We start from the raw sequence: 114063 nt of genomic DNA on the forward strand, positions 1-114063 counted from the left end.
CGACCGTAGGGGCCCAGCCGGAAATGACCGGCACTGCGATCCAGGATGGCACCGAAGACACTCGGCGAATCAGGTCGAGGGACACACATCCACTCGACCGAGCCGTTGCTGGCGATCAGACAAGTGGTCTCGCAGTCGGACAGGAAGGCGTAGTCGTCGATGACCGGGAAGTTGCTCTGCGGCAACTTGGTCTCCGGCGGAAGGGCCGGGAAGGTGCCCGGTTTTCCGTCGGCCGACGGTGCGTGCTCGGGACTCGGCATACCCCATCATGGGTCGCGCGGTCCCGAGCCGTCCACCACAGTTCAGCCGATGCGCCGGATCCGGGCCAGCCAGGCGGCGGCCTCGACCCGGCCCGCGGCGTCGGGCGTGAGGTCGCCGGCCTGCTCGGCGATCGTCTCGGTGATCCGGCCGTAGTAGCGGTCGGATCGCAGGTCTTCGATCGCCCAGCCGGGCGCAGTGAAAGAGTCGCGGATCATCTCCGCGCCGATCCGCGGGCCGAAGCCTTCCTCGGCATTCGACAGCGCCAGGACGTGCAGATGGCCGCCCGGCACGCACAGGCGGTGCAGCGTACGGACGTAGTCGGCCCGGGCCGCGGCATCGGCGAGGAAGACATGGAACAGCGCACTGTCCACGATGGTGTCGAAGGTGCCGAGCGGGTTGTCGCCGGAACGGGCCAGGGCGACCATATCGGCCACCTCGAATCGCGCGCCCGGCACATTCTTGGCGGCGGCGTTGCGGCGGGCGTAGGCGACCGCGCTCGGGGACAGATCGACGCCGAGTACGTCATAACCGAGTGCGGTGAGCGCGATGGTGTGCTCACCGGCGCCCGCTCCGGGGTCCAGGACGCGGCCGCGGATGTGGCCGGCGCGTTCCAGCTCCACGATCGCGGGCTGGGGCCCGCCGATAATCCACGGGGCGGTGTCGTTGTCGTAGGCGGAGTTCCATACCTCTGGTGCCTGTGTCATGACCCCACCCTGCAATCTCGAGTCGGGTTGAGGTCAAGGCGCGGGTCGGGGTGGCCACCGTGCGGTGTTCTACGCTGGTCGCCGTGGAGCGTATTGCCGACTGGTGGGACGGGTTCGAGATGTGGGTGGCGGGTCTGCCGTTCATCCCTCAGTTCCTCGTGGTGCTGGTGGGTATGGTGCCGATCAGTTTCGCGATCGCCTACCTGATCGACCGGCTCCTGCATGTGGCGGGCGTCGCGCTGGGTCGCGACGACGCCGACGGTGATCGCGATGCCGGAAACGAGGTGTACTGATGCCGCGCTCACGGGTGCAGCTGGCACTGCTGGCACTGCTGGTGCTGGTGATCGTCGCCTGGTTGTTCACCCGGTGACGCGGGCTGTCGTGCGTGCCGGTGCCCGGTCCGTATCGGGTGGGCGCGGGGTCGGTGAGCGGGCCGGCACGCGGTGCGGCCGGCCGGTTCCTCGCCTGCTGGTGGTGCTCGTCGCGGTGCCGATGCTGCTGGCCGGGTGTGCCGGCGGATCCAGCGACGAGGTCGGCGGCGGCGGGGCCGACGGCAGCGGCGGAACCGTCGATCTGTACGCGTACGCCATCCCCAAGCCCGGCTACGACGAGGTGGTCCCGAAGTTCAACGACACCGAGGTGGGCGAGGGCGTCGAGGTGCGCCGGTCCTACGGCGCGTCGGGGGACCAGTCCCGCAAGATCGCGCGCGGTGCGCCGGCCGATGTGGTGAGTTTCTCCCTCGAACCCGACATCACGCGCTTGGTCGACGCCGGACTGGTGGACCCCGACTGGAATGCCGACGCCACCCGCGGGGTGCCCTTCGGCTCGGTGGTGGCGCTGGTGGTGCGCTCCGGGAACCCGAAGAACATTCGGACCTGGGACGATCTCCTGCGCCCCGATGTCGAGGTGGTGACCCCGAACCCGTTCAGTTCCGGTTCCGCGAAATGGAACCTGCTCGCCCCCTATGCCGCGGCCAGCGCGGGTGGGCAGGACCCGCGGGCGGGTGTGGACTATCTGAACCGGATGCTGACCCATGTGCGCGTCCAGCCGAAGTCGGGGCGCGAGGCCACCGAGGCTTTCCTGCAGGGCACCGGCGATGTGCTGATCAGCTACGAGAACGAGGCGATCTTCGCCGAACGGCACGGCGACCCGGTCGAGCACATCGTTCCGGACACGACTTTCAAGATCGAGAATCCGGTCGCGGTGCTCGAGCACGCCCCACACCCGGAGAAGGCGATCGCCTTCCGCGATTTCCTCTATACGACCGAAGCGCAGCGTGCCTGGGCCGACGCGGGCTTCCGTCCGGTCGACCCGGGGGTGGCCGCCGAGTACACCGACGCCTTCCCGCAGCCGTCCATCCTGTACACCGTCGCCGACCTCGGCGGCTGGGAGACGGTGGAAGCGGAACTGTTCGCACCCGACTCCGGCACCATCGCCGTCGCCTACGACAACGCGACCGAGTAGCCAGGTGACCCGGCCCACACGCGATACTCGATACTCGTGACCGAACGCAGTACTGCCACCGAACCCGCGCCCGCCGGCCCGGACGTGTCCACCCGCCGGCCGCTCGGGTCGTGGTTGCGGTTCACCGGTTCGGTGGGCCCGCTCGGTATCGCCACCGCGATGCTGTGGCTCAGCGTGATCGTGTTGCTGCCGCTGGCCGCGCTGACCTTCAGTGCATTCGACGACGGCTGGTCCGGGTTCTGGGGCGCGGTCGCCGATCCGACAGCACTGGCGTCGCTGCGGGTGACGGTGCTGGTCTCGCTGGCGGTGGCGCTGCTGAACGTCGTGATGGGCACGGTGATCGCCTGGGTCCTGGTCCGGGACGATTTCCCGGGCAAGGGTCTGGTCAACGCCTTGATCGACCTGCCGTTCGCCTTGCCCACGATTGTCGCCAGCATTGTGCTGCTGGCCCTGTACGGACCGCGGAGTCCGGTCGATATCCATCTCAACGCGACTCGGCCGGGCCTGGTGGTGGCCCTGGCCTTCGTGACCCTGCCGTTCGTGGTGCGTTCGGTGCAGCCGGTACTCATCGAGGCCGATCGCGAGGTGGAACAGGCGGCGCTGTCACTGGGCGCCGACAACTGGACGACCTTCCGCCGGGTGGTGCTGCCGACCCTGGCGCCGGCCATCATCAGCGGCGGCGGCCTGGCCTTCGCGCGCGCCATCGGTGAATTCGGTTCGGTGGTGCTGATCGGCGGCAATATCCCGCGTGAGACGCAGGTGGCCTCGCAGTACATCCAGCAGCAGATCGAGATCGACCGGCCGGTGAACGCGGCGGCGGTCTCGGTGGCGCTGCTGGTGATCGCGTTCATCGCGTTGCTGGTACTGCGGGTGTTCGCCGAGCGGACGGCGCGCAAGGAACGTGAGGCCCGATGAAACTGTCCGCTCCCGGCCGGATCACGCTGCGCGTGCTCGGTCTCGGCTACCTGTTCGTCCTGCTGGTGCTGCCGCTCGGGATCATCCTGTACCGGGCGTTCGGCCAGGGAATCGGGGCGTTCATCGACCAGATCAGTACGCCCGCCGCCATCTCGGCCTTCAATCTCTCCATGATCATCCTGGTGATCGTCGTGCCGGTGAACGTGATCCTCGGCGTGGTGATCGCTTTGGCGCTGGTACGCGGCGATTTCCCCGGCCGCCGGTTGCTACAGGGCGTTGTGGATCTGCCCTTCGCGGTCTCGCCGGTGGTGGTGGGTGTCGCGCTGATCATGCTGTGGGGTGTCGACGGCTGGTTCGGTGTGGTCACCGACTGGGGTTTCCAGGTGATCTTCGCGCTGCCGGGCATGGTGCTGGCGACCATTTTCGTCACCATGCCGTTCGTGGTGCGCGAGGTGGAACCGGTGCTGCACGAGATCGGCGACGATCAGGAACAGGCGGCGGCGACGCTGGGGGCGTCGCGTTGGCAGACGTTCTGGCGGATCACCGTCCCCGCCATCCGCTGGGGGCTGACCTACGGCGTGGTACTCACCGTGGCCCGCGCGCTGGGCGAGTTCGGCGCGGTCATCATGGTGTCGTCCGGGTTCCCGGGTGTATCGCAGACGCTGACGCTGCTGGTGCACGAACGCTATATCAACGATCACAACGATTTCGGCGCGTACTGCGCCGCCACTCTGCTGATGGGACTCGCGCTCATCACCCTGCTGTTGATGACGCTGCTGGAACGTAAGCGGAAAGCGTCATGATGCGTCGACTCCGCCTACGCCTCGGCCGCCGCGAGCCGCATGGCCCAGCTTCGAAGAAGGACACCTCGACTGTGTATGCCGGAGGCCGCCCGTGATCACCGTGACCAATGCGCGCAAGAACTACGGTTCGTTCGCCGCGCTCGACGACGTCAGTCTGGACATTCCCGCCGGGGAGCTGACTGCGCTGCTGGGTCCCTCGGGGTCCGGGAAGTCGACGCTGCTGCGGTCGATCGCGGGGCTGGAGAATCTTGATTCCGGGGTGGTCACCATCGGCGGCCGGGATGTGACCCGGGTGCCGCCGCAGAAGCGCGATATCGGTTTCGTCTTCCAGCACTACGCTGCGTTCAAACATATGACCGTCCGCGACAATGTGGCCTTCGGGCTGACCATCCGGAAGCGGCCGAAGCCGGAGACCGCGAAACGGGTCGACGAACTGCTCGGCATCGTCGGTCTCGACGGTTTCCAGCACCGGTATCCGGCGCAGTTGTCCGGTGGGCAGCGACAGCGGATGGCGCTGGCCCGAGCACTGGCGGTGGACCCGCAGGTGCTGCTGTTGGACGAGCCGTTCGGCGCGCTCGACGCGAAGGTCCGCGCCGATCTGCGGACCTGGTTGCGCCGCCTGCACGAGGAAGTGCATGTGACGACCGTGCTGGTCACCCACGACCAGGAAGAAGCCCTGGACGTGGCCGACCGGATCGCGGTGATGAACGCCGGCCGGATCGAGCAGGTCGGCAGCCCCGAGGACGTCTACGACCGGCCCGCCAGCGAGTTCGTCATGTCGTTCCTGGGCGCGGTGGCGCGGCTCAACGGGCATCTGGTGCGGCCGCACGATATCCGGGTGGGCCGGGACGCGAATATGGCGCTGGCCGCCTACGAGGGGACCGCGGAATCGGCGGGCGTCACCCGGGCGACGGTCGAACGGGTGGTGCGGCTCGGGTTCGAGGTCCGGGTGGAGTTGCGCAACGCCGCCACGGGTGACCTGTTCACCGCCCAGGTCACCCGCGGTGACGCCGAGGCGTTGCGCTTGGCGGAGGGGGAGACGGTCTATGCCCGCGCGACCCGGATTCCGCAGCTGCCGGTGCGATGATCGAGGGCGTCGTCTCCGGCGCCGCGCGGTTCGGGTCGCTCGTGAGCCCGGGTCTTCACTCCGGTACCGGAGTCGCCGCCTTTCTTCGCCCGGCCGCCCCGAAGCCGAGGTGGGCCCCGGACGCCGGCCATCCGGCGTAGGGCGCACCGCACCGCCCGTATGTGCCGGACAGGCGAGCGTGGCCCGGCCGGAAAGGCGCGCGGATATCCGCCTCGATCAACCCGAACAGGCCTCTGCTCGGTAGCTCCCGTTGGCCGCCGACCCCTGGACGGCTTCGCGCATCATCCCCGCTCGGTCGCTCCGGGACAGGTGGGCCCACCGGCGCCGATCAGCCGGAGTGGGCGCGGTGTTCGGCGCGGGCCGCCACATCTACTCCGTACCGCTGAGCCTGTTCGGCCACTGTCCACCCGGTGCTGAGCTGGAGTGATACTCGCCACGTCCCCGGTGTGACCCGGCCGCCGCGGGGAGCCGTGTTGACGTACCTGGACGTAGCTGTAACTATGGGAAACAGGTAAGCCCGAATCATCGACGAGAGGCAGTGACGATGACGTCTTCAGCCACCACGGTCTCCGACGACCAACTGGTCGCGCAGGCTCAGGAATACGCGGAGAAGCTGTTACTGCTGTCGGAGGGCTCGGTCAACCGGAACTTCGATCCGTTCACCGATATCGACTGGGACAATCCCGACTTCGCCGCCGATGCCCGGCCGGAACGCTGGATCCTGCCGGTCTCCGGGGACACGGTCGGCCGCCATCCCTGGTACCGGGCGCTGTCGCACGACAAGAAGATCGCGCTCGGCAAGTACCGACAGGCCAATGTCGCCAAGGTGGGCCTGCAGTTCGAGGCCATCCTGATCAGCGGCATGATGCAGCACATCTTCGGCCTGCCCAACGGTGACCCCGAATTCCGTTACTGCTCCCACGAGATGATCGAGGAGCACAACCACACCCTGATGTTCCAGGAGATGGTGAACCGGATCGGGGTCGATGTCCCGGGTATGGGACCGCTGGTGCGGCAGATCCGGCATATCGCCGTCCCGGTGGCGGTGGCCTTCCCGAACCTGTTCTTCATGGCCGTACTCGGCGGCGAAGAGCCGATCGACCACATCCAGAAGGAAGTGCTGCGCTCCGGCGAGGAAGTCCACCCGATCATGCGCGGCGTGATGGCCATCCACGTGGCCGAGGAAGCGCGGCACATCTCCTTCGCCCACGAGTTCCTCAAGAAGCACGTACCGGAATCCTCGGCCCGCAACAAGTTCGTGCTGTCGCTGGCCATGCCGATCGTCATGTGGATCCTCGGCCGTGCCATCGTGACGCCGCCCAAGGCGTTCTTCGACGAGTTCGATATTCCGGAGAGCGTGCGCAAGGAGCTGTTCTTCGGGTCCGACGACGCCAAGCAGACCTTCAGCGACTACTTCGGCGATGTACGCGCCCTGGCCAAGGAGATCGGCCTCATGAACCCGATCGCCAAGCGGGTGTGGAAGGCGCTGGGAATCGACGGCCACACCACCCGGTACCGCTCCGAGCCGCTGCGCGCGGTCTCCGGCAAAGCGGCCTGAGCGGCAGGTAGCGGTTCGATGCCCTATGTCGTCACCCAGTCGTGCTGTAGCGATGCCTCCTGCGTGTACGCCTGTCCGGTCAACTGTATCCATCCCACTCCGGACGAACCGGACTTCCGGACGGCGGACATGCTCTATGTCGATCCGGCGGCCTGCGTCGACTGTGGCGCCTGTGCCTCGGCGTGTCCGGTGGACGCCATCACCTCCTCGAAGAAGCTGACCGCGGAGCAGCAGCCGTTCATCGCGATCAACGCCGATTTCTACCGGCAGACGCGCTCGCGTCCGCTGCTGGCGCCACCGGTGCCGGCGCCGGCGATCGACACCACCGGCCGCGGACCACTGCGGGTGGCCGTGGTCGGCTCGGGCCCCTCGGCCATGTACGCGGCCGATGAACTGCTCACCCAACCCGAGGTGCAGGTGACAGTGTTCGACCGGCTCCCGGTCCCGTACGGCCTGGCCCGGTACGGGGTGGCGCCGGACCATCCGAAGACCCGGCAAGTGGCCGAGCTCTTCGATGTGATGTCGGAGCAGCCGGGATTCGGGTCCTACTTCGACGTCGAGGTAGGCAAGCACATTTCGCACGAGGAACTGCTCGCCTACCATCACGCGGTCGTCTACGCGGTCGGCGCGTCCACCGACCGTAAACTCGGTATCCCGGGCGAGGGACTGGCTGGGAATGTCTCCGCCACCGACTTCGTGGCCTGGTACAACGGTCATCCCGACCATCAGCACCACGATTTCGATCTCTCCCGGCGCCGGGTCGTCCTCGTCGGCAACGGCAATGTCGCGCTCGATGTGGCGCGCATTCTGACCAGCGATCCCGAACGGCTGGCCGGGACCGAGATCTCGCCGGTCGCGCTCGAGGCGCTGCGGCGCAGCAGTGTGGAAGAGGTCGTGATACTGGGTCGGCGCGGCCCCGCCGAATCGGCGTTCACGGTCCCGGAGTTCGTCGGATTGCTGGGCGCGGAGGTGGATATCGTCGTGGACGGCGAAGTGCCTGCGCCCGCCGAGGGCCTGCCGTACCAGGTGGAGCGCAAACTGGATCTGCTGCGCCGGGCCGCCGAGCGGCCGTCCGGAGGGCGGCGGCGCATCGTCTTCCGGTACCGGAGTGCGCCGAGCCGTATCCTCGGCCCCGATGCCGTCACTGGTATCGAGGTGGAACGTACCGATCTGGTGACCGGTGACGACGGCCGGGTTCGCGCGGTGCCCACCGGCGATCTGGATCTCCTGGAGACCGGGCTCGTGCTCACCTCGGTGGGCTACCGGGGTGTGCCCACACCCGGCCTGCCGTTCGACGAACAGCGCGGGGTCATCCCGAACCAGGCCGGACGGGTACTGGAGGCGCCGGACGGGGCAGTGCTCCCGGGCGCATATGTCACCGGCTGGATCAAACGCGGGCCCACAGGTTTCATCGGTACCAACAAGTCCTGTGCGCAGGAGACGGTGCAGCAACTGGCCGACGATTTCAATGCGGGCCGCCTACCCGAACCCGCGGGCGGTGCCGAGGCATTCGACGGTCTGTTGCGTGGCCGCCGGCCGCAGGCGCGGCCGGGCGGAGCGGTACTGCGTGCCGGGCAGCCGGCCCGCCGCCTCTTCGGTCGCACCTGAACCCGCCACGCGGCGGACCACGCCCACTATCGTGTTCCGCCGCGCAGCCGCTCCTGCATCAGCTCCAGCGCCGCGCGCACGACCACTCGGTCCTTTTCCTTCTCCTCCTCGGTGAGCCGGTCGTAGGGCAACCGCTGATCGGCCGGCGCGTGCTCGTGATTTCGTTCCAGCCAGGCGATATGAACACGTTCGGCGGCGGTTTCCATGAACTCGGCGGTGCCGGTGTCGCGACCGGCGAGGTGCCCGTCGAGGACGATATCCGTGGCCACCTTCGCCGACTCGTAGTTCTCCCGTCGGTAGTCGAAGGGTAGGTCGTGATAGGCCGTCCTGACGAGGTACACCTGATCGGTGCCGTGTTCGGCGATCCATTCCTGATCGTGTTCGACCGTCTTGGGCGGTCGATCGGCGCCCCCTGCTTCGCGTAATCGCTCCGCGCGCCATTTCTCGTGTAGTCGCGCGGCCAATTCGTCGTACAGCTCGTAGGCGTGACGCTTCAGATCGCGCACCGACGGCCGCGCGGCCGCTGATCGCCCGGTAACAGCGCTACCACGGCTACCGCCGGGACCCGGGTCCATATCCGTCATCTGCCCGGCGCCGGGGATGTCGTCGCTCGCCACTCGTGCTATCCCGCCGGCCTTGCGCGTAGGAGCCTCGAAAACGTGGGCGATGCCGCGTGTGACGTTCTTCAGCTTCTGCAACAGCTCTCCGAGCCGGTACGGCTGGTCGACCACGCAGGTCCTCTCCCGACAATTTCCCGACAACGACCGACCACGGCGCTCACCGAGGACCGTACCGGTCCGCAGTCTGGCTTCCACGAACGGGGAAGCCACCCGGCCGACGACGAAGGCAATTTGCCGCAGCTCCTTCAGCCGAATGCGGGCAGGCCACCTCACCGCTCGGAAATGGCTGCCCGGCGCCGCGCGGTGTGCCCGGTACCGCACCGCGGATTCCGACCAGTCGACGTGCCGGGCCAGATCCGCGTAGGCCGTCCGGCCGTTGGTGGACAGGGCGCGAAAGAGCCTGCGGTCCAGTCGGTGAGCCGAATGGGATCGGGAGTCGCTGTTTCGGGCGGGTGTAGCCCGGCGAGCTGCCGCTCGGTGAGTGCGGACATCCGTCCGCGCCGGCGCCGGTCCATCAGATGGCGCAGGACTCCACCGTTCTCGCATACGCAGGTCCGGAGGCGCGAAACAAGCTCCGGCGCAACGAATTCGGCGCCTGTCGGCATCCATCGGCCGGCGAGCGGTGCGCCGACCGAAAAGTATTTTCGTTGAGAGCGTTCCGGCAAAACAATTGCTTAATCGGGTACGGCTACCGATCCGTTACCGGTGAGTAGGGCCGGTCTTCGGTCAACGCTGCGTCACCGGGGTTTACGAATCCGGCAGGTCGGACGGACATCTAGAACCTCGCTATAGCCCCATATATGAGCTGATCAGAAGCAATTTTTCGGGCTGCGCACGCTGCTCCGCCCGGTCGGTGCCCCTGCCTCGCGGCGGGAAAGCTTCTCTGTAACTTCGGATTTACTTCTCGATTATTCGGTGTCCGGCCGGAGTTCCAGCTAACCTGTGGTCGCTGTTTGGAAGACGACCGCGCCCATGGCTCTTTCGAGGACGTGGTCACGGTGCGTTGACGGGATGGCAGATGACTTCTGGGCTGGGTATCAGCATCGGTACGGTGAACGTGGTGTCGGCGTGGGTCGGGGGACAGGACGCGCGGCCGGTGGTCCGCACCCGACGAACCGCTGTCGGATTCGACAGCGGGGGCACCGCGAGACTCGGGGGGATCACCCGGTTCTCCACGGCGGTCAACGAATTCGCCGATTTGGGCCGGAATCCGGAATCGGTGTACGTGGACGGGCGGATCTGGTCACCGGCCACCATCTTCGCCTCGGTGGTCCAGGGGCTGGTGGCCGCCGGACCGGCGGCCGGAGTGGTTGCCACCCATCCGGCCGGATACACCCGCAAACAACTCGGTCTGCTGCGGCAGAGCCTGGATCTCGCCGGGGTCGGTCACGTCGAGCTGGTTCCGGAACCGGTGGCCGCCGCGCACTGGCTCGATACCGAACACGGGCCGTTGGACACCGGATTCGTGCTCGTCTACGACCTGGGCGGAAACAGCCTCGATGTCGCCGTGGTGCGGACCGGGCCGGACTGGCCCGATCACCCGGTGGTCGGAAATGCGGTCCGCTCCTACGAATTCGGCGCCCGGCCCTTGGGCGCGATGATCGCGCGCTGTGCCGGCGATCGGGCCATCGGCCCGGCCGAACCCGATACCGGAGCCGTATCGCTCATGTCCTTCGTGAACCCGGAGGGACTGCGGCGTGAACACGTGCGGGATTCCCTCGAGGTGGTCCGGTCCGCGGTGCGCTCGGCCGGTGTCGCGCTCTCCGATATCGATCGGGTACTGGTGGTCGGCGGCGCCGCGCGACCCCCGCAGGTGGCCGAAACCCTGGCCGAATTGGGTCTGCCGGTGACCGTTGCCGCCGATTCGGGGCAGTGCGTCGCACTCGGTGCCGCGGCGATGGCCGCGGAGAGTGTGGCACCGGCGGCCTCGCGCGGAATGAAACATCCACCGATCTTCTCCGGCGCCGCCCTCTTCTCGGCGGTCGCCATGTCCGCGGCCACCATCCTCGGTAGCGGTCCGGCGGATACCGAACATTTCGACCAGGACCGGGTTCCGCTGCAGAGCCCGGGGGCGGTGCAGTTCGAGATCCACGGTGAGGCCCGGGTGGAACGGTCGGACACCGGCTGGACGGTGTCCTACGCACCGCTGCGCGCTCCCGCGGTGATCACGCCGGCCGCGCTGACCCGACCGTTCGGGCCACCGATGCCCGGCCGCGCACCCGCTCCGGCCGGGCCGGCTCCCGAAGCGCCCGCGGACGCCGGGACCGGCACACACCACACCCGGGAGGACGAACACCCCGGAACCCGGTCGCGGCACGACGATCCCGCGCGATTCGGCCATCCGCCCGCGGGCCACGGTGGTGTTCTGATCCCACCGCGCCTCGGAGCCGGCCCGGATCGGCCCGCGCCCGGTGACGACGGACCGACGGCTCCCGAACCGAGCGATCCACCGGCGGTGGACGACGAGGATAGCGGCGGTCCGGCCGACGGTGGGGACGAATCCGGCGGCGCCGGCGGGTGGTCGCCCGGTATCGAGATACCGGGCTCCGGAGACGACTCCGCCGGTGGCGGCCGGCCCGAGGGTCTGCCGGGTGGTGGCCGGCCCGTTCCGGGTGGCTACGGTTCGGGTGACAACAGCGGCGGTGGCCTCGGCGCCGGCGGCGGGTACGGTCCGGGCGCCGGCGGTGGGTACGGTCCCGGCGGCGCCGGGGCCGGCGGCAGCAGTGGGTACGGTCCGGGCGGCGCCGGGGCCGGTGACGACAGCGGCGGTGGTCCCGGGGCGGGCTCGGGTGCCAGCGGTGACGGTGGATACGGTTCGGGGTCCCCGGGCGGCTTCGGCGGCACGGACGGTGGGGGCGCCGGGGCCGGTGCCGATCGCGGCGGAACCTCCTCCGGTCACTCCGGAGGGTCCGATTCCTCCGCCTCCGGTGGGTCCGATGACTCCGGCGGGTTCGCCGGCTCGCACGGTTTCGGCGGGCATTCGGGATGGGGCGGCGGGGGTTCGGCTTCCGCCGGTTCGGATTCCGCCGGTGGTTCGCCCAGCGGCGGGTCGAAGTCCAAGGGGTCGAACTCCTCGGGCGGTGACGGTGGGTCCGCCCGCGGCGGAAACTCCCGCGGTGGGTCCTCGCGGGGCGGATCGCACCGCTGAAACGCCGGGACACGACCGACCGGCCCGGGCCGTTCCGGAAAACCCGGTGCCGGCCGATGTCCGGGCACGGCACAATCGATCAGGTGGACACTGACGGGGGCCCACCGCGGCTGATCGCGCTCGATGTGGACGGGACACTGCTGCAAACCGGCGCCCGGGTGAGCGCCCGGGTGGCCGCCGCCGTGCGCGCAGCGGTCGGCTCCGGCACGCACGTCGTGGTGAGCACCGGACGGACGGTGATCTCGACCCGCCCGGTGCTCGACGAACTCGGCCTCGTCCAGGGGCACGCCATCTGTTCCAACGGCGCCGTCCACATCGATATCGAGCAGGCCCTCCCGGTGTCGGTGCACCATTTCGACCCCGCGCCCGCGGTCACCGCGCTGCGCAGGCTGTTCCCGGACATGATCTTCACCGCCGAACGGGTAGGTGAGGGATTCTGGGCCACCGGAATGAGCCCCGGTGAGTACTATGCCGGCGGCGACTACGTGGTGGTCGACGACCGCACCCTGGGCAGCGAACCCACGCCGCGCCTCAACTGCTGGTGGCCCGAGGGCGCACCGGAGGAAATGCACCGGCTGCTGGAGGGGCTGGCAATACCGGAGGTCAGCTGGGTCTACGGCGAATTCGGTCCCTGGCTCACCATTTCCCGGCACGGGATATCCAAAGGGTGGGCGCTGGAACATCTGCGCCGCCTGCTCGATATCCCGCGTGCGGCCACCCTGGCCATCGGCGACGGTTTCAACGACCGCGAGATGTTCGCCTGGGCCGGGCATTCGGTGGCGATGGCGAACGCGCCGGTCGAACTGCACGGCCTGGTGGACGAGGTCACCGACGATGTCGCGGCCGACGGTGTGGCCGCGGTGCTGGAGCGCTGGTTCTGAATCCGCACTCGGGCCTGGCCCCGATGTGACACAGGTTTCGGCGGTACGCCGTCTCGGACGGAAGCGGTCGTGTGCCTCGGCAGGCGGTGGCCGACCCGGTCGGTGACGGTGACGGATTCGCTTCGTCCGCAGTGAGCGTGGCGGCCGCCGGCGGCGCTCGGCGGCGGTGTGCCGGGCCGGAGCGGTAGGCGGGTGCCCTCAGGCGGACAGCGGCAGTGCGCGAGCGAGCGCGGCGTCGTAGCGGTCCCAGACGATCTCGGCGAGCACCGGGTCCGGACCGAGAACCTCGGCATGCGGTAGCAGCGGATCCTGGTCGCGTAGCCGGTCGGTGAGCAGGCCGGGCGCCAGGAACCACGGAGCGACGAGCACGCGGTCGGCGCCCCGGGCCCGGAGTCGTGCTGTCGCCTGCGCGAGTGTGGGCTCGGCGGTGGCGAAGCATATTTCGGTGGGATGGCCGGTCCGGGCCGCGAATCGGCGGGCCAGCCCAGCGGTCCGGCGGTTCGCCGCCGCCGCGGACGAGCCGACGGCGGCCAAGGCGATACCGAGCCGCGCGGGTGGTTCCTCCCAGCCGTGCCGGTCGCGTACCGCCCGCACCCGCTCCCGCAACACCCCGATCAGGCGCGGGTCGGCGCCGAACACGTCGGCTTGGGTGAGCCGCAACCGCGGGTTGCGGGCGGCGGCACCGGCCATCAGCGCGGGCAGGTCGACGCGGGCGTGGAAGGCGCTGCCCAGCAGTAGTGGGACGACCACCGCGGCGGTTTCACCCGTGGCCGCGACCGAGTCCAGCACCTGTCCGACCGGGGGAGCGTTCAGATCGAGGAAGGCGAGGTGGGCCGGAGTCCCGGGACGCGCGGCCCGCACCCGGTCCAGGAGCGCGGTCACGGTGGCGGCGGACCGGGGATCCCGGCTGCCGTGCGCCACCGCTACCAGCGTGGGACCGCCCGGCATCAGGCCTCGGTTCCGACCTCGACCGCGGTGAGCACATCCCCGACCAGGCCCGCCGCCAGCGTGTTCCCGCCCGCCGGGTCGATGAGCAGGAAACTGCCGGTGTGTCGGTTGGTCCGGTAGTCGTCGGCCGCGATCGCCTCCGCGACCCGTACCGAGATCCGGCCGATATCGTTGAGCGACAGCGTTTCCGGGTTCGGTTCGGCGGCCAGCCGCTGCTCGTCGAAACGTTCGGTGAGCGCGCCTACGATCGCCTGCGTGGTGCGGGTGCCGTGCTTGAGCAGCAGCCGGGCGCCGGGACGCAGCGGTTTGTCCCCGAGCCAGCACACGGTGGCGTCGAAGGTGTCGACGGGTTCCGGCGCGTCGCCGGGCGAGGCGATGGTGTCACCGCGCGAGATATCGACCTCGTCGGTCAGCACCAGCGTCACACTGCGGCCGGCCTGCGCGACGGCCAGTTCCCCGTCTGGGGTGTCGATCCGTTCGACGGTCGTGCGGATACCGGAGGGCAGTACCACCACCTCGTCGCCGGGAGCCACCGAACCTGCCGCGATCCGGCCCGCGTAACCGCGGTAGTCCGGGTATTCCGGGGTACGCGGCCGGATCACGTACTGCACGGGGAAACGCAGCCCCACCGCGTGTTCGCCGGAGTTGTCCGCGTCCACCGGCACCGATTCGAGATGCTCGATCAGCGAGGGGCCGCTGTAGTACGGGGTCTTGTCCGAGCGGGTGGCGATATTGTCGCCGTGCAGCGCCGAGACCGGGATCTCAAGCACATCCTCGTCCGACCAGCCCAGCGTCCGGGTGAGATGCGAGAATTCCGCCGAGATCTCCGCGAAGACCTTGGCGGCCGCGGCCTGCCGGCCCTGTTCGCTGGGCTCGTCCCCACCGATGAGGTCGATCTTGTTCACCGCCAGCACCAGCTTGGGCACACCCAGCAGCGCCAGCACCGCCGCGTGCCGCCGGGTCTGCTCGATCACGCCCTTACGTGCGTCCACCAGCAGGATCACCAGCTGGGCGGTCGACGCCCCGGACACCGTGTTGCGGGTGTACTGCACATGCCCGGGGGTGTCGGCCAGCACGAACGACCGCCGCGGGGTCGCGAAGTACCGGTAGGCGACGTCGATGGTGATGCCCTGTTCACGTTCGGCCCGCAGACCGTCCACCAGCAGCGACAGGTCGGGAGTGGACAGACCCTTGTCCACCGATGCCCGGGTCACCGCGTCGATCTGGTCGGCGAGTACGGATTTGGTGTCGTAGAGCAGGCGTCCGACCAGGGTGGACTTGCCGTCGTCGACAGAACCGGCGGTGGCCAGCCTCAATAGGTCGGACATATCAGAAGTAACCCTCTCGTTTGCGGTCTTCCATGGCGGCTTCGGAGACGCGGTCGTCGCCACGGGTCGCGCCGCGTTCGGTCAGCCGGGAGGCGGCGACCTCGGCCAGGATGGCCTCGTTGTCGGCGGCGTCGGACAGGATGGCCCCGGTGGTGGAACCGTCGCCGACGGTGCGGTACCGCACCGAACGGGTGTCGAGCATTTCGCCGTCCCGCGGGCCACCCCAGACACCGGGGGTCATCCACATACCGTCGCGCTGGTACACCGGTCGCTGGTGCGCGTAGTAGATGGTGGCCAGTTCCACGTTCTCGCGGGCGATATAGCGCCAGATATCGAGTTCGGTCCAGTTCGACAGCGGGAACACCCGGACGTGCTCGCCCGGCGCGTGCCGGCCGTTGTACAGGTTCCACAGCTCGGGCCGCTGGCGCTTGGGATCCCATTGGCCGAAGGCGTTGCGCAGCGAGAAGATCCGCTCCTTGGCGCGGGACCGTTCCTCGTCGCGGCGGCCGCCGCCGAAGACCGCGTCGAAACGGTTCTCGGTGATGGCGTCGAGTAGCGGCACGGTCTGTAGCGGGTTGCGGATACCGTCGGGGCGCTCGGTGAGCCGGCCGTCGGCGAGATAGTCCTCCACGCTCGCCACGTGCAGGCGCAGACCGTACTTCTCGACCACATGGTCGCGGAACTCGAGCACCTCGGGCAGGTTGTGCCCGGTGTCCACGTGCAGCAGCGCGAACGGCAGCGGCGCCGGCCAGAAGGCCTTCAACGCCAAATGCAGCAGAACGGTGGAGTCCTTACCGCCGGAGAACAGGATCACCGGGCGTTCGAATTCACCCGCGACCTCGCGGAAGATATGGATGGCTTCCGATTCCAGCGCGGCCAGGGTATCGAAATCCGAGAGGCCGACGGAGCGTTCGGTGGTGATGGCTTCGGTCATGAGGCGTGTAACCCGCATTCAGTCTTGGCGAGGCCGGCCCAGCGGCCGCTTCGCGGATCGGAACCCGGCTCCGGCTTCCGCGTGCACGGAGCGCAGCCGATGGACGGATATCCCTCCTCCACCAGGGGGTTGACGAGAATCGAATGCTTTTCGATGTACGCCTGCATCTCCTCGTCGGACCAGGCCGCGATCGGGTTGATCTTCACCAGCCCGAAGCCTTCGTCGAAGGAGATGAGCGGGGCGCCTGCCCGGGTGGGCGCCTCCACCCGGCGGATGCCCGTGACCCACGCGTTGTAGGGCGCCAGCGAATTGCGCAGCGGCACCACTTTGCGCAGCCGGCAGCATTCGTTGGCGTCGCGGGCGAACAGATCCTTACCGAGCAGCGCATCCTGCTCGGCGACCGTCTGCTCGGGGCGGGCGTTGACCACGTTCACCCCGTACACCGCTTCCACGGCGTCGCGGGTGCCGACGGTCTCGGCGAAGTGGTAACCGGTGTCCAGGAAGAGGACGTCCACGCCGGGCCGGACCTGGGCGGCCAGCTGCACCAGCACCCCGTCCTGCATATTCGAGGCGACGATATAGCCGCTGCCGAAGTTCTCGTCGGTCCAGCGCAGCAGCTCGTCGGCCGTGGCATCCGGGCCGAGTTCGGCGGCGCCGCGCTCGGCCAGCGGCCGGAGTTCATCGGCGCTCAGTTTGGTGGGCAGCGGTTTCTGCTCGGTGGTCACAGTGGGTTCTCCCGTCACGACGCTCGCGGGTTTCATCGCAGATCGGCTTCCTCGGCGCGGACGGCCCACTGCGCGAACCGTTCCCCGCCTTCGCGGTGTTTGACGAAATTGCGGACCACGCGCTCGATGTAATCACCGAGTTCGGCGCTGGTCACCTTGTGCTGGCGCAGTTTGCGGCCGAAGGCACTGTCCAGGCCGAGGCTGCCACCCAGGTGAACCTGGAAGCCCTCCACCTGATTCCCCGCGCCGTCGTCGACCAGCTGGCCCTTGAAACCGATATCGGCGATCTGCGACCGGCCGCAGGAGTTCGGGCAGCCGTTGATATTGATGGTGATCGGCACATCGAGTTCGGCGTTGATATCGGCCAGCCGCTGCTCCAGCTCCGGCGCCAGCACCTGGGAGCGTTTGCGTGTCTCGACGAAGGATAGTTTGCAGAACTCGATCCCGCTGCAGGCCAGCAGATTGCGCCGCCAGGCCGAGGGACGCGCCTGCAAGCCCAGCGGTTCCAGCTCGGCGATGAGCTGCTCGACCTTGTCGTCGGCGATATCGAGCACGATGATCTTCTGGTACGGCGTGAACCGGATCCGGTCCGATCCGGCGCGCTCGACCGCGTCGGCGACCGCGGTGAGGACGCTGCCGGAGACCCGGCCCGCGATGGGGGAGAAGCCGACCGCGTTGAGCCCGTTGCGCAGCCGCTGCACGCCGACATGGTCGATGGGGCGGCTGGGCCGTTCCGGCGCCGGGCCGTCGATGAGCTTGCGCTTCAGGTACTCGTCCTCGAGTACCTGGCGGAACTTCTCGATACCCCAGTCCTTGATCAGGAACTTCAGCCGCGCTTTGGTGCGCAGCCGGCGGTACCCGTAGTCACGGAAGAGGGAGACGACCCCTTCCCATACCTCGGGTACCTCGTCCAGCGGCACCCAGGCGCCGACCCGCTGGGCCAGCATCGGGTTGGTGGACAGTCCGCCACCGACCCACAGGTCCAGGCCGGGCCCGTACTCGGGATGCTCGACACCGATGAACGCGACGTCGTTGATCTCGTGCACCACGTCCTGCTGACCGGAGATGGCGGTCTTGAACTTGCGCGGCAGGTTGGAGTATTCCTTCTTGCCGATGTAGCGGCGCACGATCTCGTCGATCGCGGGCGTGGGGTCGAGGATCTCGTCGAAGGATTCCCCGGCCAGCGGGGAACCGAGCACCACGCGCGGGCAGTCGCCGCAGGCCTCGGTGGTCTGCAGGCCGACACCCTCGAGCCGCTTCCAGATCTCGGGCACGTTCTCGATCTCGATCCAGTGGTACTGGACGTTCTCGCGGTCGGACAGGTCGGCGGTATCGCGGGCGAACTCGGTGGAGATACCACCGAGCGTGCGCAGTTGCGCGACATTCAGCGCGCCACCGTCGCAGCGCACCCGCATCATGAAGTACTTCGCCTCGAGCAGGTCGATGTTCTCGTCGCCGGTCCAGGTGCCGTCGTAACCTTCTTCGCGCTGGGTGTAAAGACCCCACCAGCGGAAACGGCCGCGCAGATCCCCCTTGTCGATACTGTCGAAACCGTTCTTCGAGTAGATGTTCTCGATCCGGGTGCGGACGTTGAGCGGGTTGTCGTCCTTCTTGGACTGCTCGTTCGGATTGAGCGGTTCGCGATAACCGAGCGCCCACTGGCCCTCGGCGCGGCGGCGCACCGGTTTGCCGGTACGGGCGCGCGTGGGCCGCTGGGCGGCGGCCTCGGGCTTCGCGGTGGGATCGGCGTCGGTGCTCGACGTCATGAGGTGGCTCCTGTGTGGTGGTGCATAGGCGTGCTGAGGGCGCGAGGAAACGGCCTCGCGTCCGCGGTGTCAGCGGACCGAAATCTTGAATACGGGGGCCGGAAATCCGGGAGGGGCGCTGAGCTACCGGGCGAAGCCGGGCCGACAACAAGCGCTACAGACGCGCTTGTAGTCGACGTGGCGACGTGCCACAAGCCGGACTCCCGATGCGCGCATACCCTTCATTGTGCCATGTCGGAGTCCGCGTTTCGACGGCCCTACCAGTATTTTCCGCGAATAGGCGGGAAATCCCCTGGTTCGCCAGGTCTATTTGTGATGGCCGTCATATTTTTCCGGTGGGGGTATTCGGGGAGGTGTCCGGCGCAGCGAAGGCACCCCCATGTACGTCAGGACCGAGGAAGACGGCCGCTGGCTGCGCACCGCGAACCAGGCACCCCGATCGTCGAGGACTGATCCGCGCCCGGTCACACTGGAGGAGTGAGTTCCGCCGCCGCCACCGCCTCGCACACCGACGCCTCCGCTCCGGTGCTGCGTGATTTCGGCGGCGGTCCCTTCGGGATCTACGTGCACGTACCGTTCTGCGCGACCCGCTGCGGATACTGCGATTTCAACACCTACACCGCCGGTGAACTGGGTATCTCGGCCTCCACGCAGTCCTGGGCGGAGGCCCTGCGCGCGGAACTGGCCACCGCCGCCTGGGAGTTCGCCGCACTGCCCACCGCGACACCCCCGGTGGCCACGGTCTTCGTAGGCGGCGGCACCCCCTCGCTCCTCGGCGGCGACGGACTCGCGGCCGTGCTCGACGCGATCCGGGCGGAATTCGACCTCGCTCCGGACGCCGAGGTCACCACCGAATCGAATCCGGAATCGACCTCACCCGCGTTCTTCGACAAGATCCGAGCGGCCGGGTTCACCCGGATCTCGCTCGGGATGCAATCGGCGGCCCCACACGTACTCGCCGTACTCGACCGCACCCACACCCCCGGCCGGGCCGTCGCCGCCGCCCGGGAGGCGCGAGCGGCCGGATTCGACCATGTGAACCTCGACCTCATCTACGGCACCCCGGGTGAACGCGACAGCGACCTGGACGCCAGCCTGGACGCGGTGCTGGACGCCGGCGTCGATCACGTGTCGGCGTATTCGCTCATCGTCGAAGACGGGACCGCGCTGGCCCGCCGAGTGCGCCGCGGCGAACTGCCCGCACCCGACGAAGACGTGCTGGCTGCCCGCTACGAGCGGATCGACGCGCGACTCGAAGCCGCCGGACTCACCTGGTACGAGGTCTCGAACTGGGCGGCCGGCGACGCCGCGCGCTGCCGCCACAACCTCGGTTACTGGGACGGCGGCGACTGGCTCGGCGCCGGCCCGGGCGCGCACAGCCACCTCGGCGGCGTGCGCTGGTGGAACGTGAAGCATCCGGCGCGCTATGCCGACCGCGTCGCCCACGGCGGCCTGCCCGCCGCCGACTGGGAGGACCTCACCGCCGCCGACCGCTACCTCGAGCGCGTCATGCTCGCCCTGCGCCTGCGCAGCGGGCTACCAATGGCCGATCTCGACGCGGACGGAAACGCCACGGCCCGGCGCCTCGCCGCCGACGGACTCGTCACGATCTCCGGTGGGCGGCTGGTCCTCACCGATCGCGGGCGGCTGCTGGCCGACGGTGTCGTCCGGGATCTGGTCGGCTGATCGCCGGCCACGTGGTCACCGTCCGGGAGACCTCGGGACCGGCACGGCGTACCCGATCCGGTCCTCGGTGACCTCCCACAACCGCTCCGCCGCGCCCTCGGCGATCGCCTCGGCGATGTTCCCGGCGAACGGGAATGTGGCGGGCGGACCGGCCTGCTCCCGAATCGGGCCGCCGGGCGCGTGGATTATCGAGCTGTCGGCTTCCGGAGCCGTCGCAGCGCGCAGTAGCGGCAGCACACCCTGCTCTATCGGATGCGCGGCGCGAGCCAAGCGGGCCGTGCCCAGATAGAGGCGTGCTGCCGGAGCGGGCCATTCGCGGAGCAGGCCGGTGAATGTGGTGCCCGGATGTGCCACCGTGGCGGACGCCGGCAACCCCGCCTCCCGCAACCGCCGGTCGAGTTCCACGGCGAACAGCACGACGGCCAGCTTCGAATTCGAGTACGCCAGTTTGGAATAGGCGAACCGGTGCCGGAACCGCTGCGAGGGGGCGTTGTCGGCGCCCGGCACCGGCGCGGCATCGAACCAGGCGGCGAGGTCGCCGGGATCGCCCCACTTGTAGACCATCGAGGTCACCGTCGTGACCCGGGCGCCGGGCGTCGCGGCGAGCACCGGCAGCAGCGCCCCGGTGAGGGCGAAGGTACCGACATAGTTGGTGGCCAGGTGCTGCTCGATACCGTCGGCGCTGCGCGCGTACCGGAACGACTGCATACCCGCGGTATTCAGCAGCACATCCAACCGCCGGTGCCTGCCACGGAATTCGTCGCCGGCCCGCCGCACGGAATCCAGTGTGGACAGGTCCACCATCAGTGTCTCCACCGTGCCCGACGCGTTCCGGACATCGGTGTCCGCGGCGAATTCCGCGGCCGTGGCGGCGAGGCGCTGTTCATCGCGTCCGGCCAGCGTCACGGCCGCACCGGCGCGGGCCAGTAGCAGGGCCGCGTACCGGCCCAGCCCCGACGTCGCGCCGGTGACCAGGACGCGGCGACCGCGCTGATCGGGGATATCTGCGACAGACCACATAACGGCCGTGCCCCTCTCTGAAGTACTCGGGCTGGCCGGATTCTGCGCCGCACCGGCCGGTTTGTCACCTCGAGGAAAGCTGTGGCGGCCGCGTGAACCCGACGCCGACCGGCATGCTGTGACGCACACCGGGTCAAGAGGTCGGGCGCAATTACACTGGGTGACGAACCCAGCGGTATGTGAGCCGGGTTCACAGGTAGCGGTGCGCCGGGCGACCACCTCGACGCGCAGCGGAGCTAGGAGGTGGGGTCGATGTCGAGCACCGAGGATCGGCGCTTCGAGGTCCTGCGGGCGATCGTCGCCGACTACGTCTCCACAAAGGAGCCCATCGGTTCGAAAACCCTGGTCGAACGACATAATCTGGGTGTCTCCAGCGCGACCGTGCGCAATGATATGGCGGTCCTGGAAGCCGAGGGTTACATCACCCAGCCCCATACGAGTTCCGGCCGCATACCCACCGATAAGGGCTACCGCCAGTTCGTGGACCGGATCGCCGAGGTCAAACCGCTGTCGGCGGCCGAACGCAAGGCGATCATGCAGTTCCTCGAATCGGGGGTCGATCTCGACGATGTCCTGCGCCGCGGCGTACGCCTGCTCGCACAGCTGACCCGCCAGGTCGCGGTCGTCCAGTACCCCACGGTGTCCGCGTCCACCGTGCGCCACCTCGAGGTGGTGGCCCTCAATCCCGCGCGCTTGCTGCTGGTGGTGATCACCGATACCGGCCGCGTCGACCAGCGCATCGTCGAACTCGGCTCCCTCGTCGACGACGAGGACCTCGCCGCGCTGCGCGGCATGCTGGGCGCGGCCATGGACGGAAAACGTCTCGCCGCCGCCTCCGCCGCCGTCGCCGAACTGCCCGAGCAGGCGCCGCCCAAACTTCGTGACGTGCTGATCAAGGTTTCGACCGTTCTGGTCGAGACCCTGGTCGAACATCCCGAGGAGCGGCTCGTCCTGGGCGGGACCGCCAACCTCACCCGCAATGCCGGCGACTTCGGTCTCCACGGCTCCCTGCGCACCGTGCTGGAAGCGCTCGAAGAGCAGGTCGTGGTCCTGAAACTCCTGGCCGCCGCCCAGCAGCCGGGCATGGTGACGGTGCGGATCGGCGAGGAGACGCAGGTCGAGGAAATGCGCGGCACCTCCGTCGTCACCACCGGCTACGGTGCCGCGGGCGCGGTCCTCGGCGGTATGGGAGTCCTGGGCCCGACCCGGATGGACTACCCGGGCACCATCGCCTCGGTCGCGGCGGTCGCCCGCTACATAGGTGAGGTTCTCGCGGAGCGGTAGGTCGGTGCTTATTTGCGGCGTCTTCGGCGCCGCGGGGCCGAGACCTCCGAAGGTCCCGTCGTTCCGGCCTCGCGACTCGCGGCTTCGCCGCATGCGATATGCGGTGGGCCGTCCAGAGCGGGCGACCATCGAGCACCTTCGGCCAGGGCGGGACGGGCCTCGACCCGTTGAGGGCCTCGTAAGACGCGGCAGCGGGGTGCTTGCGCACCGGGCGCGGCCGGTGGATTTGGGCTGCCGGGAGCGCGGGCCTGCCCGCCGCGGAAGGGGGCTTGCGTGGCACGCTGTTAGGCTCGTGTTCTCCGCCGAGATAAAGTTGAGTCGACCCGACTAAGCTCACGGGCGGGCGGCTCAAATCCATCAGGAGCCACGCGGCCGGCCGTGGGAAGCCGGAGCCGTGGACAGCGACCAAGGACTAAGAGAACTCAAGTGGCACGGGACTACTACGGATTGCTCGGTGTAGGCAGGGACGCCTCCGACCAAGAGCTCAAACGCGCGTATCGCAAGCTGGCTCGCGAACTGCATCCCGATGTGAACCCGGACGAAGCGGCGCAGACCCGGTTCAAGGAGGTCTCCGCGGCGTACGAGGTGCTGTCGGATCCGGAGAAACGCCGCATCGTCGATATGGGCGGTGACCCGCTGGATGCCGGTGGCGGCGCCGGCGGCTTCAGCGGTGCCGGTTTCGGCGGCCTGGGCGATGTGTTCGAGGCATTCTTCGGTGGGATGAGCGGCGGCGGTGGTGCCGGCTCCCGCAAACCGCGTGGCCGGGTGCAGCCGGGCGCGGATTCGCTGGTGCGGACCCGGCTGAGCCTCGCCGAATGCGCGGTAGGGGTCACCAAACATCTGACCGTCGATACCGCGATCCTGTGCGACCTGTGCCAGGGCGCGGGCACCAACGGCAATTCCAGCCCGGTGCGCTGTGAGACTTGCGGCGGTGCCGGTGAGGTGCAGTCGGTACAGCGATCGTTCCTCGGTCAGGTACTGACCTCGCGCCCCTGTCCGACCTGCCGCGGTGCCGGCGAGACCATCCCGGATCCCTGCCACAAATGCGGCGGCGACGGCCGGGTGCGGGCGCGGCGGGAGATCGCCGCCCCGATCCCGGCCGGGGTGGCCAACGGGATGCGGGTGCGCCTGGCCGCGCAGGGCGAGGTCGGTCCCGGTGGCGGGCACGCCGGCGACCTCTACGTGGAGATCGTGGAACAGCCGCACGACGTGTTCGTTCGCGACGGTGACGATCTTCACTGCACCGTCCGGGTCCCGATGGTGGACGCGGCCCTGGGCACCACGGTGGTGATCGACACCATCATGGACGGTCCCACCGAACTGACCATCGGCCCCGGTACCCAGCCCGGGGAGATCTCGGTGCTGCGCGGGCACGGTATGCCGCGGCTGCGGTCCAGCTCCCGCGGTGACCTGATGGCGCACCTGGATATCGTCGTGCCGACCAAGTTGGACAGCAAGCAGACCGATCTGCTGCGCAAGTACAAGGGTTTGCGGGCCAAGGACAAGGCCGAGGTGATGTCGGCGCAGTCCGAGCACAACAGCGGCCTGTTCGCCCGGTTGCGCGCGTCGTTCAGCGGACGCTGACCCGATGGCCGCGACGGTCTTCTACCTGGACGAGATCCCGGAACCGGGCGCTGTCGCGGTACTCGACGGCGCCGAAGGCCGGCACGCGGCCACCGTGCGCCGGATCCGGCCCGGCGAACCCCTCACGCTCTCCGACGGGCGCGGTGTACTGGCCGATTCGGAAGTCGTCGCCGCGCAGAAGAACCGGCTCGAACTGCTGGTCCGGGATCGTCGCCGCGCCGAGCCGGCGTCGCCGGCGGTCACTGTGGTCCAGGCGCTGCCGAAATCCGAGCGTTCCGAGCTGGCCGTCGAGCTGATGACCGAGGCCGGTGCGGATGTGGTCGTACCGTGGCAGGCCGCGCGCTGTGTCTCGAACTGGGAGGGCAAAGCGGACAAGGGCGTCGCCAAATGGCGGTCGGCGGCGAAGGCCGCGGCCCGGCAGTCGCGCCGCGCCTATATCCCCGAGGTCACCGCACTGCACCGGACACCGGAGGTGGTGGACGCCGTCCGCGCGGCGCAGACCCAGGGCGCGGTGGTGGCGGCCCTGCACGAATCGGGCGCGGGCGCGTTCACCGAGCTGCCGTGGCGCACCGCGGCGGCGGTCACTCTGATCGTCGGCCCCGAGGGGGGCCTCGACGATGCCGAGCTGACCGCACTGGCCGCGGCGGGAGCCGAGGTGGTCCGGCTCGGGCCCACCGTGCTGCGCACCTCCACGGCCGCCGCGGTGGCGCTCGGGGCCCTGGGGGCGCTCACCACCCGCTGGTGACCACCGGGTGAACAGCCGGTCGCGGCGGTCCGTGACGCCGTGGTGAGCCGGAATTCCACTGGGACGTGTCGGGGCCGGGAGTTAGACTCGTGCCAGCGACTCCCATTCGCTACCCTCTCCACCAGCGGCGCATCACCGCAGCTCCGAGACCGGAAAGCAGGCCATAGCGACTACGTGCGATCACAAGGCGATAGCGGCGACCAGAATTCCTCCGCGGGCGAGCACGGTGCCTCGGAGCCCGCGGCACGCACCGTCCGTTCCAGTATCGAACTCGCGCCCGAATCGGTTTTCCCCTTTCTCGGCTCCGCGGACGAAAATCTCCGTGAGCTCGAAGGTCTGCTCGTCGCGGATATCCACGTGCGCGGCAACATGGTCACGCTCACCGGTCCGGCGGCCGATGTGGCGCTGGCCGAGCGGGTCGTCGAGCAACTGGTCGCGCTGACCGGCCGCAACCGGGTGATCACGCCGGAAGCGGTGCGGCATACGGTCTCGATGCTCACCGAGGGCAGTTCCGAAGCGCCCGCCGAGGTGCTCAGCCTGGACATCCTGTCCCGCCGCGGCAAGACGATCCGCCCCAAGACGCTGAACCAGAAGCGGTATGTCGACGCGATCGACGAGAGCACGATCGTCTTCGGTATCGGTCCGGCGGGTACCGGTAAGACCTACCTGGCCATGGCCAAGGCGGTGCAGGCGCTGCAGACCAAGCAGGTCAACCGCATCATCCTCACCCGCCCGGCGGTCGAGGCCGGCGAGCGGCTGGGTTTCCTGCCGGGCACCCTGAACGAGAAGATCGACCCGTATCTGCGCCCGCTCTACGACGCGCTGCACGACATGATGGACCCGGAGGCCATCCCCAAGCTGATGGCGGCCGGCGTGATCGAGGTCGCGCCACTGGCGTATATGCGTGGTCGTGCGCAGCCGCTGTTCACCAAGGTCCTGACGCCGGAAGGTTTCCGGCCGATCGGTGACCTGGAGGTCGGGGACCTGGTGATCGGCTCGGACGGCCGTCCTACACCGGTCCTGGGCGTCTACCCGCAGGGGCCGAAGGAGATCTACCGCGTCCACACCCAGGACGGCGCGTCGACGCTCGCGTCCGCAGATCATCTGTGGTCTGTGTACACCCGCGCCGATCGCCGCCGGAACAAACCACCGCGTGTGCTCGAGACCAGGGAAATGGTCGGGAACCTGCGCGCGGCGCATTATCACCGTTACGAGCTGCCGCTGTTGAGCGAGCCGGTCTGTCTTCCGTCACGTCCGGTGCCGATGGACGCTTATGCGCTCGGGCTCCTGCTCGGCGACGGCTGCCTCACCGGCAGTACGACACCCTCCTTCTCCAGCGAGGACCCCGAGCTGGTCGACATGCTGGTGGAAGCCGTACCGGGGATCGCGGTGCGGCGTACCTCGCGGGTCGATTATGTGTTGAAGCGGGACCGGCAGCCGGGTGAAGTGGTGACCTTGGAGAACCCGATCACCGGAGTCGCTCGCCGGCTCGGGCTCGCGGGCAGCTCGAATACGAAGTTCGTGCCGGAGCTGTATCTCTACAACGACGCGTCGGTGCGGCTGGCTGTGCTCCAGGGTCTGTTGGATTCCGATGGCGGCCCGGTCGTGCAGGAGGGGCGTACCTGCCGTATCCAGTTCACCACCGTCTCGGATCGGCTCCGCGACGATGTGATGTTCCTGGTGCGGTCGCTGGGTGGTGTCGCCTATGCGCGGACCAAACTCGCCGCGGGGCGCAAGCCCGGACGCGGCCGTCCGGTGCTCTACCGGCACAACGCGCACAATGTCGATATTCGGCTGCCCGCCGGGATCGAACCGTTCCGGCTCGCGCGTAAGGCCGCGAAGTACTCGACCGGCGGAGGCAGGCCGATGCGGTTCATCGACCGCATCGAGCCCGCCGGTACCGAGGAAGCGGTCTGCATCCAGGTCGCCGCGCAGGATTCGCTGTACGTGACCGAGGACTTCCTGCTCACCCACAACACGCTCAATGATTCGTTCATCATTCTGGACGAGGCGCAGAACACGACCGCCGAGCAGATGAAGATGTTCCTCACCCGGCTCGGGTTCGGGTCGAAGATCGTGGTGACCGGTGACGTGACCCAGGTGGATCTGCCACACGGCGCCCGGTCCGGTCTGCGGGCGGCCACCGAGATCCTCGGCGATATCGAGGATATCCATTTCGCCCAGCTCACCAGCAGCGATGTGGTGCGGCACCGGTTGGTCTCCGATATCGTCGACGCCTACGAGAAGTTCGAGGCCGAGACCCGCCCGCCGGTGGGACCGCCGCATATGTCGGGGAACCGGGCGCAGCGGCGGGCGGCGGGGCGCACCGCGCGGCGGTGACCCGGCCGTGCGCGAGTGCGAATGGGCCGGGCCCGGCCGCACCCATTAGGCTGACCAGGTGAGTATCGAGATCGCCAACGAGTCGGGTATGGAAGTGCCCGAAGAAGACCTGGTGGGCGTCGCCCGGTTCGTGATCGACCGGATGGACGTGCACCCGGCCGCCGAACTGTCCATGGTGCTGGTGGATCTCGATACCATGGCCGATCTGCATATGCGGTGGATGGACCTGCCCGGCCCCACCGATGTGATGTCGTTCCCGATGGACGAACTCGAACCCGGTGGCCGGCCGGACAGTCCCGAGCCGGGTCCATCGATGCTGGGCGATATCGTGCTGTGTCCGGAATTCGCCCTGGACCAGGCCGCCAAGGCCGGTCATTCCCTCGATCACGAACTCGCCCTGCTCACCGTGCACGGTGTGCTGCATCTGCTCGGTTACGACCATGCGGAACCGGCCGAGGAGAAGGAGATGTTCGCCCTGCAGGGCCGGTTGCTCGAACAGTGGTACGAGGAGTTGCGGGAGGCGCAGCGGCGGGCCGAACTGGCCGCCCGGGACGCCCGTCTGCTGGGCAAGACGGGGTTCGCGGCCCCGGAGGGCGACCGCTCGTGGCCGGGTGACGCGCACGCGTGAACGAGATGACCCTGCTGCTGGTCGCCGTCTTGCTCGCTGCCGTAGGTGGTGTCTTCGCCGCGGTGGACTCGGCCCTGAACACGCTGTCCCCGGCCCGGCTCGACGATATGGCGCGCAGCGACCGTCCCGGGGCGGTACGGCTGGGCCGGATCGTGGACGACCGGCCGCGTTACGTCAACCTGATGGTGCTGTTGCGCATTCTGTGCGAGATCACCGCTACCGTGCTGCTCGCCGCCGCGCTGAGCAGTTTCCTGGACAGCGGGTTGGCGCTGCTGGTGACCGCGGTGGTGATGGTGCTGGTCTCCTATGTGGTGATCGGAGTGGGGCCTCGCACCCTGGGGCGTCAGCACGCGTACAGCATCTCGCTCGCGGCGGGGCTGCCGCTGCAGTTCATCGGCGCCCTGCTCGGCCCGGTGAGCCGGCTGCTGATCCTGATCGGTAACGCGATTACGCCGGGTAAGGGGTTCCGCAACGGCCCGTTCGCGTCGGAGATCGAATTGCGCGAAGTGGTCGATATGGCGCGGGAACGCGGTGTGGTCGCCGACGACGAGCGCCGGATGATCCAGTCGGTGTTCGAACTCGGTGATACCGCCGCGCGTGCGGTGATGGTGCCGCGGACCGAGATGGTGTGGATCGAGGCCGATAAATCGGTGGCGCAGGGGATGTCGCTGGCGGTGCGTAGTGGGCATTCGCGGATTCCGGTGATCGGGGAGAACGTCGACGATATTCTCGGCGTCGTCTATCTGAAGGACCTGGTGCCCTACGCCGACCGCGGGCGCAGTGTCCGGGTGCGCGAGGTCATGCGGGACGCTGTGTTCATGCCCGATTCCAAACCGCTCGACGATCTACTCGACGAGATGCAGCGGCGGCGCAACCATATGGCGCTGCTGGTGGACGAGTACGGCGGTATCGCCGGTCTGGTGACCATCGAGGATGTGCTCGAGGAGATCGTCGGGGAGATCGCCGACGAATACGACACCGACGAGACACCCCCGATCGAGGAGATAGAACCGGGCCGGTTCCGGGTGTCGGCGCGGCTGCCGATCGCCGATCTGGGTGAGCTGTACGGGTTGCCGATCGACGAAGAGGAAGTCGACACCGTGGGCGGGCTGCTCGCGCACGAACTGGGCCGGGTGCCGCTGCCGGGCGCGGAGGTCGTCGCGCACGGGTTGGAGTTGCGCGGTGAGGGCGGCGCCGACGCGCGTGGGCGGGTCCGGGTGCACACCGTGGTGGTGGGCCGGGCGCTCGAGCACAATACGGAGACCGATCCGGGACCGGCGCGGGAGAACCCGTCCGTCCGGCACGACAAGGGAGCAGCCGATGAGTGAACTGGATGCCGAGGACAACAAGTTGCTGGTGCTCGCCCGGGGCGCGCTCGGCCGCACCGGCGGGGCGGCGGGGGCGGCGATCCGTGATACCGACGGGCGCACCTACGCCGCCGGTGAAGTCGGGTTGCAGGCGTTGCGGCTCACGGCCCTGCAGTCCGCGGTCGTGGCCGCGATCTCCAGCGGCGCGGAGGGGTTCGAGGCCGCGGTGGTGATCGGCGGGAAGTTCGCGGATGCCGGGGTGGCCGCGGTCCGCGAGGTGTCCGCCGGAGCGAAGATCATTTTCGCCGATGCCTCGGGCGCGGTGTTCGATATCGCCGAGGGTTACGAGGCGACCGATGCCTGACCCCACCGAGGGTGAGTTCCGTTCCGGTTTCGTCTGTTTCGTCGGTCGGCCCAATACCGGTAAGTCGACGCTGACCAATGCGCTGGTGGGGGCGAAGATCGCGATCACGAGTTCGCGGCCGCAGACCACCCGGCACACCATTCGCGGTATCGTGCACCGCGAGCACACCCAGCTGATCCTGGTCGACACCCCCGGGCTGCATCGCCCCCGGACGTTGCTCGGGCAGCGGCTCAACGATCTGGTGCGCGACACCTACTCCGAGGTGGACGTGATCGCGCTGTGTATTCCCGCGGACGAGAAGATCGGTCCGGGGGACCGCTGGATCGTGCAGCAGGTGCGGCAGATGGCGCCGAAGACGACGCTGCTCGGTGTGGTGACCAAGATCGACAAGGTGAGCAAGGACCAGATAGCGCGCCAACTGATGGCGGTCTCCGAGCTGCTCGGGCCGGAAACCGATGTGGTGCCGGTATCGGCCACCAAGGGGGAGCAGGTCGAGGTCCTGGTGGATGTGATCGCCTCCCGGATGCCGCCGGGGCCGGCGTTCTATCCCGACGGTGAACTCACCGACGAACCCGAGGAAACCCTGATGGCCGAACTCATCAGGGAGGCTGCACTGGAGGGGGTGCGCGACGAACTGCCGCATTCGCTGGCCGTGGTGATCGAGGAGATCCTGCCGCGCGAGGAGAACGAGGGCATGCTCGACGTGCACGCGCTGCTGTATGTGGAGCGGCCGAGCCAGAAGGCGATCATCATCGGCAAGGGGGGTGCCCGGCTCAAAGAGGTCGGGACCAATGCGCGCAAACAGATCGAGCACATTCTCGGCAACCGAATCTATCTGCATTTGCATGTGAAGGTCGCCAAGGACTGGCAGCGCGACCCCAAACAGCTGGGCAAGCTGGGGTTCTGAGGGTCGGTCGGCGTATCGGACCCCCGCTGGTCGAGGTGGATTTCCGGACGGTCGCGGCGGGTTTCGCCGCGCCTCGCGTCGTCCGGCGGCACCGGATCTGCCTGCCTGTCGGCACCCACTCGGGCACGGAACGTTAGCTGAGGTTTAGCTTCTTTGAGTGGCGGAGGTTGGACTAGGCCGATATGCTTCGGCCCGTACCCGAATCCGCCGGGGTGAAACCATTCTGCGTCCGACGATTCGGTAACGGGCACGATGTGGTGCCATATGCGGGCTCGGGTTTGGGTCGGCAGGACCAAGCGCGAGCGGGGGGACCCGACTTATGTACGAATCAGCGCCGGCGACCTCGGCATGGGCGGCGGGCCGCAGACAACTGGTGGCTCCGGCGCTGGCCCTGGGCGTCTCGGTCACGCTGGGCATCGGGCTGCTGGCCGCCGCCATACTGTCGGTCGCGCCGGGGGACCGGATGGTCACCGCCGTCTGGGTTTCGATACCCGTGGTGGCGGCCTGTACCGCCGTCGCCACCGCCGTCTACTTCCGTGGTCTGATCACCGCCGAGCAGCGCCGCGCCGCCGAAGCGCTGGAACTGCTCGCCCGCAGCGAGCAGCGGGCCGCGGTCGCCGAACAGGCGGTGGCGGCGGAGACAGAGGTCAGCGCGACCAGCGAACGCCGCCGGTTGGCGGCCATCGCGGCGCTGGCGAATGCCGCCGGCCGGATGCAGGCCATGACCACCAGCATGCTGGCGAATCTGCAGGAGCTGGAACACCGCTACGCCGATCAGGCGGTACTCACCGATCTGCTCGAAATGGACCATGCCACCGCCCAGGCCGGACGGCTCGCCGACAGTATCGCCATTCTCAGCGGCGCCCGTACCGGCCGGCGCTGGGCCAAACCGATCGTCATGGAACGTATTCTGCGGGCCGCGATCGGCCGGGTCGGCGGCTATCAGCGGGTGCGGCTGCGGGCGATCGTCGACATCGCCATTGCCGGGCACGCGGCCGAGGGCGTGATCCACGCACTGTCCGAACTCGTCGACAATGCCTGCCGGTTCTCCCCGCCCACCACCGAGGTGCATATCTACGCCGCGGAGATCCCGGCCGGCCTGGTGGTGACCATCGAGGACAGCGGCCTGGTGATGAGCGAATCGTCGCTGCAGCGGGCCCAGCTCACCGTTTCCGGCGCCGAGGGGGACGCGGCGGAGGGGCTCTCCTCGCTCAATGGCACCCGGTTCGGTCTCGCGGTCGTGGGGCGGCTGGCGCGTAAACACGGTCTCACCGTCAGCTACCGGCCGTCCGCGATAGGTGGGACCGCGGCGGTCGTGATGATCCCGCGTGAACTCACCGCCCGGATCGAGCCGCCCGCTACCCCGGCTCTGCCGACCGGTCGTTCGGCAGACCAGGCCGGGCTTCCACCGGGTGCCGGGGACGCACTCGATTCCGGTCCGTTCGCCGTGATTCCGGAAACCGGCGCGCGGTACCGGGCCGCACCGGCGGAAACCGCCGCGGCCGCCGCGGACCGTCCCCGGTACAACGACACGAACCAGTCGACGCCGCAGTATGTTTCGGGTCGGCACGGTGTTCCGCAGCACAGTTCCGGCGAATTCCCCGCGGTGGCCGCCGCCGAGACCGAAGCGACCGCCACCACCGTGCTGCCCAAACGGCGCCGGGGCAGCACCCTGGCCGCCGCACATCCGGGGGGTCTGCCCGATCCCGACTCCTTCGAGGGCGCCGCCACGCACGATCCGGCTCCGAAGCGCCGGTCGTCGGCATCGTCGCTGGGAGCCTTCCAGCGGGCGGTCACCGGCCGTGCCGGGAAGGACGGCCGGCCCTTCGGCGGACCGATCCAGTCGCCCGGCAACGGCGCCGCGCGACCGTCCCGGCACTCCATGACAACCGACTGGGAGAACGATCGATGACGATGACATCGGATCCAGCGCAACTGGATTGGCTGTTGCAGCGGCTGCTGAGCGAAACCGCCGGCGCGCGGCACGCGGTGCTGCTGGCCGCGGACGGTATCCAGATGTGCCATACCGCGGGACTTTCCATGGACCAGGCCGACCGGCTCGCCGCGATCGCCTCGGGGGTGCAGGCGCTGGCGGGTAGTGCCTCGGCCGAGTTCGGGAACGGCCGCGGCGGGGTCCGCCAGTCGATGACCGAGTTCTACGGCGGCATCCTGTTCATCGTCGGTGCCGGCGCGGGCGCCCAGATCGCGGTGCTGGCCGACGACGACGCCGACGCCGGACTGGTCGGCGCCCAGATGGCGGCGCTGATCGAGCAGGTCGGGGAGTATCTGTCCGCACCGCCGCGAGGGAGTCGAGCGAGGCTGTTGTGAACCGCCCCGGCCGCGACGACGAACCCGACCGTTTCTACACGCTCACCGGTGGTCGCGCCGCCCCCGCCACCGACGAGTTCGATCCGGTGACCCTGGTGGTCAGTGAATGCGCGCCCGCTCCGGCCATGCAGTACGAACACGCGGCGATCCTGTCCATGTGCCTGCAACCCACCGCGGTGGTGGAGATCGCGGCCGAACTGCGGCTGCCGATCGGTATCGCGACGGTTCTGGTCGCGGACCTGCTGGATGCGGGCAAGGTCACCGTTCGCCATCCCGAAATCGATACGGGCCCTTACGGTGACACGTTCGATATCCACATGCTCGAGAAGGTGCTAGTTGGACTCCGTAGCCTATGACGACCGCCCCACGCGCGCCCGGGCGCCACTGAGCAGTTCGGTGCGGCACGCCCTGAAGATCGTCGTCGTCGGCGGCTTCGGGGTCGGTAAGACGACCATGGTCCGCGCGGTGAGCGAGATCCAGCCGCTGGACACCGAGGCGGTGATGACCAACGCCGGTATCGGAGTGGACGATCTGTCCGGGGTGACCGGCAAATCGACCACCACCGTCGCCTTCGATTTCGGCCGGATCAGCCTCGCCGACGAATATGTGCTGTACGTGTTCGGCGCGCCCGGTCAGGAACGGTTCTGGTTCCTGTGGGACCGGTTGTTCACCGGGGCCCTGGGTGCGGTGGTGCTCGTCGATCCGCGCCGGATCAGTGATTCCTGGTACGCGATCGACCGGCTGGAATACCAGGGCACCCCATTCGTGGTGGCCTGCAACTCCTTCGAACCGATCCCGCCGGCGCTGGACGAGGTCCGCGACGCGCTCGATCTCGATCCGCACGTGCCGATGTTCGCCTGTGACGCGCGCTCGCGGGCGTCCGGCAAACAGGTGCTGATCGGTCTCGTCGAACACCTCATCGAGCGGCAGGCCCCACCCGCGCCGACAGCGGAGGTCCGAGCGTGACCCGTCCGGCCTACAACACCGGGATATCGCCGGGCGGTTGCCCGGTCGGCCCGAGCGGGGCGGTCACGCTGGACGGTCCCGGTTTCCACTCCGACCCCGCTCTCCTCTACACCCGGATGCGGTCCGAGTTCGGACCGGTCGTCCCGGTGGAGCTCATCGGCGGTATCCCGGCGTGGCTGGTGATCGGCTATCGGGAACTGCACCAGGTGACCACGGACGGGTTGCTGTTCCCGCGGGATTCGAGCCTGTGGAACCAGTGGTCGGTGATTCCTCCGGATTGGCCGCTGCTGCCCATGGTCGGCCGGCCACAGCCCGGCATCTATTTCACCGCCGGTGCCACGCACGCCCGGCATGTGAGCCTGGTCGAACCGGCCCTGGAATCGGTGGACCCGTTCGCGTTGCGTACCGCCTGTGAACAACTCGCCGACGGGCTGATCGACCGGTTCTGCGGCCGCGGGTACGCGGACGTGGTCACCGAATTCGCCGAGCTGCTCCCGGTGCTGACGCTGGCGTGGATCATGGGCGTGTCGGAATCGGACGGCCCGTATCTGGCGCAGACCATGCAGACGCTGTGCGACGGCGGTCCGGAAGCGCCCGCCGCCTACCAGCGGTTCGTCGAGTACATGCAGAAGCTGCTGGCGCAGAAGAAGGCCGCGCCCGGGCAGGATCTGGTGTCGCGGATGCTGGCGCATCCCGCACCGTTCGCCGACGAGGAATATGTGCTGAACATGCAGTCGGTGATGGCCGCCGGCCATCTGCCGACCGCCGACTGGATCGGTAACTCCATCCGCCTCATGCTCGTCGACGACCGGTTCGCCGCCGCGTTCGGCGCCGCCCGGCGCAGTATCGGCCAGGCGATGACCGAGGTGTTGTGGGAGGACACCCCCACCCAGATCCTGGCCGGTCGTTGGGTTTCGCGTGATGCCCGGCTCGGTGAAGCCCTGGTGCGCCGCGGCGATATGTTGCTGCTCGGTCTGGCCGCCGCGAACGCCGATCCGCATATCCGCCAGTATTCCGGTGATGGCGCCGAACCCGCCCATTCCGGCAATGCCGCACATTTCGCCTTCGGCCACGGCGAATACCGCTGCCCGTATCCGGCGCAGCAGATCGCCGAGATCATCGCGCGGACCGGGATCGAGGTGCTGCTCGACCGGCTGCCCGACCTCGACCTCTCGGTTCCGGCCGCGGCCCTGGTCCGCCGGCCCTCGCCGTTTCTGCGCGGGTTCACCGCGCTCCCGGTCGAATTCACACCCGTTCCCGCCGTTGGAGGTGGCTCGTGAGCCAGCAATGCCCGCACACCGCGGCCCTGACCATCGATCCGATGGTCGCCGATCTCGCGGGGGAGACTCGCACCCTGACCGAGGGTCCGGCACTCACCAGGATCGAACTGCTCGGTGCGCCCGCCTGGACCGTCACCCGGCACAATCTGGCCCGGCAACTGCTCACCGACACCCGCCTGGTGAAGGATCACACGCACTGGAATCTGTGGCAGTCCGGCGCGGTGACCCGGGAGTGGCCGTTGATCGGCATGATCGACGCCGGACGTTCCATGTTCACCGTGGACGGCGCCGAACACCGCCGACTGCGGATCAAGACCACCCGGGCCCTGGCACCGCGCCGGCTGGGTGAGCTGCGACCGAAGATCGAACAGTTCACCGCCGAACTCCTCGACGACCTGGCCGCCGCGGGCGCCGGAAATGAGGTGGTCGATCTCAAGCAGATTTTCGCCTATCCGCTGCCGATGCGGGTGGTCAGCGAGCTGATGGGGGTGCCGCGCTCGGATCACACCATGCTGCTGGAGTCGTACAAGGCGTTCTTCTCACTGCTGACCCCGCACGAGGAGCGGATGCGGGTCTTCGCCGAACTCGACGACTACTACACCGGTCTGATCAAGGAGAAAACCGTCCGGCCCGCCGACGACCTGACCTCGGACTTCATCCACGACGTCGCCGAGGGCGAAACCCCGCTCACCGAGGCGGAGGTGCACGGCAACCTGAAGGCCCTCGTGGCCGCCGGACACGAGACCACGGTCAGCCTGATCATCACCACCGTCCGCGCCCTACTCGGTCATCCCGAACAACTGGCAGCGATCCGGTCCGGTGACCGCACCTGGGCGGAGGCGATCGAGGAAACCCTGCGCTGGGACGGTCCGGTGATCCATCTGCTGATGCGTTTCGCTACCGAGGACATCACCGTCGACGATTTCACCATCGCCAAGGGCGACGGCGTCGTCATGTCCTATCGCGCGATCGGCCGGGACCGGTCGCTGCACGGCGCGGACGCCGACACCTACGACATCACCCGCCCCACCGCCAACCGCAATATCTCCTTCGGCTACGGCCCGCACATCTGCCCCGGCGCGGCGCTGGCCCGGCTCGAGGCGTCCATCGCCGTGCCCGCCCTGTTCGACCGGTTCCCGGATCTGCAGTGCGCCATGCCGCTCAGCGAGATCGGCAACCTGCCCGTTCTCACGCAGAACGATCCGGCGGCGTTCCCCATTCGGCTGGGGAACTAGAACGCCGGTCGGGCGCCATCGGGCCTTGATACCGGATCCGGTCGACTGTCGAGCGGACTACGCGAGGTCGCGATGCGGCTCGGTCAGGTATTCGTGGTCCGGTGGAGCGCGTCGAGCAGATGTCGCAGGGCCGGCCCCGGTGGTCGGGGCACGACGGCGAGCGATGTCGTCACCGACAGATCGGTGAGGGGCCGGATCGCAATCCGGTGGACGGTCGGCAGCGCGGCCACCTCGTAGAAGACCGTCCACGACGGTGGGCCGACAGCGATATCGGCGAGGGTTTGCTGGAGCGTGGTGAACGGCGGGCCCACGGGTGGGTCGATCCCCGCGGCCCCGCACGCTTCGGTGACCAGATCGTGAAAAGGCGGGTTGGCCTCCCGGGCAGCCAGGCGCAGCGGGAGGTGCCCGAGCCGGTCGAGCCGCAGCCGGGACGAGTCGGCGAGCGGGTGGTCGGCCGGGAGCGCGACGTACAGCGGATCGGTCCATACCTCGAGCGCTTCGAGGCCGGCCGAGGGGCGTAGGGCGCGCACCAGCGCGGCGTCCAATTCCCCGGACCGCACCGCGGCGAGTCGTTCGGCCGGTGCCAGTCGCCGGGGCCGGACCTGCAGTCGCGGCGCGATCACAGCCAGTGTGTTCAACGCGCGATACAGTCGATCACCCGGTACGTGCACGCATTCGGCGCCGCACCGGGATCGCCGGTCGACCTGCTCATCGTCCTCACCCCCGGTGTCCAGCGGTTCGAGTACTTCCGTCAGCTCGGCCGGATCCGGCGCGGACACGCGGACTTCGACAGCCTGCTACCGGAACAACAGCGCTACGACGTCCACTTCCTGCCCGCGACGACCTGGCGCCACCCGGCTACGCAGGCGCGTTCCGAGTCCGCATAGCCGGGTGGCACCGGGCTCACGGCGTGGGTGCGGTCGAGCGGGGCGGCTCGAGGCGGCGAGGCCGGACACGTGCAAGACTGGTCGCGTGCGTTTGTACCGTGACCATGCCGTCGTGCTGCGCCAGCACAAGCTGGGCGAGGCCGACCGGATCGTCACGCTCCTCACTCGGCAGTACGGTCTCGTGCGCGCCGTGGCCAAAGGGGTGCGCCGCACCAAATCGAAATTCGGGGCCCGGCTCGAGCCGTTCGCCTACATCGACGTGCAGCTGCATCCCGGTCGCAGCCTCGATATCGTGACCCAGGTCCACACCGTCGAAGCCAACGCGTCCGCCATCATCGCCGACTACGGCCGATATACCACCGCCTGTGCCGTACTGGAGACCGCCGAACGACTGGCCGGCGAAGAGCGCGCCCCCGTTCCCCGCCTGCACACCCTCACCGCGGGTGCCCTGCGCGCGATCGCCGAAGGGCAGCGCCCGCACGAACTGGTCCTCGACGCCTTCCTGCTGCGTGCCATGGACTACGCCGGCTGGGCCCCCGCCGTCGACGAATGCGCCCGCTGCGCCACCCCCGGCCCGCATCGCGCGTTCCATGTGGGCGCCGGCGGAGCGGTCTGCGTCCACTGCCGCCCGCCCGGCGCCGTCACCCCCGCCCCCGCGGTCTTCGACCATCTGCTGGCACTGCGCCACGGTCGCTGGGACCGCGTCGAGGCGATCCCCGAATCGGGCCGCCGGCAGGCCAGCGGACTCATCGCGGCCCACCTGCAATGGCATCTGGAACACAAACTGCGCACCCTCCCGCTGGTGGAACGCAGCGGTAGCGCACGCCGCATCGGAAATACCGACGAAGAACTGCGCATGGTAGATCAGGTCGCCGGTGCGGCGGGCCCAGGGTAGTGGTGAATCGCCCGGCTCGCTCCGAAGAGGCCACGCACTCGTCGAGGAAACCGCTGCCTCACCCTCGAGAGCCGACATGCGGACCCGGAGATCGACCCCGACGTAAACGCATGGGTCGAGTTCTGCGAGGCACTTCAAAGGGTTGAGGCCAGTCTCGCCGTTCAGGCCTCGAAGCGCACGCGATGTGCGGTGGGCCATCCGTAGAGTGCGACCATCGAGCACCTTAGGCCAAGGTTCGAGGCCTGAACGGCGAGGCACTGGGGGCCTCGACCCCGCGCGCCAGCGCGCCATAAACACAGCTAGTCTTTGGACGTGATCCTGCGTCGTGACACCACCGGTTCGGACGTGCCCGCGTCCGATACCGTCCGTACCATCCGACCGCCGTCACCGCACCCTTCCGGGGCCCGCCCGCCGGAGATTCCCGCGGAGCTGGTCCCCAGGCATGTCGCGCTGGTGATGGACGGTAACGGGCGCTGGGCGCAGGAGCGTGGGTTGCCGCGTACCGCGGGCCACGAAAAGGGCGAGGCCGTGCTCATGGACACCGTCGAGGGTTGTATCGAGATCGGTGTGAAGTGGTTGTCGGCGTATGCGTTCTCCACCGAGAACTGGCGGCGTAGCCCCGACGAGGTGCGGTTTCTCATGGGGTTCAACCGGGATGTGATCCGGCGACGGCGCGACGAGATGCATGAGATGGGGGTGCGGGTGCGCTGGGCGGGGCGGCGGCCGCGGCTGTGGCGCAGTGTGATCCGCGAGTTGGAGACGGCGCAGGAGCTGACCAAGGACAACACCGTGATGACCTTGACCATGTGCGTCAACTACGGCGGCCGGGCCGAGATCGCGGATGCGGCACGGGAGATCGCGCTCCGGGTGGCGGCCGGGGAGATCGATCCGGAGAAGGTCGGTGAGGATACGATCGCCCGGTTCCTGGACGAGCCGGAGATGCCGGATGTGGATCTGTTCCTGCGGCCGTCGGGGGAGTTCCGTAGTTCGAATTTCCTGATCTGGCAGTCGGCGTACGCCGAGTTCGTCTATCAGGCGACCTTGTTCCCGGATTTCGATCGGCGCAATCTGTGGGAAGCCTGTCTCGAGTACGCGCGGCGGGATCGCCGGTTCGGAGGTACCAAATGAGCGGCGAGGCCGAATCGGGTGCGCTGGCACCGGATCTGGAGTTGCAGGCCCGGGCGGGTGCCGGACTGGGGCTCTACGATATCGACGTCCGGGTCGACAACGACGGTTCCCTGCGTTTCGATTTCCAGGGAGCGTTGTGTTCGCTGAGCGCGTTCACATTGACGCCGGGCCTGGATGTGCTGTCGCTGACGTGTGTGCTGGCCTGGGACCGGCCGCTCAAACCGCAGTTGCACAAGCGGGTGGCCGAACGGAACGCGTCGTTGCAGTTCGGTTCGATCGCGCTGATCGCGCACGACAAGCTCGCCGATGTGATCCTGCGCTACACCTTCCCGGCGGCCGGCCTGGACGATATGGCGTTGACGACGATGTTGCTGCTGGTGCTCGGTGGCGCCGGGGAAGCGCGCAAAGGTCTACTACCCTGACGGTGATCAGGCCGGGTCGGCGGCTGCCGTGGAACCGGCCGCCGACCGGGGGCGGCGGCTTTCCGGATCGCCGTACGGGAACAGGATGTCCACACCGCGCAGGTACTGGTCCCGGACGAGATCTCCGAGCAGCAGATTTTGGAGCACGTATCCGGGGAGTAGCCCGAATAGCGCGGCGGCGACCGCGTCCACGTCGGCATCCGGCGGTAGCCATCCGGCCGCGCGCATCCGTTCGGCGTATTCGTGCCACATTCCCCGGATGCCCGCCAGCGTCCGGCGCACGGGTGCGGCTGCCTCTTCGTCGATGAGGGCCAGTGACCAGGCCTGCGGCGCCAGCCGTATCCGGCCCTCCGGGCCGCTCTGGGTGTCGATCCATTCCGTCATCCGCGCGATCAGTTCGGCCGGGGTGGGGAGCGGGTCGCTCTGGATGACGGCCGTCATCTGCGCGCGGATATCCCCGGCGGCGGTCGAGGCGAGCGCGATGACGAGTTCGTCCTTGCTCTTGAAATAGCGGTAGACAGCACCCGCGGACAGTCCCGATTCGGTGAAGACGTCCTGCATGGAGCTCTGGTGGAAGCCCTTGCGGACGAAGCAGATACGGGCGGCGTCCAGGATCTGTTGCCGGCGGCGTTCCAGGTGTTCGTCACTGACTCGGGGCATACGTCCAAACTAAAACGAATGTTCGTTCTTGACAAGGTATGCGGGTGATGGGACCGTGAGTGCATCTAAAAAAACGAGCCTTCGATTTTCTGGGGAGAACGTCATGAACGTCATCCAGCGCGCCGTGGCACTCGGGGTGGGCACGGCCCTGCTGCAAGCGTTGATGCTGATCGCTTTCGCGTGGCCGGCGACGAATATCGCGCCCCGGGAGCTACCGCTCGCCGTCGCCGGTCCGCAGGCCGCGATGGTCGAGGCCCGGCTGACCGGCCAGAATCCCGGCGCGTTCGAACTGACGGTCGTGCCCGACGAAGCGGCGGCGCGTGCGGCCATCGGCGACCGCGAGGTCTACGGCGCGATCGTGACCGGGGGTGGCGCGCCGCGGGTGCTGGTAGCCTCCGGCGCGGCCCCCGCGGTCGCCCAGCAGCTCGCCCAGATCGGCCAGCAGATGTCCGGCGCGCCGGCCGCGCCGGTGGACGATGTCGTCCCCGCCGACCCCGACGATCCGCGCGGAGCGGGTTTCGGTGCTATGGCGCTCCCGCTGGTCATGGCCGGTATCGCGGGCGGTGTGCTGCTGACTCTGCTGGTGCCTGCTGCCGGCGGCCGTGCACTCGGGGCGCTCGTATTCGGTATCGCCGGTGGTCTGCTGAGCATGCTCGTCACCCAGACCTGGCTGTCCATCGTTCCCGGTAACTATCTCGCGCTGTCGGTGGTGGCCGGGCTGGTCTCCTTCGCGGTCGCCGGTACAGTCGCCGGGCTGGCCACCGTGATCGGCCGGGCGGGTATCGGTATCGCCGCCCTGACCATGCTGCTCATCGGCAACCCGTTCTCCGCCGCCACCGCCGCTCCGGAACTGCTGCCGCAACCGTGGGGCGCGATCGGGCAGTTGCTGCCCCCGGGCGCCGCGGCATCACTGCTCCGCTCGGTGGCGTTCTTCGACGGAGCGGGCGCGCAGCGGCCGCTGCTGGTGCTGCTGGCGTGGGCCGGGTTCGCCCTTGTGCTGTTCGGTATCGGGGTGATCCGCGATCGTGTCCGGGTCGAGCCGGTGCCAACGGCCGAACCGGCGCCGGTGCCGGTCACCGCGTGAGCCGCGAACGGGATACGTCGAAGGCCGCTACCACTCGGTGGTAGCGGCCTTCGACGTGGTTCGGAGGTGCTCCGGGATGCTAGCCCCGGCCGGCCGCGGAGCAGGAGTGGCAGGTACCGAAGATCTCCAGCGTATGGCTGACTTCGGTGAACCCGTGGCTGGAGGCGGTGCTGGCCGCCCACGCCTCCACGGTCGGACCGGCGACCTCGACCGTGCGGCCGCAATGGCGGCACACCAGATGGTGGTGATGACCGGTCGAGCACTGCCGGTAGACCGATTCGCCGTTGTCGGTGCGCAGCACATCGACCATGCCGGCGTCGGCCAGTGACTGCAGTGTGCGGTAGACGGTGGTCAGTCCGATCCCCTCGCCGCGCCGGCGTAGCTCGTCGTGTAGCTCCTGAGCCGACCGGAACCTGTCGATATCCTCCAGTAGCGAGGCGATCGCGTTGCGTTGCCGCGTGGTGCGAACACCGACTGCTCTCTGTGTGGCGGTCCCTTTGTCGGTGACCAGGTTCTCGGACACGAATTACCCTTCTTCTTCGGCGTGCGCTACTGCGTCGACCACAATATGCGCCAGATGGTCGTCGACGAGTTCGTAGAGGACCTCCCGGCCCGATCGCTCACCATGTACCACCCCGGCCGATTTGAGAATCCGCAAATGTTGGCTGACCAGCGGTTGTGTAACGCCGAGGGCATCCACCAGCTCATGCACACAGCGCGGCGACTCCCGCAGTTGTAGCACGATGGCGATGCGGACGGGTGCCGCGAGTGCGCGCAGCAGTTCTCCCGCGTTCTCCAGCACGGTCCGGGTGGGTATGGGGACCGGCGCGGGGGAGCGGTAGGGATTGTGCTGCCCGGCGGCGGCAGTGTCGGTTGTCATCGTCCACTCCTTATTGGAAACCGGTCCCATTTTGATATGCATGGGTATGCATGTCAAATATCCATGCCGATGCGCACGCGAATCGTGCTCGCACGGGCCCGCCGACAGTACTGCGGGCGCGGGCAGGCTGCGGCTGGGCCCGGCCCATGGGCACCTACTAGGCTGTACCCGATCAGCCGCGCACGGCAGAGCAGCTACCGTGGGCAACTGCGATCACGTAGCCCGATCCGGGCAGCGTAACTACTGGCGATTCGTAGTGGATGGAGAATTCTCGCGTGGCACCCAAGTCGAAGGTGGACACCGTTGCCAACCTCGCCAAGCGCCGGGGTCTGGTGTACCCGTGCGGTGAGATCTACGGCGGTACCAAATCGGCGTGGGACTACGGTCCGCTGGGCGTCGAACTCAAGGAGAACATCAAGAAACAGTGGTGGCGCTCCATGGTCACCGCTCGCGAGGACGTGGTCGGCCTCGACTCGTCGGTGATCCTGCCGCGCCAGGTCTGGGTGGCCTCCGGCCACGTCGAGACCTTCTCCGATCCGCTGGTCGAGTCCCTGCACACCCACAAGCGCTACCGGGCCGACCATCTACTCGAGGCCTACGAAGCCAAACACGGCCACCCCCCGGCCAACGGACTCGCCGATATCAACGACCCGGAAACCGGCCAGCCCGGCAGCTGGACCGAGCCGAAGAACTTCTCCGGCCTGCTGAAAACCTTCCTGGGCCCGGTGGACGACGAAGAGGGCCTGCACTACCTGCGCCCGGAGACCGCACAGGGCATCTTCGTGAACTTCGCGAACGTGATGACCACCGCGCGCAAGAAGCCGCCGTTCGGTATCGCCCAGATCGGCAAGAGCTTCCGCAACGAGATCACCCCCGGTAACTTCATCTTCCGCACCCGCGAGTTCGAGCAGATGGAGATGGAGTTCTTCGTCAAGCCCGGCGAAGACGCCGAATGGCACAAGTACTGGATCGACACCCGCTTCTCCTGGTACACCGACCTCGGTATCGACCCGGAGAACCTGCGCCTGTACGAGCACCCGAAAGAGAAGCTCTCGCACTACTCGGCCGGCACCACCGATATCGAGTACCGCTTCGGTTTCCAAGGCGGTGAATGGGGTGAGCTGGAAGGTATCGCCAACCGCACCGATTACGACCTGTCCACGCACGCCAAGCACTCCGGCGCGGAACTGAGCTATTACGACCAGACCACCGAGGAACGTTACGTCCCCTATGTGATCGAGCCGGCCGCCGGTCTCACCCGGTCGCTGATGGCGTTCCTCGTCGACGCCTACGCCGAGGACCAGGCCCCGAACGCCAAGGGCGGCGTGGACACCCGCACGGTATTGCGCCTGGATCGCCGTCTCTCGCCGGTGAAGGCCGCGGTGCTGCCGCTGTCGCGCAACGCCGACCTCACCCCCAAGGCCAAGGATCTCGCCGCCCGGCTGCGCCGGAACTGGAACGTCGAGTTCGACGACGCCGGCGCCATCGGCCGCCGCTACCGCCGCCAGGACGAGATCGGTACCCCGTTCTGCATTACCGTCGATTTCGACACCCTCGACGACCAAGCGGTCACGGTGCGTGAACGCGACACCATGGCACAGGAGCGGATCGCCCTGGACCAGGTCGAGGGCTACCTGGCGCAGCGCCTGCTCGGCTGCTGACCGCGCTCCTTCCGCTCCGCGCCCCTACCGCCGCCCCGATCGGGGTAACTCCTGGGCGGGAGCGGAAGGCCTCGGGTACCGCGCGAGCAGCCGGGAGTCGGCCGGAAACCCGTCCGGGTCCTCGCCAGTGCCCCGTCCAGATAGGTTGCGCTGGTAATCCGGGTGTCGGTTTGAGCTGTTGCTTGTCGTCGGTGATGCTGCTGTTGGAGGTGGTGTCGATGGCCCGGAAACCGGAAGTGTTCGTGCGGGAGGTGTCCCCGGATGAGGGACGCAGATTGCAGAAGATCACCAAGTCGAGCCGGCAGCCGATCAGGACTCGTCGCGCGATCGTGGTGATGGCCTCGGCGCAGCATCAACCGGTGCCGGCGATAGCGCGGTTGATGCAGGTCTCGGAAGCCTATGTGCGCCAGGTGATCCACGATTTCAACGAACGGGGGTTCGACGCGTTGGACCCAAAATGGAGTGGGGGCAGGCCGAGCAAGGTGGATCGGGCGACGCGTGAACCCATCGCCTGCATCGCCCGGTGCTGCCCCCGCAAGTTCGGTCGGCCGTTCTCGACGTGGAGCCTGTCGAAACTTCGAGACTGGCTTGCCACCAGCAAGATCGCTGATATCAGCCGTGAAACACTGCGCACGATCCTGCGGGCCCAGGGGGTGTCGTGGCAGGCCACCAAGACCTGGAAGGGCGGTACCGACCCCGACTTCACCGCCAAGATGAACCGGATCCTCGATCTCTACGATCACCCGCCCGCCGACGGACGTGTGGTCTGTGTCGACGAGTTCGGTCCGTTGAACTTGCAACCCCGCCCGGGACGTGGCTGGTTCCCGGCCCGCAAACCCCGCCGGTTGCGGGCGACCTACCATCGCGACCACGGGGTGCGGCACCTGCTCGGCGCGTTGGACCTGGCCACCGGCCGTATTCACTACCGGATCCGGGACCGGAAACGATGGATCGAGTTCCTGGCGTTTTTGAAGACCCTGCGGGCTCGTTGGCCGGGCGAGAAGCTTTATGTCATCGTCGACAACTTCTCCCCGCACAAGCGGGTCGAGGTCAGGGCCTGGGCTGCGGCCAACAATGTGGAGCTGGTGTTCCTACCGACCTATTCGTCGTGGCTGAACTGGATCGAATCGGAGTTCGCCGCGTTGCGGTACTTCGCTCTCAACGGCACCGACCACCGCAGCCACACCGAGCAAGACGCTGCGATCGGCGCCTACATCCGCTGGCACAATCAACACGCCCGACCCAAACGAGACTTCGCAGTCAACTCACCAATCCGCCGCCCGGATTACCTACCCAACGTTGCCTGACAAGGCACTAGCATCGGGGTGTGATCACCATCGATACCACCTACACCGGCCATGTCTCACCGGGTTCCGCGCCGCAGCGCCGTGAGGTCCCCGGCGCCCGGGTGACCAAGATGTCGGTCGGCCCGATGGACAACAACACCTACCTCGTCCAGTGCACCGCCACCGGAGCCGCCCTGCTCATCGATGCCGCCAACGAAGCCGACCGGATCCTCGAGCTGATCGAGCAGGAGACCACCGACGGAGTCGGCCTGATCGTCACCACCCATCAGCACGGCGACCACTGGCAGGCCCTCGAAGCCGTCGCCGCCGCCACCGGTGCCCCCACCGCGGCCCACGCCCTCGACGCCGACCCGCTACCGGTGATCCCGCAGCGGATCCTGGCGGAAGGGGATACGGTCACCGTCGGTGACCTCGACCTCGAGGTGATCCACCTGGTCGGGCACACCCCGGGGTCGGTGACCCTGGCCCTCACCGATGGTTCCGGTCGCACCCACCTCTTCACCGGAGACTGCTTGTTTCCGGGGGGTCCTGGGCGGACAACAAATCCGGAGGACTTCAATTCGCTGTTCACCGGGTTGACCAGCAAGGTTTTCGACCGGTTCGGCGACGACACCGCTGTGTATCCCGGGCATGGAGATGACACCACACTCGGTGCCGAGCGGCCACATCTGGCGGAGTGGCAGAGCCGGGGATGGTGAGCGGAGAACGGAAACCGGCGGGCCGGCCAACTCGGCTGGCCCGTTCGCGGTGTCGTCTGTCGCCGCAGGTCGATACGGTCGCATTATGAGCGGCGGTGAGACTCCGGAATGGGCCGAAGGACTGGCCCGTAAGCACCTGGCGCCGCTGCCCCGACGGTTGGCCCATGTGGAAGGGGTGGCCAGACAGGCTGCTCGCGCTGAAGAAGTAGTGGATGATCCAGCGCTGCTGGTCGCTGCGGCGTGGCTGCACGATATCGGCTACGCGCCGGATATCGAGCGACTCGGGTTCCATCCGGTCGACGGCGCCGAGTTTCTGCGTGACCACGGAGTCAGCGATCGGCTGTGCGCCCTGGTCGCGAATCACTCTTGCGCGTGCGTCGAGGCCCGACGCCGCGGAGTGCAGATTGAGTGGCCCGACGAGAAAACAGAGCTCCGAGATGCCCTGTGGTGGGCCGATATGACCACGACGCCGACCGGCGGCACTACTGCGGTGCGTGAGCGGATTGCCGAGGTCCAAGCCCGGTACGGGCCCGAGCACGTTGTCGCTCAGTCGGTGGCGGAGGCCGCGCCGTACCTGCTCGGAGCATCCGATCGGACGGAGGCCAGGCTCGGAGCCGCACCCCTCAAGTGAAGTACGGGCTGTCGGAGCCCTCGAGCCCTTTCCGAATCCTGAGCAGGATGGATGGGTGGATATCCCGCTCGGACAACTCCGCCAGCCGGACCCATTCGACCTCTGAGGACTCCTCGCTCGTCCGCAGCTTGCCGCCGATCGGTTGTGCGCGGAAGCAGATGGAGAACTCCTGACGTACCTCGCCGTCGTCATAGGCGATGACATGCTCAGGGTTCGAAAAGACACCCACCAGTTCGGTCACGTCGACCTCGATACCGGTCTCTTCGCGGACTTCTCGAACCACGGCCTGAGCAACCGTCTCGCCGGCCTCAAGACCGCCCCCGGGCACTGAGTACTTGCCGTTGTCGGAGCGTCGGATCAGCAGGATTCGACCTTGGTCATCCTGAACGAGAGCGCTCACCGCCACCTTGATGCTGTTGGGTGCCGGCGCGGCCGGATCGTGGAAGTAGTCCGTTCTGCTCATGCTCGGTGCCCGAAATCGGCTTCGTAGCTCTCTGTCCAGACCTGCTCGAAGCTGGTCGTATACGTCTCGAAGAGATCGGCCGCCGGGAGCTGTCGCAAATGAAGTGCCGGCGCGTAGGCCCCGGGCTGCCCGTATACGTGCATGTTGACAATCATCTCGTCGTCGAATCTGAAGATCGAGTTGTAGAGCGTCGTCTTGTGGTACCGGATGTCGACCCCGTCAATTGCGGCGAGAGGTTCGATCAGGGCGAGCGCGTTCCGGATCCGCGCGGGCACGGTCGCCGCCGCCAGCCGCTCTTCCCCGCTTCTCTTGGTTGCTTCGTCTTCGTCCGGATCCCCGAACAGCATTCGGACCTTCATGCCCTCACGTGTCTTCTGTTTGATAGTCCGCGCGAACAACGGCTCTTCGGTGAGGAACAGCCCGGCGAGAACCAGGATGTCGATCTGCTCGGTTGTCTGCGACAGCAGGCGCGTCCACAGATCATGCGGAATCGCGCTCCGATGAGGGTAAACGTTGATGACTTCTGACTGAGCCACCTCGGTGCGGCGTTCCGGTGCGAGCGCATCGGGCCAGAGGTAGTTCTCGGTCTCGCGCACCATCGCGGCCAGCTTGTGTCGATGGCGTGGGTACGGCGTTCGACCCTTGGTGATCCATCGCTCGACTGTCTTCTCTTCGACTCCAACCTCGGCCGCGACGTCGGAGATATCCAGGCCATTGCGCAGAAGCGCCTCTCGCAACCGATCGTTCGGCATCTCAACTCCCAAGGGACGACTAGGGACGACTTAAGTGTATGCGAGACGTCCTCAGTCGTCCAGCTATGCGGTCATTGCGACACCTGTTTTCCCGAAAAGTAACGGCTTGCAAGCCATTTCCCACTTTTCGAAGGAGACAGAACGTGTCGCACAAGCCCAACGTCAGCGGTTCCGATGCCCGCCGACTGATCAGTCTCAAGACGGCGGCCTCCCTGGTCGATGTTGACGCGAAGACGATCCGGAACTGGATCCATGCCGGGCAGCTTCGGGGATTCCGCGTGAACGGCCATCTGCTGCGGGTCAACCATGCCGAACTGCTGGCGCTGGTGCAGCCCGTTCCCGCCTCGATTGGGGAGGACGCGTGATGACGAAGCCGCGGCAGGTTTCCAGTCTGCGTAAGCGTGAGGCGGCCCGACTGGAGGAGTACGTGGCGCAGGTTGTCGCTCAAGCACCCCCTATTTCGGCTGTGGCTCGGGCGCGGCTGGCGGCTGTGTTCAGCAGCGTGAACCGGAAGGCCGCGTGATGAGGGTTCGCACATTCGGCCTTGCGATTGCGGCAGTTTCGGTCGGTTTTCTGGTGTTGACGGCGCCGGAGGTTGTGGGGTTCACGGTGATGCTGCTGGGCGCGATTGCGTTCTGGCGGATGCGCCCTCGGAAGGGGGTGCGGCGGTGAACGGGTACGGGAACGGCCGGGTGCAGGACGGTGCGTCGCATTTCGAGCGGGTGCGTGGTCATCAGGCGTTTCACAGCATGGCTGGGCCGGAGTTCATGGGTACGGGTGCGGTGTTCGCGCCGGTCCGGGCCCTGCCGATCGGCCCGCAGCTGATCGTGTGGGCGGTGCTGATCCTGATCGGGGTCGGTGGGTGCTCGATTGCGTGGGTTGATCAGCAGTCGTATGTGCCCTCGCCGAATATCTGCCGGGCCCATGAGACGGCTCGCACCGATTGTGTGCAGCCCGAGCGGCCGGCGTCGACGGTTCAGCCGGTGGAGGTGGCCCGGTGAAACCCCGAGAGCATATCGCCGTTGTCGCGAACACAGGCGCGGGGAAATCTATCGCGTATTGGTCGTTCCTGGCTGCGCGGCCTGAGCGGGCGAACTGCTTGGACCTGTGGTCGATGTCGTCTGAAGAGGTTCGGTCGACTCTGTCGCGGATGGTGGCGGACCGATGACCACATCCGAACAGCAGCAGAGAGACGGGATTCCGGTGTTTGCGTGGCGGTGTGCACCGTCGCATCTGCGGACCCGGCGTCAGCTGACCGCGGAAGGTCTGCGTCCGAACGGGCAGGACATCGCGGGTGTGGTGGAGCGTCCCCGTCGTCGTGGTGAACCGTTGACGGCCTACCTGTACGACATTCGTCTTGCTGCGGCGAAGCGGGAAGCGTCCCCGGCTCAGCTCGAAGCGTTGCAGCGTGCGACGCGGGAGCGGCAGATGCGTGCGGCGGAGCGCCGCGGTATCGACCGGTCGGAGTTGGAGGCCGATTTCGATCCGGGCCCGGCCTGGACGAGTTCGGGCAATGCGTTCGCGGGGTTGTCGGCGAATGCGTTCGCGGCCGGTCAGGAGCGTAAGGGGCTGAGCCGGTGACCCGCCGTCGATCGAAGGCCAATTCGGTCCGTGAGGAGCAGTCCCAGGCTCACGGGCAGCGGATGGTGCCGGTCAGTGAGTTGCCGCATTTGGCCGAGGCCGCGGCGCGGCGTGGCGAGTCGGATCGGAAGGTGCTGGTCGATCTGCCGGCGCCGCAGCAGGTCCAGACGCCGGGCCGGTCGGTGGGGCAGTGGCTGAGGTCGGGGCAGGCGTTGCCGCCGGTTCCGCCGCAGTACCTGACCGAGGCCGATATCGCCGCCGCCGAGCAGGCGAAGCAGAAATCGGAGTCCAGCAACGCCTTCGCGGGTCTGTCGACCAACGCGTTCGCGGCTGGGCGTGAGCAGAAAGGAATGAGCCGATGACAGGTCACCGTTTGGGCCCGCTGGATATGACGGTGTTGACGGTCCTGGCTGAGCAGTACGGTGCTCCGCTGGATCTGGTGGCCCGCATGTTGGGCACGTCGATGAAAAACGTCTATCACAAGACGGCGCGATGGCGTGCCGCGCATATGGTGTCGAACCTGCGTATTCGGCCGGTACCGGGTCCGATGTGGGTGTTTCCGACCCGTTCGGCGACCGAGGCGCTGTTGCCGTTCTACGCCAAGTACTGGACCCCCAGCCCGAAGATGGCCGCGCACGTGCGTGCCGTGCTGGAGGTGCGGCTGTCGCTGGTCGGCATGGATCTGGATCGGTGGACTTCCGAGCGGGAGTTGCGGGCGCAGCTGGGCCCGACCAAGCCTGGTGTTTCCCGCCCGCATGTCCACGATGGCCGGTTCCTCGACAGTGAGGGCCGGTGGTGGGCGGTCGAGGTCGAGATGACCGCGAAGAACCAGGCCGCCGCCCGGGTGGCGGTGGCGAAAGCCATCGCGGAAGCCGCATCGGCGGAGTGCGCGGGTGTGCTCTACATCTGCGCGGACCCGGTGATCGTGAGCAAGTCCGGCACCGAAACCGACCGGCGCAGCGACGAAATCCGCAACGTGGTCCGGTCCGCGGTCGCGCACGCCCTGTCGGGCCCGGAACACGGGCTGAAAGTGCGGGTGGCGGGGCTGTCGGAGGTCCTGCCGAAGAAAGACGACACCAGTTCGTCCGTTACGCGGCCCGGTCTGACCGTGATCGAGGGCGGAGCCTCTGATCACCGCGGCCAGGCCACCAATGGAAAGGCGGTGTCGTGGTGAGCACCGAGTATTTCGCCCAGGCCCCGGAACCGGAATGCGCCCCGATCCTCACTCCCGGTGATTGCGGCCCGCACGCCACGTCTATGCCGGCGGTGCCGGTCGACCCTGCGGGACAGTCCCAGCCGCAGGGCGACCCGATGCCCGAGATCAGCCCGTCGCTGCCCGGTATCGACCCGGATGGCGAGTGGTTTTCGTGGTTGAACTTGCCGGACTGGACGTGGGACGGCGTGGTTGACGGCGGTGTGGTGACCGGGGCCGGTCTGGTGTTCGTGCTGGTGTTGACGGTTCTGCTGCTGGTCCCGGGCATTCAGTTGGCGTGGGCACCGGCCAAGGCCCGGAACTGGACGCTGGCTTCGCTGGTGGCGTTGCCGGGTGGGTCGATCGTGTTCGCGGGTCTGGACCCGATGGCTCCGATCGAGCAGTTCGGCGACGGCGCGGCCGAGTTGCTGGCCGGGTCGCCGGTGCACGGGCTGTTGCTGATGGCGGCGCTGTTGGTGCCGGCATCCTGGATCGCGGCGACCGCGGCCATAACGAATCGGCGGGTCAAGGCGGCCACGAACGGTTTCCAGTCCCCGGCCCGGACCGAGCGGGTGTTGTGGGCGCAGGCGCAGCGGGAGCAGCGGGCCGCGGCTCGGTTGTCGCGGTATCAGTTGCCGTTCACGACCGGTGGTCTGGATCCGCATCCGGTGTTCGGACGGTTGGCGCGTGAGGAGACTCAGGCGCCGCCGACGAGCCGGTTCAAGGCGTTGACCGCGAGGACCGAGACCCGTCTGGTGGTGCCGTGGATCAACATGCGTGAGCACATGGTCACGGTTGCGTCCTCGGGTAAGGGCAAGACCACGTTGATGTTCCGGGCGATCCTGTCTTGGTATGTGACTGCGTGGCTGCGGCATCGGCAGTGGTGGCGCTCGGATCGTCCCGGCCGGCCGCTGGCGATGGTGATCGACTGCAATGGCGGGCCGGAGAGCGTGAAAGCGGCCAAAGAGCTCGAGCGGTGGATGCTCAAACTCGGTGTCCCGGCTGAGCGGATCGGACGGTTCCCGGAGAACTGCCAGTTCGATCTGTGGCGGATGAACCGCGACGATATGCGCTCGGTGCTCTCGGCGATGGTCTCCGGCGGCGCGACCCCGACGACCTCGACGGAGAAGTACTTCCACGAGGGCCGGGAGAACCTGATTCACCTGGTGGTGGATGCCCCGGCGAAGGTCGTCAACCGGGAACCGGTGGGGGAGAACCCGCCCCGGTCGTGGATGGAGTTCCTGTCCCGGTTCGACCCGAAAGTTCTGGCGCAGTTGTGGGGCGGAGTGTTCGACCCGGCCACGAAAGGTGCGGCGGGCTGGACCGGTGTAGTCGGCGCGGATCAGAAGATCGCAGCCACCATGCTGGGCGACCAGCCGGTGCTGCCGTCGACATTGTCGGAGTTCTCCAACCTGTATCGACTGCTCGGTGATGCGTTCGACGGGGACAAGCAGCTCACCGATTACGACTGCCTGTATGTCGTGCTCGACGGCGTGACCGCACCGGACCGGGCCCGCAGCCAGTTCGGTGCGCTGGGGTGCCTGTTCGAGCAGCTGGCCGACAAAGACCACGGCCGCGAATCTCTGCTCGCTGTCGATGAGTTCTCCGCGGTGTCCGACGGCAAGACCCGGGCGGACAAGTGGGTGATGCGGCTGCGTAAGGCAAAGATCGGCACCTGGTGGTTCGCCCAGGACTGGAACGGTCTCGGCTTCGACGACGAGCAGCGCGAATCGCTGGTCGGCGCCGGATCGGGTGGCGCGGTCATCGGCGGGCACCAGTTCAGCGAACGCATCAGCCAGGCGTTCGGGACGAAGAAGGGGTTCGACCTGTCCCGCAAGCTCGTCGGCGGCTCCGCGGCCGGTGACGAGGGCAATATCCAGGCCCACGACAAGCACCTGATCGACCCGAACCGCATCCGGCGCATGGGCAAGGGCGAGATCGTGCACGTCGCCAACGGCCGCGCCCGCTGGGGCCAGGTCTCCCCACTCGACCAGGCCACCTACGACGCCCTGCGCCCACTGCCCGGCCTGGACCGATTCAAAGAACTCGCACCCGACCAGGTCGCCCCTGTCATCGACCTGGTCAAGCGCCGCCCGGCCTGACACAGACAAGGAGAAACCGTCATGGCTATGCCTAATTTCAACCCCGAAGACCACGGCGAAGAGATCACCGCCGCCTCTGCCGCCCGACGAGCCCATGAGGCCGACGTGCTGGCCGCGATGACCGCGGACCTGGAAGGCACGACCGCCGCCAAACTCGCGCAGCAGTTGGTGCCGGTCGTCCCGGACGGCGGCGCGATCGGCCGCCAGCTGGAACCGCACGTCAAGAAGGTCACGAAAACCCGTGATCGACTGCGGATCTGGGCCCCCGCCATCGGCGCGACCGGCGCGTTCGGCGTCGCAGTGGTCGTGCTGCCGGTGACTGGGCCGCTCGCGGTTTACGGGGTCGCGCTGGTCGGGTTCGGCTGGTGGCATTCGGCCGGCCGACCCGGGCCGGTCCAGGCGGTCCAGATGCTGTTCTACACCGGCGCCGGTGCGCTGGCTCGGATTCGGGAATGGGTCGCCCGGCTGGCCGCCCGCCGCGCTGCCCACGAGGCTCGCCGGACCGGTCAGGAGCAGTGACCACGATGGATATCCCACTGCTTCACCGGCCGCGGCTGCTGGACCTGTTCTGCAAGGAAGGCGGCGCCTCCGCCGGCTACCAGCGTGCCGGGTTCGAGGTGACCGGGGTCGATATCGACCCACAGCCGCGGTACCCGTTCGAGTTCCACCGGGGGGATGCGCTGGCGTTCCTGATCGCGCACGGTCACGAGTTCGATGTCATCGCCGCTTCTCCGCCGTGCCAGCGCTTCACCAACGCCCAGCGGATCCAGGGCCGGGACCACCACGATTTCCTCAGTGAGGTCCGGGCGCTGTGCCAGGCCCTTGGCCGGCCGTACGTGATCGAAAACGTGGAAGGCGCACCACTGCACCACCCGGTGATGCTGTGTGGCGCCATGTTCGAGGGCCTGCGGACCTACCGGCACCGGCTGTTCGAGTCCAACCTGCCGTTGCAGGTCCCGCCCCATCCCGCGCACCACATCCGCATCACGAAGATGGGCCGGCCACCCCGGGCGGGGGAGTTCATGCACGTGGTCGGCAACTTCTCCGGCGTCGCTGCCGCGAAGGCCGCGATGGGCATCGACTGGATGACCCGCGACGGCCTACGCGAAGCCATCCCGCCGGCGTTCACTGCCCACCTCGGAACCCAGCTACTGCGGCACCTGACCACGGGCGCTGCTGCACGGAAGGGGGCATGAAACAGCCACTGATTTCCCCCTGAAATTCCCCGCGAATTCCCTGAGAAAACCAGACGTAAAAGGAGCACCGAAAATGCCGAAACACCGAGATCAGAACAACATTCTGCCCGTTCCTGTCGACCTGTACGAGGAATTGGGCGACCTCGACGACCGGATCTGCGAGGTGCGTGCCCAGCTCAACTCGCTGCAACGCCGCTACGACGAACTCGGCGTCAATCTCGAATCGCTGGACGTCGACACCTTGGGTCGGCCGACAACCCCCGCCGAGGAAATGGACCAGACCGCCGAGGCGCTTACCCGGATGAATTACCGGCTTGACCAGGTGCGCATCCTCCTCGACCAGGCCCGCTCACGAGCCTCGCGTCTGAAGCTCACCGAGGAGGCCGCCGAACATCGCGAACAGCAGATCAACGCCCGCGACGTCGATCCGGAGCGGCTGCGCCGCATGAACGAAGCCGACAGAGTGCACGTCGCCGCCGGTTATGCCCGCTTCGGCACGGACGATCGCCGCCCGCAGCGGTCCCGCTGAAACCACCACAGAAAAGGAGCACTGATCATGTCTGAACGCCCTGTTGAGGACGAGATTATGGACGAGGCCCGCAAGTTCGGGCACAGCATGGCGCAGTTGATGCGCATGCACGCCCAGGCCAATGGGTGGCTGGAGAAGCGCAAGGTACGCCGACAGATCAGCCTGGAGATGCGGAAGCAACGCCGCGAAGAGCAGACCGAGCGGGCACATCACCTGTCGTGGACCTCGCAGATGATCCACCGCTACCAGATCGCCGAACAGTCCCGTCGCGACCGGATCACAGATCCGCGGACCTCTCCGGAGGACCGCTACCGCGCCGAGGATTCCGGCGCCCGCCATATCGAGGAGTTGCGCGAGCGGATCGTCGGAAACACCCGGCTGACCCAGGTGGAGCGCGGTGTCGCGCTCGATTGCCTGGATTCGGCGCGGATGTGGCCGTATGAGCAGGCCAAAACCCCGGAAATGCTGGTTCGCGCGTCGAAACTCCGCGGCGTGGACGCGCTGCGGTACCGGGCCCGGCTGGCCCGCGAGACCGAGTGGCTGCGGGAACGTCGGTACGAGCGTGAAGCCGCACGCCTGGCCCGCGAGGCCGAGTGGATCGAGCAGCGCCGGGGCGAGCGCGGGCCCGTGCGGCAGGAGTTCGTCGCGAGCGCCTTGCAGCAGCCGTCGGTTCGTGAGCAGGCTGCGCCGGCGCGGCCGACCGGTGAGCTGACCAGCGCGCAAGCCGATGCGATTCAGAAGATCCGGCACGAAAAGCTGATCTATAACGAGGCGTCGCGGGGTGCCGACTACTTCCAGAACGCCCGGCTGGTCGGGCGGTTGGAGGAAGTATCGCGCGCCGCGGCGCAGACCGGCTTGACTGAGCAGCGTATCGACTGGGAACTCCGCACCGCCGAGCAGAACTCCCGCTACACCAGCCAAATCCAGTCGCTGGACAGCACCGGGGCCATCGGAGCTACCTGGACGGCTTACCACCCGAACGAGGCCGAAGCCTCGAAGTGGGTGGCCCGGGATGTGAGCCAGGCGAATTGGAAGTCGGGCGTGCAGCTCAAGGCGGCGATCCACGAGCGCGGCAACGAGACCCCGGCACGGGTCGCCAGCGGCAGGGTCGAGCACGTCGCGGCCCGCACCGCGGAGTGGGCACGGCCGGAGTCGCAGCGGGAGCAGGCACCGACGACCGAGGAGATGGCCTCGCTCAAGCAGCGCCATCACCTCTCGATCGAGCACAACGCCGACCTCGCAGACCAGAACGCCACCCTGACCCGCCAGCTGACCACGCTGCGCAGTGAACGCGCTCAGCTCATCGCAGAGCGCGACCGCTACAAGACCGAACGCGACGAGTCGGTGCAGAAGCTCGCGAAGCTGACGCCGGCCGCCGATCGGCTGGGCAGCCCGGAACGCCAAGCCGCCGAACACCGATCCGCCGCGAGCACCGCGGCGGCAGAACAGCACACCGCCACCAATGGCAGCGCGTTCGCGGGTCTGTCGACCAACGCGTTCGCCGCCACCACCAACCGGAAGGGAATGAGCCGATGACCACACCCGACCAGAACCAGCAAAACAACAGCCCGACCGACCAGACGGACCCGCGGTACTACGCGGCCCGGGGCGTGACCAACGAGCTTGAGCAGCAGATGCGCGCCGACGCCGTGAAGGCTGAAAGGTTGCTGGAAGAAGCGCGCCACGTCGGTGAACTGCGCGAATACATAAAAATTGCGGAGCCTGCCGAGGAAATCGACCGCAAGTGGGCGAACCACGATTCGGCGACCGTACAGGCGGACTGGGCGTATCTGACCGATGCCCGTCACGACTGGAGCCGGGCGCCCGGCACGATGGAGCGCCTGTATGAGCAGGTGATCATCGACCGGGTTGATGGTGTCACCGACGGGATGACCTCGGCGGAGTGGCGGTCGCAGCGGCAGGCCCGGGAGATGGCCGGTCACGGTGCGTGGCCGGAGATGCGGGGCCCATACAGCTTCGAGGCCCGTCGGTCCCGGTCGGCCAGCTCGGCAGATCCGGCGAGTCCGAACCACTACACCGATGCGGCGGACTGGGCCGAGCAGGTGATGCGGGCGGACTTCGCCCGGGTGTATCGGCTGGACAAGGAGCGGAACCAGACCTACACCGACAGCGAATACGTGCAGCTCACCGAGCAGATGCACGAAATCGCCGAACCGTGGATCACTCGCGACGATGAGCTCGGGGAAACCTGGCGCGATATGCGCTGGCTCTCGTCGGGCAGTCACCACAGCCGCGGTGAATTCGCCGATACGGTCGAGCGCCTGGAGCAGTACCGCCGAGACGACGACCAGGTGTTTACGCGCAGTGCAGCACAGGTCGGTGAGCTGACGGGAATCCACCCTCGCCGCCAGTCGACCAGCACCCAGCGCAGCACCGAACCGCCGGTGTCATCGGCGTTCGCGGCGGCCCGTACCGCTGAACTCGCCCGCGGCAACGCGTTCTCCGGCTTGTCGGCCAACGCGTTCGCTTCCGGACCGGAGCGCAAGGGGCTGGCCCGATGACCACCACCGATATCCGTCAGCAGTCCCAGGCTGACGGGTTCACCCCACTGCGCCCCTACGGCCCGCCCGCCACGGGCGGTGATGTGGAGCCCCGGTTGGTCGCGGCCAACCAGCGCGCGGCCGAGCTGGAGGAGAAGTTGGCTGCCGTGACCGCCGCACTCGATGCCGCCGAGCATCGGGCCGCGGTGCTGGAGGACCGTAACCGGGAGCTTGCCAGCGATCTTGATGACGCGCTGGATCTGGCCTCCGAACACGCCCTCGATGCCGATCACGAGCGGCTGGCACCGGCACCGCGCTACTGCGACAACGCGTTCGCCGGTCTGTCGGTCAACGCATTCAGTCCCACCCGAGGAGGTATGCAGCGATGAACGACACCATGTCGCCCGCCGGGCCCGACGCGTCGCCTACTGTCGCCGGGCAAGCCGGAGCGGTCCCGCCGGTGTCGCCTCAACCGGCGCGCACGGCGTGGAACGTTGCTGAGATCGTCGCCTTGCTGTCGCTTGCGGCAGTGTCGATCGCCGCTTTCGCGTGGAGTGCGATCGCGCTGCACGGGGTTGCCGTGATGGCCGGCATCGACTCCCGGCTTGCGTGGGGCGCGCCGGTGATCGTGGACGGGCCGATCTTGCAGGCGGCGTTCGCGTTGGTTGCGCTCAACCGGCGCGAGCAGGCCGGGGTGAAGATCCCGAAGGCCACCCGCCGGTTCTTCTGGGCCGAACTCGCCGCCGCTGAGCTGCTGTCTTTGCTCGGAAACGGTGTTCACGCCTGGACTGCCGATGGCCTGAAACTGCCGCAGCTGGCCGCCGCCGCGGTCGCGGGCGCCGCCCCGGTCGCCGCGCTGGCTGTCACCCACGCGCTGACCGCGCTGATGGAAGTCCCGCGTACCCCGGCGCCGCAGGCCGCCCCCACCATCACCGCCGCGACAGGAGGCAACAGCACGGCGACGCTTGGGCGACACGAGGCGACACCGGCCGATATTGAGGCAACACGCCCCGATCCGGAGGCGACACCGAGTGTTGCCGATGCGACACCGGACCGCGACAGCGAGATTTGGCGGCTACACCGGCAGGGCCTTTCCCTCCGCGAAATCGCCCCGATCGTCGGGGTGCACTTCGGCACAGTCGGCAAGGTCGTCGCCCGCCTCAAGGCCGAACACGACGCCGTCACCGTCGAACCGCTCGCGTTGCCCGCGGGCAACGACAACGTCCGGTCGCTGGCCGGATAACCCCACCCATCAAGTAACTAAGGAGTAACTGTCATGACCTCGTGGATTATGTCCGATGAGCCCAAGGTGATCCGTTCGGCGTTCGGCAAGAACGACGAACCCGGCACCACGGTGGCCGGCCTGGTGATCTCCCAGGCCCTCACCGATCAGAAGGACCCGAAGACCGGCAAGCCCAAGATGCGCGGCGGCAAAACCGTCCCGCAGCTGGAAGTGATCATCCTGACCCAGGAGAAGAATGACCCGGACGACGACGGCGCCCGCAAGCTGTTCGTGCGCGGCAACCTGCAGAAGGCGATCAAGGCCGCAATCCTGGCCGCGGGCGACGACGATCTCCGTAACGGGTCCCGGGTCACCGTGCAGTTCACCGGCACCGGTACGGCGTTCAACGCCGACTACGCGCCGCCGAAGCTGTACCGGGCGAAGTACGAGCCGCCCACCGACGACAGTCTCGCCGAAGTCGCCACCTACCTCGGGCAGGACGACGACGAGTAGCCGATCGCGTCGGTTCTGACTAGTAAGAAAGCCCCTGCCGAGTCCCAGTCGGCAGGGGCTTTCGCATGCCCGGACCCGGACGAACCGGCCGGACATCCTCATTGTCACCCACGACGGGACCGCCACGGGCGCGGGTTCTTCTGCTCCTGGTGCGGGGCGCGTGCGCCCCTATCCCGGGCAGGCCCCCGGCCTGCCCGTTAACGCCTGCTCTTCGCGTGTAGAGGCTCCGGGGTCAAGGGTGGCCGCAGGCCATCGGCGCAGCCGACGCGCAGCGCCCTTGACGCTGGAGGGGCGCGCGAACACAATGCAGGCGCCCCGCACCAGGAGCACGCGGCCGGCAGGCCGCGCACGGCGCCGCCAAGGCGCCGAAACCCCCAAGATCAGCCTGCCTGGAAGGTGAGAAAAAGCGGCGAAAACACAGGGAATTGTGGACACAACTTGTGTCCACAATTCTCACCCCTGCCTGCTCCCCTTACCGGCGCCTGACCTGCATAGACGACGCTTCGCGCCGTCGGATTTCCTTACCCCCTCAGTCCCACATCTCATACCCACTACGTGAAACGGGCATGAGATGTGGGACTGAGGGGGTAAGGAAATCCAAAAGAATTCAGTTCAGTTGGTAGGGGGAGCGGAAAAGAAAAAGACAAAGACTCTGGTTGCGTTGGGGTGGGTATCGGTGCGTTGGGTGCGTGGTTGCGTTGACATACGTTCGACGCCGACGGCGTCGCTTCCAGTGGCAGAGCCGGCATGTGATGCTGCGGTGAGGCGAGCGCGCACAGGGCGCACTCGTCCGAGAGCTGACGCTCTCGCGTTCGTTCCGCTCAGGTAGCCGTGGCGGGAGTATCTCTCCGGTCGGCCAAGAACGGGGCTATCACACGACCACCGAACATCAAGGGCGCCTGCGGCGTCGGCAAGCCGATGGCTGCGCCACCCTTGACGCCCGGCGCCCGTGTGATCGTGCAGCCCCAGGCCGACCGGAGAGACACACCCACCACGCCGGAAACCCACGTTCCACTACCGGTGTCCGCAGCCTGACGGCTGCGCGCGGGGACGGCCCCGGACGCCGCCGCTCGCCGCGGAGGCAGGCGCTCTCAGAGAGTCAGGGTGCGAAACTGCACGCCGAGTAGCTCTACCGGAATATTTCGCGTTTACGTTAGTTAACTAATAGTTCGCTGCGTGTCTTCGCCTGGGGTTGGGCCCACGCTGCACAGCCACATCGAGTGCCTGAGGGTATCGGGTAGTTAGTCCATGGGTGCAGTGGCGCTGCTGGAACAGCTGTACGTACGGCCGAAGCCCCTCGTTGGATCGGGATATTGGGCATGATGTCCTGATGGTGGATGGGACCTCGCTGAAGGCGGTCATACCCACGGGAACGTATCAATGTGTATGGTTCCTGGGGCCTGGCTCTGACTCTGTGGCTGGGGAAATAGAGTTGCAGGATGATCGTTCCCCTCATGGGTCGGCGCAGTGGACGTTATTGGAACCTGAGCGGATCGTCAACGCGAGCGGGCGATACGAGTTGGCTGAATCGTTTCCCCAGGATGGTAGGCGAAATATTGTTAGAGGGATTATTGATGAACTCGGTCTTGAAATAGCTCTTGTTAATGTATCGATACATACTTGGTACAGGGGTAAGACATGGCTGGATGCAGAGGCGGCGATTGTTGGTCATAAACTGCCCACTGGGGAAGTTCCCGGCTTTAGTAATCTTCAACTCCAATTGACGGGTATCGACGCTGTCGGTGGCGCTTCGCCAATAGCGCACATAATCGGGGGAAGCCCAGATAATCCACGTGGTTGGGATATTAGAGGGAACCCGGATGCGACTCAAATATGGAGTAATGATGAGGCGTCAGTAACTCTTACCTATCAAACGTCTTCGAACGCCATAGATCCTTTCCGTATTGACGTTTCGTACTTGCCGATGATCGCAATTGAATTGTGCCAGCCTATCTCGCTTCGAGATTGGGTGGACGATTGGTGTGAGCCGCTACGGCGCATCGTAGGCGCTGTTCTGGATTCGCCATCTGAAATATCCTCCATGTCGTTTCGGCTTCCTGATGGCACGGCCGCTACCGTTTTCGGATCGTCGGTATCAAGCCAGCCATATGTCTCCGACATCGAGAAGATACGCAAGTCGGAGCCGGTTTTCACAACCCTCCGCGACGGTGTCTCATTGCTTGATCTAGTGGTTAACTGGCGCGTGGGCAAGGACCTGGGAAACCCGCTAGTAGAGGGCTTCAATCCTTATGTCCTTACGAATCGCCAGCACCCTAGATTCAGGCTTCTACTTCTGATCCAACTCCTTGAGGCTCTGGATGGGTTCGAGAATCGCGCCACAAACGCTGAGCGAGCGTCAAGGTACACAGACTCGCGTTTGGATATTATCGAATCAATTAAAGCGCTTCGTGAATCGGGTGCGATTTCATCAGCTAATTTCCGGTTCATCAAGGAAAATCTTTCGAAACGCCCAATTAACAGCTTGGATGCCGCACTTAAACGCCAATTCTCTCTTGTTGGCTCCAGTCAGATCGATGACCGCCTTCTTGCAATAGGATCCGTGAGCGAACTGGCTTCGGAGCTAAATCCACCGACTAGCGTAAATGCCCTGAGGGTGATTCGTAATGATCTCAGTCATGGCAACCGGGATTATCCATCAGGAGATTTGCATAGGATTGCCCTGGTGGTGAAACTAGTGACTCGGATTCGATTCATGCAACTATTGGGATGTGGCGTCGATGTCGCGGCAAGGATGATTTGAGAGGTAAAATAATTAGTCAGGTAATGAACCGAGTTTTTTGAACGCCTGAGCGCGGTCCGGCCAGTGATCACCTGGGGCCTTTGAATTCGAATACCGAGTCGTAATCGCTCCAGTCGATTCGAACCCCTTCAGGTTTGAAACCAGGGCCGCCGCGGGCTGGGAGGATCGTTACCCGGATACCAAGGGCGCTCAGCACTGCGATCCGCTGCGTGACGGCAAGGCCATTCCAGACCTGGCGAGCGTCGCTTGTAGTAATTTCCGACAGTAGTTCTCCGTCCAGCCCAGCAGCGCTCCGAATCGCATCAGCTTCCGCCGCAGCGAGTTCCGGCTTGAGCTTCGCCGTGATACGCGAGAGTTGCTGGGCGTCGATTGCTCCGTCTGCAAATGCGTCTGCTGCGCTGTCGAGTCGAGACCGGATGGCGTCTGCCCGCGCACGTGCTTCTTGTCCGGCGGTGTCGTCTCGGGCGAACAAATCGCGTGCATCGGGTTGAGCCAACCTCGTGCAGACGACCTGCGCAACGAACTCGTCAACCCACTCCACCCGGCGACCAACACAACCTCGGCCAGTCGGGCAGCAATATAGAACGTGCGGACCTCCACGATTGACGACTCGGAGGGTGGAGTCACACACGCCGCATCGACCGATCCCGAAAGACAGCAGGTGCCGTCGGGCTCCGCTCTTCGTCGCCGAGCGGCCAGGAGCGGTAAGCAAGGCTGTCACGCGGTCGTGGTCATTGCGATCCACGATCGATGGCCACGCGGCCGGGTATTCCTGGCCGCGGTGTGTTCTGACGGAGATATTCATCTTGCGCAGAGCCAACTTCCGGACGGTCGACGACAACCAGTGCCCTTTGCTCTGTGGCGTAGGAATGCCTTCTTCGTTCAGGCGCTTGACGATGGCTTTCAGGGATAGGCCAGCCAGCAGATCCGTCACGATTCCACGAACGACTCGTGCCGCTTCTGGATCTTCGATGTCTTCCCAGCCCAGTACGTTGCCCGCAGTATCCCGACGGTAGATGCGCCGCCACCCATAAGCGACATGCCCGTTGGCCCTGCCTTCCTCGGCCCGCTGCTGTGCAGCGCGGGCGATCCTCTCGCCCTTGATCTCCGACTCCGCCGTGTCGAACTCGCCGAGCACTCCGGCATACATTCGGCCGGCCGCAGACGTCAGGTCGATATCAGAACCCTTGACGAGAGCGATGCCCACACGAGCCTTCGACAGAACGTCGATCGCATGAGCGCGTTCGCGCCGGTTCCGCCACAGACGGGATAGGCCGTAGGCGACGATATGGTCGAACTCTCCGCGCACAGCCGCTTCGAGCATGGCCTCGTAGTCCTTACGGTGTTTGGTTCCCTTCAATACCGAGATGTCATTGTCGGTGTATACACGCACGACTTCCCACCCGCGCGATTCGGCGAGGCGCAGCGAGTCTTCGCGTTGGCGCGCGATGCCCTTCTCGGTGCTCCGCGGATCCTCGGAGATTCGACAGTAAACAGCCGCCCTACCTGCCATGATGGCTATGTTACCCGCTGAGAACCCTCCGTATTTCCGGGGGGCGTCGGGAAAACGTGGCGTCCGGAAGATTTCACAACCCTGATCGACGGGGTGACCACCGAACTGTTCGATCGATTCGCCGACGATACCGTCGTCTACCCCGGTCACGGCGATGACACCACCCTCGGCGACGAACGGCCGCAGTTGCAGGAGTGGAACCGCCGTGGATGGTAAGAAGCCGACTTGCCGCAGCGATGGCACGGCGCCTATTTCGACGGAAGGTTGACGTACCGTCGGATAAGCGCCGCCAGCTCTGATGGTTTCATTGCCAGTGTCAGCTTTGCGAGTCTTCCGCGATCGATCTCGTCGACCACAAGTTTCAGTGCTCGGGCTGCGTCTCGGCGTGTTCCCTTCAGGTCCGGATCGGAAAGTCTCCAGCGCGGAAGCGAACGGTGATGATGATGTGCTATTCCGAGTAACGTGCAGAGGTCGACAAGGTCTTTGTGCTGGAAGCGCTTCTTCCAGGCCAGGGCTTTCATGACTAGCGCGACCTCGACATCCGGAAGCGGCGCAGTGAAGCTGATCTCCCCTTTGCTTTGCACGCGCACACAGGCATCTACGTACAAAGGGGGAGCTGCCAACGCCAGGGATAATCCCGGCGCAGCGTCGAAGCCTCGATCGCCGATCATCTGCGGCATTCCCGCCGCGTCTGGAGTCACCAGTAGATCAATCGACATTTCACCGTGCGGACTGTATCTCGTGTACGAGTTGCCTCGAACAGCTTCGTACCCGAATGCTTGGAGGGCTTCGTGCAGGTCGCGATCTGTGGCAACCAGCGGGCTGATACCGGCATCGGCATCCACAGTTGCGCGGTGGATTACATCAGGTGTCGGGTATGCGTGGCTGAGTAGTTGCACCATATGACCTCCGATGATCCGATATCCACGGCCGTCCGCCTCAGGGTCGAGGAATGAGGCCGCTTTCGTGAGGTCGTGCAACGCAATGTATCCGAGATCTGAAGCATTGGATGTCGAAACGATGGCGACTTCGAAAACGTGTGGCTCAGGCATCCAGCTGCCTGTTCACGATGTGATGTCGCAATCGCTGGGCTGTTTCCGTTGCGTTCGGGCCAACGCTTGTATGAAGAAGGTCCCACAACACGATGGCGGGGTCCGCCAAGAGCTGTCCCTGTCGCAGTGCCCTGTGAGCTGTGCGCTGGATGGTGGGGTCATCTGGCACTACGGTGAGCATCGTGGCGTCGCCGACATCGACGGGGGTGAAGCCCACTGGGCTGAAGTCGATGATCTCTGGGAGATAGAGGAGCGCGGTTGCCGGGATCTGCCAGGGCGAATACTCGTCGGCTGCGAGATCGCCGGACACCACCGGAGTGAGTTCCAGCTCGGTCAGTAGTGATGTTGCGGACTGAGCTTGAGTCGCCGGATCGTCCAGGTCGTACCACCCTTGGATAGTGCCGCCGGGTCCGGGATATTCATCGAGCCAGGCGTCGAGTAGCTCTACCGAATTTCCGAGCCACCCGGCTTCGTCTTTGTGGGTGCTGGTCAAGCTCCGGAGCGCATGAGAGATGGCTTGCTGGGAGAAGCCGAGTAGTTCGGCCAGTTCGGTCTGGGATCTCGGTTGTTGTGAGGTAGCCAGGGTTCGAGTCAACGACCATCGCGCCCATGCGGTGCGAGTTCTGTGTCCCGGTCGACCGTCTGAGTCCCGATCCTCGAACATGATCTCAGTGTTGAATATCACCAACGGTGGATCGGTGGTCACCAGGTCGAGTTCATCGGCAAGTGCTCTTTCAATGACAGATCTCGACGCTTCCGGTGCAGCGTAGAGTCTTCGGTTCGATCGGTCTTGGTCCCGTTTGATCTGGTGTCCGGTGAGGCGGTGGTCGCTCATCTGCACGATCGACTCGATGGCCTGGAGGCTGTGAGGTCCTCTCAGGAACAAGCGGTCGGAGGTACCGCCCACCACCTGAATCCCCGCTTGCGTGAGCAGCCTGAGGAGGCGACTCCGTATCGCACCGGCATCCATCGCTCCTCCTACTGTAGTGCATTGCTTTTGTCAAACAAGCTTATCGCGATATCTGCTACAAGGCTTGTTTGACAGATTATTATCAGCTGGGTATAGGCGCAAACCTGTCGTCGTCTCGAGTGAAATCGGCGATGGCAGCTGTGGGGAAGCCGCAGCGACCTCAGCTCACACGCTCCGACGTCCGCGCAAGTTTCGTGTTACCCGCCGAGAACCCTCCGTACTTCCGGGGGGAATCGGGAAAACTTGGCGCTCAGAGGATTTCACGACTCTGATCGAGGGCGTGTCCACCAAACTGTTCGGCCTCGGCTGGCCGAATGGCGCAGCCGGGGTTGGTGACCCGTCCGGCGGTTCTGCCGTGTTCGCCGGGGCCGCCTTCGCGGATGCCGTGAAGTTCCGGTGGTCGAGGTCGGTGATCGCCGCCGCTGTCCCCCGCGCCGACCGTATCGAATTCGCCGAGTCCGGGCGATGGGGGCCACCGGCGCCGCGGTTCGGCCGAAGGAAACGACGCGGCGGCGACACCCGCGAATGTGGAACCGGCGGACCGGCCGTGGTCCGGCGACCAGGAGTCGGTCGCCGGACGGCGGGCCGCCGTTTCGGGAGCGTGTGCCCGGCCCCGGCGCGTGCGGGGCCGGGCGTCAGGACAGTTCGACGAGCTTCTGTCGCAGCCAGCTCAGTGTGGTGACACCACCGGCCACCTGGTAGCCCGGGTAGCTCTGGTGGATGCCGGATTTCACGAAATCGTCGACCTGCTTCTTACGCTCTTCATAAGCGTTGTTGTTGAGCTGGTCGTGCAGCAGGCCGAGTCCACCCGCCGCCAACGCGTCGTTGAGCAGCTGCATGCCGAGGGTCTGGTAGTTGCCGAGCTGGCTGGGGTCGGCATTGGAGACCTGGGCGAAGAACCCGGCGATTCGGGCGGCGAAATCGCCGTCGGGGGTCGAACAGTACAGGTCGCCCACTGCGCAGAAGGTGTAGGTGCGGTTGCTCAACCAGCCGAAACCGGTCAGCCGGGGGCCGCCGGCGCCGGCGCCCTGTACCGGTGGGCCGATGAGGTTGTCGAGGGGGGAGCGGCGCGGGTCGGCGATCAGGCCGACCAGGCCCACCCGGTCCGGGGGGACCACGCCGAGCCCGGTGCCGATCTCGGAGGCGAGGTCACCGGCGGCATCGGCGCCCTGGCTGTAGCCGAGCAGCGCGAATCGCGTGTTTCCGCAGCGTCGCGCCACATCGGAGATCAGTCCGCGGGCTCCGGAGATCGCCTCGTTCTTGGAGCGACCGTAGACCTCGCCCTCCCATGGGAAGGCGGTGGCGGTGTAGGCGACGTAATCGGTGTGGGCGTTGCCCGGTAGGCCGTCGGCGGCCAGGGCGAGCATTCCCTTGCCGGGGTCGGACTTCGACGTCTCCCAGGTGCCCGGGATCGCGACCACATACAGGTCGGGGCAGTTCGCGGGCGCCGCGTGGGCCGTCGTGGCCACGGCGGGCGCGAGGACCGACGCGAGGATTACCGCCATACCGGCGGTGGCGCTCTTCCATCGAGAAAACATCGTGTGCTCCATGTGCTCACCGAGACGGCCACCGGCCGTTCACCTGTTCCCAGGATTCCCAAAACAGTCGACGGGCATGCCACGCCCTTGTGGTGTGACGTGTGGGTGCGAGTTCGTCGACCCCGATGGATGGATCAGAGGCACTTCAGATCTCGCCGAGGGATAGCCAAGCACATCGGGGCCCGTTCCGAAAGTCGAATCTACCGGTGTTCGGCCCTGATCAACGGGATATTCACCGTCGGGCGGCGCTGTGCTGTGAAATCCGCCCGCTCACGGTGGTTTCGGTGCCCGGGTCGGTGTGCCGCGGCCACCGCACCCGCGGCGGTCTCGGGTGTTCGCGCGCCCGGCCCCGTTGTCCGCCGACGCGACCTGGGCAGTAGGCACGGTATGACGGTCCGGACCGGGGAAATCGCTACCGTACTCGACTGGAGTTCCCGGGGCGTGGCGGACGCGCTCGGCGCGTGTGGACGAGGCCCATGAAGCGGCTCTGTTCCCTCGGAAGGAGGGTCACTGATAACGATTCGGGCCATAAGAAGTGCCCGTCCGACCGGGCGACGGGTGTCTGCGCCCTCCGGTTCACGCCCCCCGCGGTGCCGCCGATCCGTCCGCGATCACCTGACCAGCCCGAATCTCGAATCCTCGCGTTACGGCGAGGTATGGCACCCGGGCTCGCGCGGTGTCCGGGGCTCGGAAGGTGCCTGGCAGACTTGTGTCGTGACTTGGACGCCAGTGCGTACACGACCGGATTCGCGTGCCGACTCCGGTGCTGCGCGCGGGATCGGTGCCGTGATCCTGCGCTGGGCCGGGCGGCTACTCGGCGGTGCCTTGGTGGTGGGGTTGATCCTGGTGGGCGGTACCGCCGTGCGGGTGTGGCAGGTGGCGCGGATCGAGGACTACACACCCGCCGACGCCATCGTGGTGCTGGGCGCCGCGCAGTACTCCGGGACACCGTCGTCGGTGTTCGAGGCGCGCCTCTACCAGGCGGCGAGCCTGTACGAGCAGGGGGTGTCGGACCTTGTCATCACGGTCGGCGGCAAGCAGGAGGGTGACCTGTACACCGAGGCCGCCTCGGGAAAGATGTACCTGATGGACGCGGGCGTCCCGGAGAGCGCCATCCTCGCCGTGGAGACCGGTTCCGATACGCTCCGCAGCGTGGAAGCCGTGGCCGCCGCGATGCAGGGCCGCGGCCTCGATTCCGCGGTGCTGGTCAGCGATCCGTGGCATTCGCTGCGGACCCGCACCATGGCCCGCGACGCCGGGCTCGACGCCTGGACCGCACCCACCCGCACCGGTCCAGCCGTGTACACCCGGGAATCGCAGGCGCACGGTATCGCCCGGGAGACCGCCGCTCTGCTCTGGTATCAGCTCACCCATTTCTCGGCGGATTTCAACTACACCGCCGGGCAGTGAAGCCTTCACCCGCCGGACCTCCCGGCCGGTCACGGCCCGGTGGCAGACTTGGTGCGGTGATCTACACCGAGCACGACCGCGAACGCCTGGTCGGCGAGGCCCCCAAAACGGCGGGCCTGGCCGGTGCCGGAGCCCACGGAAACGGGCACCGCACCGAATTCGCGCGCGACCGTGCGCGCGTACTGCATTCGGCCGCGCTGCGCCGCCTCGCCGACAAGACCCAGGTGATGGGTCCCCGCGACGGCGATACGCCGCGCACCCGGCTCACGCATTCGCTGGAGGTCGCGCAGATCGGCCGCGGTATCGCCGACGGCCTCGGCTGCGATCCGGATCTGGCCGAACTCGCGGGACTGGCGCACGATATCGGCCATCCGCCCTACGGTCACAACGGCGAGAAAGCGCTGGATATCTTTGCCGCCGGTGCCGGCGGGTTCGAGGGCAACGCCCAGAATCTGCGGATCCTCACCCGGCTCGAACCGAAGGTCGTCGATTCCTACGGTGGCAGTGTCGGGCTCAATCTCACTCGCGCCGCGCTCGACGCCACGATCAAATACCCGTGGCATCGCACCGCGGCGAGTGGCAAGTTCGGCGCCTACGAGGCGGACGCCGACCGGTTGTCCTGGGTCCGCAAGGGCGCCTCGGATCGGCGGCCGGCGCTGGAATGCCAGGTGATGGACTGGTCCGACGATGTGGCCTACTCGGTGCACGACGTGGAGGACGGCATCATCGCGGGCCGGATCGATCTGCGTGCCCTGGCCGATCCGGTGGAGCGGGTCGCGCTGGCCGAGCTGGGACATGTGCAGCATCGCGACCTCTCGGTCGACGATCTGGTGGCCGCCGCGCAACGCCTGTCCGAACTGCCCGTCGTCGCGGAGGTGTTCGTCTACGACGGCACCCTCGCCAGTTCGGTCGCCTTGAAAAGGCTCACCAGTGAACTCGTCGGCCGGTTCGCCAACGCGGCGGTCGTGGCCACGCGGGCGGCCCATACCGGACCGCTCGCCCGCTACTCCGCCGACCTGGTGGTGCCGCCGGTGGCCGCCGCCGAGGTCGCTGTCCTGAAGACCGTCGCGCTGCGCTACGTCATGTCCGATCCCGACCACAAGCTGCGTCAGGCCGAGCAGCGTGCCCGGCTCACCGCCGTCGCCGAACACCTGCTCGCCACCGGTCCCGCCGCACTCGATCCGCTGCTGCTGCCCTGGTGGGACACCGCCGCCGACGACAGCGCCCGGGTTCGCGTGATCGTCGACCAGATCGCCTCCTACACCGAGAGCCGCCTGGAACGGATCGCCGCCACCCTGGATTCGTGACAGTGCTCACCGGCATGATCGGCGTCGCCTTCGGCACCACGGGCCGGCCGGGTCCCTTATCGACCGACCGTGGCTGCCGACTCTTCGAAGCAGGTGGGGGAGGGCGTATGCGCTCGTGCGTCGACCGGCCCGAGTAGGTCCACGTCACCGTAAGCGCTCAATGATCGTCTCTCTATGGATGACCGGCCGCACACGCGCCAGGGTGCTCGGGTTCCGGTGTGGACCCGCTCGCCTAGACTCGACTCCGTGACCGGACGAATACCTGCTCGCGATATCACCGCCATTCGGGAGCGCGTCCGGATCGAGGATGTGGTGGGCGAGTACGTGGCGCTCAAACGGGGCGGCGCGGACTCGATGAAGGGGCTGTGCCCGTTCCACGACGAGAAGTCCCCGTCCTTCCACGTGCGGCCCAACCACGGCCTGTTCCACTGTTTCGGATGCAACGAGGGCGGCGATGTGTACGCCTTTCTGCAGAAGATCGAGCACATCGGTTTCGTGGAAGCCGTCGAGCAGATGGCCGACCGGATCGGCTACCGGATCAACTATGAGGGCGGCGGGACATCGGTCCAGCGTGACCGCGGCACCCGGTCCCGGCTGGTGGCCGCCAACGCCGCCGCCCACGAGTTCTATGCCGAGCGGTTGCGCGGCCCCGACGCCACGGTCGCCCGCAAGTACCTCACCGACCGCAACTTCGACGAGGCCGCCTGGACCCAGTTCGGCTGTGGTTACGCCCCCGACGGCTGGGACACCCTCACCAAGCACCTGCTGAACCGGGGCTTCGATTTCAAGGAACTCGAGGCGGCCGGTCTGTCCCGGCAGGGTCGGCGCGGCCCGATCGACCGGTTCCACCGGCGGCTGCTGTGGCCGATCCGCAATCTCGGCGGCGATGTGATCGGTTTCGGCGCCCGCAAACTCTTCGAAGACGACACCATGCCGGGCAAATACGTCAATACCCCGGAAACGCTGCTCTACAAGAAATCCCAGGTGCTGTTCGGTCTCGACCACGCCAAACGGGAGATCGCCAAGGGCCATCAGGCCGTGGTCGTCGAGGGCTACACCGATGTGATGGCCATGCATCTGGCCGGGGTGAAAACCGCCGTCGCCGCCTGCGGTACCGCCTTCGGTGACGACCATCTGGCGATCCTGCGCCGGCTGCTCATGGACGACAACTTCTGGCGCGGCGAGATCATCTTCACCTTCGACGGCGACGCCGCCGGCCAGGCCGCCGCCCTCAAGGCATTCCTCAGTGATCAGAAGGTCGCCGGGCAGACCTACGTCGTGGTCTCGCCCGACGGCCAGGATCCCTGTGAGATGCGCCAGCACTCCGGGGACGCCGCCCTGCGCGATATGGTCGCCCGCCGCGAGCCACTGTTCGATTTCGCGCTGCGCCAGGAGATCGCCAAACGCGAGGACAGCCGTACCCGGGCCCTCACCTATGACAGTCAGGTCGAGGTGATGCGCTGGGCGGTTCCCATCGTCGCCCAGATCAAGGACCACGGACTGCGTAAACGCTACGCGACCCAGCTCGCCGAATGGACCGGCTGGCAGGATCCGCAACTGGTGTACCGCCGGGTCGACGAGGAGGCCCGCAAGTTGCGCGGCGCCGCGGCCGCCCCGCCCACCCGGGCGCCCCGGAGCGAGCAATCCGGCCCCACGCCGCCCGCCGCCCGTCCCGACCCCCGGGACCCGGTACTGCGCTCCCAGCGGCAGGCCCTCGCCGCCGGCCTGCAGTACCCGGAGATCGCCGGTCCGGCGTTCGACGCCCTCGAAGCCGACGCCTTCACCCACCCCGCCTATATCGCCGTGCGCACGCTCATGGCCGAAGCCGGGGGAGTGGCGGCGGGCCTGTCGGGTGCGGACTGGGTGAGTGCGATCGGCGACCACACCGACGACCTCACGTTGCGTGCCCTGGTCTCCGAGCTCGCCAGTGAACCGCTGCCGGTGAAGACCACCGGCGATATCCCCCGGTTCATCACCGGGGTCCTCGCCAATGCCCAGGCCGCCCTGGTCGGCCGGCAGATCGCCGAACTCAAGTCACGGCTGCACCGCGTCTCTTCCGTCGACGAACCGGAGATCTATATGGCCCTGTTCGCCGACCTCGTCGCCCTCGAGCAGTACCGCAAGAGTCTGCTGGAACAGGCCATGGGCACCAGCGAATTCGGTGCCGCCTGACCCCGGCTAGCGTCGCCGTAGCTGATCGTGCGGCACCATCACGGTGGTGCGCTCGTCCAGCGGCTCCATCGGCTCCAGCTTCGGCCGGGTGCTCAACCTGTCCGACAGTTTCTGTCTGCTCACCTGCACCAGCTTGCGCGTCACCGGGCTCCCCGCTACCGCGCGGGCACTCGCGCTGATCTGCTCATAGCGTGCCCGCCCGGCCTTACTGCCCAGCACATAACCGGCAGCGATACCGATGATCAACCGCAACATTGTGGGTGGAGCTCCTCCCAGTAGTCCGTGCCGACCCATCCTGCCCGACCGCACCGACGCCTGTCGATCCGGTCCCCACGGCCGGTCGGACCCTTTTTCGGCCGCCCACCCCGGCTCGACCCCGCGATTTGGGCGCGCACCCACCCATACGCTAGAGTTTCCTCTCGGTCAGCCCGGTACGGGCGAGGCCGCCGAGCAATCCCCTATAGCTCAATTGGCAGAGCAGCCGACTGTTAATCGGCAGGTTACTGGTTCGAGTCCAGTTGGGGGAGCAGAAACCGCAGGTCAGGCCGAATACCCGCGCCGGTGTGGAAGATCCGGGACCCGATGCGTTCGTCAGCCCTGGCCGACCGATCCAGGCCGATTACCAGCTGGTCTGCGTACCGAACAGAACTGGGTGGGTGGACCCGGGTGGAGCCCATTGCGGGCCGATTTCGGGCGTCTAGGCTGTCGCCGCCCACCGTGCCCTCAGAGTGGGCCGACGCCGGAATACTCGGCCGTTCGAAGAATCACAAGGGCAAGATCGTGTGCTACACAGCCGACGCCCACCTGGGACTTACTGCCCTGGCTGAGCGTGCCAAGCGGGTCGGGGCCGGCGATACCGACCATCGGCGACCCGATCAGGGGCCACCGGCACCGGCGGTAAACCGTTTCGGCCGTCTGGGTACCGATTCACCGAAATAACTCCGGGCTCGTCGGCGACTGCACCTGTCAAAGGCCCGCTCATGGATCTGGTGCTGTGCCCGATCAACGCACCCCTTCGGCTCGGCACCGTTGTTGACCAGCAACTGTTCGGTCGATCACCGAAAGTAGCGCCGTCCGGGCGGTTGGATGGGATTGTATGGACACACGCACGTTTCGACCTCCGGTACCGGCACTGTCGGGAATTCTGCTCGGCATCGGAATCCGGCACATCGACCGCCGCGTGTGGTCGTCGTGCGACCGGAGTAGGGCCTCGGCGACGGATGTTCATCCTCGAGGGTGAACATCCGTCGAGCGCGGACGGTTCGCGAGCTGCGGCCCGTTCGGCAGTGCCGAAGCATTCGCACGTGGGCCGCCGAGCGGGAACCCGGATCGGCAGCGGCCACGACCACCACGTGGCCCCACCCAATAGCCGGCGGACACTCACGGAACGCGATCGGTATCCGTTTTCGCGGCCGGGTGGCGGTTGTGCCAGATCCGGCGTGAGGCGTGCAGGGAGTCGCGCCTCAGAGCGGGGGAAGTCTTCCATATCCGCCGGATCCGGTCGCCGGTGTCGAACTTCGGCCGCCGGGATCGCCGGTCTCGGCGAATGCGGTGAAAGCGCCGCGCATTGCGGCCGACAGGGGTGCGAAATCCGGTGGGACCTGGGAGCCGATGAGGCGCGGCCGAGAGGGCTGGGGGGTGTGTCGAAGGTGAAGGGCACGTCGAGGCCGTGGCAGGCGCGCAGCGCGCCGTCGCGGGCGGGATTCCGCCAAGCGAATACGTAGAGATTCTCCGCCGGTGTCCGCATTCACCTCGAGCGGGACCACATCGCCGCGCACCCAGGTGTCGTAGACGTCGTAGCGCTCAGCGCTCGGGGACCACGAGGTGGATCTGCTGTGCGGGATCGGCCTGGCCGGTGAGATCTACAGGGCCGCAGCGATTTCTGGGGCGAGCATCACCGTGTGTCGGTGACCGTCACCGCGTGCCTGTTCGAGTGGGCATTCGCCCGGCGCCGAGTCCAATCGTCCGGACGGTTCACGCGGTCGCGCTGCCGAGCCACCCGGTATCGACATCGCCCGGCGGCTCCGCGCAGGCCGCGGCGGCGGCCTGCAGGATCAGGGCGGCGGCGGCCGCGCCCGGGTCGAGCACGCCGCGCGCCACCTCGCCGACGTAGCTGGCCCGGCCGCGTTTGGCCACCAGCGATACGGTTCCGGACGCGCCGCGCACCGCGGCGTCGGCGGTGGCGGTGAGTGCCGCGGCCGGATCGCCCTCGGCGGTGCGGGCGGCGAGGGTTTCGGCGGCCGGTGCGAGCGCGTCCACCATGGTCTTGTGCCCGACTTCGGCTTTCCCGTATCGCTGCACGGTGGCCACCCCGGCGGTCAGGCCCTGGGATAACTCCGCCAGCGTGGGTTCGGAACCAGTTGCGCAGCGGGCGAGTTCGCGGAAGAACATGCCGAACAGTGGACCGCTGGTGCCGCCGGTGCCCAGGAAGCCGCGGGATACCGCGGTCAGCCAGTCCGCGTAGGAGTCGGGGGCGGTGGTGTCGATGTTCTCGCGGGCGCGGCGCAGGGCGGCGGCGATATTGGCGCCGAAATCGCCGTCACCGGCCCGGCGGTCTAGATCGGCGAGCGCCTCGGTGCGGTCGAGGAAGGCGTCGAACATGGTGTGCACCCAACGCTGACCGAATCCCGCGGGTAGTGCTTCGTTGTTCATGAGCAGAGCTCCTTCACCAGGTCAGGGCCGGGGTGCGCACGGGCGCGTCCCAGAGCGGAAGCAGATCGGCGTCGGCGGGCAGCAGGGTGAGGGAGACCCCGACCATATCGAGCGAGGTGACATAGCTACCGGCCAGCGAGCGGGCGACGGTGATACCGCGTCCGGTGAGTTGCCGGTGTACCGCGCGCGCCGCGATGGACAGCTCGACGGGGTAGGTGCCGCCGAGACCATTGACGATGGCGATCACCGCGGATCCGCGCGCCAGGTCGAGTTCGGCGACCAGCGGGTCGACCAGTAGCGATACCAGCGAATCGGCGTCGGCGAACGGCACCCGGCCGGTGCCGCGTTCACCGTGGATGCCGACACCCAGTTCGACCTCGCCGGGTTCGAGGGTGAACGCCGGAGCCGTTTCGCCGGGGTGTGTACCGGCGGCGAGCGCGAAGCTCAGTGTCCGGGCATTGCGGGCGACGCGGCGGCCGACCTCGGCGACCGTGTGCAGGTCGGCACCGGCCTCCGCGCTCGCGCCGCAGAGTTTCTCGACCGCGAGCACGGCCGCGGTGCCGCGGCGGCCGGGGCCGTCGTCGTCCGCGCTCTGGGTGGCCAGGTCGTCGTCGACGAGCACGGTTTCGGTCGCGACGGCGTTGTCGTCACCGGCGAGTTCACCGGCGATCCGGAAGTTGAGGACGTCGCCGGTGTAGTTCTTCACGATCTGCACGACGCCCCGTCCGGAATCGGCGGCCACGGTGCCCTCGTGCACCTGCAGTGCCGTGGGGCTGGCGAATACCGCGCCGGGTACGGCCACGTCGAGCATGCCGTATCCGACGAAGCCGGCATGGAGGGGTTCGTGGCCGGATCCACCGCCGGAGACGAGGCCGACCTTGTCATGTGCCGGGGCGGCCCGGGTGACGATGCCGCGAGTGCGGTCGTAGGCGACGAGTGTCGGATTGGTGAGTGCCAGCCCCTCGAGTGCCTCCTCGGGCGCGGTCTCCGGCTGGTTGAGGATCTGTCGGCGCACGAGCCCGTTCTCCTTCGATCGACTGTTCGCCGATGCTAGTCGAGCTCGAACTGCACGATCCGTACGTCTCGGATGTACACAGCGGGGCCGAGGGCACGCCGTATCGGTCGAAACGGTTGCCAACGCTGCTGTGATGGCCGACCGACGGTGTGTTGATACCGCGGTAACAAGTTCAGCGGGTCGGCGGGAACAACGGCGGGGGAGTGCCGATGGGGATGATCCGCGTACCGGACCAGGGGCACCGGGTGCGGTGGTCGCGTGGGTGATCGGCTATCCGGTCCTCGTCGACCGATACCAGCGTCCCCGGGCACAGGCCCGGGCAGCCGATCGCGGTGACGGGCCCGACGAGGTTCCTGCGGAGGGAGATTCGCAGGTAGCGAAGATTTATCCAGGGCCCGCGCCCACATTCGCATATCGGCCTGTCGACGACTTCGATTCCTACCCAGGGGCATTCGCCCGGCACGTTGCGCCAGTGGTCCGCGACCCGGCCGTTCTCGAGCCGGGTGCCGTGGAGGCAGTACAACTTCTCCGGGCAGTAGTAGAGCCCGGAGGAGGATTTCGGTACGAGCATTCCGGTGTGGACCCAGGGCGCTATGCGGCATCCGCACACCGGTTCGTCCTGCTGTGGCATATCGGTCTTTCTGTGCTGATTATCAGGAGTCGGTGGCGTCCGGGTACTGCCGGACCCGGGGCGGCGTAGTCGCGCCGGGGGATAGCCCGGCCGGGAGATCGTCGGATCCGAGAGGGATCGGCGGGCGTTCGTCGGGTAGCTCACGCAGTCCGGCGGCGACCCGTTCCAAGAGTTCGAGGTCTGTGCGCCGAGTGACCTGCCACAGCCGCAGGGTTGCGGACATGGCTCGATTGGTGGTCCGGATGGGCAGCGGCGGGCGCTGTTCGGGCATGGTCTGACCTCGCAGGTTCGATGAATGGACAGCGGCGTCTATCTCGGGCCGGGAGAGCGGAGCATGGGCAGAACGAACTGTTTACCCGTGGTAAACCCGACGGGCGCGCAAAGCCTGCTGGGTTAAGGGGGTATAAACGCAACGATACGGCTGCTACGGGTTTGCCGTCAAGCGCCTCTAAACTCCACGCTGTGGATGGAGCCGGCGAGTTCGACGAGGTCCGTGGCGAACCGGACCCGGTGCGCCGTGGTCAGCGGGCCACCGAACTGATCATGCGCTACCAGCAGCGGGCCACCGAACTGGCGAGACTCCGCAGAGAGGCGATCGAAGAAGCGCATCGGACCGGTCTCAGTTTCACCGAGATCGCTGAGCTGCTCGGGGTGACGAAAGGCCGGATCAGCCAGATCAGGACCAGCGCTCCGCCGGCCGAACGCGCGTTCTTCGGTGTCGGCCCGGTAGCGGTCGGGATTCCCCGGCCGGCCGACAACGAGGCCGATCGCGACCATGTGCACTTCGACGTGAGTTACCAGGCGACCCGACAGCGGGTGGAAGTCGACCTGGCCCGCCTGTCGATGGCGTCCACGCACTTCGAGATCGAGCCCGGTACCGAGGACGTTCCGGCCGGTGACGCCGTGGTGATCTGCGAACCCGAAGCGGCTCCGGTGGCACGGCGTCTGCTCGCCGCCGACAAGGCCCTGGGTTTCGAGAACATCGACGGCACCTGGTATCTCGTCGACAAAGCGTCCGGATGCCGGTACGGCTCTCCGTTCCGTGCCGACAGCGCGAACCGGATCGATATCGGCTACCTCGCGCGGCAGGTGGCCGACGGCCGGGTCATCGTCCATATCGCCGGTGTGACGGGTGTCGGATCGCTGGGCATCGCGCATTGGCTGAGCGGCCATGTATCCGAGATCTACGAGCGATCGGCCCGATTCACCAGCGCGGTGATCGAATGCGATTTCGATGCCGACCTTTCCATCACCGGGAGCCGGATCGTCGCGGGGCCGTTCACCTCCCGGGAATGAGCCGATGGAGATCCCGGACCGAGCGGATCGAGGGTGGTCACGCCCGGGCCGCCGTGGCCGGATCGGGGAGGTGGAATACCCGCCGGGCGGTGCCCGCGAGGAAATCGGCGCGTAGTTCCTCGTCCCAGCCCAGGGCAGCCAGGTCGCGTAGTGCCCGGGCCGGGTCGATCATCGGCCAGTTCGTACCGAACATGACGCGGCGGCGGCCCAGTGTCCGGGCGTAGTCGAGGAACGCCGCGGGTAGCCGGTCGAGCGCGTACGCGGAGGTGTCGACGTAGAAGTTCGGGAATTTGACCGAGAGCGTGACGACTTCGTCCAGCCACGGGAATCCCACATGGCCACCCACCACCACCAGATCGGGGAAATCGAGCAGGACCCGTTCCAGGTACGGGATGGGCCGGCCGGTTTCCGAGGTCTTCAACGGTCCGGTGTGCCCGATCTGGGTGCACAGCGGTACGCCCGCCTCGACGCACGCGGTGTAGACGGGGTAGTAGAGCCGATGGTCCGGCGGTAGCTCCCACAGCCAGGGCACGACCCGGACGCCCACGAAGACGTCGCCGGCCAGTTCGCGGACGGTCCGGGCGGCACGTACGGGATCGCGGAGGTCGACGCCGAGCAGGCCGCGGAATCTGGTGGGTGCGTGCTCGACGGCGGCCCGTACCTCGTCATTGGTGATCAGTGGGCCACCGGGCCCGTACCAGGCCGAGAGCAGCGCGAGATCCACTCCGGCGGCGTCCATCCGCGCGAGGGTCCGGTCGATACCGGGGGCCATATCCGCGGCGTCCTTACCGGTCCAGCGCAGCAGGGTGGCCAGCCAGGGCTCGCGGGCCATCCGCGGACCCACCTGCTGGGCCCAGACGTCGATCGCGCCCATGGGCGGCTCCTTCCGGGGTCGTATACTTCACTATCAAAGTATTGAGAGGTGGGCAGGATGGCAAGGGACCCGTACCGATTGATCGGCCGGATCCAGCAGGTTGCGCATTCCCTGCGCAAGAAGTCCGATCACCTGCTCATCGACAGTGCCGGGGTGACCACGGCCCAGGCCGGCATCCTTTCCGTCATCGCCGACGATCCGGGCTGCTCCCAGCGTGATATCGCCCGGCGGCTGCGTCTCGGCGAATCCGCCCTGGTCACCGCGATGGGTCGCCTGCGCGGGGCCGGCCTGGTCGAGCGGCGGGTGAGCGATCAGGATCCCCGGGCGGCCGCCCTGTTCCTCACCGCTCAGGGGCGGGAGACGATCGGTCGGGCCCAGGAGACCTACGGGGTCCTCAACGGCCTCGTTCTCGAGGCTCTCGGCGTCGACGGCCGGGCACGGCTCGCCGAGCTGCTGGACGCGCTCGATTCGGCCGTCGCGTCGTTTCCGGACCGGCCGGACGAAACGGGTCCGCCCGGCCGGAAGTGAGGGCGCCGGTCATACCGGGGCCGGAGCCGGACGGGTGCGCCGGGAGCGGGCGAAGAGGAAGGTGGCGAGGGCAGCGGGAATGTTCATCAGGAAGCCGTACACCGCGCCGGGAACCGCCATGGTTTCGTTGCCCAGCACGGTCACCGCGATGGTGATGGCCAGGGCCGCGTTGTGCACGCCGATCTCCATACCCGCGGCGATCGCGTCCGCCCGCTCCACCCCGAACGCGCGCGGTACCGCGTAGCCGATGATCAGGCTGCACACGCACAGCAACAGGGCGATGGCGCCCAGCTGCCCGACATGCTCGGTGAAGGCGTCGAACTCGGAGACCAGTGCCGCCACGACCACCAGTGCCAGTACCACCGTGGCGGCGACCTTGACTGCGGTGTGCATCCGCAGGGCCCAGGCAGCGAAGAGGCGCCGCACCGTCATGCCGAGCACCACCGGGACCAGAACCAGGACGAAGACCTGGAGGAATTTGCCGGGTTGCAGGCCGATACCCGTGCCGTCGTCCAGGAACACCGAGTAGGACAGCCCCACCACGATCGGCAGCGTGAAGACGGCGAGTACGGAGTTGACCGCCGTCAGCGTGATGTTCAGCGCCACATTGCCGCCCGCGATATGGCTGAACAGATTCGCCGACGTCCCGCCGGGTGAGGCGGCCAGTAGCATCATCCCGACCGCCAGCGCGCCGTCGAGGCCGAACAGCCGCACCAGGCCGAAGCAGAGAGCGGGCAGCACGATCAGCTGACAGCTCAATGCGATCAGTGCCGCCTTGGGAAAACGCGCCACCCGGGCGAAGTCGTCTACGGTGAGGGTCAGGCCCAGGCCGAACATGACGATACCCAGTGCCAGCGGCAGGGCGATCGCGAAAAGCATTGACCCCATGCGTCATCCTTCCGACGGCCGAGTGTGGCCCGGGGCCCCGGGTCCCGTCAAGCGGGGCTCGGGGGGCCCGTCGTTCGATGGTTCACCGGTGGCCGCCGCGACCGCGACCTCACAGGCGAGCAGCGTGTCGACGACGAGGCGGCGCTGCGTGGGAGCCGGCGGCGCCAGGTCCGTGCGCCTCGATGCCCGCATCGCGGCGGCCGGGGCGGGGACGCGCCCGCGTCACCCGAGGAGAATCGGCGGTGACGGTGGGAACTTCACCGGCAGCGCGGTGAGCGATCGGTGGAAGGGACCCGGTCGCCAGGAAGGTCCCTCCGGTGCGTCCAGCTCCAGTTCGGGAAGCGCGTCGAGCAGCAGGTCGATGGCGTCCTGGGCGACCAGATAGGCCGGGGTCTGCGCGGGGCAGGTCCGCTGGCCCAGGCCCCAGGAGAGATGGGAGCGGTTGCCACGGTGGTCGTCGGCGCGGATGGAGGGGTCGTGGTTGCAGGCGGCGATGCTGATGACGACGGGTTGGTGGGCCGGAAGCCAGACGTCGTCGATCAGGATCGGCTGACGTGGGTAGGTGATGAGGAAGTTTGCCATGGGCGGGTTGTCGAACAGGGCTTCGTCGAGGGCGTCGCGGGTGGAGAGGCTGCCGCCGAGCACATTCCCGCCGAAACGCTCCTCGGTGAGGATGAGCAGCAGCGCATTCGCCACGAGGTTCTGCTGCAATTCGATTACCGCGCCGTACAGACCCGCCAGCTGATGGACCATCTCGTCCTCGTCCAATTCGGCGGGGTGCTGAAGCAGGCGCGAGGTGACATCGTCCCCGGGCTCGGCGCGTTTGAGCGCGACCAGGTCCGCCAGTGCGGAATTGATCATCTGGTTGCCGGCCCCGGCATCGATACCCTCGAACATGGCGGCCATACCCGCGGCGACCCGCTGCCCGATCTCGGTGGGGCAACCGAGCAGGGTGTTGCAGACCCCGAAGGCCAGCGGGAAGGTGTACTGCATCAGCAGATCTGCCCGGCCGGTCTCGCAGAAGGAGTTGATCAGTGGGGTCGCGATCTGGTCCACTGCCGCACGGAGTCCGTGCAGATCCACCTGGGCGAGCGCGGACAGATTCGCCGACCGGTAACGCTGCTGGTCGATTCCGGTGCTACGGGCCGGGACGGGCCGCCATTCCATGATCGGCAGTACAGGGCAGTCGGTGGGCATGCTCTGCTGCCAGGTCCGGGGGTCGGCGGGGAAGTGTTCGTGATCGTTGAGGATGCGGACGGCGGTCCGATGTTCGATGACCAGAGTCGCCGGCACATCGGGTGCGAGGTCCACGGGCACCATCGAACGGTGTTCGCGGCGCATCTGCCCGAACACCCGGTGCGGGTCCTCGGCGAATTCGGCCGAGTAGAGCGGGATGCGCGGTCCGCCGTCGGCGAAGGGTGAACCGTGGGCGGCGCGGGGCGGGATGTGGGTGTCGGGCGGTGGCGTGCTCAAGGGTGACTCCAGACTGGTCGCGATATGCCGGGACCTTCCGAGCCGTCGGCTCGTCATCTCGGCACGATGTAGCACCCTACTGGAGGTCAACATGAAATACTCTGCAGCACATTGTGTTTGATAACAGTGCTCGTGGGGTAACGTGCGGTGCGGAAGCCAGGCGCGGGGTGCCGCGGTCCGGACGTACGGCCGTCGGAGGCCCCCGAGAACTCTACGGTCGTTGCGCGTGATCTGCCAGGCGAGTCCGCCGGGCACCCGGTCTGTGCACTGCCGCCCCGGCTGCTGCCGATCTCCTCGCCGGGTGGCCGGTATGCGCTCCGCAGGATCACGACCTTCGGTGCGCACCGCAGGGCCGTCGGAACCATTGCGGTGCGAGGCCACCGGGGCAGACAATGAGACCGGCTCGGTACGCGAATGAGCTGGCGAAACGACGACAGAGGGCGGCCGCGAAGTATCCGGAGGGCGCGACCCGCCGTGAGTGGTTCCAGGTTCCGATCGATCCGAGGAGCAGACGATGACGCAGTTCGCGCCCGACCTCAAGAGCAAGCACAGAGCGATGTGGGCCTCCGGTGACTACCCCCGGGTGGCCGCCGATGTGATTCCCGGACTCGGCCGCAGGCTGGTCGCCGCCTGTGGTATCGGCCCCGGGCAGCGGGTACTGGATATCGCCGCCGGTGCCGGGAACGCGGCGATACCGGCGGCCGAGGCGGGTGCCGAGGTCGTCGCCAGTGACCTCACTCCGGAACTCTTCGAGGCCGGCCGCCAGAAGGCCGCCGCCGCGGGGGTCGAGCTCACTTGGGAACAGGCCGACGCCGAAGACCTGCCCTACGACGCCGGTGCCTTCGATGCCGTGCTCTCCTGCGTCGGGGTGATGTTCGCGCCGTCCCATCGGAGCGCCGCCGACGAGCTGGTTCGGGTGACCCGGACGGCCGGGACGATCGGCCTGATCAACTGGACGCCGGAAGGGTTCATCGGCCGGCTGTTCGCCGTCATGAAGCCGTACGCCCCCGCCCCGCCGCCTGGTGCGCAGCCGCCGCCCCTATGGGGCGACGAAGCACATGTCACCGAACTGCTCGGGGGCCGGGTGACCGATCTGGAGCTGCGCCGGGAGCACGCGGTGGTCGACTGCTTTGCCGACGGCGCCGCCTTCCGGGACTTCTTCAAGGCCAACTACGGACCCCTGGTCACCGTGTACAGGGCCCTCGCCGACGAGCCGGACCGGGGCGCGCGCCTGGATCGGGAACTGGCCGAGCTCGGCGCCGCGCACGATCTGGGCAACGGCCGGATGGAATGGGAGTATCTGCTGGTGACCGCGCGTCGCGACTGACCATGCGCCGGCCGGGCCCGGAACGGGACTCTCCGGGCTCGGTCGCGGGTTGTACGCGGAGCAGGAAAAGCGGAGGACTGAGGAGGAAGCGTGACCGAAACGCGCAAGGCGATCCTGGCCGGTGGGTGCTTCTGGGGTATGCAGGAGCTGATCCGTAAGCAGCCGGGGGTCGTATCGACGCGCGTCGGCTACACCGGCGGGCGCAACGATCACCCCACGTACCGCAACCATCCTGGTCATGCCGAGGCCGTGGAGATCGTCTACGACCCGGCGCAGACCGACTACCGGGCGCTACTGGAGTTCTTCTTCCAGATCCACGATCCGACCACCAGGGATCGCCAGGGCAACGATATCGGCAGCAGCTACCGCTCGGAGATCTTCTACGTCGACGAGGAGCAGAAGCGGGAGGCGCTGGCCACCATCGTCGATGTCGAGGATTCGGGACTGTGGCCGGGCAAAGTCGTCACCGAGGTGTCGCCCGCCCCGGAGTTCTGGGAGGCCGAACCCGAACACCAGGACTATCTGCAGCACTTCCCGAACGGCTACACCTGCCACTTCCCGCGGCCCGGTTGGAAGCTGCCGCGGCGGCAGACCACCGCCCGGTAGGCGCCGATACCGGAGCGGCCGGGGCCGGTGCCCCGCGCCGCTTCGGTTCGCCGCCCGACCGCGGTGATGAGTAGTGTCGGGCGGGTGAGTGGTTGGGCGCGCCGTAGGTTCCAGAGAATAGGACGATTCGATCGCGCGGTGGGCGGCGCGGTGGCGGAACTGCCCGCCTCCCGGCTGGACGCGGGATTGCTGCGCTTGACCGGCAGCGCCGACCACAGTGTCCTGTGGATGGCCTGCGCGGGGCTGCTCGCGGTGCGCCCGGGGGCCACCCGGCGGGCGGCGATGCGCGGGGTGGTCTCCGTGGCCGGGGCCAGCTTCGTGGCCAATGTCGTGCTCAAGCCGGTGTTCGCGCGCCGCCGTCCGGCGGCGGAACTGATGCCGCGGTACCGGCGGCTCGCCCCGGCCCCGTCCTCGTCGTCGTTCCCGTCCGGGCACAGTGCCAGCGCCGCCGCCTTCGCGACGGCGGTCGCCATGGAGAGCCCGCGCACCGCGCTGGCCGTGGCTCCGCTGGCCGCGGCGGTCGCCTACTCCCGGGTCCACACGGGAGTGCACTGGGGTTCGGATGTCCTGGTCGGCGCCGCGGTGGGGTCCGGGTTAGCGCTGGCCACCCGGCGCTGGTGGCCGGTACGCGAATCCGACGAGGCACGGGCCCGGCTGGTTCGCGAGGCGCCGGTACTCGCCGAGGGCAAAGGGCTGGTCGTCATGGTGAACCCGGTGTCCGGTGACGCCAACTACGACCCCACCGACGATATCGCCGCCGCGCTGCCCGCGGCGGTCGTGCTGCGCACCCGGCCGGATGTGGACTGTGCCGAACTCCTCGAGCAAGCCATTGCCGAGCAGTCGGAGCCGGTCGCGGCCCTCGGGGTGGCCGGTGGTGACGGGACCGTCGCCGCGGTGGCCGCGGTCGCCCTGCGCCGCGAGCTGCCGCTGGTGGTGATCCCGACCGGTACGCTCAACCACTTCGCCCGCGACCTCGGCGTCTACGATCTGCTCGAAGTCGTGGACGCGACCGGTGTCGGGGAAGCCGTCGCGGTCGATATAGCCGGTGTCCAGTACGGTGACGCGACCCAGATGGGAACCCGGCACCTGATCAACACCTTCAGCCTCGGCTCCTACCCGGATCTGGTCCGGTTGCGCGAGAAATGGCAGCCGCGGTGGGGTAAGTGGCCCGCGTTCGCGGCAGCGCTCGTGGTCACCCTGCGCCGGGCCGAACCGATCGAGATCTACCTCGACGACCACTGGCAGCGGGTGTGGTTCCTCTTCGTCGGCAACGGGCCCTACCATCCGCACGGCGCTGTACCGGCGTTCCGGGACCGGCTCGATTCCGGACTGCTCGATGTGCGCTGGTTGCGCGCCGATGTGCGCTGGTCCCGCACCCGCGCGGTGGTGTCGCTGCTGTTGGCCGCCATCGGGCACAGCCGGGTCTACGGGGAACGGCAATTATCGGAGCTGTTCGTGTACCTGCCCCGGTCGGAATCGCTCGCGGCCGACGGCGAGGTGTTCGGCACTGCGACCCATCTGCGTTTCTCGGTGGCGGGCCAGCTCACGGTGTACCGGCGCGACGAATCGAACCCGCTGTGGGCCAACCGCAGTCGCCCGCATCATCGCCGGGCTCCGTGGCTGCCCGACGTGTTCCGTTTTCGCTGAGCGGTCCGGCACCGCGCGATCTCGGGCGCCTACTGGTATCGCTCGGCATTCGGCGGTTGCCCGAGCCGGGTCCCCGATCCGTTCGGGTGAGTGCCGCGCGGTACGAGGTCATCCGGAAGCGGATGTGCCGGCGTCGTCGTCCGCCTGTGCGAGGGGTCGTTCCGGCAGCCGCCGGGTGCCGAACAGCGCGAGGACGGCCAGCAGCGCCGTGGCCGCGAACGCGGTGTGCAGCGCGTCCAGGCGGGCCGCGGTATTGACCGAGACGACCGCATCGGTGGTGGGTCCGTCCACACCCGCGTCGGTCAGTGCGTCGCGCAGTTGGGTGTCGGACAGGAACGGGACGCCATCGGCCAGCTCGGTGGTGGCCTGCTGCCGGACGGCGGCCGGTACCGTGGGATTGTTCTCGATCTGCTCGGTGACCGACGGGGTCAGGGTGGCGATCAGGATGGAACCGATCAGCGCGGTGCCAAGCGACGCGCCGAGGTAGGTGGCGGTGTTCTGCAGTCCGCCCACCTCGGCACTGCGCGATTCGGGTACCGCGGAGACGGTCACCGCGCCCAGTTGCGACGCCAGCGCGCCCAGACCCGCGCCCATCAGCAGCATCGGGATCGCGACCACACGCGCGTCGGCCCCGGGGTCCATACCGCCCGCCAGCAGCAGTATCCCGATGGTCATGGACAGCACGCCCAGGCGGACCACGCGCCGCGCACCCGCGCGGGGCGCGAATTTCGGGATGCCGACGGCGGTCGCGATCAAGGCGACCGACAGCGGCAGTAAGCGGGCGCCGGTCCCGAGCGCGCTGAGCTGGAGTACTACCGAGAGGAACAGCGGGACGGTGAAGAACACCCCGGCCTGCACCGCGAACTGAGCGAAGAACATCCACAGGCCGCCGGTGAGCTGTCGGTTACCCAGCAGTTCCGGGTCGAAGAGCGGTTCGCGTCCGGTGCGTACACAGACCGCCAGGCGTTCGCGGAGCAGGTACAGGACGAGCAGTCCACCAAGTAGCAGCCAGATCACCGGGGACAGGCCGAACACGGCCGGCGCGCCGGGCCGCTCCTGTACCCAGCCCCATTCGCTCGAACGGAGTACGCCGTACACGATCATGGCCAGGCCGACCACCGACAGCGCCGAACCGAGGTAGTCGAGGCGCGCCTGCTCCCCGGAGGTGTCGTTCATCTTGCGTAAAAGCAACAGGATCAGAACGACCACGACCACTTCGCCGAAGAAGACGTAGCGCCAGGAGGTGTAGGTCGTCACCGCGCCGCCCAGCAACGGGCCCACCGCGATCGCCGCGGCAGCCGCGGCGGCCACGAGGCCGTAGGCCGCGGTCCGGCGTTCGGCGGGGATGTTGGCGGCCACCAGGGCCACGATCGCGGGCATGATCAGTGCCGCGCCGATCCCTTCGAGCAGCGACCAGCCCACCAGCAGGATGGCCAGATTCGGTGCGAGACCGGTGACGAACGACCCCAGACCGTACACGACCAGACCGATCCCGAAGACACGCCGGCGGCCGACTATCGCGCCGACCTTCCCGCCGGTGATCATCAGCGACGCCATCACCAGCGTGTACAGGGTTATGGCGGTCTGGATGCCGGTGATGGTCGTCCCGAGGTCCTGCGCCACGGTCGCCATGGATACGTTCATCACCGAACTGTCGAGCGCCATGAGGAACTGGCCCGCGCACAACACGGCCAGCACGAGTCCGGATCCGGACCGTGGCGGCGGGACCGCGGGTTGGCCTGGGCTCACCGGGATGCCGGGGCGGCCGCTACTGCGACGAGTTGAAGTCGATCATCCAGGGGATGGAGAACTTGTCGGTGAGCATGCCGAACAGTTCCGTCCACTCCGTCTCGGCGAGATGCATATCCACCGACCCGCCCTCGCTCAGCGCGCCGAACACCCGCTCCGCTTCGGCACGGTCGCCGACCTCGAGGCATACGGTGAAGTTCGGCCGCTGCGGAACCTCGACGGTCTGCCCGGGCGGGCAGTCCGAGCCCATCAGTATCTGGCCGGTCCCGGCCAGTGGCAGTGCCGTATGCGCGACCAGGCTTTTTGCCTCGTCCGGCAGATTCGCGCCCTCGCCCATATCGCCGAACCGGATCAGCTGGAGTTCGCCACCGAACACCGACTGGTAGAAGGTGAACGCCTCCTCGGCATTGCCGTTGAACATGAGATACGCGTTGACGGATTTCACGGGTCTCCTCCTCTGGTGATGAGGATGTGCGGATGGGTGACCAGGGGGAACGCATTACGATCCGGGCGCGGCGGCCGGCGCGCGGACCGATCGGGCCGAGCGTATCCCGCGTGCTCGGGTGCCGGGGCAGATCCCGCCCAGATGCGGGGTGGTTCGGCGCCGCGCGACCACTCGGGCGGATTCCCCACGACCTGGTGGGAGCAGGCACGGGCATTCGACCCGCCGGGGCGGCCGCCGTGCGCCGGAACAGTCGCGCGCCGGGCGATACTCGGGGTCGCCGCCCGTCCGGGCGGTGCCACGTCCGGTTCGAATGCTGGTGGAGGTCTCCATGGCATTGACCCATCCGTCTCATCCCGGTGGCACCGGCCGGGACGATATCTCGGTGAATCCGGTGTTCACCCGGGAACCACTCGAGGTGCCCCGCAACCGGCTGCCCGCTCGCGAGCTGGACGCCGAGACCGCCTATCAGATCGTGCACGACGAACTCTTGCTCGACGGCAACGCCCGGCTCAACCTCGCCACCTTCGTCACCACGTGGATGGAACCCGCGGCGCAGGTGCTGATGAGCGAATGCTTCGACAAGAACATGATCGACAAGGACGAGTACCCGCGCACCGCCGAACTGGAGCAGCGCTGCGTGCGGATATTGGCCGATCTGTGGCACGCCGCCGACCCCGACCATGCCGTCGGGTGTTCGACCACCGGCTCGAGTGAGGCGTGCATGCTGGCCGGACTGGCCATGAAGCGCCGGTGGCAGCTGCGGCGCCGGGCCGCCGGACAGTCCACCGAGCGGCCCAACCTGGTGATGGGGATCAATGTCCAGGTGTGCTGGGAGAAGTTCGCCGAGTACTGGGACGTCGAGCCGCGCGTGGTGCCGATGTCGGGGGAGCGGTTCCATCTCACCGCCGAGGAGGCGGCGGCCCGCTGCGACGAGAACACGATCGGTGTGGTGGCGATCCTGGGGTCCACATTCGACGGTAGCTACGAGCCGGTCGCCGAGATCTGCGCGGCGCTGGACCGGGTGCAGACCGAGCACGGCTGGGATATCCCGGTGCACGTGGACGGGGCGTCCGGCGCCATGATCGCGCCGTTCTGCGATCCCGAACTGGAGTGGGATTTCCGGCAACCCCGGGTCGCCTCGATCAACACCTCGGGCCACAAGTACGGGCTGATCTACCCGGGGGTGGGCTGGGTGCTGTGGCGCGACGCCGACGCGCTACCGGACGCCCTGGTCTTCCGGGTGAACTACCTCGGCGGGGAGATGCCGACCTTCGCGCTGAACTTCTCCCGGCCCGGTGCGCAGGTGGTAGCCCAGTATTACACCTTCCTGCGGCTCGGGTACCGCGGCTACGCGCGGGTGCAGGGCTACTGCCGGGAGGTCGCGTCCGCGCTGGCCGACCGGATCGCGCAGCTGGGCCCGTTCCGGCTGATCACCGACGGCAGGCAGTTGCCCGTCTTCGCCTTCACGCTGGCCGAGGGCGAGACCGGGTATTCGGTCTTCGATGTCTCGGCGGCGCTGCGGGAACAGGGCTGGTTGGTGCCCGCCTACACCTTCCCGGCCGATCGGGAGGATCTGGCGGTGCTGCGGGTGGTGGTTCGCAACGGGTTCAGCCACGATCTCGCCGACCTGCTGATCGAGGCGTTGCAGCGGGCCCTGCCGCGGTTGCGGGCCCAGCAGGTGCCGCAGCGAGGCGCCGAGGCCGCGTCGTTCTCGCACGGGGCCGATATCCGCCCGCACCACGCGGGAGTGCGGCCGGCGGGGTCGTGAGCAAGTGGAACCGGCCGGCACAGTCGCCGTGGCCGGCCGGTTCCGCTGTCTCGGGCCGGGCCTGCCCGAGGTCTATCGACACTTGGCCGATGCGCCGTTGTTCAGGTATTAGAAGGCGCTGCCGGTGCCGGGCAGGAAGATCCGCGGGAAAGGCAGACCGAAACCGGGGCGGTGGTGGCCCCGGTCCCAGTTGTTGTGCCGGCCGTGATCCCAGCCCCGGTCCCAGCCGCGGTCGTGGCGGTTGCGGCCGCGATTCCAGTCCGCCGGGTTGTTGTGCCGGCCGTTCCAGCTGTGGTCATGGCGGCCGTGCCGTCCGCGATCGCCGTAGCCGTGACCATGGCGGCCGGGGCGGCTCACGTCCTGAGCCTCGGTCGTGTCATCGGTGACCACGCTCACGTGGTCGTCGGCGAGCGCGGGTGCGGCGGTGAGGGTCAGTGGGGCCAGGGCGATCGCGGCGGTGGCCGCGATCCGGACGGCGAGTCGGCGGGTGCGTGCGGTTCGGTGCATTATTCGTCCTCGGTCGTAGCGCCGCCCGGGGGCGGTGGCGGAAGCAGTTGCACTGGGGGAGTGCGGCTTTGCTCTGATGCCTAGACCGTACCGTTAAATAACGGCGCATTCAACATGTGTTCGTTAATTGGGGATGACGAATGCTGTGAACAGTGACTTCCGCGACCCGCGGGCCGCCTATTCGCCGGTGACCGAGTGAATCGGGATCGTGGCTTCGAGTTGATCGAGCCGGAGCACACACCGGGTGCGACTGTAGATGGTCGGCATGCATTCGTTGCAGTGCACGCAGGCGGATTCGGTGTTCACGTCGGATCGGATGCGGCGCAACAGATCCGGCTCGCGCAACAGGGCCCGGCCCATGGCGACGAAATCGAACCCCTCCGCCATTGCCAGATCCATCGACTCCCGGTCGGTGATACCGCCCAGCAGCACCAGCGGCATGGTCAGCTCCCTACGGAACTGCCGAGCACGTTCGAGTAGATACGCCTTCTCGTACGGGTATTCGCGCAGGAACGCTTTACCGACCAGCCGGAAACCCCAGCGGGCCGGACCCGGCAGGGTTTTCGCGAACTCGCGGCGCGGTGCCGCGCCGTGGAACAGCAGCATCGGGTTCAGCAGGGAACTGCCCGCCGTCAGCTCCAGCGCGTCGAGCGCGCCGTCGGCCTCCAGCCACGCGGCCACCTGCAACGATTCCGGCAGGGTCAGACCGCCGCGGACCCCGTCCTCCATATTGAGTTTCGCGGTGACCGCGATCCGGTCGCCGACCGCCTCGCGCACCCGGCGGGCGATATCGCGGGCCAGCCGGGCCCGGTTCTCCAGCGGGCCGCCGTAGCGGTCCTTGCGTCGGTTCAGCAGCGGGCTCAGGAACGAACTCACCAGGTAGTTGTGCCCGAAATGTATTTCCACCGCATCGAACCCGGATTCGATCGCCAGCAGTGCCGCGTCGGCGTGGGCGGTGACGAGGTCGTGGATCTCGGCCGCGTCGGGCACTTTCATCGGGCTCATCCCGAGTGGGCTGAACATTCGGCTCGGCGCCAGCGCGGGCAGGCGATTGGACGCGGAATTGGCCACCGGGCCCGCATGGCCGATCTGCGCGCCGGCCGCCGCGCCCTCGGCGTGCACGGCGTCGGTGAGCCGGCGCAGGCCCGGCACCGCCTCGGGACGCATATAGATCTGGTGGCGGTCGGTGCGGCCGCCGGGCGCGACCGCGCAGTAGGCGACGGTGCTCATCCCGACCCCGCCCGCCGCGACCTCCCGGTGGAATTCGACGAGATCGTCGGTGACCAGCGCGTCCGGCGTGCGTCCTTCGAAGGTCGCGGCCTTGATCACCCGGTTGCGCAGGGTGAGTGGCCCGAGCGGGGCGGGGGCGAATACGTCGGTCACGATATATCTCCTGTCGGTGCAGTCAACCCGGCCACGACGAAAGTGCGCAGGGTGGCCACGGCTTGCGGGCTCAGTGCTCGGTCCTCGGCGGCGGCGCGGCCGAATCGCATGATGATGAGGTCGAACGCGAGCATCCAGCGGCGTCGGCTCTCCCGTTCGCCCACCTCGGGCAGCAGTCCGGCCCACGAGTCGATCCGGAACCACTGCTGCTGCCACGGGCCCACCTGCCGGTCGATCACGCATTGCGCGAGCAGTCGCAGGTGCAAGCGACCCAGCGGGTCGGCGACCAGATCGGTGAACGGAGTGAGGACCGCGTCGACGAGATCGGCCACGGGCCCGGCCGCGGCGATGACCTCGCTGAGACGGTCGGCCCACAGCGCGCCGAGGCGCTCTTCGAGCAGGGTCGCCACCAAGGCTTCCTTGGATCCGAAGTGGTAGTGGACGGCGGCGGGGTTCGCGCCGGCCTCGGTGCAGATGCGGCGTACCGAGACATCGTCGTAGCGCTCGGTGAGCAGCAGGCGTTCGGCGGCCGTCAGCAGGCGTTCGCGGGTCGCGGCCGAAACTCGCTGGGGCATGCGGCCAGTGAACCACTGCGCCGGACGGTTTTCAATCATTGATTGAAATACTGTTTGAAAAAGCTGGTGTAGGGGTCGGGCGGCAGTCGTTATCCGATCGCAAACGGCTGCGTGGGGGCACGCAGCCACCGCTGCGGGCCGGTCCTGTTCTACTGGACCCGGTAGTCAGCTCCGGTTGCCCGATACGCCCTCGATCGATCGACAAGGAGAAGACGATGGCCCTCGAGATCCGCGCGGTGACAGTGCTGGGCACCGGGGTGCTCGGTTCCCAGATCGCCTTCCAGACCGCCTACCACGGATTCCGCGTCCAGGCCTACGACATCGACGACAAGGCGCTCGCCGCGGCGCGGGAGCGCTTCACCGGGCTCGCCGCCACCTATCGCGACGAAGTGATGGGCGCGACCGACGAACTCACCGAGAAAACCCGCGCGGGTATCGGCCTGACCACCGATCTCGGCGCCGCGGTCGCCGAGGCCGATCTGGTGATCGAAGCGGTCCCCGAGGTGCTCGACATCAAACGGCAGACCTACCGGAGGCTCGGCGAGCTGGCACCGGAGCGGGCGATATTCGCGACCAACTCCTCGACCCTGCTACCCAGCGATATGGCGGATTTCACCGGGCGGCCGGACAAATTCCTGGCACTGCACTTCGCCAACCAGGTGTGGAAGTTCAACACCGCCGAAGTCATGGGCACCGACCGGACCGATCCCGCCGTATTCCGCGCGGTCGTCGAGTTCGCCGCGGCCATCGGCATGGTGCCGATCGAGGTGCACAAGGAGAAATCCGGCTACGTCCTGAACTCGCTGCTGGTGCCGTTCCTGAATTCCGCCGTCGAACTCGCCGCCGGTGACTACGCCGAACCCGAGGCGGTGGACAAGACCTGGCGCATCGCCACCGGGGCGCCCATGGGCCCGTTCCAGATCCTCGACGTCATCGGTCTCACCACGCCCTACAACATTCTGAGCAGCGCTCCCGAAACCGAAGGTCTCGCCCGCTGGTTGAAGGAGAACTACATCGACAAGGGCAAGCTCGGTGTGGCCACCGGGGAGGGGTTCTACAAATACTCCTGACCACCCACCGGAGGACTGCCGGCGTCCCGGCGGCGTGCCGTTGCCCTGGTGGCCGGCTACGCGGCGCGGGCGACACCGATCCGGCAACTCCTGCTCGACGATATCGACCTTCAGGGGCCGACACTTTCGGGCTCAGCGACAAAACCGCGCTCGCCGAACCGGTATCGATTGAGTGCTGGTAGCGAGAAGCGGAGTCCCGGTCGGTAGTTCTGCCGCGATCGGGATCGCGGAGAGCGAGAGCGTCGGTGGGTGTCTGCGACGCGACCGTGTCGTTGTGCGTCTGCTCCGAGCCGCCGGCCCTTAGTGCACGACCGTGAGAGCGGCGGTCGCGAGGGCGAATGCGAAGTAGGCGCCCGGGAAGGCGAGGTTGTAGTAGACGCGCGCCCGCAGGTGGGTGAGGAGGGCGCCCGCGAAGAACAGCACCAGGCCGACCGCCGCGGCGAATCCCAGCGCTTCCATGCCGAGCAGGCCCAGTAGGACGCCGGCCGCGCCGGCGAGCTTGAGCGTGGCCAGCCAGGGCACCCAGCCGGGCGGCACGCCCACCTCGGCGGAATTGGCCAGGACGAACGGCGCCCTGGCGAAACCGGCGAGGGCGTCACCGGCGTTGGCCACGACGGTGATGAGGGCGACGACGAGATAGATGGTGTGCACGGCGACTTCCTGTTCGATGGGGCGCGCTCGGCGCCCGGTGCCGGGGTAAGCGTGGCGCCCGGTCGAAGCTGGTGCGCCTGTTGTGGAATCCAGCCTTGTGGACCCTGGCGAAACCCGCCAATACCTGCATCCATAACCTGTCGGAATGGATGTGGACACCCGGTTGCTCCGCTACTTCGCCGCGGTGGCGGCGGAGGGGAATCTGACCCGCGCCGCCGCGCGGCTCTATGTCTCGCAACCGGCGCTGACCAAGCAGATAAGGCAGCTGGAGAACCTGCTCGGTGTCGAACTCTTCGTGCGCTCACGGGCGGGGATGGCGCTCACCGCGGCGGGGGAGGCGCTCGCCGGGCGGGTACCGGCGCTGCTCGCCGAATGGGATCGGGCAGTCCGGCAAACCCGGCAGGCTGCGGGTCGCGCGGCGCGGACGCTGCGGGTCGGCTTTCTCGCCAGCGCGGCCAACGAGGCCACCCCGCGGATCATCGCCGAGTTCGCCCGCCGGCAACCCGGCTGGCGGGTGGATATGCGGCAGGCCTCGTGGGGCGACCCGACCGGGGGCCTCGCCGCCGGCGAGGTGGATATCGCCCTGCTCCGGCTGCCGTTCCCCGGACAGGACCTCTTGCGGGTGCGGGAACTGTTCAGCGAACCGCGCTGGGTCGCCCTGGCCGCCGCGCATCCGCTGGCCGGGCGCGAGTCGATCGACTTCGCCGACCTGCTGGACGAACCGTTCGTCGCGGCCCCGGCCGAAACGGGCGCCTGGCGTGACTTCTGGCTCGCGGTGGACGAACGCGCGGGCCGGGCGCCGCGGATCGGTGCGGTGACCGATCAACCCGACGCGTGGCTCAGCGCGATCGCCAACGGATACGGGATCGCGCTGGCCCCGGAGTCGGCCGCCCGGTTCTATGCCCGGCCCGGTATCGCCTACCGCCCGCTGACCGGGGTGCCGGCGAGCCGGGTCGGTGTCGTGTGGAAAACGGAGTCGGACACCGATCCGGTGGTCCGGGCATTCGTCGAGTGCTGTACTGAGCTGTGCTGCGGGACCGGCTGACTCTCCGGCCGAGCTGCTGAACCCGGACGCCGAAGCCTTGTAGATGCCGCATCCCACTTCTATCCTTACGGACAAGGGAACCGAACCCTGCGGAGTAGAGATGATCTACGACAAATTGCTCGCAATGGCAGCGCAGGTATCGACCACCAGCGGATTGCGGCAGGGCGAAGTATTCACGCCCTACGCCGATGTGGTCGAGCGGATCGGCCGACTCGCCGTCGGCTTCATGGAATGCGGGGTCGAGCGCGGCGATCCCGTCGCCCTGCTGCTTCCGAACTCGCCCGATCTCTTCGCCACTTCCCATGCGCTCTTCGCCATCGGCGCCATCGCGATGCCGATGGCCGAGACGGCCACCCGGCCCGAACTCGCCACGCTCGCGCGGAAAACCGCACCGAAGGCGGTGGTCTCGACCCCCGGCCGTGCCGCGTTCGCCGAGGCGCTGATCGCGGAGGTGGCCCCCGGTATTCCCCTGTTCTCGACGGACGCACTGCCCGAAGGAAGGACGACCACCCGGCTGCCGGAACTGCCCGGCGACACCACGGCGCTCTACCTCTTCTCGTCCGGCTCGACCGGGTTGCCCAAGGTGGTACCGCATACCCATGCCGAACTCCTCGCCGATGGCGAACGAGCCGGCACGGCCTGGGACATCCAGCCCGACGATATCGTCCTCAACATCCTGCCGGGCAACTTCTCGATGGGCTTTCAGATGGGGACCGCGTACGCCGTGGCCGGCGGTGCGACGACGCTGTACTGGAGCGATCGCCTGCCGCTGGCGCTTTCCCGCAAGAAGCTGCTCGACACCATGGTCCGTGAGCGCGTCACCTTCATGGGTGCCGTTCCGGCAATGTACGAGATCATCACCGGCCAGGCCGGCGGTTTCGATCTGGGGCTGCGTATGGCCGTCTCGGGCGGCGTCTCCTTGAAACGTCCGGTCTACGAAGCGGTACGTGAGCGTCTCGGTGTCCCACTTCGTCAGAACTACGGCTCCACCGAGGCGAGCATGTTCGCGCACAACGACTCCGCCGATCCCGACTCGAGCTGGGCCTCGGTGGGCAAACCGGCGGGTGACGCCAGGGCCCGCATCATTCCGTTCGACACCGATTTCGGCCCCTCCGTCGGCGAAATGGAAATTAGGTCGTCCTCGCTCATGCGGGGCTATCTCGACAATGACGTGGCCAATGCCGAGGCTTTCGACGAGGGTTGGTTCAGAACCGGCGATCTCGCCTCTCTCGACGAAGAGGGCCGCATTTTCATTCGTGGTCGCAGCAAGCTGCTGATCGAGGTATCCGGCTACAAGATCGACCCCATCGAAGTGGAGGAGACCCTCATGACCCTGCCTGCCGTCGCCGAAGCCGCGGTGGCGGGTCTTCCGGACGGGCGCAACGGCAATCGGCTGATCGCATTCGTCGTCAAAGAGGCGGAGGTATCGGCCGACGAGTTGATCCGCTACGCCCACAGAAGATTGTCCGAGCACAAGGTACCGGCCGAGGTCGCATTTATCGACGCACTACCCCGCAGCTCGGCAGGCAAGGTGCTCCGCGGGCGGTTGCGCGAGCTTCAGGCAGGCTGAGCCGCGCGCTGCGAGACATAGGCTGCTATCTTCGCGGGCGATTCGAACAGGTCCGCCTGTATCTCCGTCTCCGGGATGCCGATCTCGAATTCCTGCTCGAGAAACTGCACCAGTCTTACCAGTTTGATCGAGTCCAACAATCCGGCCTCGAGTAACGGGGTATCGCGATCGACCGGCGATCCACCGGTTTCGGCCACCATGGCGGAGATATACTCGATTATCGGTTGTTCGATATCGTTCATCACACCAGCCCCTTACGTCGTCAACATACTAACCAATTTCGACGCGACCTGAAATACGCGAAAAGATGGGAGGGCGACGTGGTCGAAACGCGCCCGCTGGGCAACAAAGAACAACTGCTCAACCATTTACATGCCCGTCGTGGGCTGATCACCGTGCAGGTATTGCATGTGCGCGGACGCCTCGATCCGATACTGGTGAAACAGGCGCTCGCCTGGCTACAGACCCAGCACCCTATCCTGCGCGCCCATATCCGCTACGGCAAGATCATCTGGCGACGGCTGCCGCCGTTCGCCCATCGCGAGCCCTGGTTCGATACCGAGGGCACAACGGAGATCCCGTTGCGAGTCCTCGAAGACGCCGATCCGGACGCTTGGCGGAAGGTGATGGCCTCCGAGATCCGCACACCGATCCCGAAGGGCAACCATCCGCGCCTCCGGATAACGATGGTGCGGCAGTCTCCGGACGCCGACCTCAACCACATCGTCATGTGTGCCGATCACGCAACGCTCGATGCCCACTCCGCCAATATGCTCGGCCACCGACTTCTCGAATTCCTGGCCGAACCGGCCGCGCCGCAATCGAAATCGCCGACCCGCACCGCCTTGCCGCCACCGGTCGAGGCCGGCTCGGCCGGCAAGTCCGGCACCGACGGGAAAACCACCTATACGCCGGCCATTCGGCTGCCCAAGCAAGCGATACCCGAGCCGAAGGAAGAATCGCGAGTACTGGCGCGTCGCCTCGACCCCGACACCACAGCGCGGCTCGAGGATGCCATCAAAGCCAACAGGACGACAGTGCACGGTGCGATAACGGCGGCCTTCCTACTCGCCATCCGCGAGCGATACCGGCTCGACACCATGACCGTGTTGAGCACAGTCGACCTCCGCCGCTTCGGTGAACTCGCACTGCCGGACGAGACCTGCGGCTGCTACGCCGACATCCTGCGTACCGAGCATTCGATCACCGACGACTTCTGGGCAACCGCCCGGGACGCCTCGTTCAAGCTGATCGCCGCGCTGGCCAAAGATCGGGAGGCCGCCTCGATCATGGAGTTTCCCGACTGGGAGGTGTATCGGCGCGAAGTCCGGCCGACGATCCGGAACAATCGGCGTATCGACGGACTCGGCGTCACCACGGTAGGCGAGTCCGGGCTTCGGTCCGGCTACGGTGCCTACACGCTAGAGGACGTGACCAGGGCCGTTTCCCTCGATATGTTCGGCCCGTCATTGTTCGTGATCGCCAATACGTGGCTCGGTGGCCTCGAACTCAGCGTCGCGTACGCGGCAACGGCCATGAGCGACGACGAGGTGCGGTGGCTGACCGGCAACGCGGTAGCGCGGCTCGAAAGTGCCGGCCGCGATCGCCGCGCCGAGCGCGGTACCGCCTCCGTCACGCAGGAGGTGCCGGAGGGTCCGATCGGGCGGGCGTGAGTTCGGCGGGCATGGAGCGGTAGGAGTGCAGGTTCACCAGGCGGCGGGGGATCGGGGGGCCGTCCAGGCGCAGATCCGGATATCGCTCGAAGAGGGTCCGCAGGGCGATAACGCCTTCCATCCGGGCCAGCCGGTATCCCAGGCAACCGTGTATCCCACTGCTGAACGCGAGGTGATCCGAGGCGTTGGCCCTGGTCACATCGAATCGTTCGGGATCGGTGAAGACGCCGGGGTCGTGGTTCGCGCCCGCCAGGGCCAGTAGGACCAGGGAACCGCGCCTGATGTGCTGGTCGGCGATGTCGAGGTCACAGTTGGCGACCCGGCCGGTGATCCGCACGGGGCAGTCGTAGCGCAGTATCTCCTCGATCGCGCGCGGCCACAGCTCCGGCTGCGCCAGCAGCAATTCCAGCTGATCCGGATGGCTCGTCAACAGTGCTATTCCGTTGCCGAGCAGGTTCACCGTTGTCAGGAATCCGGCGTCCAGCAGCAGGGCGGCGTTGGCTATCTGCTCCCGGCGGTTGAGCTCACCACTTGTCACCAGCACGGTCAGCAGGCCCTCGGCCGGTTCGGCGGTGAGCGTGTCGATGCGCTGCTCGAAATACTGCTTGACCTCCGCCAGCTCCTCGGTGGCGTGGCGATACGCGGACCAGGTCACGGCTCGGTCGACCAGCGGTGCACTGTTGAGACCCCACTTCAGGATGGTCGAATGCATATCGTCGGGAAACCCGAGAATGCCGGCGATCATCGCGACGGGCACCTGTTCGGCGAAGTCCTCGATCAGGTCCGGGCGCGGCTTCGCCGCCATGCCTTCGATCAGGCCATCGGTTACCTCGACGGTCCGCTGCTCCAATTTGCCGATCGCCCCCGGGCTGAATGCGTGCCCGACCAGACGTCGGTACCGGGTGTGGTCCGGCGGATCGGTCGCCAGCATCGAGGGCGGTTCGGTGAGATTGGGAAGTTCCTGATCCGTCTTGGCCAGCACCCAGCGGATCGGCTTCGGAATAGCGGGATGGCCGGGTGCGAGCGAGCCGAAGCGTTTGTCACGGAGGACGTGACGACACAGTTCGTAGTCGGCGGTGACGTGCACGCCCGACAGCTTCGGTAGCCGTCCCCGCCGGCGGATCTCCTCGATGAACGGTGACGCACCGAGCAGGCGATCCTGGCCGAAGGCGATCTGTGCGAGGGGATCGCCCCGGCGGGCCGACCACCGAAGATAAGCCCTGGTCAAGCCGTGTAGGAAAAGCCATCGGGTCCACGCGCGAGTCGACATGTCACCTCCGCTCTCGGCCTTCCCTCATGATAGTCAACAGCTATTTCGGAGGGCGTTCGAATTCCGGCGCTCTGCTATCGGGGTCGATCCCGGCGTCGAGCGGGTCGCGGGTGCCGGGCCAGGCCGAGGCCGGCCTGTTTGCTGGGCAGGATCAACGCCACCCGGGCGATACTGCCGACGCCGGAAGAGTTCCATCTCGATCTGGCCGGGCTGCGGCTGGAGCATTGCCGGGAGGTCGACCGCGATATCGCCGAAGGGGTGTTCCAGCACGGTCCCGGTACGACCGTGCAGGTACTGGCGGTGAAGCTGAGCGAATCCGGCGCGTGATCGATGAGGGGCGCTACCCCGGAATCTGCGCCCGCCGGGCCAGGATGGACGCCACCCCCGCGGCGGCGGCCTGCACCGATGCCGCGTGGGATTCGGGGTGGAACCGGGTGACCGGGCCGGTCACCGAGATCGCCGCCAGTGGCCGGTCGTCGAAGCTGAGTACGGGGGCGGCCACACAGACGATGCCGGGTGCGGATTCCTCGTGCTCGAAGGCCACGCCGCGTTCGAGGATCTGGGTGAGCTGAATCCGCAGCAGGCCGGGGGCGATCACGGTGCGTGGGGTGCGTCTGGTCAGCGGTCCGGCCAGGATGCGGTCGATGGTGTCGGGACCGGAGTGCGCGAGCAGCGCCTTACCGATCGCGGTGCAGTACAGCGGCATCCGGCCGCCGATCCGGGACGGTGCGCGGGCCTGCCGGTGGCCGCCGATCTTGCTGATGTAGACGACCTCGTCGCCGTCGCGGACGCCGAAGTGCACGGTTTCGCGGGTGCGGGCGAACAGGTCCTGGAGGAAGGGTACGGCGACCTCGAGCAGTGTGCGCTCGGTGGCCGCCCGCATACCGAGTTCGAACAGTCCGCGCCCGAGCCGGTAGCCCTCCGGTGCCGAACTCAGCAGGCGCGCGGTCACCAGATCGCGGCACATCCGGTGCACGGTGGCCTTCGGCAGCCCCGTGCGGCGGGTCAGTTCGGAGAGTCCGACGGCCTGGTCCTCCACCCCGAACGCCTCCAGGATCAGCAGCGCCCGGCCCAGCACGGAACGCTCGTCGAGGTGGTTGTCCGGCATGGCGGCCCTTCTGATGAGACTGGTCCGGTCAGTGGACCACTTTACTGTGCAGAGCCGCTCCGAGGGTGTGCACTGGTGACACCCCGACGAAGAGGAGAACGGAGGTCGTGGTGGCCACCACTGTCGACAGCATCAGCGACAGCGGGCCCGGCGTAGACGAGTCGATCGTCGCCCGTGCCGCGCAACGCCTGATCACCGCCGCGGAGACGCGCCGAACCTGTGCCCCGCTACGGGAGGGGTTGATCAGCCCGGACGATATCGCTACCGCCTACCGGATCCAGGAGCGGTTCAATGCCGCCCGGGTCTCCCCGGAGATCACGGTGGTCGGCCGCAAGATCGGCGCGACCTCGCAGGCGGTCCAGCAGCAGCTGGGCGTGGAACAGCCCGATTTCGGGGTCCTGTTCTCCGATATGGCGTACTCGGACGGCGATGTGATCCCGATCGACCGCCTCCTGCAGCCGCGGGCCGAGGCCGAGATCGCGTTCGTCCTCGGCGCGGACCTCGCCGAGGGGCCGCTCGATATCGCGCAGTGCCGCGCGGCCGTCGCCGAGGCGGTGGCCGCGCTGGAGATCGTGGACAGTCGCATCACCGACTGGAACATCTCCTTCGCCGACACCGTCGCCGACAACGCCTCGAGCGGTCTCTACGTGCTCGGCACCGAGCGCCGGACCCTGGACGACTTCGAACCGGTCGACGTCGCCATGAGTATGCGCATCGACGGGGAAGAAGTGTCGACCGGTAACGGCGCCGCCTGCCTCGGTGACCCGCTCAATGCCCTGTCCTGGCTCGCGCAACAGGCCCGAACCTTCGGTGAGCCACTGCGGGCCGGACAGGTGATCCTCTCCGGCGCGCTCGGCCCGATGCGGCCGCTGCACCCCGGCGCCACCGTCACCGCCGCCATCTCCGGCCTCGGGACGGTCACGGCTTCGTTCACCACCGCTTCGGAGGTCTCCCCGTGAGTGACAACAACACGCGCACCAAGGTCGCGATCATCGGTTCGGGCAATATCGGCACCGACCTGATGATCAAAGTCCTGCGCCATTCCCGGTTCCTGGAGATGGGCGCCATGGTCGGAATCGACCCGGAATCCGACGGGCTCGCCCGGGCGGCCCGGTTGAAGGTGCCCACCACCCATGAGGGAGTGGAGGGCCTGATCGCGCTGCCGAACTTCGACGAGATCGAGATCGTCTTCGACGCCACCTCGGCCAAGGCGCACAAACAGAACCACGAGCGGCTGGCACCGCTGGGTAAACGCCTCATCGACCTGACCCCCGCGGCCATCGGGCCGTTCGTGGTGCCGCCGGTGAACCTGGAGGAGCACCTCGACGCGCCGAACGTGAACATGGTGACCTGTGGCGGTCAGGCGACCATCCCGATCGTGGCCGCGGTCTCCCGGGTGGTGCCGGTGGCCTACGCCGAGATCGTGGCCTCCATCGCGTCGAAATCCGCCGGGCCCGGCACCCGTGCCAATATCGACGAGTTCACCGAGACCACCGCGCACGCCATCGAAACCGTGGGCGGTGCGGAACGCGGCAAAGCGGTGATCATCCTGAATCCGGCCGAACCGCCGCTGATCATGCGCGATACGGTTTTCTGCCTGGTCACCGCCCCCGACACCGATTCGCATGAGCAGATCAAGGCCTCGGTGGCGAAGATGGTCGACGATGTGGCGGCCTATGTGCCCGGCTACCGGCTCAAGCAGGAAGTGCAGATCGACGCCATCCCGGCGGATCAGCCGGTGCACACCCTGCTCGCCAAGGACAACGACTCCTTCCCGACCCATCGGGTGTCGGTGTTCCTCGAGGTCGAGGGCGCGGCCCACTACCTGCCCGCCTACGCCGGCAACCTCGACATCATGACCTCGGCCGGATTGCAGGTCGCCGAGCGGATCGCGCAGAACACTCAGCAGAAAGAGAGCGCCCGATGAGCGAGCCCGACGCCGCGCCGACCGTCTTCGTCCAGGATGTGACCCTGCGCGACGGTATGCACGCAATCCGGCACCGGATCACCCCGGAGAACGTCGGCAAGATCGTGGCCGCGCTCGATGCCGCCGGTGTCGACGCCATCGAGGTCGCGCACGGGGACGGGCTGGCCGGCGGTTCGGTGAACTACGGTCCCGGGTCGCACAGCGATTGGACCTGGCTCGAGGCCGCCGCCGCGAACCTGAAGAACGCGCGGCTGACCAGCCTGCTGCTGCCCGGTGTGGGTACCGCCGAGGATTTGCGGCGGGCCTGGGGGCTGGGCGTGCGCTCGGTGCGGGTGGCCACCCACTGCACGGAGGCCGATGTCGCCGCCCAGCACATCGCCACCGCGCGGGAGATCGGGATGGACGTCTCCGGCTTCCTGATGATGAGCCATATGGCCGAACCGGCCGAGCTGGCCGCGCAGGCCAAGCTCATGGAGAGCTACGGCGCGCACTGCGTCTATGTCACCGATTCCGGCGGCCGCCTCACCATGAACGGTGTCCGCGACCGCATCCTGGCCTACCGCGACGTCCTCGATCCGGCGACCGAACTCGGTATCCACGCCCACGAGAACCTGTCGCTGTCGGTGGCGAATTCGGTGGTGGCCGTGGAGAACGGGGTCACCCGGGTGGATGCCTCGCTGGCCGGTCACGGTGCGGGCGCGGGCAATACCCCGATCGAAGCGTTCGTGGCGGTCGGCGATGTGCTCGGCTGGAAGCACGGCTGTGATGTGTTCGCGCTCCAGGACGCCGCCGACGACCTGGTCCGGCCGCTGCAGGACCGGCCGGTGCGGGTGGACCGGGAAACTCTCACGCTCGGCTATGCCGGCGTGTACTCCAGCTTCCTGCGGCATGCCGAGGCGGCCAGTGAACGGTACGGGATCGATGTCCGGACCCTGCTTATGGAGGCCGGCCGGCGCCGGCTGGTGGGCGGTCAGGAGGACATGATCGTCGATATCGCGCTCACCATGCTGGCCGAGCAGAAGGCCGAACAACAGCCTGCCTGACCGCTCCGCGGCGGTCCTGGTATCCGCCACGGCCGAACAGCGGACAGCCCCGGTGCCGGCCGGGGCTGTTCGCGTAGTGGCGTGTGTACGGGTCGCGTGCGTGATCCACCTCACCGTTCGATGCTGTCAGGAACGCGGAAGCTGTCTCGTTCAGGAAGCACGCGAACCAGACAGGAGCGAACCATGCCGCATCGCATCGTCGTCCTCGGGGCCGGATACGCCGGAGCCTTCTCCGCCGGATACCTCGCCCGTCAACTGCATTCCGACGACTTCCAGATCACCGTTGTCAACGCCGAACCCGATTTCGTGGAGCGGTTGCGCCTGCATCAGCTCGCCGCCGGCCGGGATCTCCCGCACCGGCCGCTGTCGCAGGTGTTCGCGGGTACCGGTATCCGGCTACGGACAGCGCGGGTGACCGGCGTCGATGTCGAGCGTCGGAACGTCACCGTCGCGGATGCCGCGGGCACCGACCGGCTCGGCTACGACACTCTCTTGTACGCACTCGGTAGCACCGCCGCCGAGCACGGCGTCGCGGGTGTCGCCGAACACGCCTTCCACGTGGCCACGCGGCCGTCCGCACTGCGCCTGCGTACCCGCTTGGACGAACTGGGCGAAGACGGGAAGGTGCTGGTGGTCGGCGGCAACCTGACCGCGATCGAGACCGTCACCGAGATCGCCGAAGCCCGGCCGGGCCTGCGGGTCGATCTCGTCACCGGCGGCGAGCTGGGTGGGTGGCTGGGGTCGAAGGCCCGCCGGCACCTGCTGCGCGCCTTCGACCGGTTCGGAATCACGATCCACGAGCACACCACCATCGAACGCGTCGAGGCGTCGGCGGCGGTCGCCGCCGACGGCACCGTTTTCGCCTCCGACGCGACCGTGTGGACCGCCGGTTTCGCCGTCCATCCGATTGCCGCCGCCAGCGGCCTCGAGGTGGTGGCAGGCGGACAGATCGAAGTCGACCGGCAGATGCGTTCGGTCTCCCACCCCGATGTCTACGTGGCCGGCGACAGCGCCTTCGTCATCGGCGACAACGGCCGGCCGTTGCCGATGTCGTGCGCTTCGGCGGGATTCACCGGTATGCAGGCGACATCCGCGATCATCGGGGACCGGACCGGGCGCAAGGTCGAGACGACCGCGTTGTCCTATCTCGGCAACCACATCAGTCTCGGCCGCAAGGACGGGATCTTCCAGCTGGTCGACGGTGACGCCCGCGCGAGGTCCGGTGCGCTGCGCGGCCGCCCGGCAGCCGGGGTCAAGGCGGCGATCCTGGCGACCAGCGGCTGGGCCATCGGCCACCCGACCTTCGGGAAGCGGAGTCACCGCTACCGTGCGGCGACCACGGGAGTGCCCTCGGCCGCCCTGGTCGCCGGATAGAGTCCTGCCCATGGACACTGCCACCGTGGCGCGATTCGAGGCCAGCCGGAACCGGCTGGCCTCGCTCGCCTATCGGCTGCTCGGCTCGGCCGCCGACGCCGAGGACACGGTGCAGGACGCCTTCCTGCGGTGGCAGGCCGCCGACCGGGAGTACATCGAGGTGCCCGAGGCGTGGCTGACCAAGATCGTCACCAACCTGGCGCTCGACCGGCTGCGTTCGGCGCGGATGCGGCGCGAACGCGCGGTCGGTGCCTGGATGCCGGAACCGCTCCTGGACGGCGACCCGATGCTGGGCCCGGCCGATACCGTCGAACAGCGTGAATCGGTGACCCTGGCGGTACTGATGCTCATGGAACGGCTGTCACCGGTCGAACGGGCCGTCTACGTGCTGCGTGAGGCGTTCTCCTACAGCCACGCCGAGATTGCCGAGTTCCTCGGGATCACCGAGTCCGGGAGCCAGCAGCACGCCCATCGGGCCCGGCGCCGGATCGCCGCCGTCGGCCATGCCTCCGATATCGACCCCGCGTCCGCCCGTCGGATCGTCGAGGCGTTCGTCGCTGCCGCGTCCTCGGGCCGGACCGAACGGCTTGTGGCGCTGCTGACCGACGACGCGACCGGCGTTTCCGACGGCGCCGGACTCAAATGGGGTACCGGAAAACTGATCCGGTACCCGACCCCGCAGCGAATCGCCGCGGCGATGCGGGCGGGCTTCGCCCCATCTCCGGCCAAGCGCAGGCTCGCCGGTGGTTCGCCCGATATCCATGCCGCCGTGGTCAACGGCAGTCCGGCCATGCTGGCCACACTCGATGGCCGAGTCGTGGGCGCGGTGATCCTGGAAATGCGTGCCGACCGGATCGCGGGAGTGCGCGGGATCGCCACCGCCTCCCGGCTCGGTCGCCTCACCGCGGAATGGCAGCGGCGGGAGCACGGAGTTCCGTTGATCGAATCGTGGTAGCCGGCCGGCCGGCGACCGCACGGTGCTGCATCGGTCGTTTTCCATCCGGCGGATACCGCCGCCGGGAACGGCTGTTTTCCATGGGATACGCGGGGCATTCTGGTTGAACCGGGCGCTGGGTAATCGACCCCCGCCCCCGGTGACGCGCACCGCTGATCGGCGGGGTGCGGTTCGGACGCGGAGGACGTGCACATGGCCGCCTGGGACGACGAGGTCATCGAGGAATTCCGTGCCGGCGAGGGGCGCGTCGGCGGGCCCTTCGCGGGCTACGATCTGCTCCTGCTCACCACCATCGGCGCGAAATCCGGCCTACCGCATACGAAGCCGGTGATGTATCTACGGGACGGCGATCGGCTGGTGATCGTCGCCTCCAATGCCGGGGCGCCGCGTAACCCGGCCTGGTACCACAATCTGCGCGCGCATCCGACAGTGACCGTGCAGGTAGGCGCCGAACTCTTCGAGGCCGATGCCGAGGTGATCGACGCCGGACCCGAACGCGATCGCCTGCACCTCGCGATGGTCGCGATCCTGCCCGCGCTGGCCGAGTACGAGCGCACCGCGGGCCGGGTCGTACCGGTGGTCACGCTCACCCCGCGCACGGCCGGGGGAGCGGGGTAGCCGATGGGGCCCGCCTTATAGCTGCCGAGACCAGTTCCGGCGGACAGGTCCCGGCCGAAGCTGTGACGATGGTGTTCGCCGTCCAGCTCGAATCCGGCCGTGCGGTCTTGGGCTGCGACGGGCGAGGATACCCGGCGCCGGGCCGAACTCGGTATTCGTCGCGCCCGGGATCAGTTGTTGTCGGCCCCGCCCGCCCCTGTCGCGGCGACCCGCCGTGTCATCATCTCGAGTCGCACTTCACGGGCGCCGGTCATATGGGATTCGGCGAGCGATTGCGCACGCGCGGCGTCCCGGCTCTCGATCGCCTCGATCATCGCGTCGTGCTCGACGAGCACCGTATGCCAGCGCTCATCGTCCTCGAGGGTGGTGGATGGATAGCGGATGAGGTGAACATTCAGACGTTGCAGTAGATCCACCAGTGTCGGGCTGTGGCTCGCATTCCAGAGCGTCTCGTGGAACACCCGGTTCGTGGCCGCCCGCTCCGCGGGATCGTTTCCGGCCGCGCGCATGGACGCGCTCGCCGCGCGTAGGCGTGCGCGATCGAGTTCGGTCGCGCGCAGCGCGGCGCCCCGCGCGGCCGCGCCTTCCAGGGTGATCCGCACTTCGTAGATATCCAGGATCTCTTCGGGGCTGGTGGTACGTACCCGGACCGTTCTGCCGACCCGCTCGATGAGCATCTCGGCCTCGAGTCGGTGCAGTGCCTCGCGTACCGGAGTCCGCGAGGCGCCGTACTCACCGGCGAGTTGGTTCTCGGAGACCAGCTGTCCCGGTGACAACGTACCGTCAAGGATGGCGCCCCGCACTCGCTCGTACACGGTCGTACTCATCAGTCCTCCTCCGGTTCGAGGGACGACAGCTGTCACGACCGTGGGCGGTTCATGCGATCGCCCGCCGTCCGAACACCGTTCGAGTGGTCGGTCCCGACCCTGCCCGGTCGTCGACACCGAACGGTCCGTCGAGTCCCTGCACTCAGTTTAGTTGTCGATCGACATCGGCCGAATTACAACCGGTGCCCATAGGAAGATCAACCACCCGCAGGAGGAAAGGTATCGCGCCAGAAGGACGCGATGTCGTCGCGTCCGGTGATCCATACATCGTCACGCGAGGCAAGGTGGTCGAGCACCCGGCGCAATCCGGCCAGCCGGGCGGGACGACCGATGATCCGGGAGTGCAGTCCGATGGAGTAGACGGCCGGCCGGCGCCCGGTGAGCACCGCGTCGAGTCCGTCGATGGCGTATTCGGCGAAGTCGCGTCCGGTGAAGAACTGTCCTTTGTAGAACTTGGTGTCGTTCACATCCAGCGAGTAGGGGACGATGAGGAACGGCTTGCCGTCGACGTCCTCGTAGTAGGGCAGATCGTCGCTGACCGAGCCGGCGTCGTAGGTCACGCCGGCGGCCGCCAGGAGAGAACGGGTGTGCACGGTGTTGGGCGGCCGGGTGAACCAGCCGGCAACCTGCCGTCCGGTCAGCCGGCGAATGGTTTCCACGCCGAGTTCGATATCGTGCCGCTGCTCCTCGACGGACAGGTAGGCGTGCGGAATCCAGCGATAGCCGTGACCGACGATATCGCAGCCACGTGCCCGGAATGCCTCGGTCGCCGCCGGATTTCGTTCCAGAGCGAGCGCGGTGGCGAAGATCGTCGGCGTCACCTCTGCGTCGTCCAGCGCGTCGAGCACGCGCCACACACCGACTCTGCTGCCGTACTCGAAGGTCGACTCGGCGAACAACTCACGGTCTCCGTCGGGCACCGAGTAGTGCGCTTCGACAAGGGTCTCCCGAGCGTCGTCGCCGTCGAGCACATTGCGCTCCGCGCCCTCCTCGTAGTTCAGCACCACGTTCACGGCGACACGAGCACCGTTCGGCCAGGTGAAGTCCGGCGGGGCGGCCCCATAGCCGATGAAATCTCGCGAGGTCATTCGAAGGTTCCTTTCTGGGCCGAACCGAAGAGCTCGGCGGGATCCAGTCCTGCGGACAGCCCGAAGAGCAGACGCAGTCGTGCTTTGCTCGGGCTCAGGAACCTGCCGCGGACCAGGCCCGCCCGTTGCAGATCCGTCTCCGAGCCGGGGCCACCGTAGGTCCCGGCGAGCGTCAGCCCGTCTGCGCATCTGCTCGTGAACACCACCGGGGTACCGTCTGCGACCGCTGCCGCGGCGGCCTCCGCCGCGGCAGCGGGGATATGGCCGGCGCCGGTGGCCGCGAGCACGAGACCGTCGGACCGCTGTGCCGCGCTTTCGATCGCGAGTCCGTCGTCTCCGCCGCATACGCTCACGACCTCGACGCGCTTGTCCGGCGCCGTGCGCCGGGGCAGCAGGGCTGTCCCGGCCGGTGGCCCGAGCAACAGGAGCGGCTCGTTCTCGACGATTCGCCCGACAGGTCCCGCCGCGGGCGAACTGAATGCCGCCACGCTCACTCCATGGGTCTTGGTCACCAACGACGCGAGATGGATTTCGTCGTGCATCACGACGACCGGGCCGTACGCGGCCACCTCCGCACACGATGCCGTGCACGCCGCGGCACGCAGGTTCGCGGGTCCGTCGGCACCGGGCAGGTGCGGTGAGCGCATGGCCCCGGTGAGGACCACGGGAACTCGGGTGTCGACCAGCAGCGCGAGTGCGTAGGACGTCTCCTCGACAGTGTCCGTTCCGTGGGTGATGATCACGCCGGTGGCGCCGCGCCGGATCTCGTTCTCGACCGCCGCCGCCAGTGTCCATGCTTCGGCCGGTCCGATCTCGCGCGAGGACCGGGTGAAGACATTTGTCGAGCGAATTCGATCTACGCCGAGCGAGCCGGCGAGTTCCTCCGCGGTCATCCGCGGGACGGCGCCGTCCGATCCGGGCAGGGTGGAGATCGTGCCGCCTGTGCCCAGCACAGCGAGTAGATGCTCGGTCATCCGATCACCATGCCAGGAGCGAGTTGACATCGGGCAGATGCGGAAGATCCATGATCCGCGCCCACCCGTCGCGCGCACGATCCGGATCCGTGATCGCGTCGGCGAACTTCGTGAAATGCGCGTCCCGGGACAGTGCGCGTGGTGGGTGGCCGGTGGGGTTCTCGACCAGGGATTCGAGAATCCGGCCATCCACTTCGACACGCACGCGGGCCGGTGAGCACGTCGGCCACCGTTGTTCCAACTGGGGATCCACGTGAACCTCGACCCGTTGCGCGAGCGCCGCGATATCCGCGCGGAAACGGAATGCCGCCGGGCCGCTCGCCCCGGTGGCCAGCGCTGTCGCGACCGCGTACGACAGAGAGAACCGGCAGGAGAGATCGTTCGGCGCCGCCGGAACGTCGACCTTACGTGCCGCCGCCACGGTGTCGACCCGTACCTTCGTGATCGCTTCCGTCGCGAGCGGCGCCGCGGCGGCGACGATATCGAGTGCGGCGTCGATCGCGGTATGGGTCAGCGCGCACGCACTGTGCACCTTGAAGTACCCGGAGCCGACCGCCAAGGCGTCGTATCTCAATGTATCGACCAGAGCCGCTTCGTCGAATCCCGTGCCGAGAAGTTCACCGAGCACGACACCGAAGGAAGCGAAGGAACCGGTGAAGCCCGCGCGCGCCAGTTCGGTCGACCGCACACCGATCGCGGCCGCGTGCCCCATATAGGTATTGCGCGCGGTCGCGCCGTCGTAGCAGGCCTGCCAGGTAGCGGCCAGCGGTAGCGTCGCGGCGATCGCGGTAGCCGTTCGGATATCGGTGCCGCGCAGCATCGAAACAGCCAGTGCCGCGCCGAGCGCACCCACATGGCCGTGCGGATGGGCGTGGGGGCGGAGCCGGACCGCACGGAACATCCGGGCACTGAGTTCGTAGCCGGCGACCACGGCCCGCAGGAGATCTGCACCGGAGGCGTGTGTGTCCTCCGCGGCCGCGATCGCCGCCGGGACGATCTGCATACCCGGGTGACCGGTCGGACGCATTCCCTCGTCGGGTTCGAGGAAGCTCCCGGCGGTCGCGTTCAGGAATGCGGCGTGGTGGGCCGATGCGCGCCCGCCGCCCCACACGGTGGAGCGATGGAACGGATTCCGCTCCTCCGGCGCGGTGACGAGACCGCAGGCTGTATCCGCTCTGCGGAGCGCCGCCATCGGCGGAGTCCGGTACCCCGCCATGGCGACAGCGAGACAATCGGCGATGATCCGCAGCGCTTTGTCGATCGAATCGGGCGGAACCCGATTCAGGTCGAGCGCGCCCACCGTGTCACAGGCGCGTCCGAGCGCGTCCGCCGCGGTCATCGCTCGATCTCCGTGCCTCGAGTTTCCCCGAGGGACGCTACGGCCGCAGCGCTCAATGCGGTCACCACGATCAGGTAGATACCCACGGCTACCATGCCGAACGCCTGGTAGAGCGCGGTGGCGACAAAGGGAGCGATGGCGGCGCCGAGGAGGGAACCGACCTGATTGGTCGCGGTCATACCGGAATAGCGCACCGCCGTGGGGAACAGTTCGGCGAAGTAGACACCGATCGGTGCGTAACTCATACCGACCAGCACCGAGAATATGGACAGACCCGTCGCGAACAGGATCGGGTCTCCCGTCTGTACCAGCAGGAGCATCGGCACACTCGTCACCAGCGCGCCGATCAGGCCGATGAGCAGCGCCGGCCGTCGGCCCCGGATGTCCGCGATCCACGCCGACACCATGATTCCGACGCAGTAGAAGCATGCTGCCACCAGGATCGCCGTCAATGCTGCGGTATTGCCGATTCCGAGGTCGCCGGTCGCGTGCGAGAGCAGATACACGAACGCTACATAGAACGTCGTGCTCACGGCGATATACGCGAGCGAACCCAGAAGCGTTTTGCGGGTGTGCCGGCGGAATACCTCGAGGATGGGCAGTTTGCCGTGCGCGGCCTCCTCCGAGTTCGCCCGGGCGGCCGCGAATACCGGCGACTCACGGACCTTCAAGCGCATGACCAGACCCACCGCGATCAGAGCCAGACTTCCGATGAACGGGATCCGCCAACCCCAGGCGAGGTAGGCCTCGTCCGGAATCGTGGTGGTGATGAGCAGCAGCACGGCCGTGGACAGGATGAGGCCGGCGGTCACGCCCTGCTGCGGCCAGCTGGAGAGCCGCGCCCGCGAATTCGGTGGCGCGAACTCGGTCGCCATGAGTACCGCACCGCCCCATTCGCCACCGACTGCGGCTCCTTGGACGAAACGCAGTAGCACCAGTGCGATCGGCGCCAGTGCTCCGATGGTCTCGTAGGTAGGAAGAAGACCCACCAGACAGGTGCTCACACCCATCAGCAGTAGCGACGCGACCAGCGTCGCCTTGCGGCCGACGCGGTCGCCGAAATGCGCGAATACTATGCCGCCGATCGGCCGGGCGACGAAAGCCACGGCAAGAGTGGCGAACGAGGCCAGCGCTCCCCCGGCGGGCCCGAGCCCTGGGAAGAACTTCTGCGGGAACACGAGCGTGGCGGCGCTGGCGTAGAGGTAGAAGTCGAACCACTCGATGGTGGTGCCGATGAATGCGGCCCGTGCCACTTTGGACGCTTCCCGCATCGTGGGGGGCGTCGCCGCCTTCGGCAGCGTATCCGTGCCTTGAGGCGGATCTTCGTGGATCATGTGGTGCCCTCCTTCGAGTGGGACTCTGGCATGAGGACTGGCGCTATGGCGCGTCGGCCCTGGCCACACCGGGCAGGTGGACGGCCGAGCGGATCGACCGGCTGATCTCGCAGCCGGGTGGCGTACCTCACAAACGCACAGAGTATTCACATGTATACAAGCTGTCAACAGATGTATTTATTTAGTACACATCGGTATACATTGAAGCGGCGAGGTCGTGATCCGGTGCGCTCCACCCGCCCGGGTGGATAGGGCGGCCGGTGCGGTTCGCCGGAGGTATCGATGCGGAAGGGACTGCGAAAAGATGAATGAGAAACGCGTGATCGTAGTGGGCGCCGGAAACGCCGCGCTCTGTGCGGCACTATCGGCCCGTGAGCAGGGCGCGGAGGTGTTGGTCCTCGAACGCGCGGGCCGGCCGCTGCGCGGCGGGAATACCGCCTTCACCGCCGGGGCGATGCGGGTGGCATACGACGGTGTCGACGATCTGCGCCGGCTGATGCCCGACCTGACCGACGAGGAGATTTCCGTCACCGACTTCGGCTCGTATTCCACCGGAGATTTCCTCGACGACCTGGCCCGGGTGAGCGAATACCGGACCGATCCGGAGCTGTCCGGCGTCCTGGTGGAGAACAGCTACCCGACCCTGCTCTGGATGCGTGAGAAGGGTGTGCGGTTCCTCCCGATCTACGGACGCCAGGCGTTCAAGATCGACGGGCGCTTCAAGTTCTGGGGTGGACTGACCGTCGAGGTCAACGGTGGCGGTCCGGGTCTGGTCGACTTCCTGGTCAAGAGTGCCGAACGTGACGGTATCGGGATCGAGTACGACTCCCACGTCACCGAGTTGCTGACCGACGAGACGGGCGTTACCGGTGTCGTCGTCAAACATCACGGGCAGATTCGGGAGGAACGGGCCGACGCCGTCGTACTCGCCTCCGGCGGATTCCAGGCCAATGCGGAATGGCGAACCCGCTACCTGGGCCGGTCATGGGATCTGGCGAAGGTGCGCGGCACGATGTACAACACCGGCGACGGGCACCGAATGGCCCTGGACATCGGCGCGAGTCCGACCGGTAACTGGTCGGGCTGTCATGCCGTCGGCTGGGAGCGTAACGCGCCCGAATTCGGCGATCTGGCTGTGGGGGACAACTTCCAGAAGCACAGTTACCCCTTCGGCATCATGGTCAACGCGGACGGCCGCCGGTTCCTGGACGAGGGTGCCGACTTCCGCAACTACACCTATGCCAAGTACGGGCGGCGGATTCTCGACCAGCCGGGCCAGATGGCATGGCAGATCTTCGATCGGAAGGTGACTCATCTGCTACGCGACGAGTACCGCATCCGCCAGGTCACCAAGGTGACCGCACCGACGCTGGAAGCCCTCGCGACCAAACTCGAAGGCGTGGACCCGAAGGGTTTCCTCGACGAAGTCCGGACCTACAACGCGGCGGTCGATACGGACACGGCGTTCGATCCCAACATCAAGGACGGCCGCGGCACCCGCGGCCTCACCGTCGACAAGACGAACTGGGCCAACACCCTGGATGCGGGCCCGTTCGAGGCGTACCAGGTGACATGCGGTATCACATTCACCTTCGGCGGGTTGCGGATCAATACCGACGCGCAGGTCATCGACAACAACCAGGTGCCGATTCCGGGCTTGTTCGCGGCCGGCGAGATCGTCGGCGGGATCTTCTACTTCAACTACCCGGGTGGCTCGGGACTCACCAATGGCTCGGTGTTCGGCCGGATCGCCGGGCGGCAGGCTGCTGTGTCGACCCGATAGCGACTGCTCGTCACCCGTGCCCGGGTCGATCGCACCGCGATCGAGCCGACCCGGCGACCGCATTCCGGCGTGGCCCCGTGGCCGTCCGGTACGGGGTGCGAGCCGGTCCCCGCTCTGTGAGGGTGAGCGGGGGTCGGTGCCGCGGCAGCCGGCGGATCGCGCCGATGTACGGAAATGCCGCGGGCCCTCGGCCGGTCGGCCGGGGTGCCGGCCGCTCGAGCACCTGTCGGAGTACGACAGCCGGGCTCGCCTGTGCGTGCCGATGGAAACGGATGGCGCCCGTGGGGCGGGAGCGCCGCGTAGTCGATCGCTTATCCCCGCCGGGGAGTCATATGAGAATCAGCGCGGGCCGAGGAACAGGGTCTGGGTGCTGCGGCCCAGCGGGCCCTTCTCATCGAACAGTTCGGATTCGGCCAGGCCGATACCGTGCGGCTGCGGATGGGTGACCGCATCGAGGCAGACCCATTCGCCGGCCGGTTGACGGTGCAGGGTGACGGTCAGATCGGTGTTGATGAACAGGTAGCGCTCCCAGTCGAGGACCGCGCTGACGCCGTTGCCGGAATCGGCCGCGGCGAGGGTCCGCTCCAGTGGGCTGGGCGTGGTACCGGCGACGATCGGATACTTCAACCTGATCCAGCACACCGCGGGGCCGGGTTCGCGGAAGGAGCCGGTGACGTAGCGGTACTCGATACCGGTGTGGAATCCCAGAGGCTGGGTGGATGGGAACAATTCCGGCTCGGGCGTCTGGTCGGGGCCCGGCCGCGCCCCGGTCGGTACGAGGTGTTCGGGAATCTCGAGCTCGGGGTCGGCGAGTTTGAAACGCCAGGCGGTGGCCCGCATCACCGGACCGCGATCGGTGGCCAGGGTCGCTTCGACCATCTCCACGCTGCGGCCCGGGCGCACCAGGCGGGCCTGCGCGGTGAGCGGGGCCAGCGGGACGGGGCCGAGGATCTCGACGGCGACGCGGCCCACCTGGAAGCCCGGCCGGGGTTCGCACCGTTCGATCACATGACCGAGCAGCGCGGAGGGTGGTCCGGCGTGCTGGGCGTCGGGCGACCACGGACCGCGCGTGAGTTCGGTGGAGAGAAACCGCTGCGGGTCCGCCGGATCGGGCAGGTAGAAGGCCTCGTTCACATCGTTGTCCGTTCGTTCGGTCGACGGTCGCGCCGTCTGTTCGATCTCTGTCCCGACCGTACCGCCGGGGTGGGCGAACCCCGCACGATGGTTGCTCGGGATCCGGACGAGCGCATGCTTGCATACAAGCTTGTATCTATCGGCTAGAGTAGTTGGGTGCGGACCTCGTCGTACCCGGCCGAAACGCCCGGGCAGAGTGCAGCGGATCGGGCCTACCGACTCACCAAGGAACTCGTCCTGTCCGGTGAACTGCCGGGCGGGCATCTTTTCAGCGAAACCGAGATCGCCGGCCGGCTGGGCTTGAGCCGGACTCCGGTCCGGGAGGCGTTCGTGCGGCTGCAGGCCGAGGAACTGCTGACCCTGGTGCCCAAACGCGGCGCCATCGTCGCACCGGTCCCGCCGGGCGAGGCCGAGGATGTGCTGGACGCCCGGGAAGCTGTCGAGACCGCGGCGGTCCGGCGCCTG

111 protein-coding genes, 1 tRNA gene and 3 pseudogenes (2 of these 115 cut by a window edge) are annotated in these 114063 nt (G+C 67.6%); 72 read left to right on the plus strand and 43 right to left on the minus strand.

The genetic code is table 11. The annotated features are described in order from the left end of the window. Both ACQPYS_RS06335 and ACQPYS_RS06340 read right to left on the minus strand, forming a co-directional pair. Nucleotides 1-260: the beginning of a glycoside hydrolase family 15 protein gene (locus ACQPYS_RS06335; protein ID WP_431938743.1), read on the minus strand. The gene continues 1756 nt to the left of window position 1, outside the view; 260 of the gene's 2016 nt are visible here — the first part of the coding sequence; its start codon is at nt 258-260; the stop codon falls past the left edge of the window. A 42-nt stretch (nt 261-302) separates the two neighbouring features. Further along, a complete protein-coding gene (locus ACQPYS_RS06340) occupies nt 303-965 on the minus strand; it encodes a class I SAM-dependent methyltransferase (RefSeq protein ID WP_431938742.1) in 663 nt (220 codons plus the stop codon). An 83-nt stretch (nt 966-1048) separates the two neighbouring features. On the opposite strand from ACQPYS_RS06340, the gene ACQPYS_RS06345 reads away from it, so the two are divergent. The 7 genes from ACQPYS_RS06345 to ACQPYS_RS06375 all read left to right on the plus strand — a co-directional run bounded on the left by ACQPYS_RS06345 (nt 1049) and on the right by ACQPYS_RS06375 (nt 8400). Next, nucleotides 1049-1258 (plus strand): hypothetical protein, encoded by a 210-nt coding sequence (locus tag ACQPYS_RS06345; protein WP_063038005.1) that lies wholly within the window; start codon nt 1049-1051, stop codon nt 1256-1258. Between the two features lie 199 nt (nt 1259-1457). Beyond that, nucleotides 1458-2429 carry a sulfate ABC transporter substrate-binding protein gene (locus ACQPYS_RS06350; RefSeq protein ID WP_063038003.1) on the plus strand — a complete coding sequence of 324 codons (972 nt, stop codon included), beginning with the start codon at nt 1458-1460 and terminating at the stop codon, nt 2427-2429. 36 nt (nt 2430-2465) lie between these two features. Further along, nucleotides 2466-3344 carry a sulfate ABC transporter permease subunit CysT gene (gene cysT / locus ACQPYS_RS06355; protein WP_433491961.1) on the plus strand — a complete coding sequence of 293 codons (879 nt, stop codon included), beginning with the start codon at nt 2466-2468 and terminating at the stop codon, nt 3342-3344. Further along, complete coding sequence (cysW, locus tag ACQPYS_RS06360; protein WP_063037872.1) at nt 3341-4147, plus strand: sulfate ABC transporter permease subunit CysW; 807 nt, start codon at nt 3341-3343, stop codon at nt 4145-4147. The genes cysT and cysW overlap by 4 nt, the downstream gene beginning before the upstream one ends. Before the next feature lie 91 nt (nt 4148-4238). Further along, nucleotides 4239-5234 carry a sulfate/molybdate ABC transporter ATP-binding protein gene (locus ACQPYS_RS06365; RefSeq protein ID WP_431938738.1) on the plus strand — a complete coding sequence of 332 codons (996 nt, stop codon included), beginning with the start codon at nt 4239-4241 and terminating at the stop codon, nt 5232-5234. 544 nt (nt 5235-5778) lie between these two features. Further along, nucleotides 5779-6792 (plus strand): AurF N-oxygenase family protein, encoded by a 1014-nt coding sequence (locus ACQPYS_RS06370; protein WP_084481210.1) that lies wholly within the window; start codon nt 5779-5781, stop codon nt 6790-6792. An 18-nt stretch (nt 6793-6810) separates the two neighbouring features. Next, entirely contained in the window at nt 6811-8400 is a 1590-nt protein-coding gene (locus ACQPYS_RS06375; protein ID WP_433491962.1) for an FAD-dependent oxidoreductase, read from the plus strand. Between the two features lie 26 nt (nt 8401-8426). On the opposite strand, the gene ACQPYS_RS06380 is transcribed toward ACQPYS_RS06375, so the two are convergent. Then, nucleotides 8427-9131: a hypothetical protein gene (locus ACQPYS_RS06380; protein WP_431938735.1), complete on the minus strand. Its 705-nt coding sequence runs from the start codon at nt 9129-9131 to the stop codon at nt 8427-8429. A gap of 201 nt (nt 9132-9332) precedes the next feature. Beyond that, nucleotides 9333-9629: pseudogene (locus ACQPYS_RS06385) on the minus strand (AsnC family transcriptional regulator); the annotation flags it as partial. A 409-nt stretch (nt 9630-10038) separates the two neighbouring features. Here ACQPYS_RS06385 and ACQPYS_RS06390 point away from each other — a divergent pair. Then, on the plus strand, nt 10039-12168 hold the full coding sequence (locus tag ACQPYS_RS06390; protein WP_433491963.1) for an Hsp70 family protein: 2130 nt from the start codon (nt 10039-10041) through the stop codon (nt 12166-12168). Nucleotides 12169-12251: 83 nt separating this feature from the next. After that, nucleotides 12252-13049 (plus strand): HAD family hydrolase, encoded by a 798-nt coding sequence (locus ACQPYS_RS06395; protein ID WP_433491964.1) that lies wholly within the window; start codon nt 12252-12254, stop codon nt 13047-13049. A 198-nt stretch (nt 13050-13247) separates the two neighbouring features. Here the strand turns inward: ACQPYS_RS06395 and ACQPYS_RS06400 are convergent, their stop codons facing one another. The 6 genes from ACQPYS_RS06400 to ACQPYS_RS06425 form a co-directional block, all read right to left on the minus strand. After that, nucleotides 13248-13997: a sirohydrochlorin chelatase gene (locus tag ACQPYS_RS06400; RefSeq protein ID WP_433491965.1), complete on the minus strand. Its 750-nt coding sequence runs from the start codon at nt 13995-13997 to the stop codon at nt 13248-13250. Continuing rightward, nucleotides 13997-15325 carry a sulfate adenylyltransferase subunit 1 gene (locus tag ACQPYS_RS06405; protein ID WP_433491966.1) on the minus strand — a complete coding sequence of 443 codons (1329 nt, stop codon included), beginning with the start codon at nt 15323-15325 and terminating at the stop codon, nt 13997-13999. Before ACQPYS_RS06405 ends, ACQPYS_RS06400 begins: the two co-directional genes overlap by 1 nt. Before the next feature lies 1 nt (nt 15326). Next, entirely contained in the window at nt 15327-16259 is a 933-nt protein-coding gene (gene cysD / locus ACQPYS_RS06410; RefSeq protein ID WP_063037856.1) for a sulfate adenylyltransferase subunit CysD, read from the minus strand. Continuing rightward, nucleotides 16256-17020 (minus strand): phosphoadenylyl-sulfate reductase, encoded by a 765-nt coding sequence (locus tag ACQPYS_RS06415; RefSeq protein ID WP_433491967.1) that lies wholly within the window; start codon nt 17018-17020, stop codon nt 16256-16258. The genes cysD and ACQPYS_RS06415 overlap by 4 nt, the downstream gene beginning before the upstream one ends. After that, on the minus strand, nt 17017-18750 hold the full coding sequence (locus ACQPYS_RS06420; protein ID WP_433491968.1) for a nitrite/sulfite reductase: 1734 nt from the start codon (nt 18748-18750) through the stop codon (nt 17017-17019). Before ACQPYS_RS06420 ends, ACQPYS_RS06415 begins: the two co-directional genes overlap by 4 nt. 123 nt (nt 18751-18873) lie before the next feature. Continuing rightward, nucleotides 18874-18975, minus strand: a complete 102-nt coding sequence (locus tag ACQPYS_RS06425; RefSeq protein ID WP_433491969.1) for an Ms4527A family Cys-rich leader peptide — start codon at nt 18973-18975, stop codon at nt 18874-18876. Nucleotides 18976-19275: 300 nt separating this feature from the next. Between ACQPYS_RS06425 and hemW the strand changes: the two genes are divergently transcribed. Then, nucleotides 19276-20436 (plus strand): radical SAM family heme chaperone HemW, encoded by a 1161-nt coding sequence (gene hemW / locus ACQPYS_RS06430; RefSeq protein WP_433492981.1) that lies wholly within the window; start codon nt 19276-19278, stop codon nt 20434-20436. A gap of 15 nt (nt 20437-20451) precedes the next feature. On the opposite strand, the gene ACQPYS_RS06435 is transcribed toward hemW, so the two are convergent. Then, the gene (locus ACQPYS_RS06435) at nt 20452-21456 is read right to left on the minus strand and encodes an SDR family NAD(P)-dependent oxidoreductase (protein WP_433491970.1); all 1005 of its coding nucleotides are present in this window, start codon (nt 21454-21456) and stop codon (nt 20452-20454) included. 252 nt (nt 21457-21708) lie between these two features. Here ACQPYS_RS06435 and hrcA point away from each other — a divergent pair, with 252 nt between their 5' ends. The 14 genes from hrcA to ACQPYS_RS06505 all read left to right on the plus strand — a co-directional run bounded on the left by hrcA (nt 21709) and on the right by ACQPYS_RS06505 (nt 36424). After that, nucleotides 21709-22740, plus strand: a complete 1032-nt coding sequence (gene hrcA / locus ACQPYS_RS06440; RefSeq protein WP_063037847.1) for a heat-inducible transcriptional repressor HrcA — start codon at nt 21709-21711, stop codon at nt 22738-22740. Nucleotides 22741-23166: 426 nt separating this feature from the next. Beyond that, a complete protein-coding gene (gene dnaJ / locus ACQPYS_RS06445) occupies nt 23167-24324 on the plus strand; it encodes a molecular chaperone DnaJ (protein WP_063037845.1) in 1158 nt (385 codons plus the stop codon). 4 nt (nt 24325-24328) lie between these two features. Then, the gene (locus ACQPYS_RS06450; protein ID WP_063037843.1) at nt 24329-25069 is read left to right on the plus strand and encodes a 16S rRNA (uracil(1498)-N(3))-methyltransferase; all 741 of its coding nucleotides are present in this window, start codon (nt 24329-24331) and stop codon (nt 25067-25069) included. A gap of 264 nt (nt 25070-25333) precedes the next feature. Beyond that, the gene (locus tag ACQPYS_RS06455; protein ID WP_433492982.1) at nt 25334-27409 is read left to right on the plus strand and encodes a PhoH family protein; all 2076 of its coding nucleotides are present in this window, start codon (nt 25334-25336) and stop codon (nt 27407-27409) included. Nucleotides 27410-27467: 58 nt separating this feature from the next. Next, on the plus strand, nt 27468-28037 hold the full coding sequence (ybeY, locus tag ACQPYS_RS06460) for an rRNA maturation RNase YbeY (RefSeq protein ID WP_030523158.1): 570 nt from the start codon (nt 27468-27470) through the stop codon (nt 28035-28037). Nucleotides 28038-28042: 5 nt separating this feature from the next. After that, nucleotides 28043-29365, plus strand: coding sequence for a hemolysin family protein (locus ACQPYS_RS06465; RefSeq protein WP_433492983.1), 1323 nt, complete (start codon nt 28043-28045; stop codon nt 29363-29365). Then, nucleotides 29358-29708, plus strand: coding sequence for a cytidine deaminase (locus tag ACQPYS_RS06470; protein ID WP_433491971.1), 351 nt, complete (start codon nt 29358-29360; stop codon nt 29706-29708). Before ACQPYS_RS06465 ends, ACQPYS_RS06470 begins: the two co-directional genes overlap by 8 nt. After that, nucleotides 29701-30615 carry a GTPase Era gene (gene era, locus ACQPYS_RS06475; protein ID WP_433491972.1) on the plus strand — a complete coding sequence of 305 codons (915 nt, stop codon included), beginning with the start codon at nt 29701-29703 and terminating at the stop codon, nt 30613-30615. The genes ACQPYS_RS06470 and era overlap by 8 nt, the downstream gene beginning before the upstream one ends. 319 nt (nt 30616-30934) lie before the next feature. Then, a complete protein-coding gene (locus tag ACQPYS_RS06480) occupies nt 30935-32527 on the plus strand; it encodes a sensor histidine kinase (RefSeq protein ID WP_433491973.1) in 1593 nt (530 codons plus the stop codon). Nucleotides 32528-32529: 2 nt separating this feature from the next. Beyond that, the gene (locus ACQPYS_RS06485) at nt 32530-32943 is read left to right on the plus strand and encodes a roadblock/LC7 domain-containing protein (RefSeq protein ID WP_030523153.1); all 414 of its coding nucleotides are present in this window, start codon (nt 32530-32532) and stop codon (nt 32941-32943) included. After that, entirely contained in the window at nt 32940-33299 is a 360-nt protein-coding gene (locus tag ACQPYS_RS06490; RefSeq protein WP_063037835.1) for a DUF742 domain-containing protein, read from the plus strand. The genes ACQPYS_RS06485 and ACQPYS_RS06490 overlap by 4 nt, the downstream gene beginning before the upstream one ends. After that, nucleotides 33280-33909, plus strand: coding sequence for a GTP-binding protein (locus ACQPYS_RS06495; RefSeq protein ID WP_431938723.1), 630 nt, complete (start codon nt 33280-33282; stop codon nt 33907-33909). Before ACQPYS_RS06490 ends, ACQPYS_RS06495 begins: the two co-directional genes overlap by 20 nt. Further along, a complete protein-coding gene (locus ACQPYS_RS06500; RefSeq protein WP_433491974.1) occupies nt 33906-35189 on the plus strand; it encodes a cytochrome P450 in 1284 nt (427 codons plus the stop codon). Before ACQPYS_RS06495 ends, ACQPYS_RS06500 begins: the two co-directional genes overlap by 4 nt. Next, on the plus strand, nt 35186-36424 hold the full coding sequence (locus ACQPYS_RS06505) for a cytochrome P450 family protein (RefSeq protein WP_433491975.1): 1239 nt from the start codon (nt 35186-35188) through the stop codon (nt 36422-36424). Before ACQPYS_RS06500 ends, ACQPYS_RS06505 begins: the two co-directional genes overlap by 4 nt. 83 nt (nt 36425-36507) lie before the next feature. Here the strand turns inward: ACQPYS_RS06505 and ACQPYS_RS06510 are convergent, their stop codons facing one another. After that, nucleotides 36508-37095: a LysR family substrate-binding domain-containing protein gene (locus ACQPYS_RS06510; RefSeq protein ID WP_433491976.1), complete on the minus strand. Its 588-nt coding sequence runs from the start codon at nt 37093-37095 to the stop codon at nt 36508-36510. On the opposite strand from ACQPYS_RS06510, the gene ACQPYS_RS06515 reads away from it, so the two are divergent. The 4 genes from ACQPYS_RS06515 to ACQPYS_RS06530 all read left to right on the plus strand — a co-directional run bounded on the left by ACQPYS_RS06515 (nt 37090) and on the right by ACQPYS_RS06530 (nt 39756). Continuing rightward, on the plus strand, nt 37090-37311 hold the full coding sequence (locus ACQPYS_RS06515) for a hypothetical protein (protein WP_433491977.1): 222 nt from the start codon (nt 37090-37092) through the stop codon (nt 37309-37311). The genes ACQPYS_RS06510 and ACQPYS_RS06515 overlap by 6 nt on opposite strands. 85 nt (nt 37312-37396) lie before the next feature. Continuing rightward, the gene (gene recO, locus ACQPYS_RS06520; protein ID WP_433491978.1) at nt 37397-38206 is read left to right on the plus strand and encodes a DNA repair protein RecO; all 810 of its coding nucleotides are present in this window, start codon (nt 37397-37399) and stop codon (nt 38204-38206) included. A gap of 312 nt (nt 38207-38518) precedes the next feature. After that, on the plus strand, nt 38519-39334 hold the full coding sequence (locus ACQPYS_RS06525; protein ID WP_174551710.1) for an isoprenyl transferase: 816 nt from the start codon (nt 38519-38521) through the stop codon (nt 39332-39334). Further along, a complete protein-coding gene (locus ACQPYS_RS06530) occupies nt 39331-39756 on the plus strand; it encodes a hypothetical protein (RefSeq protein WP_030523144.1) in 426 nt (141 codons plus the stop codon). Before ACQPYS_RS06525 ends, ACQPYS_RS06530 begins: the two co-directional genes overlap by 4 nt. Nucleotides 39757-39762: 6 nt before the next feature. Here the strand turns inward: ACQPYS_RS06530 and ACQPYS_RS06535 are convergent, their stop codons facing one another. Continuing rightward, nucleotides 39763-40416, minus strand: coding sequence for a TetR/AcrR family transcriptional regulator (locus tag ACQPYS_RS06535; RefSeq protein ID WP_063037821.1), 654 nt, complete (start codon nt 40414-40416; stop codon nt 39763-39765). A 103-nt stretch (nt 40417-40519) separates the two neighbouring features. On the opposite strand from ACQPYS_RS06535, the gene ACQPYS_RS06540 reads away from it, so the two are divergent. Beyond that, the gene (locus ACQPYS_RS06540) at nt 40520-41500 is read left to right on the plus strand and encodes a hypothetical protein (RefSeq protein WP_433491979.1); all 981 of its coding nucleotides are present in this window, start codon (nt 40520-40522) and stop codon (nt 41498-41500) included. A gap of 79 nt (nt 41501-41579) precedes the next feature. Here the strand turns inward: ACQPYS_RS06540 and ACQPYS_RS06545 are convergent, their stop codons facing one another. Further along, nucleotides 41580-42023, minus strand: coding sequence for a Fur family transcriptional regulator (locus tag ACQPYS_RS06545; protein ID WP_245664635.1), 444 nt, complete (start codon nt 42021-42023; stop codon nt 41580-41582). A gap of 3 nt (nt 42024-42026) precedes the next feature. Beyond that, nucleotides 42027-42380 (minus strand): ArsR/SmtB family transcription factor, encoded by a 354-nt coding sequence (locus ACQPYS_RS06550; RefSeq protein ID WP_030523140.1) that lies wholly within the window; start codon nt 42378-42380, stop codon nt 42027-42029. Between the two features lie 275 nt (nt 42381-42655). Between ACQPYS_RS06550 and ACQPYS_RS06555 the strand changes: the two genes are divergently transcribed. The 4 genes from ACQPYS_RS06555 (at nt 42656) to ACQPYS_RS06570 (ending at nt 46677) form a co-directional block, all read left to right on the plus strand. Then, the gene (locus tag ACQPYS_RS06555) at nt 42656-44041 is read left to right on the plus strand and encodes a glycine--tRNA ligase (protein ID WP_063037989.1); all 1386 of its coding nucleotides are present in this window, start codon (nt 42656-42658) and stop codon (nt 44039-44041) included. 194 nt (nt 44042-44235) lie between these two features. Then, nucleotides 44236-45348: an IS630 family transposase gene (locus ACQPYS_RS06560; RefSeq protein ID WP_433492984.1), complete on the plus strand. Its 1113-nt coding sequence runs from the start codon at nt 44236-44238 to the stop codon at nt 45346-45348. Between the two features lie 20 nt (nt 45349-45368). After that, on the plus strand, nt 45369-46046 hold the full coding sequence (locus ACQPYS_RS06565; protein WP_433491980.1) for an MBL fold metallo-hydrolase: 678 nt from the start codon (nt 45369-45371) through the stop codon (nt 46044-46046). An 85-nt stretch (nt 46047-46131) separates the two neighbouring features. Next, nucleotides 46132-46677 carry an HD domain-containing protein gene (locus ACQPYS_RS06570; protein ID WP_433491981.1) on the plus strand — a complete coding sequence of 182 codons (546 nt, stop codon included), beginning with the start codon at nt 46132-46134 and terminating at the stop codon, nt 46675-46677. On the opposite strand, the gene ACQPYS_RS06575 is transcribed toward ACQPYS_RS06570, so the two are convergent. Continuing rightward, nucleotides 46670-47140 (minus strand): NUDIX hydrolase, encoded by a 471-nt coding sequence (locus tag ACQPYS_RS06575; RefSeq protein ID WP_433491982.1) that lies wholly within the window; start codon nt 47138-47140, stop codon nt 46670-46672. The genes ACQPYS_RS06570 and ACQPYS_RS06575 overlap by 8 nt on opposite strands. Further along, complete coding sequence (locus tag ACQPYS_RS06580) at nt 47137-47892, minus strand: helix-turn-helix domain-containing protein (protein WP_433491983.1); 756 nt, start codon at nt 47890-47892, stop codon at nt 47137-47139. Before ACQPYS_RS06580 ends, ACQPYS_RS06575 begins: the two co-directional genes overlap by 4 nt. Nucleotides 47893-48035: 143 nt before the next feature. On the opposite strand from ACQPYS_RS06580, the gene ACQPYS_RS06585 reads away from it, so the two are divergent. From ACQPYS_RS06585 to ACQPYS_RS06655, 15 genes are all read left to right on the plus strand, one after another. Then, complete coding sequence (locus ACQPYS_RS06585; protein ID WP_396941265.1) at nt 48036-48257, plus strand: helix-turn-helix domain-containing protein; 222 nt, start codon at nt 48036-48038, stop codon at nt 48255-48257. 303 nt (nt 48258-48560) lie between these two features. After that, complete coding sequence (locus tag ACQPYS_RS06590; protein WP_433491984.1) at nt 48561-48893, plus strand: hypothetical protein; 333 nt, start codon at nt 48561-48563, stop codon at nt 48891-48893. A 163-nt stretch (nt 48894-49056) separates the two neighbouring features. Next, nucleotides 49057-49473 carry an RRQRL motif-containing zinc-binding protein gene (locus ACQPYS_RS06595; RefSeq protein ID WP_433491985.1) on the plus strand — a complete coding sequence of 139 codons (417 nt, stop codon included), beginning with the start codon at nt 49057-49059 and terminating at the stop codon, nt 49471-49473. Next, nucleotides 49470-49835, plus strand: a complete 366-nt coding sequence (locus ACQPYS_RS06600) for a hypothetical protein (protein WP_433491986.1) — start codon at nt 49470-49472, stop codon at nt 49833-49835. Before ACQPYS_RS06595 ends, ACQPYS_RS06600 begins: the two co-directional genes overlap by 4 nt. Next, nucleotides 49832-50647: a hypothetical protein gene (locus ACQPYS_RS06605; RefSeq protein ID WP_433491987.1), complete on the plus strand. Its 816-nt coding sequence runs from the start codon at nt 49832-49834 to the stop codon at nt 50645-50647. Before ACQPYS_RS06600 ends, ACQPYS_RS06605 begins: the two co-directional genes overlap by 4 nt. Continuing rightward, nucleotides 50641-52767, plus strand: coding sequence for a hypothetical protein (locus tag ACQPYS_RS06610; protein WP_433491988.1), 2127 nt, complete (start codon nt 50641-50643; stop codon nt 52765-52767). The genes ACQPYS_RS06605 and ACQPYS_RS06610 overlap by 7 nt, the downstream gene beginning before the upstream one ends. Nucleotides 52768-52788: 21 nt before the next feature. Then, entirely contained in the window at nt 52789-53286 is a 498-nt protein-coding gene (locus ACQPYS_RS06615; RefSeq protein WP_433491989.1) for a hypothetical protein, read from the plus strand. A gap of 5 nt (nt 53287-53291) precedes the next feature. Further along, nucleotides 53292-53963, plus strand: coding sequence for a DNA cytosine methyltransferase (locus tag ACQPYS_RS06620; protein ID WP_433492985.1), 672 nt, complete (start codon nt 53292-53294; stop codon nt 53961-53963). A 73-nt stretch (nt 53964-54036) separates the two neighbouring features. Further along, nucleotides 54037-54492, plus strand: coding sequence for a hypothetical protein (locus tag ACQPYS_RS06625; protein WP_433491990.1), 456 nt, complete (start codon nt 54037-54039; stop codon nt 54490-54492). Between the two features lie 27 nt (nt 54493-54519). Further along, entirely contained in the window at nt 54520-56028 is a 1509-nt protein-coding gene (locus tag ACQPYS_RS06630) for a hypothetical protein (protein WP_433491991.1), read from the plus strand. Beyond that, the gene (locus ACQPYS_RS06635; protein ID WP_433491992.1) at nt 56025-57014 is read left to right on the plus strand and encodes a hypothetical protein; all 990 of its coding nucleotides are present in this window, start codon (nt 56025-56027) and stop codon (nt 57012-57014) included. The genes ACQPYS_RS06630 and ACQPYS_RS06635 overlap by 4 nt, the downstream gene beginning before the upstream one ends. Next, nucleotides 57011-57382 carry a hypothetical protein gene (locus ACQPYS_RS06640; RefSeq protein ID WP_433491993.1) on the plus strand — a complete coding sequence of 124 codons (372 nt, stop codon included), beginning with the start codon at nt 57011-57013 and terminating at the stop codon, nt 57380-57382. The genes ACQPYS_RS06635 and ACQPYS_RS06640 overlap by 4 nt, the downstream gene beginning before the upstream one ends. Beyond that, a complete protein-coding gene (locus ACQPYS_RS06645; protein WP_433491994.1) occupies nt 57379-58236 on the plus strand; it encodes a DUF2637 domain-containing protein in 858 nt (285 codons plus the stop codon). Before ACQPYS_RS06640 ends, ACQPYS_RS06645 begins: the two co-directional genes overlap by 4 nt. A 33-nt stretch (nt 58237-58269) precedes the next feature. Continuing rightward, a complete protein-coding gene (locus tag ACQPYS_RS06650; protein ID WP_433491995.1) occupies nt 58270-58728 on the plus strand; it encodes a hypothetical protein in 459 nt (152 codons plus the stop codon). A 1330-nt stretch (nt 58729-60058) separates the two neighbouring features. Then, on the plus strand, nt 60059-61489 hold the full coding sequence (locus ACQPYS_RS06655) for a hypothetical protein (protein WP_433491996.1): 1431 nt from the start codon (nt 60059-60061) through the stop codon (nt 61487-61489). A gap of 67 nt (nt 61490-61556) precedes the next feature. Here ACQPYS_RS06655 and ACQPYS_RS06660 read toward each other — a convergent pair whose 3' ends face one another. After that, nucleotides 61557-63002 (minus strand): recombinase family protein, encoded by a 1446-nt coding sequence (locus ACQPYS_RS06660; RefSeq protein ID WP_433492986.1) that lies wholly within the window; start codon nt 63000-63002, stop codon nt 61557-61559. Between the two features lie 27 nt (nt 63003-63029). On the opposite strand from ACQPYS_RS06660, the pseudogene ACQPYS_RS06665 reads away from it, so the two are divergent. Next, nucleotides 63030-63218 (plus strand): annotated as a pseudogene (locus ACQPYS_RS06665) (MBL fold metallo-hydrolase); the annotation flags it as partial. 32 nt (nt 63219-63250) lie between these two features. On the opposite strand, the gene ACQPYS_RS06670 reads toward ACQPYS_RS06665, so the two are convergent. The 3 genes from ACQPYS_RS06670 to ACQPYS_RS06680 all read right to left on the minus strand — a co-directional run bounded on the left by ACQPYS_RS06670 (nt 63251) and on the right by ACQPYS_RS06680 (nt 66562). Beyond that, a complete protein-coding gene (locus ACQPYS_RS06670; RefSeq protein WP_433491997.1) occupies nt 63251-64054 on the minus strand; it encodes a hypothetical protein in 804 nt (267 codons plus the stop codon). Then, nucleotides 64047-65024, minus strand: coding sequence for a hypothetical protein (locus tag ACQPYS_RS06675; protein ID WP_433491998.1), 978 nt, complete (start codon nt 65022-65024; stop codon nt 64047-64049). The genes ACQPYS_RS06670 and ACQPYS_RS06675 overlap by 8 nt, the downstream gene beginning before the upstream one ends. Nucleotides 65025-65659: 635 nt before the next feature. Then, on the minus strand, nt 65660-66562 hold the full coding sequence (locus ACQPYS_RS06680; RefSeq protein WP_084481230.1) for a cutinase family protein: 903 nt from the start codon (nt 66560-66562) through the stop codon (nt 65660-65662). Between the two features lie 789 nt (nt 66563-67351). Here ACQPYS_RS06680 and ACQPYS_RS06685 point away from each other — a divergent pair. The 3 genes from ACQPYS_RS06685 (at nt 67352) to dnaG (ending at nt 71451) form a co-directional block, all read left to right on the plus strand. Continuing rightward, nucleotides 67352-67972: a YdcF family protein gene (locus ACQPYS_RS06685; RefSeq protein WP_174551712.1), complete on the plus strand. Its 621-nt coding sequence runs from the start codon at nt 67352-67354 to the stop codon at nt 67970-67972. A 59-nt stretch (nt 67973-68031) separates the two neighbouring features. Then, nucleotides 68032-69279, plus strand: coding sequence for a deoxyguanosinetriphosphate triphosphohydrolase (locus ACQPYS_RS06690; RefSeq protein ID WP_433492987.1), 1248 nt, complete (start codon nt 68032-68034; stop codon nt 69277-69279). 246 nt (nt 69280-69525) lie between these two features. Next, nucleotides 69526-71451 carry a DNA primase gene (dnaG, locus tag ACQPYS_RS06695; RefSeq protein ID WP_431938712.1) on the plus strand — a complete coding sequence of 642 codons (1926 nt, stop codon included), beginning with the start codon at nt 69526-69528 and terminating at the stop codon, nt 71449-71451. Between the two features lie 6 nt (nt 71452-71457). On the opposite strand, the gene ACQPYS_RS06700 is transcribed toward dnaG, so the two are convergent. Then, nucleotides 71458-71706 (minus strand): hypothetical protein, encoded by a 249-nt coding sequence (locus ACQPYS_RS06700; RefSeq protein ID WP_063037811.1) that lies wholly within the window; start codon nt 71704-71706, stop codon nt 71458-71460. A 199-nt stretch (nt 71707-71905) separates the two neighbouring features. On the opposite strand from ACQPYS_RS06700, the gene ACQPYS_RS06705 reads away from it, so the two are divergent. Next, nucleotides 71906-71978, plus strand: a tRNA-Asn gene (locus ACQPYS_RS06705). 1447 nt (nt 71979-73425) lie between these two features. On the opposite strand, the pseudogene dhaL reads toward ACQPYS_RS06705, so the two are convergent. The 3 genes and pseudogenes from dhaL to ACQPYS_RS06720 form a co-directional block, all read right to left on the minus strand. Further along, a pseudogene (gene dhaL, locus ACQPYS_RS06710) lies at nt 73426-75118 on the minus strand (dihydroxyacetone kinase subunit DhaL). A gap of 172 nt (nt 75119-75290) precedes the next feature. Further along, nucleotides 75291-75749 (minus strand): hypothetical protein, encoded by a 459-nt coding sequence (locus tag ACQPYS_RS06715; protein ID WP_433491999.1) that lies wholly within the window; start codon nt 75747-75749, stop codon nt 75291-75293. 22 nt (nt 75750-75771) lie between these two features. Then, the gene (locus ACQPYS_RS06720; protein ID WP_431938710.1) at nt 75772-76020 is read right to left on the minus strand and encodes a hypothetical protein; all 249 of its coding nucleotides are present in this window, start codon (nt 76018-76020) and stop codon (nt 75772-75774) included. Nucleotides 76021-76211: 191 nt separating this feature from the next. On the opposite strand from ACQPYS_RS06720, the gene ACQPYS_RS06725 reads away from it, so the two are divergent. Further along, nucleotides 76212-77045 carry a sigma-70 family RNA polymerase sigma factor gene (locus ACQPYS_RS06725; protein WP_433492000.1) on the plus strand — a complete coding sequence of 278 codons (834 nt, stop codon included), beginning with the start codon at nt 76212-76214 and terminating at the stop codon, nt 77043-77045. Between the two features lie 37 nt (nt 77046-77082). Here the strand turns inward: ACQPYS_RS06725 and ACQPYS_RS06730 are convergent, their stop codons facing one another. Then, entirely contained in the window at nt 77083-77919 is an 837-nt protein-coding gene (locus tag ACQPYS_RS06730; RefSeq protein WP_433492001.1) for an amidohydrolase family protein, read from the minus strand. Nucleotides 77920-77976: 57 nt separating this feature from the next. On the opposite strand from ACQPYS_RS06730, the gene ACQPYS_RS06735 reads away from it, so the two are divergent. After that, complete coding sequence (locus ACQPYS_RS06735; RefSeq protein WP_433492002.1) at nt 77977-78447, plus strand: MarR family winged helix-turn-helix transcriptional regulator; 471 nt, start codon at nt 77977-77979, stop codon at nt 78445-78447. Nucleotides 78448-78456: 9 nt separating this feature from the next. On the opposite strand, the gene ACQPYS_RS06740 is transcribed toward ACQPYS_RS06735, so the two are convergent. Next, nucleotides 78457-79335 carry a bile acid:sodium symporter family protein gene (locus ACQPYS_RS06740; protein WP_433492003.1) on the minus strand — a complete coding sequence of 293 codons (879 nt, stop codon included), beginning with the start codon at nt 79333-79335 and terminating at the stop codon, nt 78457-78459. Between the two features lie 222 nt (nt 79336-79557). Then, entirely contained in the window at nt 79558-80808 is a 1251-nt protein-coding gene (locus tag ACQPYS_RS06745; protein ID WP_433492004.1) for a cytochrome P450, read from the minus strand. A gap of 514 nt (nt 80809-81322) precedes the next feature. Here ACQPYS_RS06745 and ACQPYS_RS06750 point away from each other — a divergent pair. From ACQPYS_RS06750 to ACQPYS_RS06760, 3 genes are all read left to right on the plus strand, one after another. Next, nucleotides 81323-82135 (plus strand): class I SAM-dependent methyltransferase, encoded by an 813-nt coding sequence (locus tag ACQPYS_RS06750; protein WP_433492005.1) that lies wholly within the window; start codon nt 81323-81325, stop codon nt 82133-82135. A 138-nt stretch (nt 82136-82273) separates the two neighbouring features. After that, nucleotides 82274-82741 (plus strand): peptide-methionine (S)-S-oxide reductase MsrA, encoded by a 468-nt coding sequence (gene msrA, locus ACQPYS_RS06755; protein WP_373861431.1) that lies wholly within the window; start codon nt 82274-82276, stop codon nt 82739-82741. A gap of 138 nt (nt 82742-82879) precedes the next feature. After that, nucleotides 82880-84388, plus strand: a complete 1509-nt coding sequence (locus ACQPYS_RS06760) for a bifunctional phosphatase PAP2/diacylglycerol kinase family protein (protein ID WP_433492006.1) — start codon at nt 82880-82882, stop codon at nt 84386-84388. Between the two features lie 108 nt (nt 84389-84496). Here the strand turns inward: ACQPYS_RS06760 and ACQPYS_RS06765 are convergent, their stop codons facing one another. After that, nucleotides 84497-86137: an MFS transporter gene (locus ACQPYS_RS06765; RefSeq protein ID WP_433492007.1), complete on the minus strand. Its 1641-nt coding sequence runs from the start codon at nt 86135-86137 to the stop codon at nt 84497-84499. A gap of 19 nt (nt 86138-86156) precedes the next feature. Further along, on the minus strand, nt 86157-86582 hold the full coding sequence (locus ACQPYS_RS06770; RefSeq protein WP_063037781.1) for a VOC family protein: 426 nt from the start codon (nt 86580-86582) through the stop codon (nt 86157-86159). Between the two features lie 328 nt (nt 86583-86910). On the opposite strand from ACQPYS_RS06770, the gene ACQPYS_RS06775 reads away from it, so the two are divergent. After that, nucleotides 86911-88350 (plus strand): glutamate decarboxylase, encoded by a 1440-nt coding sequence (locus tag ACQPYS_RS06775; RefSeq protein ID WP_431938701.1) that lies wholly within the window; start codon nt 86911-86913, stop codon nt 88348-88350. Between the two features lie 108 nt (nt 88351-88458). Here the strand turns inward: ACQPYS_RS06775 and ACQPYS_RS06780 are convergent, their stop codons facing one another. From ACQPYS_RS06780 to ACQPYS_RS06790, 3 genes are all read right to left on the minus strand, one after another. Beyond that, the gene (locus ACQPYS_RS06780; protein ID WP_063037779.1) at nt 88459-88857 is read right to left on the minus strand and encodes a hypothetical protein; all 399 of its coding nucleotides are present in this window, start codon (nt 88855-88857) and stop codon (nt 88459-88461) included. 177 nt (nt 88858-89034) lie between these two features. Continuing rightward, nucleotides 89035-90240, minus strand: coding sequence for an NADH:flavin oxidoreductase (locus ACQPYS_RS06785; protein ID WP_433492008.1), 1206 nt, complete (start codon nt 90238-90240; stop codon nt 89035-89037). Then, on the minus strand, nt 90237-90815 hold the full coding sequence (locus ACQPYS_RS06790; RefSeq protein ID WP_433492009.1) for a TetR/AcrR family transcriptional regulator: 579 nt from the start codon (nt 90813-90815) through the stop codon (nt 90237-90239). Before ACQPYS_RS06790 ends, ACQPYS_RS06785 begins: the two co-directional genes overlap by 4 nt. A gap of 215 nt (nt 90816-91030) precedes the next feature. Here ACQPYS_RS06790 and ACQPYS_RS06795 point away from each other — a divergent pair, with 215 nt between their 5' ends. Continuing rightward, nucleotides 91031-91885, plus strand: a complete 855-nt coding sequence (locus tag ACQPYS_RS06795; RefSeq protein WP_433492010.1) for a 3-hydroxyacyl-CoA dehydrogenase — start codon at nt 91031-91033, stop codon at nt 91883-91885. Nucleotides 91886-92185: 300 nt separating this feature from the next. On the opposite strand, the gene ACQPYS_RS06800 is transcribed toward ACQPYS_RS06795, so the two are convergent. Next, nucleotides 92186-92536, minus strand: coding sequence for a DoxX family protein (locus tag ACQPYS_RS06800; RefSeq protein WP_433492011.1), 351 nt, complete (start codon nt 92534-92536; stop codon nt 92186-92188). A 145-nt stretch (nt 92537-92681) separates the two neighbouring features. Here ACQPYS_RS06800 and ACQPYS_RS06805 point away from each other — a divergent pair, with 145 nt between their 5' ends. Together ACQPYS_RS06805 and ACQPYS_RS06810 are read left to right on the plus strand one after the other, a co-directional pair. Then, nucleotides 92682-93581 (plus strand): LysR family transcriptional regulator, encoded by a 900-nt coding sequence (locus ACQPYS_RS06805; protein ID WP_433492012.1) that lies wholly within the window; start codon nt 92682-92684, stop codon nt 93579-93581. 190 nt (nt 93582-93771) lie between these two features. Continuing rightward, nucleotides 93772-95151, plus strand: a complete 1380-nt coding sequence (locus ACQPYS_RS06810; protein WP_433492013.1) for a class I adenylate-forming enzyme family protein — start codon at nt 93772-93774, stop codon at nt 95149-95151. On the opposite strand, the gene ACQPYS_RS06815 is transcribed toward ACQPYS_RS06810, so the two are convergent. Then, the gene (locus ACQPYS_RS06815) at nt 95139-95393 is read right to left on the minus strand and encodes an acyl carrier protein (protein ID WP_169811924.1); all 255 of its coding nucleotides are present in this window, start codon (nt 95391-95393) and stop codon (nt 95139-95141) included. The two genes, ACQPYS_RS06810 and ACQPYS_RS06815, sit on opposite strands and share 13 nt — an antisense overlap. Between ACQPYS_RS06815 and ACQPYS_RS06820 the strand changes: the two genes are divergently transcribed. Then, nucleotides 95376-96824 carry a phthiocerol/phthiodiolone dimycocerosyl transferase family protein gene (locus ACQPYS_RS06820; protein WP_433492014.1) on the plus strand — a complete coding sequence of 483 codons (1449 nt, stop codon included), beginning with the start codon at nt 95376-95378 and terminating at the stop codon, nt 96822-96824. The two genes, ACQPYS_RS06815 and ACQPYS_RS06820, sit on opposite strands and share 18 nt — an antisense overlap. Here ACQPYS_RS06820 and ACQPYS_RS06825 read toward each other — a convergent pair. Beyond that, complete coding sequence (locus tag ACQPYS_RS06825; protein ID WP_433492015.1) at nt 96784-98094, minus strand: cytochrome P450; 1311 nt, start codon at nt 98092-98094, stop codon at nt 96784-96786. The genes ACQPYS_RS06820 and ACQPYS_RS06825 overlap by 41 nt on opposite strands. 138 nt (nt 98095-98232) lie before the next feature. Here ACQPYS_RS06825 and ACQPYS_RS06830 point away from each other — a divergent pair, with 138 nt between their 5' ends. After that, a complete protein-coding gene (locus tag ACQPYS_RS06830; protein ID WP_431938692.1) occupies nt 98233-98421 on the plus strand; it encodes a hypothetical protein in 189 nt (62 codons plus the stop codon). Between the two features lie 13 nt (nt 98422-98434). Here the strand turns inward: ACQPYS_RS06830 and ACQPYS_RS06835 are convergent, their stop codons facing one another. Next, nucleotides 98435-99202 (minus strand): IclR family transcriptional regulator, encoded by a 768-nt coding sequence (locus tag ACQPYS_RS06835; RefSeq protein ID WP_431938691.1) that lies wholly within the window; start codon nt 99200-99202, stop codon nt 98435-98437. A gap of 110 nt (nt 99203-99312) precedes the next feature. Here ACQPYS_RS06835 and ACQPYS_RS06840 point away from each other — a divergent pair, with 110 nt between their 5' ends. From ACQPYS_RS06840 to ACQPYS_RS06865, 6 genes are all read left to right on the plus strand, one after another. After that, a complete protein-coding gene (locus ACQPYS_RS06840) occupies nt 99313-100161 on the plus strand; it encodes a 2-keto-4-pentenoate hydratase (RefSeq protein WP_433492016.1) in 849 nt (282 codons plus the stop codon). Continuing rightward, a complete protein-coding gene (locus ACQPYS_RS06845) occupies nt 100158-101129 on the plus strand; it encodes an acetaldehyde dehydrogenase (acetylating) (protein ID WP_431938689.1) in 972 nt (323 codons plus the stop codon). The genes ACQPYS_RS06840 and ACQPYS_RS06845 overlap by 4 nt, the downstream gene beginning before the upstream one ends. Further along, the gene (gene dmpG, locus ACQPYS_RS06850; RefSeq protein ID WP_433492017.1) at nt 101126-102172 is read left to right on the plus strand and encodes a 4-hydroxy-2-oxovalerate aldolase; all 1047 of its coding nucleotides are present in this window, start codon (nt 101126-101128) and stop codon (nt 102170-102172) included. Before ACQPYS_RS06845 ends, dmpG begins: the two co-directional genes overlap by 4 nt. A 183-nt stretch (nt 102173-102355) precedes the next feature. Next, a complete protein-coding gene (locus tag ACQPYS_RS06855) occupies nt 102356-103546 on the plus strand; it encodes an NAD(P)/FAD-dependent oxidoreductase (RefSeq protein ID WP_433492018.1) in 1191 nt (396 codons plus the stop codon). 10 nt (nt 103547-103556) lie between these two features. Further along, nucleotides 103557-104501 (plus strand): sigma-70 family RNA polymerase sigma factor, encoded by a 945-nt coding sequence (locus tag ACQPYS_RS06860; RefSeq protein WP_433492019.1) that lies wholly within the window; start codon nt 103557-103559, stop codon nt 104499-104501. A 192-nt stretch (nt 104502-104693) separates the two neighbouring features. Beyond that, complete coding sequence (locus ACQPYS_RS06865) at nt 104694-105119, plus strand: nitroreductase family deazaflavin-dependent oxidoreductase (RefSeq protein WP_431938685.1); 426 nt, start codon at nt 104694-104696, stop codon at nt 105117-105119. Nucleotides 105120-105289: 170 nt separating this feature from the next. Here ACQPYS_RS06865 and ACQPYS_RS06870 read toward each other — a convergent pair whose 3' ends face one another. The 5 genes from ACQPYS_RS06870 to ACQPYS_RS06890 all read right to left on the minus strand — a co-directional run bounded on the left by ACQPYS_RS06870 (nt 105290) and on the right by ACQPYS_RS06890 (nt 110681). Beyond that, nucleotides 105290-105946, minus strand: a complete 657-nt coding sequence (locus ACQPYS_RS06870; protein ID WP_431938684.1) for a GntR family transcriptional regulator — start codon at nt 105944-105946, stop codon at nt 105290-105292. Between the two features lie 197 nt (nt 105947-106143). After that, nucleotides 106144-107034: a polysaccharide deacetylase family protein gene (locus tag ACQPYS_RS06875; RefSeq protein WP_431938683.1), complete on the minus strand. Its 891-nt coding sequence runs from the start codon at nt 107032-107034 to the stop codon at nt 106144-106146. Next, nucleotides 107031-108008 carry an asparaginase gene (locus ACQPYS_RS06880; RefSeq protein ID WP_433492020.1) on the minus strand — a complete coding sequence of 326 codons (978 nt, stop codon included), beginning with the start codon at nt 108006-108008 and terminating at the stop codon, nt 107031-107033. The genes ACQPYS_RS06875 and ACQPYS_RS06880 overlap by 4 nt, the downstream gene beginning before the upstream one ends. 4 nt (nt 108009-108012) lie before the next feature. Continuing rightward, on the minus strand, nt 108013-109347 hold the full coding sequence (locus tag ACQPYS_RS06885; RefSeq protein WP_433492021.1) for an MmgE/PrpD family protein: 1335 nt from the start codon (nt 109345-109347) through the stop codon (nt 108013-108015). Continuing rightward, nucleotides 109344-110681 (minus strand): MFS transporter, encoded by a 1338-nt coding sequence (locus ACQPYS_RS06890; protein WP_431938680.1) that lies wholly within the window; start codon nt 110679-110681, stop codon nt 109344-109346. Before ACQPYS_RS06890 ends, ACQPYS_RS06885 begins: the two co-directional genes overlap by 4 nt. Before the next feature lie 304 nt (nt 110682-110985). On the opposite strand from ACQPYS_RS06890, the gene tcuA reads away from it, so the two are divergent. Continuing rightward, nucleotides 110986-112464 carry an FAD-dependent tricarballylate dehydrogenase TcuA gene (tcuA, locus tag ACQPYS_RS06895; RefSeq protein ID WP_431938679.1) on the plus strand — a complete coding sequence of 493 codons (1479 nt, stop codon included), beginning with the start codon at nt 110986-110988 and terminating at the stop codon, nt 112462-112464. Between the two features lie 339 nt (nt 112465-112803). Here the strand turns inward: tcuA and ACQPYS_RS06900 are convergent, their stop codons facing one another. Continuing rightward, on the minus strand, nt 112804-113598 hold the full coding sequence (locus ACQPYS_RS06900) for a thioesterase family protein (protein ID WP_433492022.1): 795 nt from the start codon (nt 113596-113598) through the stop codon (nt 112804-112806). A gap of 156 nt (nt 113599-113754) precedes the next feature. On the opposite strand from ACQPYS_RS06900, the gene ACQPYS_RS06905 reads away from it, so the two are divergent. Then, nucleotides 113755-114063, plus strand: the start of a protein-coding gene (locus ACQPYS_RS06905) for a GntR family transcriptional regulator (RefSeq protein WP_433492023.1). Its footprint extends 348 nt past the window's final position; the window shows 309 of its 657 coding nt (coding positions 1-309); the start codon lies at nt 113755-113757; its stop codon lies beyond the right edge, outside the window.

The sequence above is a fragment of the Nocardia grenadensis genome (genome assembly GCF_050942415.1).
GTDB classification, from domain to species: Bacteria; Actinomycetota; Actinomycetes; order Mycobacteriales; family Mycobacteriaceae; genus Nocardia; species Nocardia grenadensis.

Coding starts and splice junctions, on each gene's coding strand:
- ACQPYS_RS06340 (WP_431938742.1), bottom strand. CDS start 965: ATGACACAGGCACCAGAGGTATGGAACTCCGCCTACGACAACGACACC.
- ACQPYS_RS06350 (WP_063038003.1), top strand. CDS start 1,458: ATGCTGCTGGCCGGGTGTGCCGGCGGATCCAGCGACGAGGTCGGCGGC.
- cysW (WP_063037872.1), top strand. CDS start 3,341: ATGAAACTGTCCGCTCCCGGCCGGATCACGCTGCGCGTGCTCGGTCTC.
- ACQPYS_RS06370 (WP_084481210.1), top strand. CDS start 5,779: ATGACGTCTTCAGCCACCACGGTCTCCGACGACCAACTGGTCGCGCAG.
- ACQPYS_RS06375 (WP_433491962.1), top strand. CDS start 6,811: ATGCCCTATGTCGTCACCCAGTCGTGCTGTAGCGATGCCTCCTGCGTG.
- ACQPYS_RS06390 (WP_433491963.1), top strand. CDS start 10,039: ATGACTTCTGGGCTGGGTATCAGCATCGGTACGGTGAACGTGGTGTCG.
- ACQPYS_RS06400 (WP_433491965.1), bottom strand. CDS start 13,997: ATGCCGGGCGGTCCCACGCTGGTAGCGGTGGCGCACGGCAGCCGGGAT.
- ACQPYS_RS06405 (WP_433491966.1), bottom strand. CDS start 15,325: ATGTCCGACCTATTGAGGCTGGCCACCGCCGGTTCTGTCGACGACGGC.
- cysD (WP_063037856.1), bottom strand. CDS start 16,259: ATGACCGAAGCCATCACCACCGAACGCTCCGTCGGCCTCTCGGATTTC.
- ACQPYS_RS06415 (WP_433491967.1), bottom strand. CDS start 17,020: ATGAAACCCGCGAGCGTCGTGACGGGAGAACCCACTGTGACCACCGAG.
- ACQPYS_RS06420 (WP_433491968.1), bottom strand. CDS start 18,750: ATGACGTCGAGCACCGACGCCGATCCCACCGCGAAGCCCGAGGCCGCC.
- ACQPYS_RS06425 (WP_433491969.1), bottom strand. CDS start 18,975: ATGAAGGGTATGCGCGCATCGGGAGTCCGGCTTGTGGCACGTCGCCAC.
- ACQPYS_RS06435 (WP_433491970.1), bottom strand. CDS start 21,456: ATGTGGTCTGTCGCAGATATCCCCGATCAGCGCGGTCGCCGCGTCCTG.
- hrcA (WP_063037847.1), top strand. CDS start 21,709: ATGTCGAGCACCGAGGATCGGCGCTTCGAGGTCCTGCGGGCGATCGTC.
- ACQPYS_RS06450 (WP_063037843.1), top strand. CDS start 24,329: ATGGCCGCGACGGTCTTCTACCTGGACGAGATCCCGGAACCGGGCGCT.
- ACQPYS_RS06465 (WP_433492983.1), top strand. CDS start 28,043: ATGACCCTGCTGCTGGTCGCCGTCTTGCTCGCTGCCGTAGGTGGTGTC.
- ACQPYS_RS06470 (WP_433491971.1), top strand. CDS start 29,358: ATGAGTGAACTGGATGCCGAGGACAACAAGTTGCTGGTGCTCGCCCGG.
- era (WP_433491972.1), top strand. CDS start 29,701: ATGCCTGACCCCACCGAGGGTGAGTTCCGTTCCGGTTTCGTCTGTTTC.
- ACQPYS_RS06480 (WP_433491973.1), top strand. CDS start 30,935: ATGTACGAATCAGCGCCGGCGACCTCGGCATGGGCGGCGGGCCGCAGA.
- ACQPYS_RS06485 (WP_030523153.1), top strand. CDS start 32,530: ATGACATCGGATCCAGCGCAACTGGATTGGCTGTTGCAGCGGCTGCTG.
- ACQPYS_RS06530 (WP_030523144.1), top strand. CDS start 39,331: ATGAGCGGCGAGGCCGAATCGGGTGCGCTGGCACCGGATCTGGAGTTG.
- ACQPYS_RS06535 (WP_063037821.1), bottom strand. CDS start 40,416: ATGCCCCGAGTCAGTGACGAACACCTGGAACGCCGCCGGCAACAGATC.
- ACQPYS_RS06540 (WP_433491979.1), top strand. CDS start 40,520: ATGAACGTCATCCAGCGCGCCGTGGCACTCGGGGTGGGCACGGCCCTG.
- ACQPYS_RS06550 (WP_030523140.1), bottom strand. CDS start 42,380: ATGACAACCGACACTGCCGCCGCCGGGCAGCACAATCCCTACCGCTCC.
- ACQPYS_RS06560 (WP_433492984.1), top strand. CDS start 44,236: ATGCTGCTGTTGGAGGTGGTGTCGATGGCCCGGAAACCGGAAGTGTTC.
- ACQPYS_RS06570 (WP_433491981.1), top strand. CDS start 46,132: ATGAGCGGCGGTGAGACTCCGGAATGGGCCGAAGGACTGGCCCGTAAG.
- ACQPYS_RS06575 (WP_433491982.1), bottom strand. CDS start 47,140: ATGAGCAGAACGGACTACTTCCACGATCCGGCCGCGCCGGCACCCAAC.
- ACQPYS_RS06580 (WP_433491983.1), bottom strand. CDS start 47,892: ATGCCGAACGATCGGTTGCGAGAGGCGCTTCTGCGCAATGGCCTGGAT.
- ACQPYS_RS06595 (WP_433491985.1), top strand. CDS start 49,057: ATGACCACATCCGAACAGCAGCAGAGAGACGGGATTCCGGTGTTTGCG.
- ACQPYS_RS06605 (WP_433491987.1), top strand. CDS start 49,832: ATGACAGGTCACCGTTTGGGCCCGCTGGATATGACGGTGTTGACGGTC.
- ACQPYS_RS06615 (WP_433491989.1), top strand. CDS start 52,789: ATGGCTATGCCTAATTTCAACCCCGAAGACCACGGCGAAGAGATCACC.
- ACQPYS_RS06620 (WP_433492985.1), top strand. CDS start 53,292: ATGGATATCCCACTGCTTCACCGGCCGCGGCTGCTGGACCTGTTCTGC.
- ACQPYS_RS06625 (WP_433491990.1), top strand. CDS start 54,037: ATGCCGAAACACCGAGATCAGAACAACATTCTGCCCGTTCCTGTCGAC.
- ACQPYS_RS06630 (WP_433491991.1), top strand. CDS start 54,520: ATGTCTGAACGCCCTGTTGAGGACGAGATTATGGACGAGGCCCGCAAG.
- ACQPYS_RS06635 (WP_433491992.1), top strand. CDS start 56,025: ATGACCACACCCGACCAGAACCAGCAAAACAACAGCCCGACCGACCAG.
- ACQPYS_RS06640 (WP_433491993.1), top strand. CDS start 57,011: ATGACCACCACCGATATCCGTCAGCAGTCCCAGGCTGACGGGTTCACC.
- ACQPYS_RS06645 (WP_433491994.1), top strand. CDS start 57,379: ATGAACGACACCATGTCGCCCGCCGGGCCCGACGCGTCGCCTACTGTC.
- ACQPYS_RS06650 (WP_433491995.1), top strand. CDS start 58,270: ATGACCTCGTGGATTATGTCCGATGAGCCCAAGGTGATCCGTTCGGCG.
- ACQPYS_RS06655 (WP_433491996.1), top strand. CDS start 60,059: ATGGTGGATGGGACCTCGCTGAAGGCGGTCATACCCACGGGAACGTAT.
- ACQPYS_RS06660 (WP_433492986.1), bottom strand. CDS start 63,002: ATGGCAGGTAGGGCGGCTGTTTACTGTCGAATCTCCGAGGATCCGCGG.
- ACQPYS_RS06670 (WP_433491997.1), bottom strand. CDS start 64,054: ATGCCTGAGCCACACGTTTTCGAAGTCGCCATCGTTTCGACATCCAAT.
- ACQPYS_RS06675 (WP_433491998.1), bottom strand. CDS start 65,024: ATGGATGCCGGTGCGATACGGAGTCGCCTCCTCAGGCTGCTCACGCAA.
- ACQPYS_RS06680 (WP_084481230.1), bottom strand. CDS start 66,562: ATGTTTTCTCGATGGAAGAGCGCCACCGCCGGTATGGCGGTAATCCTC.
- ACQPYS_RS06700 (WP_063037811.1), bottom strand. CDS start 71,706: ATGTTGCGGTTGATCATCGGTATCGCTGCCGGTTATGTGCTGGGCAGT.
- ACQPYS_RS06715 (WP_433491999.1), bottom strand. CDS start 75,749: ATGCCACAGCAGGACGAACCGGTGTGCGGATGCCGCATAGCGCCCTGG.
- ACQPYS_RS06720 (WP_431938710.1), bottom strand. CDS start 76,020: ATGCCCGAACAGCGCCCGCCGCTGCCCATCCGGACCACCAATCGAGCC.
- ACQPYS_RS06730 (WP_433492001.1), bottom strand. CDS start 77,919: ATGGGCGCGATCGACGTCTGGGCCCAGCAGGTGGGTCCGCGGATGGCC.
- ACQPYS_RS06735 (WP_433492002.1), top strand. CDS start 77,977: ATGGCAAGGGACCCGTACCGATTGATCGGCCGGATCCAGCAGGTTGCG.
- ACQPYS_RS06740 (WP_433492003.1), bottom strand. CDS start 79,335: ATGGGGTCAATGCTTTTCGCGATCGCCCTGCCGCTGGCACTGGGTATC.
- ACQPYS_RS06750 (WP_433492005.1), top strand. CDS start 81,323: ATGACGCAGTTCGCGCCCGACCTCAAGAGCAAGCACAGAGCGATGTGG.
- msrA (WP_373861431.1), top strand. CDS start 82,274: ATGCAGGAGCTGATCCGTAAGCAGCCGGGGGTCGTATCGACGCGCGTC.
- ACQPYS_RS06775 (WP_431938701.1), top strand. CDS start 86,911: ATGGCATTGACCCATCCGTCTCATCCCGGTGGCACCGGCCGGGACGAT.
- ACQPYS_RS06780 (WP_063037779.1), bottom strand. CDS start 88,857: ATGCACCGAACCGCACGCACCCGCCGACTCGCCGTCCGGATCGCGGCC.
- ACQPYS_RS06790 (WP_433492009.1), bottom strand. CDS start 90,815: ATGCCCCAGCGAGTTTCGGCCGCGACCCGCGAACGCCTGCTGACGGCC.
- ACQPYS_RS06795 (WP_433492010.1), top strand. CDS start 91,031: ATGGCCCTCGAGATCCGCGCGGTGACAGTGCTGGGCACCGGGGTGCTC.
- ACQPYS_RS06805 (WP_433492012.1), top strand. CDS start 92,682: ATGGATGTGGACACCCGGTTGCTCCGCTACTTCGCCGCGGTGGCGGCG.
- ACQPYS_RS06815 (WP_169811924.1), bottom strand. CDS start 95,393: ATGAACGATATCGAACAACCGATAATCGAGTATATCTCCGCCATGGTG.
- ACQPYS_RS06825 (WP_433492015.1), bottom strand. CDS start 98,094: ATGTCGACTCGCGCGTGGACCCGATGGCTTTTCCTACACGGCTTGACC.
- ACQPYS_RS06835 (WP_431938691.1), bottom strand. CDS start 99,202: ATGCCGGACAACCACCTCGACGAGCGTTCCGTGCTGGGCCGGGCGCTG.
- dmpG (WP_433492017.1), top strand. CDS start 101,126: ATGAGCGAGCCCGACGCCGCGCCGACCGTCTTCGTCCAGGATGTGACC.
- ACQPYS_RS06855 (WP_433492018.1), top strand. CDS start 102,356: ATGCCGCATCGCATCGTCGTCCTCGGGGCCGGATACGCCGGAGCCTTC.
- ACQPYS_RS06860 (WP_433492019.1), top strand. CDS start 103,557: ATGGACACTGCCACCGTGGCGCGATTCGAGGCCAGCCGGAACCGGCTG.
- ACQPYS_RS06865 (WP_431938685.1), top strand. CDS start 104,694: ATGGCCGCCTGGGACGACGAGGTCATCGAGGAATTCCGTGCCGGCGAG.
- ACQPYS_RS06870 (WP_431938684.1), bottom strand. CDS start 105,946: ATGAGTACGACCGTGTACGAGCGAGTGCGGGGCGCCATCCTTGACGGT.
- ACQPYS_RS06875 (WP_431938683.1), bottom strand. CDS start 107,034: ATGACCTCGCGAGATTTCATCGGCTATGGGGCCGCCCCGCCGGACTTC.
- ACQPYS_RS06880 (WP_433492020.1), bottom strand. CDS start 108,008: ATGACCGAGCATCTACTCGCTGTGCTGGGCACAGGCGGCACGATCTCC.
- ACQPYS_RS06885 (WP_433492021.1), bottom strand. CDS start 109,347: ATGACCGCGGCGGACGCGCTCGGACGCGCCTGTGACACGGTGGGCGCG.
- ACQPYS_RS06890 (WP_431938680.1), bottom strand. CDS start 110,681: ATGATCCACGAAGATCCGCCTCAAGGCACGGATACGCTGCCGAAGGCG.
- tcuA (WP_431938679.1), top strand. CDS start 110,986: ATGAATGAGAAACGCGTGATCGTAGTGGGCGCCGGAAACGCCGCGCTC.